Source organism: Jongsikchunia kroppenstedtii DSM 45133, assembly GCF_000380485.1.
Lineage (GTDB): Bacteria > Actinomycetota > Actinomycetes > Mycobacteriales > Mycobacteriaceae > Jongsikchunia > Jongsikchunia kroppenstedtii.
The window spans coordinates 171660-285026 of record NZ_AQYG01000048.1; the positions used below are offsets into that span (position 1 = coordinate 171660).

A 113367-nucleotide genomic window follows, 5' to 3' on the forward strand; every position below is an offset into this window, starting at 1 on the left:
CATTCAGCCTGTGCATGGACAACAACATGCCGATGCTGGTTTTCAACCTCTTGCAGGAGGGCAATATCGCTCGCGCCGTGGCGGGTGAGAAGATCGGAACGCTTGTTGCGTCCTGAACCCGGACCTGCGCACACAGAAAGGGACATCCCGTGATCGATGAGGCGCTGCTCGATGCCGAAGAGAAGATGGAGAAGGCGGTAAGCGTCGCCCGCGACGATATGGGTTCGGTCCGCACCGGTCGGGCCAATCCGGCGATGTTCAACAGGATCGCGATCGATTACTACGGCTCGATGACCCCGATCACCCAGGTCTCGTCGATCACCGCGCCCGAGGCGCGCATGCTCATCATCAAGCCGTACGAGCCGTCGTCGTTGGATCCGATCATCACCGCGATCCGCAACTCCGACCTCGGCGTCAACCCGACCGATGACGGCAACGTCATCCGTGTGACCATCCCGCAGCTCACCGAGGACCGCCGGAAGGAACTGGTCAAGCAGGTGAAGTCGAAGGGCGAGGACGCCAAGGTCGCGATCCGCAACGTGCGCCGCAAGGCCGTCGACGAGCTCAAGCGCATCCAGAAGGACGGCGAGGCGGGCGAGGACGAGGTGACGCGCGCCGAGAAGGAGCTCGACAAGACCACATCCGGCTATGTCGCCCAGGTCGACGATCTGGTGAAGCACAAAGAGAGCGAACTGCTCGAGGTATGAGCGCCGACGACGGAGCCGCCGCCGGGTCGCCGGACACTGACGCCGCACCGGCCGAGAAGAAGTCCCGAGCCGGGCGGAATCTGCCTGCCGCGCTCGCCGTCGGCTGCAGCCTGGGCGGCGCCCTCATCGTCATCCTGATCTTCGCGCCGAAGGTGATGGTCGGCGTGATCGCCGTGGCGATCGCGATCGCCTCGTGGGAGGTGACCAAGCGGCTCCGGCAGGCGGGCATCGAGGTCGCGATCGTGCCGGTGCTGGTCGGTGGCCAGGCGATGGTCTGGTCGGCCTGGCCCTGGCATGTCACCGGGCTACTGGTCTCGTTCGTCGCCACCGTTCTGGTCTGCATGATCTGGAAGTTGTTGGCGCAGGGGCTGAATGCCGCGCCGGTCAACTATCTGCGCGACCTCGCGATCACCGTGCTCGTGCTGGCCTGGCTGCCGCTGCTGATCTCGTTCGGTGTGCTGATGGTCAATCAAGATCAGGGCGCCGATCGGGTATTCACCTTGATCATCGTGGTCGTGTGCTCGGATGTCGGCGGGTATGTCGCCGGCGTGCTGTTCGGCCGCCATCCGATGGCGCCGGCGATCAGCCCCAAGAAGTCCTGGGAAGGCATGGTCGGCTCCCTGCTCTTCGGCACCGTCGGCGCCATCCTGTGCGTCACCTTCCTGCTTGATACCCACCCGTGGATCGGCGCGGTGCTCGGCCCGGTGCTTGTCGTCTGCGCGACGCTGGGCGATCTCGTCGAGTCGCAGGTCAAGCGCGACATGGGAATCAAGGACATGGGCAGTCTGCTGCCCGGCCACGGCGGCATCATGGATCGCCTCGATTCGCTGCTTCCGTCCGCATTCGTGGTGTGGGCCATCCTCACAGCCGCTTTGAGCTGAGGAAGATCGCGAACCGGTCGGCCGGATCGGTCCACAGCTGCTGCACCGGCAGGCCCACCGCGGCCAGTTCGGCCGACAGCGTGTCCGGCCGGAACTTGGCGGATATCTCGGTGAGGATCTCCTCGTCGGCCGCGACGTCCACCGCCAGGTCGGCGCCGGGGATGTGTACTCGCGCATCGTGGGTGGCCCGCAGGCGCATCTCGATCCATTCGTCGTCGGCGTTCCAGACCGCCACGTGCCGATAGCTGTCCACGTCGAAATCGGCGCCGAGTTCACGGTTCACGACCGTCAGCACGTTGCGGTTGAACGCGGCGGTGACACCGGAGGCGTCGTCGTAGGCGCGTTGCATGGCGGTCTCGTCGGCGACCAGCCCGGCGCCGAGTAGGAAATGCTCGCCGGGTTCCAATGCCGCGGACACGTTGGTCAGGAAGCGCTTTCGGGCCGTCGGCTCGAGATTGCCGATGGTGCCCCCGAGGAACGCGACCGTCCGCGGGCCCGGACCGGGTAGCGGCGCGAGCGTGCCGGTGAAGTCGGCGACGATGCCGTCGACCCGCAGGCCGGGGTATTCGGCGCGTAGCCGCCCGACCGCGCCGCGCAGTGCGGACGGGGACACATCGAGCGGCGCGTAGTGCTGCAGACCGCTGCCGTCGTCGCGGTGCGTCGACATCGCGTCGATCAGCCGTCGCGTCTTGTCCGACGATCCGGAGCCGAGTTCGATCAGCGTCGCGGTGCCGGTGAGCGCCGCGATGTCGTCGGCGTGTTCGACGATCAGCTGTCGCTCGGTCCGCGTGGGGTAGTACTCGTCGAGCTCGGTGATCGCATCGAACAGATCGCTGCCGTGGGCGTCGTAGAACCACTTGGGCGGCAGCGACTTCGGCGACCCGGTGAGTCCGGCCCGGACGTCGGCGCGCAGCGCCTGCGCCCGGTTGTCGGTCGGGATCCGGATATCGAGATCGACGGGGGTGGTTGTCATCGAGTGTCCTTCGGTTGCATGTTCAGTTCGCTGAGCGGCCAGGTGTCGACGTGGCCAGGTCGGGCGTGGATCAGGCTGCGGTCCGGAACGGGGGCCCACGATTCGTCCACGTCGGTCGGTTCGGAGGCAACCCACACGGCGTCCTCGGTCGCCCGGGTCCAGAGACTGTGATGCACCGCGGTCGCCCAGATCTCGTGGCCGTCGCAGAGCAGCAGGTTCAGCCGCGGGTCGTCGGTGGTCAGCAGATCATTGACAACCGATGCCAGCGCCGACTGCGGTCCGGCGGCCAGCCGATGCCGGAGGAGGATCCAGAGCGCCCCGGCGTCGATGACGGCCGGCATCGTCAGCACCTCGATCATCGGGACTGACTGCAGCAGTGGGGCGAACGCGTTGCGCCAGCCGATGATTCGGCCGTTGAAGCTGAAGCCCCAGCGATCGTCGCCGAATGGCGCGCAGGCCGCTCGATGCACCGAATCGGGGTCGGTGGCTGAGCGGACGGCCCCGATGGCGGCCATTGATTCGATGCCCGCGAGGACGTCATCGATCGCCGGGTCGCTCCAGATCGGCACCGCGTTGCGATAGGTATGCCGAGCCCCGTCGGCCCACCAGCTGACTCCGAACCCGTCGACGTTGATGGTGCCGCCGTCGCGCATGTCCTGGGGTGCCCACGACTGCCGGGACAGCGAATGCGTTCCGTCGGTGAGGATGTCGGCCACCGGGCGCGGCGGCCCGACGTAGGCGAGATGACGACACATAGCGGTCAGAGGTCCCGGGCCAACCGGAATCCGGAGAAGATCTGCCGGCGGATCGGGTAGTCCCAGTTGCGGAAGGTGCTGCGGGCGACCACCGGATCGGTCGCGAAGGAACCGCCGCGAAGCACTTTGTAGTCGGAGCCGAAGAACACCAGTGAGTATTCGTCGTACGGATAGGCGCGGAACCCGCTGTAGGGCACGAAATCTGACGAGGTCCACTCCCAGACATCACCAATCAGCTGATGCACGCCCAGTGGTGAGGCGCCGCCCGGATAGGCTCCGATCGGTGCCGGGGCGAGGTGTCGCTGGCCGAGATTGGCGCGCGTCGCGTCCGGTTCGTCGTGGCCCCACGGGTATGCGCGGCTGGTGTTGCTGCCGGGGTCGAAGCGGGCGGCCTTCTCCCACTCGATCTCGGTGGGCAGCCGCTTGCCGCGCCAGCGCGCGTACGCCTGCGCCTCGTAGTAGCAGACGTGTACGACCGGCTGGGCGGGATCGATCGGCACGACGCGGCCGAATTCGGTTCGGTACCAACCGGATGCGTCCTGCTCCCAGAACTGCGGCGCGGTCAGCCCGGCCTTCGTGTGGTGCCGCCAGCCCTCGGCCGACCACAGCTCTTCGCGGCCGTAGCCGTCATCGGCGATGAACTCGAGGTACTCGCCGTTGGTGGTGGGGTAGCGGTCGATCGCGTAGGTGCCGGTGGAGGCGCGGTGGGCCTGCCGCTCGTTGTCGAGCGCCCACGGATGGGTGCTGGTGCCCATCTCGAATTCGCCGGCGGGCACGATCACCTCGTCCGCTACCACCGGCGCGGCCGCGGGTGGCGGCGCTGACGACAGCACCGGCGGGCCGCTGCGCAATTGGTGGGTGGCGAGCATGGTTTCGCAGTGCTGCTGCTCGTGCTGGGCGATCATCGCGAAGACGAAGCCGCGCTCGATCAGCGGATCACCCTGCAGCACCGCCTGATCCAGCACGTCGAGCGCCTTGGTGCGAACCTGCTGGACGTACTGGCGGGATTGGGCGGGATCCAGCAGCGGCAGCGTCGGGCGGCTCCGGCGCGGGTGCTGGAACGCGTCGTACAGGCTGTCGATGTCGCTGCGCACCGGCTCGCGCCCGCCGACGTCCCGGACCAGCCAGAGCTCCTCCTGGTTGCCGATATGCGCCAGATCCCAGACGAGCGGACTCATCAGCGGCGAGTGCTGTGCCGCCAGGTCGGCGTCGTCGACCGACTCCGTCAGCAGCGCGGTGCGGGCGCGGGCGGCGGTCAGCTCCTGAGCGAGCCGGGCGCGGAGGTTCTCGTTGGAGAGTTCGGCGGTATCGGTGACGGTCATCGGGCGGCGGCTCCTTCGCGGACGGTGTCTTGCGCGTGTGGGCGTTCGCCGCGGGCGATACGGCCGGCATCACGGCCCAGGATCGCGCGCAGCGTGCAGTCGTCGGTCAGGCCGGTCGCGAGCTCGGTCAAGGATGCTGCGGCCGAACGTAATTGCGGATCGTCGAGTCCGTCGACAGCGGCCTCGACCCAGCCTCCTGACGTCGCGCGGGCGATCTCGGACGCCTCGGCAACGGCCTGGGGCGTAGCGGCCAGGGCGGCCAGGACGGCGGTCGGGACGAGCCACCCGCCGGGGGGCTGCGCATCGAGGTAGCGGACCTCCAGGTGTCCCTGCGGCCGGACGGCCCCGAAGACCGTGGTGGCGTGGTAGCGGAGGTCGGCATAGGTGGGCGCTCGATCGAGATCGCCGCAGTTCCCGTCGATCCAGTCGCCGAAGGTGATGTCCGGGGCGGACCAGTCATCGTCGCCGCGCCGCACGCACAGCAGCGGCGTTGCGAGAACTCGTCGGGGGTAGTCGGTTCGGGGTGACCGGGCATCAGTGCCGAGGCCGGGAGCTCCGAACGTGGGAACATCGCGGACCGGGTCGAGGCCGTGCCACGCGCGCATCCGAGCCGACGCGCTCACCGGGCCGGACCGGTCCTCGTCGCCCGCGCGGCCGCGCGAGTTGGCGAACGCGGCGCAGAGCGCGGGGCCGACATCGTGCAGCATCTGCCACCGGTCGGCGATCTCCGCGTCGTCGCGCCCGGCATCCAGGCAGACCTGTATCGCGGCCGTATTGCACATCATCCAGCGGCCGAGCGGACCGATGGCGTTGTACCGCGCACGCATCGCCCGGTAGCGGGGAACGGTGAGCACCTGGTCGGCGCGGCGCTTGTCGTCCGCGCGCGAATGGAGATGGAGCCGGCCGCGCAACAGTTCCCGCAGGGCGACCGTGTCGCGATCGATGCGGTTGCGCAGTTCAGAAACGGATTCGACTGGCTGCGAAGATAATTCGAGTTGCCCGCCGGGCTCGACGGAGACCAGGCTCCCATCGGGAAGGGGGAGATGCGGCGAGTCGGGGGAGACGCTGACAGGAGCGTGCGGCCCGAGCAATCGGGCCAGCGTCGGCACGCTGGGGCGGGATCCGTCGGGGGTCGTGGTGATCCATTCGACCTCGACGCCCACCAGCGCGGGCGGACCGACCTTGAAGCAGATCTTCGCGAGGAATGCCTCGGCGGCCGGGCGGCTGGAGACCGGCTGATCGGGGTCGGGCAGGGGCGTGTTGGCCGTGACCAGGTGTGCGTCGCCCATGCCGGAGATCCCGTCGGTGTCGGTTGTCGTGCCGCTTGAGAGCGACGCTACCCGCCGGGTCTGACAGGCGCGGGTTCTCGCGACATCGCCGCAGTTAGCGGACACAGATCGTCATGGCAGCACAGGGCCGAGCAGTTGTTCCATGAGCAGTTCGAACAGCAGATCGGGCCGGTCGAAGGTGTCGGTGCCGTACTGGCCGAAGACCTCCAGGTTCACTGCGCCGACGAGACCGCTCCACAGTCCCACCGCGCGGGCGAACAGCCAGTCCGGAAGCGCGACGGCGAACTCGTCGCGGATGGCCGCGAATGCCGGCGCGAGTTCCGGGGCCGACCATTCGGGAGGCGGGTCCGCGGTGACGCCCGCGGCGTGCGCGGCCGCCAGCTCGCCGAGGAGCAGGGCGACGACGGCGGTGCCGGGGGCGACGGTCTGCTCGGCCGGGGCGCGATAGCCGGGCACCGGGCTGCCGTATAGCAGCGCGTACCGAGCCGGCTCGGCGACGGCCCAGGAACGAAAGGCCTTGCACGCGAGCATCAATCGCTGTCGATGGGAATCCGGGTCGATGTCGTCTAGGGCCGCGTGGACGGTGTCGGCGAGTTCTTGGTAGCTGTCGATGAGCAGCAGGGTGAGGAGATCGTCGCGGGTGGCGACATAGCGATAGACGGCCGACGACACCATGTTCATATCGCGCGCGATGGCCCGCAGGGACAGACCGGCGGCGCCGTCGCGGGCGAGGTGTTCGCGACCGAGCTCGACGATGCGTCTTTCGATCTCGGCGCGGCTCTGGGCGCGGGATTTCTTCTCGGGCATGCCGCCACTATTTCATAAATGAGAGCACTGCTCTTGCATTTGTCGCGCGGGCGGTGCAGACTCAACAACAAGCGAGAGCGGTGCTCTCGAAAACTCCATCGAAGGGAACACTATGAACGCCGGATCTGCATCGACCTACTACAAGGCCCCGACGGGGCGGTTCGAACGCGGAATGAACGCCTCGATCACCTGGCTGGCCCGCCATGGCATCTCGCTGTACGGCAGCTCGGAGCTGATCGTGACCGGCCGCAAGAGCGGGACGCCCCAGCGTATTGCGGTGAACCCGCTGAATATCGAGGGCGAACGCTTCCTGATCGCGCCGCGCGGCACGACGCAGTGGGTCCGCAATCTGCGCGCCGCCGGCGGTGCCGCCGAGCTGCGCGTCGGGCGCCGGACCGAAGCTTTCACCGCGCAGGAACTCGCCGCCGACGATCCGGCCACGATCGAGGTGCTGCGCGAATACGTCCGGCGGTGGGGCTGGGAGGTCAAGGCGATGCTGCCGGAGCCGATCGATGCCGAATCGGATGACGCGACGATGGCCCGCGTGGCCGCGCAGCTCCCGATGTTTCGCATCGTTGCAGGGTGAGCTCGACTATGGCGACTGGCGCGGCGTGATCAAGGCGAGGAGGGCGCCGGTGAGGCTGTCGGCGAACCTGCTGTCGACAGGCCCCGCGTCGGCGAGTAGTCGGTACCACAGCGTGCCGAAGAAGATCTCGACAGCGAGCGCCAGATCGGCGTCTTGCCGGATCGCGCCGCGGCGGCGGGCGCGGTCCAGCAATTCGTAGAGGATGTTGCGCCGATGCGCGAGGAACTCGGTGCGAAACGACATGGCGAAGTCGGGGTTGCGCTGGGCCTCCGACATCAGCGCGGTCAGCAACCTGCCGCTGCGTTGCGCGCCATCGACGCTGCGTCGAATGAATTCACGCAGGTCGGCGTCGAAGTCGCCACTGTCCGGTAGTGGCGCGGCGCGGCTTGCGCCCTCATTGATTGCTTCGAGGACGATGGCGGCCGGCGACGGCCACCAGCGGTACACGGTCTGCTTCGAAACCCCGGCGCGGCGGGCGATCTCCTCCATGGTGGCGGCGCCATATCCGCGCTCGTTCACGAGAGACAGGGTCGCCTTGATGATGGACCGGCGCGCAGTGCTGCTGCGGGGCCGTCCGGGAGGCCGCGGCGACATGCAGACAATATTACAAGACGATCCGTATGATAATGTTTCTAGACGTACTGTCCTTTATTAATCTGCATTTCAAAGCCTATTCGGCGAGCATTGGAGGATTGTCATATGGACGCGGCAACCGCGGAGCTGTCGGAACTCGAGAGCGTGCTCGCCGGTGATCTCGGCGTGATTCTCGCCCAGGTCACACCACTCAAGGGAGTGGTGCTGACGCCGGTCAACAACTTCGGATGGGACCCTGCCACCCGCACCGCGACGTTCACGAGCGATCTGGCGGCATTCAAGAAGCTTCAGCGACTCCAGCGAAATCCCAAGCTGTCGCTGGTCTTTCATGCCCGGGAGCATGGCACCGGCAGCGGCAACCAGTACGTCGTGGTTCAGGGCGACGCCGAGTTCTCCTGGGAGACGGACCGCGACGCGCTGGCGGCGTTGTTCACCGGCTGGTGGGAGCGCTCCAACGGCGATGGTCGGCGAAGCGCGACGTTGACGCCCGAGGATCTGGGCGGCTTCTTCTGGGACTGGTGGTTGGCGCCGTTCTTCTGGGACCGGGTGATCGTGCGTGTCCGGGCTCAGCGCATCATCGCGTTCCCGGACCTCGATTGTCGCGGCGCGCCGACCGTCATCGGTCGTGAGTGGGACGCCCAGCCTGCCGAATCCCAGAAGCCTCCCGCCAAGGGGACCGGCCCGCGCGTCAGCGGCGCACGTGCCGCCAGAATGTTCAACGCGCAGCCGCACAGACTTCTCGGTTGGGTGGGCACGGACGGCTATCCGGTGGTGGCACCGGCCACCGTGACCGGCACCGGCAAAGATGGCCGCCTCGCCTTGTCTGTACCCGAACAGCTGGCGCCCACAGGACAACGGCGTGCTGGGCTCACCGGACACTGGTTCGCCGAAGGCACTATCGGACAACGGCAAATCGTCATGACCGGTTGGCTCAGCCGCGAAAGCAGTGGTGACCTCCTCTATGCGCCGCATACCAGGCTCAGCTATCGCATGCCTCCGTCGCGGTGGATGTGGCGGACCGTTGGCGGTCTCGTTGTCCGGGTGGGGATTTGGCGGGCCGGACGCTCGGGGGTGCCCGTCGAGGCGGGTGCGTCGGCATGACGCGCTGGGAACGTGTGGTCCTGGCTGTCCAGCGTCACGTGGCCAATCCGATCGCGCGCCGCATCGCGCGACACTTACCTGGCGAGGCGGTCTTGGAAACCATCGGCCGCAAGTCCGGCCTACCCAGAGCAACGCCGATCGGGGGTCGGCTCGACGGTTCGACGTTCTGGCTCGTCACCGAGTTCGGCCGGCGAGCGCAGTACGTACGCAATATCGAGGCAGACGGTCGGGTGCGTCTGCAGGTGGCCGGCGCCTGGCGGTCTGGGACGGCGTCGATTCTCGACGACGATGACGCCAGGGCCCGCCTCAAGCAATTGCCGTGGCTGAACAGCCTGCTTGTCCGTCTCGTGGGCACCGAACTCCTGACCGTCCGGGTCGACCTCGACTAGACGACGACTGCGCGGGGTGGCCGGCTGCAGTCGACCTAGGATCGGCGTGTGAGCAGCCCATCGTCGTCGCGTGCCCGGTGGGTGCTGCACATCGACATGGATGCGTTCTTCGCCTCGGTGGAACAGCTCACCCGTCCGACGCTGCGCGGACGGCCGGTGCTCGTCGGTGGTGCCGGAGGTCGCGGCGTGGTGGCGGGGGCCAGCTACGAGGCGCGGGTTTTCGGCGCCCGGTCGGCGATGCCGATGCATCAGGCTCGCCGGCTGGTCGGCGCCACCGCCGTGGTGCTGCCGCCGCGCGGCGCGGTCTACCGGGAGGTCAGCGGCAAGGTGTTCGCCGCCGTCCGCGAGCTGGTGCCGGTCATCGAAACGCTGTCGTTCGACGAGGCCTTCGCGGAACCCGACGAGCTGACCGGGGCCGATCGGACGACCGCGGTCGAATTCGCGGAGCGACTCCGAGCCGCTGTGCGCGAGGCGACCGGGCTGGCGGCCTCGGTCGGCGTGGGCAGCGGAAAGCAGATCGCGAAGATCGCCTCCGGCCTCGCCAAGCCGGACGGGGTAGTGGCGATCGAGCAGGGGAGCGAGCTGGCGTTCCTGCACCCGCTGCCGGTGCGCAAGCTGTGGGGAATCGGCCCGGTCGCGGGAGATCGGTTGCAGCGCTTGGGAATCGACACGATCGGCGACCTCGCACGGATGTCGCGGGCCGAAGTGGAATCGGTGCTCGGCACCACCATCGGCCCGGCGCTGCATCTGCTCGCGCAAGGGTACGACGATCGGCCGGTCGCCGAACGCGCCGAGGCGAAGCAGATCAGTGCGGAGTCGACCTTCGCCACCGACCTGGTCGAGCTGGGGCAGTTGCGGCGTGCGGTGGAGTCGGCCGGTACGCATGCGCACCGGCGGTTGCTGGAAGATGGGCGTGGCGCGAAAACCGTTGTGGTGAAGATGAAGAAGGCTGACATGTCGATCCTGACCCGGTCGGCGACCCTGTCGGCCGCGACGACCGAGTTGCCGACACTGTTGGCCGCCGCAGGGCGGCTGGTACTCGATCCACTGGAGATCGGCCCGGTGCGATTGGTCGGCGTCAGCTATTCGGGTTTATCCGCGGTGCAACAGTTTTCGATGTTCCCGGAGCTGGACGGCCCCGACGCCGACAATCTTGACCCGGTTGCCTCCGGCGATGCCGCACCGCCCGACGACGGCCCGGCGGTGCCCGAGCGGGTGCAGATCCCGGGCGACACCGTCGGCTGGCGGACGGGCGCCGACGTCGTGCATCCGGTGCACGGCCACGGGTGGGTGCAGGGCAGCGGTCACGGTGTCGTGACGGTCCGTTTCGAAACCCGCAGCAGCGGGCCGGGTTTCAGCAAGAACCTGGATGCTGCGGACCCGGATCTGACCGCCGCCGACCCGCTGCGCAGCCTGGACTGAGCCGGGCCGGATTCACGGCTCCGGGACGGTGCGGCGGAAGAAGTCGGCGATCGCGGCCGTGTCGGCGCCCGCCGCGAGCAGCGCCATGAGGGCGATCCGGGCTTGTGGGGGCCGCAGCCAGGTCGAGATGATCGCGCCGGCGGCGACCAGGTCGACCGCCCCGCCGCCTCCGCCGTAGACCGCCTCGACGGGCCCGAACGGCACCCGCGTGGACACGACGACCACCACTCCGTCGGCGGTCAATCGGCCGACCGCGCCGACGATGTAGGGATGCGTGTTGCCGGAACCGTTCGCCTGCAACACGATCGCTCGCGCCCCCTGCGTCGCATGCCAGTCGAGCATCGCGGAGTCGGCACCCGGATGCAGCGCGATGATGTCCACGCGGTGCGCGGCGATATCCGCCGGTGCGACCGGAATCCTGGCGAGCGGCCGGAGCGGACCGGTGAATGCCGCGGCCGCGGTGGTGTCGGCCTTGATGATTCCGCGCACCGGCATCACCGACCCGGCGAAAGCCAGCAGGACACCACGGCCGCGGGCCGCCGGATCGGCCGCGGTGGCGATCGCCAATCCCAGATTCGCCGGCCCATCAGCATCCGGGTGGTCGTTGCTGCGCTGAGCGCCGGTGATGACGACAGGCCGCGGATCGGTGTGGCTCAGGTCGATGAGCATCGCGGTCTCTTCGAGGGTGTCGGTGCCGTGGAGGATCACCACGCCGCCGACCGCGGGGTCGACGAGGGCGTCGGCGACGGCGCGGCGCACCGCGTCCTGGTCGGCCGGGGTGAGCGCGGCGCTGTCGGCGGCCGCCAGATCCCGGACGCGGATCGGCACATCGGGAGCCCCGGCGGCCTGCCCGGCGAGATCTCCGCCCGACACCACGGGCTGGGCGCCGGCCGCACCCGACCGCGCCGCGATCGTGCCGCCCGTCGCGAGCAGGACGATGGTTGGGACGCCGGGATCGTGGATGCCGGTACGGTCGGGCGTGGTCACCGGCCCACTGTGACCCGCCGGCCGGTGCGCGTCAAAGACCTAAGCCCAAAACCGCAGCAAGTGGTGACGAAGTGGGCCTTGCTCGGCTGCGTTTGGCATAGTGGGGCGAGCCCAAAACGCCCGCCTGGACATTCCGGGCCGGGATTCACGACGATGAGGAATCACCTTGAAGCGAGTACTGACCGCCGGACTAGCCCTGATCGCCGCCGCCTCGATTGGGGCCTGCAGCGATAACAGCGGACCGTCGCAGACGTCGACGACCACCAGCGCGAGCAGCAGCGCCTCGGCCGATCCGATGACCAATCCCAACACGCCACCGCCGGCCTCCGCTCTGGATGCGATGCTCAAGCAGGCGCTCGACCCGAGCATCCCGTCGACGCAGAAGACCAAGCTGGTTCAGGGCTCGCAGGCCGATCCGACCATCTTCGACAAGCTGGTCCAGGGGTTCCAGAAGAACCCGGGCATCACCTGGAAGTTCACCGGCATCCCGCTGCGTGACGCCTCGAACCCGGACACTGCCAAGGTCAACGTCCAGGTCACGCTGCCGAACAACCCGCCGCAGACCGTTCCCGCGCAGATCGTCTTCGACCAGGGCCGCTGGAAGCTGTCGTCGAACACGGTCTGCACCCTGTCCGACGGACTGGGCGTCAAGACCAAGATGTGCCCGGCAACCAGCTGATATCGCTTCGGCGGATGAGTTTCACTGCCAGCTGTCGGTGAAACTCATCTGCTGGATCAGCGGGTTGGTGGGGTCGTCCCCGGACAACGTGCGGCCGCCCGAGATGGTCAGATTTCCGGTCACCGGCAGGCCCCGACCGAGGTCGAGCACCACCGAACCGGTGCCGGCCATCGTGTAGGTGTCGATCGTCAGCGTCTGGGTGCTGCCCGGGATGGCGAACACCGAATTGAGCGGCGATTCGTCGATCGAAAAATCAATAGTCAGCCGATCACCGTCACGAGCACGCAGCGTGGCGGTGATCGTCTGTTTGACCTGGGTTCCGGAATCGACAGTCCGCTCGGTACGCCACTGCGCGCCGATCCCCAGCGGCACATCGGTCGGCACGGTGACCGACCGCTGCAGGCTGCCGACCAGCGACGACTCGATCGCTTGGCGCGCCGCGTCGTTCGCCGATTTCGCCGGCAGGATCCGCAGGGAGATCGGGGCGAGGCCGGGACCCATCGCCATCCCGGCCTGCGAATCCTTCGTCGCCTTCAGGGCCGAATTCAAGTCGGCGTCCGGGGAGGTCGCTGCGCCGATCGTCATCTCGACGTCGGTCGCGTCGACGCAGTGGGCGCGGGCGGTCAGGGGCATGGTCACCGAGGTCGTATTCGACTGCGGCCCGGCCGGTCCCGCCGAGCTGTTCAGCGCCGACGTCGCGGTGAGCGTCACCTGCTGCGGTGCGGCCCGATCGGGTCGGTACGCGATCGAGGACTTCGGGTCGGCACCCGGATTGAGCACCGTCACCTGCGCCGGCGGCACGGGCAGCAGCGCCGAGCCCTGTACGCCGCTGGTCGAGTCGGTCGTGCAACCGGACACCGGAGCCGCCGACTTGTGATCCGAGCCGCAGGCCGCGGTGACAAGCAGGACGGCGACCAGAACGACCGGGACGAGCACGACCGGAACACCCTCGCTCGCGATCGTGGTGCGGGCGCGGCGGCGAGCGCGACGCGGATGCTGGGGACGTGGATCGCGGGAGGCAGGCACGGGCCCACCCTAGATGGCGACCATTTCGCGACCGTGGACAATAGACGCGTGACGAGCCCGACGGACCTGCCTGTACCTGATGAGGGTCCGGGGCCCGACGACGATCCTCGGCCCGCCGACCGCGCGGCTATCCCGCGGAACCGCAAGATCCTGCTGATCCTGATCGGCGTCGCGCTGTTCGCGTGGGTGGCCGACATCGTCAGCAAGGTGATCGTGGTCGCGAATCTCACCGAGGGCGACCCGGTGCAGATCATCGGTGACACCGTCACCCTGAAGCTGGTCCGCAACAGCGGCGCCGCCTTCTCGATGGGGACCGGCTACACCTGGGTCCTGACGCTGGTCGCGCTGGCGGTGGTGATCGGCATCATCAAGTTCAGCCGGCGGCTGCGGTCGATCTGGTGGGCAATCGGGCTCGGGCTGGTGCTCGGCGGCGCGCTGGGCAATCTGACGGACCGTATGGTCCGGGCCCCGGGGCCGCTGCGCGGGCATGTCGTCGACTTCATCTCGGTCGGCTGGTGGCCGGTGTTCAACCTCGCCGACTCGGCCGTGGTGTGCGGTGCCGTCGGCCTGGTCGTGTTGACGCTCTTCGGTTTCGAGATGGACGGCACCCGGCTGCGGGACGAGCCGGACGGCGACGCCGACTCCCGCCCGGAGGATTCCGATGCGTGAGTCGCGATCGATGCCGGTGCCGGACGGCCTGGACAGCATGCGCGTCGACGCGGGTGTCGCGCGCCTCCTCGGACTGTCGCGGACGGTGGCGGCGGGCCTCGCCGATGCCGGCGAGGTCAGCCTGGACGGCTCGGCCGTCACGAAATCGCAGCGCCTGACCGCGGGCAGCTGGCTGGAAGTGCTGCTGCCGGAACCGGAACGGCCGCTGGAGATCGACCCGGAACCGGTCCCGGGGATGGCGGTGCTGTACTCCGACGAGGACATCGTCGTCGTCGACAAGCCGGTCGGCGTCGCGGCGCACCCGTCGGTCGGCTGGAGCGGGCCCACGGTGATCGGCGGTCTCGCGGCCGCCGGTTTCCGGATCTCCACCTCGGGCGCGCATGAGCGCCAGGGGATCGTCCACCGCCTGGACGTCGGTACCTCGGGCGTCATGGTGGTCGCGACCTCCGAACGCGCCTACACCCTGCTCAAGCGGGCCTTCAAGCAGCGCACCGTGGACAAGCGCTATCACGCTCTGGTGCAAGGACATCCGGATCCGCCGGTGGGCACCATCGATGCGCCGATCGGCCGTCATCGCGGCAATGACTGGAAATTCGCGGTCGTCGCCGGCGGCAAGCCGAGCATCACCCACTACGACACGATCGAGATGTTCGCGGCCGCAAGCCTGTTGGACGTGCACCTGGAGACCGGCCGGACCCACCAGATCCGCGTGCATTTCTCGGCGCTGCATCACCCGTGCTGCGGCGACCCGACGTACGGCGGCGACCCGGTGCTGGCCCGCAAGCTCGGTCTGGAACGGCAGTGGCTGCATGCCCGCGCGTTGTCGTTCGCGCATCCCGCCGACGGCCGTCAGGTCGAGTTCACCAGTCCGTACCCGGACGATCTGCAGCACGCATTGGACGTCCTGCGTGGCGAGTGAGCCCGACGAGCAAGAGCGCCAACCGATTCCGTCGTGGCGGACCCCCGCGATCGTGATAGTCGTGATCGTGGCGTTGGTCGGGGCGCTCTGGTTGATCGGGAATGCCAACCCGCAGCGCCGCGCGCCCGTCTCGGACGATGCGGTGGGGCCGACGTCGGGTGAGCCGGTCGACCACTATCTGGCCCGGGCGCGCGCATCGTTGGATCGGGCGACCGGGTCGCGCTGGGCGCTGGTGTCGTTGACCCGGCCGGTCACCGCCGAACAGGCCTGGACGTTCGTCGCCGGTCCCGCGGCCGACCGGGACGTGCTCCTGTCGCAGGCGGCGCTGCACGTGTCCATCCCCAACGTCCAGACCCCGACCACGATGGTGCCGGTGTCCTCCGCGGCGGCGCTGAACGCGGCACCCGCGGCGGCGTCGTGGAAGATCGCGGCGGACGCCGGCGCCCCGTCGGATCCGCCGACTCGCGACGACCAGGTGGCCGCCGTCGTGGCGGCCCGGCTGAGCCACGGCGGCGACTGCGTCATCGGGCTGGTGGTGCGGGCGGACGCGTCGATATTGCGGCGTTATGCGGCCGAGCCGGGCGTGCGGGCGGTCGAGGCCCTGCCCGCCGATGCCCGCGGCGGTCGGTTCGCCGTCGTGCCGCTGCTGCCCGAACAGACGACCGTAGTCCAGCCGCTCGCCGACACCGGGCCGGTGCCGCCCGCTTGACCAGGCGATAGCGGGCAGTCTTTGCGTTCGGCAAGAACTGATTAGTGATCGGTGTCACGATAAGCGCCATGCGCGTACTCGCGGTGATCTCAGTGTTTGTTGTGGGACTCGCGTTCGGTGCCCTGGCCTGGGCCACCGGCGCCTGGGGATGGTGGCTCATCGCCGGCGCCGGGTTGGCGGCCGGACTGGTCGGCGTGTACGACCTGATCCAGAAACACCACTCGGTGACCCGCAACTATCCGATTGTCGGACACATGCGGTTCCTGCTCGAGGAGATCCGCCCGGAGATCCGGCAGTACTTCATCGAAGCCAATACGGAGGGCCGCCCGTTCGATCGGGAGCTGCGCGATCTGGTGTACGACCGGGCCAAGGGCAACCACGGCGAGGAGCCGTTCGGCACCCAGCGTGATGTCAATGCCGTCGGCTACGAGTTCGTCGCGCATTCCCTGCGCGCCAAGCCCAAGCCGGACGGCCCGCAGCCGCGCGTGCGACTCGGCGGCCCGGACTGCACCCAGCCGTATGACATCGCGCTGATGAACGTGTCGGCCATGAGCTTCGGATCGTTGTCGGGCAATGCGATCGAGTCGCTCAACGGCGGCGCGGCGCTCGGCGGATTCGCCCACGACACCGGCGAGGGGTCGATCAGCGTCCACCATCGCAAGCACGGCGGGGATCTGATCATGGAGATCGCGTCGGGCTACTTCGGCTGCCGGACCGATGACGGCCGCTTCGACCCGGACAAGTTCGCCGAACGTGCCCGGATCGATCAGGTGAAGGCCATCAACATCAAGCTCTCCCAGGGCGCCAAGCCCGGTCTCGGCGGCCTGCTCCCCGGGGCCAAGGTGAACGCCGAGGTCGCGGCCGCCCGCGGGGTGGCCGTCGGGACGACGGTGGTCTCGCCGCCCGTGCACAACGCCTTCAGCACCCCGATCGAACTCATGGAGTTCATCGCCCGGCTGCGCGAGCTGTCCGGCGGGAAGCCGGTCGGATTCAAGCTGTGCATCGGGTCCAAGCGCGAGTTTCTGGCCCTCTGCAAAGGCATGCTGGCCACGGGCATCTCGCCCGACTTCATCATCGTCGACGGCTCCGAGGGCGGCACCGGCGCGGGACCGGTCGAGTTCGAGGACCATGTCGGCATGCCGCTGACCGAGGGCCTGATGTTCGTGCACAACTCGCTCGTCGGCGTCGGCCTGAGGGAGCAGATTCGGATCGGCGCCAGCGGCAAGGTGGCCACGGGCATCGACATCGTCAAAAGGATCTGTCAGGGCGCTGATTTCACGCTCTCGGCCCGCGCGATGATGTTCGCCGTCGGCTGCATCCAGGCGCAGAAGTGCCACACCAACGCGTGTCCGGTCGGGGTGGCGACGCAGGATCCCAAGCGCGCCCGCGCACTGGTGGTCTCCGACAAGATCCAGCGCGTCTACCAGTACCAGCAGAAGACGGTGAATTCGGCGATGCAGATCGTCGCGTCCATGGGTCTCGATTCGTTCGAGCAGCTCACGCCTCGCAAGCTGTTCCGCCGCGTCGACCCGCAGGTGACGATGACCTACTACGACCTCTTCGAGTGGCTCGAGCATCGGCAGCTGCTGACGCATCCGCCGCAGGCGTGGCATCGGGACTGGATGACGGCCTCGGCGGAGACGCTGGATCCGGTCGAGGTCGCCGAGGTGGTCGAGTCGGCGGCGGCGCCCCGGTCCATCGACTGAGGCCGGGCACCAGCAGCAGCTGCGTCGGTGTGGGTCGTTCACTGGATATAGCGCGTGGTGGCGCCTATGTACGCTATGGACGTTCATAGCGCGCGCCGACGGAGGGATGGGGATGCTGCAGGCTGGATCCTGGATCGCCGGGTATCGGATCGAGCGCCTGCTCGGCTCCGGCGGCATGGGCGCCGTCTATCTGGCGCGCCACCCGGAGCTGCCGCGCAGTGATGCCCTCAAGGTGCTCAAGGAGCAGGTCGGCGCCGACGAACAGTTCCGCAAGCGATTCCTGCGGGAGGCCGAGGTGGCGGCCACGCTCGATCATCCGAACATCGTCACGATCTACAACCGGGGCCGGGCCGACGGCCAGCTGTGGATCGCGATGCAGTATGTCTCGGGCAGCGACTGCGCCCAGGAACTCGCCAAGACGCCCGCCGGGCTGCCGGTCGCGCGTGCGGTGGAGATCGCCGGGGCGATCGCCGCAGGACTCGATCACGCGCACCGAAAAGGGTTGCTGCACCGCGACATCAAGCCCGCCAACATCCTGCTGTCCGGCGCCGGGGAGCGCGACGAGCAGCGGATCATGCTCACCGACTTCGGTGTCGCCAAGCTCGCGGACGACGTCGACACACTGACGACCGCCGGCACCGTGCTGGCCACGCTGTCATATGCGTCGCCCGAGCAGCTCAAGGGACAAGAGGTGGACGGCCGCACCGACCAGTATTCGTTGGCCGCCACCGTCTTTCACCTGATGGCCGGCCGGGTGCCGTTCCGCGGCGAGAGCACCGCGGACGTCATCTCCGCTCATCTGAGCGCGCCGGTGCCGCGGCTTTCGCAGGTCAATCGGTCGGTGCCGCTCGCGGTCGACTCGGTGATCGCCAAGGCCATGGCGAAGGAGCCCGAGGATCGCTTCGCCACCTGCCGGCAGTTCAGCGACGCGCTGGTATCGGCGATGCGTCAGCAACCGCGTCCGCAGGCGACGCCGGCCGGCGCGGCTCGACCGGCGGCCGGCCCGACCCCGCAGGCCGGCGTCTACCGCCCGGCCGCGTCGCCCGCCCCGCAGCAGTACGCTCCGGCGCCCGCGTCGCAGCCGCTGCTGTCCCAACCGGGGGTGTCCCAACCGGGGGTGTCCCAGCCCGGAATGTCGCAGCCCGTGCCGGTGCAGCCGGCGCATTTCACGGCGCACCATCCGAGCGCCCAGCAGTCCAACGGCCCGAGCCCGGTGATGATCGCCGCGATGATCGGGCTCGCCGTGATCGGGATCGCGATCATCATCGCCATCGCGCTGGCGGCCTGATCGACGTGGTGGGACGGCCGGGACGGAAGCGTTGATTGTGGCTCCGGGCGCCGACTGTGGCGTAGGGGGTTCGCTGTCAGCCGAATGCACCCGCGTGCCTCGGAGACACTGTCCTAGCCGCGCCCTAAACTGGTCCGAGCACTGTGTGGGTATGTCTGCGGAAGAGGCTTGAGCGTGGCAAGTGATTCGGGTTCGTTCGTCCACCTGCACAACCACACCGAGTACTCGATGCTCGACGGTGCCGCCAAGGTCGGCCCGCTGTTCTCGGAGGCCAAGCGTCTGGGGATGACCGCGATCGGCATGACCGACCACGGAAACATGTTCGGCGCCAGCGAGTTCTACAACGTCGCCAAGAAGAACGACATCAAGCCGATCATCGGTATCGAGGCGTACATCGCGCCCGATTCGCGGTTCAACACCAAGCGCGTGCTGTGGGGCGACCGCGATCAGAAGAGCGATGACGTCTCTGGTTCGGGCGCGTACACGCACATGACGATGGTCGCCGCGAACGCAAAGGGTCTGCGGAATCTGTTCAAGCTGTCGTCGCTGGCCTCGATCGAGGGTCAGCTCGGCAAGTGGGCGCGAATGGACGCCGAGCTGATCGCCGAGTACGCCGAGGGGATCATCGCCACCACCGGCTGTCCGTCCGGCGAAGTGCAGACCCGGCTGCGCCTCGGCCACGAGAAGGAGGCCCTGGAGGCCGCCGCGAAGTGGCAGGACATCTTCGGCAAGGAGAACTTCTACCTCGAGCTGATGGAACACGGGCTCGAGATCGAGAACCGGGTCCGCGCGGGGCTGCTCGATATCGGTCGCAAGCTCGGCATCAAGCCGCTGGTCACCAACGACTGCCACTACGTCACCCGCGAGCATGCCGCCAGCCACGAGGCGCTGCTGTGTGTGCAGACCGGCAAGACCCTTTCCGACCCAACGCGTTTCAAGTTCGACGGCGACGGCTACTACCTGAAGTCCGCGCAGGAGATGCGCGACCTGTGGGATGACGTCGTCCCCGGCGCCTGCGACAACACCCTGGAGATCGGGGAGCGGGTCGAGTCGTATGACGAAGTGTTCACTCCGCGCGACAGGATGCCGATCTTCCCGGTGCCCGAGGGCGAGACGCAGCAGACCTGGTTGCGTAAGGAGGTCCTCAAGGGGCTGGCGGGCCGGTTCGAAGGCACCGAGATCCCGACCGAGTATTCCGAGCGGGTGAATCACGAACTCGACGTGATCATCCAAATGGGCTTCCCGGCATACTTTTTGGTGGTCGGAGACCTGATCCGACACGCGCACGAGGTAGGTATCCGCGTCGGTCCGGGGCGCGGCTCGGCGGCCGGGTCGCTCGTGGCATGGTCGCTCGGCATCACCAACATCGATCCGATCCCGTATGGCCTGCTGTTCGAACGATTCCTGAATATCGAGCGCGTGTCGATGCCCGATATCGATATCGACTTCGACGACCGGCGCCGTGGCGACATGATCCGCTACTCGAGTGAGCGATGGGGCCATGACAAGGTGGCGCAGGTCATCACCTTCGGCACCATTAAGACCAAGGCCGCGATCAAGGACTCGGCGCGCGTGCAGTTCGGTCAGCCGGGTTACGCGATCGCCGACCGGATCACCAAGGCGCTGCCGCCGCCGATCATGGCCAAGGACATCTCGGTGTCCGGCATCACCGACCCCGAGCATGAGCGCTACGGCGAGGCCGCCGAGGTCCGGACGCTCATCGAGACCGATCCCGAAGTCAAGAAGATCTACGAGACGGCGCTGGGTCTGGAGGGCCTGATCCGTAACGCGGGCGTGCACGCCTGTGCGGTGATCATGTCGTCCGAGCCGTTGACGGACGCGATTCCGGTGTGGAAGCGCGCGCAGGACGGCGCCATCATCACCGGTTGGGACTACCCGTCGTGCGAGGCCATCGGCCTGCTGAAGATGGACTTCCTGGGCCTGCGCAACCTGACGGTCATCAACGACGCGTTGGAGAACATCAAGGCCAACCGCGGCATCGAGCTCGACATGGACGCGCTGCCGCTCGACGACCAGACGACGTTCGATCTGCTGGCCCGCGGCCAGACCCTGGGCGTCTTCCAGCTCGATGGTGGTCCGATGCGCGAGTTGCTCAAACGCATGCAGCCCAACGCCTTTGAGGACATCATCGCCGTGGGCGCGCTGTATCGCCCGGGCCCGATGGGGATGAACGCGCACAACGACTATGCCGACCGCAAGAATGGCCGGCAGGACGTCAAGCCGATCCATCCCGAGCTGGCCGAGCCACTCAAGGAGATTCTGGACGAGACCTTCGGCCTGATCGTCTACCAAGAGCAGATCATGCAGATCGCCCAGAAGGTCGCCGGCTATTCGCTCGGTCAGGCCGACCTGCTGCGCCGCGCGATGGGCAAGAAGAAGAAGGAGATCCTGGACGAGGCCTACGACGGCTTCGCGGAGGGAATGGCCAACAACGGATTTTCCAAGGCGGCGATCAAGGCGCTATGGGACACCGTCCTGCCGTTCGCGGGTTATGCGTTCAACAAGTCGCACGCCGCCGCCTACGGGCTCGTGTCGTACTGGACCGCATACCTCAAGGCGAACTATCCGGCCGAGTACATGGCGGGCCTGCTGACCTCCGTCGGCGACGACAAAGACAAGGCCGCCATCTATCTGGCGGATTGTCGCAAGCTCGGAATCACCGTTCTCCCACCGGATGTCAACGAGTCGCGGCATAACTTCGCGGCGGTCGACAAGGACATCCGTTTCGGCCTCGCCGCGGTGCGCAACGTCGGCACCAACGTCGTCAGCTCGATCATCGCGGCCCGCGAGGAGAAGGGGCAGTTCAAGTCGTTCTCGGACTATCTCTCCAAGATTGACGTGACGGCCTGCAACAAGAAAGTCACCGAATCGCTGGTCAAATCAGGCGCTTTCGACTCGCTGGACCATCCGCGCAAGGGGCTGTTCCTCGTCCACGCCGATGCGGTCGACTCGGTGCTCGGCACCAAGAAGGCCGAGGCGATGGGGCAGTTCGACCTGTTCGGCGGTGGAGACGACAGCGACTCGGCGGTCGACGAGGTGTTCGCGGTGCCGGTGCCGGACGAGGAGTGGGATTCCAAGCACAAGCTCGCTCTGGAGCGAGAGATGTTGGGGCTCTATGTGTCCGGGCATCCGCTCAACGGCGTCGAGCAGGTCCTCGCGGCCCAGACCGATACATCCATCTCGACGCTCCTGGAACGCGGTGTGCCCGACGGCGCGCAGATCACGATCGGCGGCATCATCTCCTCGGTTACCCGGCGGGTGAACAAGAAGGGCGAGCCGTACGCGGTCGTGCAGCTGGAGGACATGGTCGGCGGCGTCGAGGTGTACTTCTTCCCACGGTCCTTCCAGGTGTATGGCATGGACATCGCGGCCGACGCGGTCGTGCTGGTGAAGGCGCGGGTGTCTTACCGCGAGGACTCGATGATGATCAGCGCCAATGATCTTGCGGTGCCGGATCTTTCGCAGGTCGGGGTGGCGCGCCCGCTGGCGCTGACGATGCCGACCCGGCTGTGCACGGTCGATCGGGTGGCGGCGCTCAAACAGGTGCTAAGCCGCCACCCGGGCACTTCCGATGTGCATGTGCGGCTGACCAGTGGCGACAAGTCGACGACCTTGAAGCTGGATGACGGCCTGCGGGTGAACCCGACGTCGGCGTTGATGGGCGATCTGAAGGAGCTACTGGGCCCGTCCTGCCTAGCGAGCTAGTCAGCGCCAGATGAACGCCTGGCTGCGTTTTCGATCGGCCCGCATAGGAAAGCGCTATCGCGGGCCGATCTCAGCCTTGCCAGATCGTCCATCTGATCGCCGACAGAGCCACCGACGGGTTCCGTCAGCTGCGGATGAGGATTGTGCGGGCGGCCCACCAGGAGCTCACCGCGACGATGACCACGAGCCAGCTGGTCAGTTGGGCGTCCATCGTCGCCGCGCCGACCATGACGGCCGTCAGGATGCTGGCGATGACCGCGACCAGCTTGTAGACCGGCCACGCGGCTCCGGCCACGGTGACCATCGGGCCCGATCCGACGCCCGTCGCGGGACTGTGACGTGGTTGCAGCGTGGTCATCGCGCTCCTCGGCTCGTATCGGTGATCGGATATTCGGGCGGAACATCTGGTGTCGCCGTACCGTTGCACCTGCGGCAAGAGGGTCTGACTGGTCAGAAGTTCGGGTAACCGAAATTCTAGTAACCGTTCAGACGAATATCAAGAATCGGTAACCCGGGGTGTCGAGTCCCGGGTTGAAACTACAGAGGAGATGGCATGCCATTGCAGGGTGAGTACGCACCGAGCACCAGCGATTGGGCCCGCGAACAGGCCGACAAGATCGTGGAGAGCGGCGGCAAAGAGGGCACCTCGATGCGCGGCATGCCGGTCGTCCTGCTGACCACGGTCGGGGCCAAGTCCGGGAAGCTGCGCCGGACGCCGTTGATGCGGGTCGAGCATGACGGCACCTACGCCGTCGTCGCGTCACTGGGAGGCGCCCCGAAGAACCCGGTCTGGTACTACAACGTCGTCGCCAATCCCGACGTGGAACTGCAGGACGGCACCGAGACCTTCGATCTGCGGGCACGCGAGGTCTCGGGTGACGAGAAGGCGATCTGGTGGGAGCGTGCAGTGGCCGCATACCCGGACTACGCCGACTATCAGGCCAAGACGGATCGGCAGATCCCGGTGTTCGTTCTGGAGCCGGCGAGGTAACAGGTCGCCGCCGGGTCGGCGGTGACCGGGTGAGAACATGACGTGGTGACTGACGCCGCGACTCTGAGCCCTGCCGCCATCGACGATGCCGCCGCACGTATTGCGCCGGCTGTGCAGGTGTCGCCGCTGCAGATTTCGCAGCGTCTGTCGGACCGCTTCGGTGGCCACGTGTACCTCAAGCGCGAGGACCAGCAGGCCGTCCGGTCGTACAAGATTCGCGGCGCCTACAACGTGATGTCGCAGCTGTCGGCCGACGAACTGGCCAGGGGAGTGGTCGCCGCCAGCGCGGGCAACCACGCCCAGGGCGTCGCCTATGCCGCGCGTCAGATGGGGGTGTCGGCGCGCATCTATGTCCCGACCAACACCCCGAAACAGAAATGCGATCGGATCCGTTGGCACGGAGGCGAATTCGTCGAGCTGATCGCGATCGGCGAGACCTACGACGCGGCTGCGGCCGCGGCGCTCGACGACGTCGCCCGCACCGGTGCCAGCTGGATCCATCCGTTCGACGACCCGCGCACCGCGGCCGGCCAGGGCACGATCGCCCGCGAGATCCTGTCGCAGCTGCCGAGTCCGCCCGACCTGGTCGTGGTGCCGATCGGTGGCGGCGGCTGCATCGCCGGCATCGCCACCTATCTGTCGGAACACAGCCCGTCGACCCGGCTGGTCGGTGTGGAGCCGACCGGCGCGGTGTCGATGTCGGCCGCGCTCGTCGAGGGCGGCCCGGTCACGCTCGGGGAGATCGATTCGTTCGTCGACGGTGCCGCGGTGCGCCGGATCGGGGAGCTCGGCTATCGGGTCCTGGCCGGGCGGCGGGCCGGCGTCGCCGCCCATCCGGACCTGCCCGCCGGGTCCACGGTGCGGCCTGGTGCATCGCTGGAGGCGGGGCAGACGCAGGTGCTGCACGTCGACGAGGGCGCGATCTGCTCGGAGATGCTCGATCTCTATCAGGACGATGGCATCGTCGCCGAGCCGGCGGGCACGCTGGCCATCACGGCGCTCGAGCACATCCACATCGATCCCGAGTGGACCGTGGTGTGCCTGGTGTCGGGCGGCAACAATGATGTCTCGCGCTACGGCGAGATCATCGAGCGATCGCTGGTGCACCGCGGGCTCAAGCACTACTTCCTGGTGAACTTCCCGCAGGAGCCGGGCGCGCTGCGCCGATTCCTCGATGATGTGCTGGGCCCCGATGACGACATCACGCTGTTCGAGTACGTCAAGCGGAACAACCGGGAGACCGGGGCCGCGCTGGTGGGCATCGAGCTCGGCACGCCGGCCGGGTTGAGCCCGCTGCTGGCCCGGATGGATGCGTCGAGACTCAGTTGCGATCGGCTCGAGCCCGGCTCGGCGGCATATCGTTACCTGACTTAGCGGCTGCTCAGGCTGATCTCAGGAAGCGTCAAGGTCGCGAATCGGGCATTTCCGGTTTACAAATCGTCGCTGAGCAAGCGTTCGGTTGTTTGTCGGGGCCGTATCGTTGCAGGTCACACGCGGTGCCGACCCGCTTTGTGACATGTCCTACTTCTGTGCAAGGATGATCGCGACCATCACAGTCAACGTTGTGACGTTACGAGTGATCCTTCGTATGTTGCATTTCTTCATATCAGGCTCAGAAGGCCCCTGTGCGTATGACAAGATGTGCTAGCTCGTTTGCCAGATGCCCCGATCGCCGGGCATGCGGCATCGGGCTGCCAGCCCCCGCTCGGAACGAAGGCATGGTGTGACAGCAGCGACAGCCGCGCCGGACGCGGACGCAGAAGACGTCCAGCCGAAGAAGCGCAAATCAGGTGCCGCGAAGTGGTTCGATGAACACGTCGTGGCATCGTTCGACACGCTCGGACGTCAGCTCCTGATGTTCATCGAAGTGGTCAAGTCGATGTTCACTGACATCTGGAAGCGTCAATTCCCATTCGGCGAGTTCATCAGGCAGTGCGCGTTCATGGCGAACACTGCCGTCATTCCGACCCTGCTGGTCGCGATCCCGATCGGTGCCCTGGTGTCGATCCAGGTGGCGAACATCGCCGGGCAGGTCGGTGCCAACTCGTTCTCCGGCGCCGCGACCGGTCTCGGCATCGTCCGTCAGGGCGCGCCGCTGGTCGCCTCGCTGCTGCTGGCCGGCGCCGTCGGTTCGGCCATCGCCGCCGACCTCGGCTCACGCACCATTCGCGATGAGATCGACGCGATGAAGGTGATGGGCGTCAACCCGATTCAGCGCCTGATCTCGCCGCGCTTCCTGGCCACGATCGTGGTGGGCTTCTTGCTCACCGGCTTCGTGTGCTTCGTCGGCTTCATCACCGGCTATGTCTTCAACGTCTACTTCCAGGGTGGTACCCCCGGTACCTTCACCAGTACATTCGCGTCCTTTGCGCAACCGGCCGACCTGGTGGTCGCGCTCATCAAGGGTGTCATCATGGCCGCGATCGTGGCCGTGGTGGCCTCCGACCGCGGACTCAACACTCGCGGCGGCTCGGCCGGTGTCGCCAATGCGGTGAACGCGGCCGTGGTGAATTCGGTTGTGCTGCTGTTCGCCGTCAACGTGTTGATCACGCAGATCTACTCGTTGCTGTTCCCCAGCAAGGTGGCGTGACATGGTCGCATCCAGATATACGCCACCGGTCCTGCGGCCGCTGAAGGCAGCGAAAGTCGTCTACGAGGCGCCCAAGGGCGTCCTCGTCAACATGGGCCACCAGGCCACGTTCCTGGTGAAGGCGCTCGGCGCGATCCCGATGGCGTTCAAGCACTACTCCAAGGAAGTCTGGCGTCTGCTGTCGGACGTGACCTGGGGCAACGGTGCGATCCTGGTCGGCGGCGGCACCATCGGCGTCATCATCCTGATGGGCGTCATGATCGGCGCCACTGTCGGCATCGAAGCCTATTCCGCCTTGAACATCCTTGGCCTGGGCCCGTTCACTGGCGGCCTGTCGGCGTTCGGCACCACTCGTGAGTTCGGGCCACTGCTCGCGGCGGTTGCGTTCGCATCGCAATCGGGTTGCCGGTTCACCGCGCAGCTCGGTGCGATGCGCATCAACGAGGAGATCGACGCTCTCGAGGCACTCGGCATCCGGCCGATGCCCTACCTGGTCACCACGCGCATGATCGCGGCGGTCATCGCGATCGTGCCGCTGTACTCCGTCGCGCTTGCCGCCAACTATCTGAGTACCGAGTTCGTGTACATGTTCTCGAGCCACCAGGGCAGTGGCACATACATGCATTACTTCTACACATTCATCCTCGGGCGAGACGTCATCTTCTCGTTCATCAAGGTGATCGTGTACACGCTGTTGGCGACCTTCATCCAGTGCTACTACGGATTCTTCGCCTCGGGCGGTCCGGAGGGCGTGGGTGTGGCTGCCGGTCACGCGATCCGCGCGGCGATCGTGGTGATCGTCTTCGCAAACTTCATACTTACGTTTGCGTTCTGGGGTACCACCGCAGGAATCAGGATTACAGGCTGAGCAATGACGAGAATTGATACTGGAGGGCGTGACCCCTCAGCCACGCAGTACGTCGTTCGCGGGCTGGTGTTCCTCGTGATTGTCGTGATTCTGATCGCGGTGCTGTTCATGCGGGCCACGGGTACGTTCAATACATACGTCAAGGTCAAGGCGAACATGTCGGACGTCGGCGACGGGTTGCTGTCCGCCGCAGATGTCCGCTACAACGGCATGATCGTCGGTGCGGTCAAAAAGGTGGCGAATAACCCCAATTCGACCGGTCACGAGGCCAAGACAGTGACCCTGTACCTGGACCCGACTCAGGCCAAGGGCATTCCGGAGAACATCACGGCGCGCACCGTGCCCACCAACCTGTTCGGCGTGAACTCCGTCGAACTGGTGCCGCCGGCCGAAGGCGCAACGCCGACCGGTCATCTGTCGAGCCACTCGGCGACAATTCCGGAGGACACTTCCGAGGCGACACTCACCCTGCAGGACGCGATGAACGATCTGCGTCAGTTGTTCGAGGAAGTTCCGCCCTCGGACGCCGGCAAGGTGTTCACTGCGCTCGGCGATGCGGTGTCGGGTGGGGGTTCCGCGTTCAGTTCGTTCGTGCCCGCGTTGGCGAAGTACATGTCGACGATCAACGAGATGTTCCCGGCCGGTGCGCCTCCTGGATTCGACAACTTCAACAACGCATTGAAGGGGATCGCGCAGTCGACCCCGCGATTGCTGAACGCGCTCGGAGCTAGCATCAAGCCATCGCTGACGGTTCTGGAGAATCAGCGCAACCTCGTCGCGTTCATCAAGGCAGGCCAGTCCCTCACGGATCAGACGCAAGCGTTCTTCGCACAGAACGGCGACGCCGGTAAGCGTCTCGTCGGGGACGGCTCGCGGATGCTGGGCGCGCTGACGCTGCAGCCGAACGGCCTCACCGACATGTTGACCGCGACCAACCGGACGCTGGCGAAGATCCTGACGATCTTCTCCGGCGCCAACGGTCACATCCAGCTGAACCTCGGTGTGTCATTCAGCCCGCTGAACCAGTACAGCCGAGTCAATTGCCCCGTCTACAACGGCGGGCCATACGGTGTCATGCGGGGTCCGGGCTGCACCGGCCCGGGTACCGGCACCGGGCCGACCAGCTCTGGTCCGATCAACGTCTCGCCGGTTTCGGCGACGGTCCCCGCCCCGGGTGCCGTCACGACCGGAACCGACAACGCTGCGCTGCAGTCGGTCATGGGCCGCCAGCCGTCGGCCACTGACACGCTGGGCCTCGGCCCGGTCGTCTCGGCCGCCCGTTCTGACGCCTCCGGAGGTGGCGCCAAGTGAACAACACCAAAACCACGATCGGCTTCTCACTGTTCGCGGTGCTCACCCTGTTGTTGACCTGGATCATCTGGTCGACGCTGGAGCGTCCGGTGAACGGTGACACGCGCACCTACAGCGTGGTGTTCCAGGATGCGTCCGGCCTGATGAGTGCTGACGACGTTCGCATCGCGGGCGTGCGTGTCGGTCGGGTCAAGTCGGTGTCGCTCGACGGCAATGACGCGAAGGTGACCTTCGAAGTCGAGAAGAGCCAGCCGGTCTACGCAAACACCCAGGCCGCCATCAAGTATCAGAACCTGATCGGCCAGCGGTACCTGCGGCTCACCCTCGCGTGCGAGGGTTACAACCCTGACAACACATCACAGGGCCAGCACCAGCAATGCGCTCCAGGCGAGAAGATCAAGTCCGGCGGCAAGCTCGACTCCAAACTCGTCGAGAACTCATTCGACATCTCTGGTCTCCTGGTGCAGTTCCAGCCGGTGTTCGACACTCTGACGCCGGATGAGGTCAACAAATTGACCGGCAGCATCGTGCAGACGCTCGACGGCGACGGCGTCGACCTTTCGTACTTGCTGAAGTCGGCAGGTGAGGTCGCGTCGAACCTCGGCAATCACGATCAGTTGATCGGGTCGATCATCAACAACCTCTCGCAGGTGACGGGATCGCTCGTCAAGCAGAACGATCAGCTCAAGTCGGTGTTGACCGGGGCGGCCGGCGTGGTCAACGTCCTCAACACCAACTCGGCCACCTTCGGCAAGGCCGTCGTCGACATCGGCAACACTGCCTCCGGTTTCGCCAACCTGCTCAGTCAGACGCGGCCCAACCTGGTCAGCGCTGTCAACAACCTGCGAGTCGGTACCAGCACACTGATCGGCTCGGCGCCGAAGATCGCGACGCTGGGCAAGGACACGCCATCACTGTTGGGATACCTGGCACGCACGATGGGCGACGGTGCCTGGCTCAGTCTGTACACCTGTGATCTCGACATCTCGATCGGCAACGTGCTGTTCCCGCCGGGGCTGATCAACAAAATCGGTGGCACCGCACATTCGGCGGTGTGCCGATGAGTGCACAACGCGCACGGGGAGGAGCCCTGGTGTCCGGAGCAAGGCCCAAATCGCGTCAGCGAGGCAGTCGGCTCGCCGCGCTCACGGCCATTCTGGTGACCGCCGGGCTCGGCGTCGCGGGCTGCAGCTACCTGCCCGCGAGTTGGTCGAACGCTCTCGGTCAGACGAAGGAAGTCACCGGCTACTTCGACAACTCCGCGGGTCTGTTCCCGGACAACGACGTCGACGTCCTGGGGATGAAGGTCGGTCGGGTCCTCTCGTTGACGCCGGCGGGGGACAAGACCAAGGTCAAGTTCAGCATCGACAACGACACCAAGATCCCGTCCAACGCAGAGGCCGTGATCGTCAACGCGTCGATCATCACCGACCGGCACATCGAGCTGACCTGGGATCGCAACAACGCGAGCCCGATCGAGCTCAAGGATGGCGGCGTCATCCGCAACACCCGTGTCCCGGTCGAGATCGGCCAGGTCTTCGATTCGGTCAACAACCTGGTCCAGCAGCTCAACAAGGGCCCCAACGGCGACTTCCCGTACGCCATCGTCACCGGCAACGGCGAGCAGATCAACGCCACGATCAACGAGCTGGCGCAGGCCGCGCAGAACGGCTCGCAGAACAGCGGCGCGATCGTCGACGTCATCAAGAAGCTGTCGGACCTGACCGGCAAGTTGGTCGCGAATTACCCGAAGATGCAACAGTTCTCGGCGAACATCGCAGATATCTCCAACATGCTGGGCAACCAGTCGGTGGGCCTGGTGGCGACGATGAACAACCTCAACGACACGTTGAAGAACACCACCGACTTCCTCGCCGGTAACAGCAACAACGTGGTCGGTATGAGCAGCCAGCTCGCCGGACTCACCGCCAACCTGCGCGACTACTCGCGCGAGCTGGTCGAGACGATCGACATCGCACCGCTGATGTTCCAGAACCTGGCCAACTCGGTGTCGCCGCAACAGCGGGCCTGGCGCGCACACCTATTGACCGACAAGACATTGCTCGACGGTGAAGCGCTGTCGAAGCTGTGTGAGGTACTGGACCTGCAGGCCGACGGTTGCCGCACCGGCAAGCTCACCGGTTTCGGACCCGACCTGGGAGTCTTCTCCGGTCTGATCGGACTGACGAAATGAACCTTCGACGTTTTGCTCTCCATAGGCACGCAGCCGCCGCCGACGGGACGACCGCGGCACCGACGACCTCCCGCCGCAAGGCCGTGGTGATCGCCGGCCTGGCGGTCGGCACCGTTGCGGTCGTGGCGGGCTGCAGCTCGGCACCGACCCTGACGATCGAGCAGCTCCCGCTGCCCGCACCGGGCGGCCTGACCGGCGGGCCGACGATCAATGCGGTGTTCACGAATGCGTTGAACCTGCCGACGAAGGCCAAGGTCAAGATCGGCGGCAACGATGTCGGTCAGGTCGACACCATCAAGACATCGAACTACGAGGCCCACGTCAAGATGTCGTTGAAGAAGGGCACCGAGGTTCCGGTGGGCAGTACCGCCCAGCTGCGGCAGGCGACCCCGCTCGGCGATGTCTTCCTTGCGATTATTCCCACCGATGACACCAGCCGCGGCGACATGAAATCGGGCGACACGATCCCGATCGACAAGACGTCGGCCGGCGCCTCGGTGGAGGACCTGCTGGTCTCCGCATCGGCGTTCGTTGACGGCGGCATTCTCAACGGCGCGACCAACCTGGTCCACGAGCTCAGCACGGCGGTCGGCGACCACCCGCAGGATGTCACCACCGTGATCCGCGGCTTCACCACCGCGATCAGCAAGCTGAATCAGAACACGGGCGAGATCAACAACTCGCTTGCCACCATCGACGACCTGACTGGCGACCTGGCGCGGGGACGCGATCAGCTGTCCGGCTCGGTCGCCACGCTCGGCCCGGTGCTCGCCTTGGTGAACGGTCAGATCAACAACATCCTGAGTCTGGTCAACAAGTCCAGCCCGGTCACCGCCGCGATGAATGACTTCCTCGGGTCGGAGACGGGCAATGCCGTGAGCATGGTCGACAGCTTGCAGTCGCTGTCCGGCGATCTCCGGTCGGCGGCTGGACTGTTCGGACCGGTGTCTGACAAGGTCGCGGCGACACTGCCGCAGTTCGCGAAGTCGGTGCGCGGCAGCTCGGCGGCGGTGTCGTCGAAGCTCTACTGGATCACGCCGGGCTACGGCTTCGACTCGGGCAGCCGCCTGCCGGAGCTCGATGACATCGGTCAGGGCGTCAACAGCCTGCATCAGACGCTCGTCCGCTTGCTGGCGCGTCTGACCGGAACCCAGGGGTGCTGCGGATGAAGTCCTTCAAGAGCTGGTTCGGCAAGCACAAGACGGCGATAGCCAACCTGTCGCTCATTCTGATCCTGCTGCTCGGTGGCAGTTATCTGATGTTCGGCATGTTGCGGATGAACCCGTTCCAGGGTTCGTACAAGCTGACCGTCGAGATCCCCGGTGACATATCCAAAGGCGGCGGCTCGGGCGGACTGCAGACAACGTCGGATGTGGCGTTGCGCGGCGTGCGGATCGGCAAGGTCGACTCACTACAGGTGCAACCGCGTTCGGTAAAGGCCGTTCTGAAGATCCAGGACAAGTACAAGATCAACCGCGACTCGAACATCAAGATCCTGTCGCTATCGGGCGCGGGTGAGCAGTACGTCGAGTTCGAGCCGCCGAAGTCGGGTGGTCCGTACTGGAAGGGTGGCGACGTCATCCAGCAGTCGTCGACGGTGAACATCCATTCGTCGGTGCCGTTCTCGGGTCTACTGCGTAACTCGATCGATGTCGTGAAGTCGTTGGATCTGGCGAAACTGCGGGAGACCATCGTCAGTTTGGACACCGCGGTCAACGGCCCGCCGGGATCACATCAAGTCGGAGGCAACGGCCTGCGCACTCTTCTGATCAGTTCCGGGTTCCTGTTTGCGAATCTGAACTCGGCGCTGCCGCAGACTCAACAGCTGATTGAGAACGCCGGCACCATCTTGAAGACGACCAGCGGGATTCAGCCCGACCTCTCGCGCACCGTCAACGGGGTCAGCAAGCTGATGGCCTCGCTGAACGCGTCCGATTCCGAGTTGCGCACGCTGCTCGGTCAGGGCCCGGGCCAGCTGACGTCGCTGACCGGTTCGATCAACCAGATGCGCGACCCGCTGACCGACGTGCTCAAGCAGTTCCTGGATATCGCCCACCAGGGAGCCATCCGGGCGCCGGCGCTGGCGAACCTGTTCCCGAGCGCCGCCGACGGCCTCAACGCTGCGTCGGAGATGTTCCACGACAACGCATGGTGGGCGATGGCGTCCATCTATCCGCGGCCCTACTGCGAGTACCCGGTGACCCCGGCGCCGCCGACGGAAATCCTCAAGCTGTCGTTGCCGACGAATCTGTACTGTGTGACGCAGGATCCGACGCAGCAGATCCGTGGTGCAGACAAGGCGCCGCGCCCGGCCGGTGATGACACCGCCGGTCCGCCGCCGAATTATGACCCGAACGCACGCTGGACGCCGGTCAACTGACCTGCTCGCGAACCCCGGTCCTGGCGTCGGGGTTCGCGTCGTGCATTCATGTACGGGCGTGCCTGCGGGCCGCTGACCCACAGTCACGCTGACTGACAATCAATGAGGAAACCCGGCTGATGCCCAACGATGACGAGAACACCACTGCCGACGAGCGTGACAGCTCGAAGCCTGCTGAAGATGTGAAGGACGCGGCCGACAAGGCCGGCGCGGATAAGACCAACACCGATAAGCCCGGCGCGGACAAGGCCGACAGGGCTCGGCCGACCGGCAAGCGCAAGAAGTCGGGCGGCGACGGATTCGACTCGGTACCCGACGACTTCGAGCCGGAGACCGACGAGTCGCGGATCCCCGGCAAGGTCACCGATGCCGGCAAGGCCAAGTCGTCGCGCAAGGTCTCCGCGCTCACGGAGAAGGCGTCGCAGGGCAAGCAGGTCTCGTTCACCCTGACGCCGAGCCTGCTGCTGAGGTGCATCGCGGCCCTGCTGGCCATCGCGGTCGTGGTGCTGCTCGCCATCGGCACGTATGGGTGGTTCGATGAGCGCGCCAAGCGCGACGCCGGCAACCACGCGGTGGATTCGGCGAAGTCCTTCGTTGTGCAGCTGACGAATTTCAGCGACATCAACGACTACAGCTCCCGGATGAGCCCGTTGGTCACCGGTCAGCATCTGAAGGACGTGTTCTCGCCGAAGAACTCGCAGGACACCGCGAAGCAGCTCGGCCAGATGGGTGTGAACGCCTCGACGAGCGTGTACACCGCCGGCGTGGTCTCCGCCGGAGAGAAGCAGTCGGTGGTCCTGGTGGTCAGCGACACCACCGGCACCAGCGCGACGGCCGCCCAGCGCACCACCGAGCGCATGATCTTCCAGCTGACCATGGACAAGCACGGCGACAAGTGGCTGGTGTCGGCGATCGACCCGGTCGGACAGACGATCCGTGGAGATGACAGCACCGGTGGTACGCCGGCCCCGGGTGATACCTCGGGCGCCGGCACTCAGCCGGGCGCACCGGCCGATCCCAACGCCCCGCAGACTCCCGCGCCCGCACCGACGAACTGACGCACGCCTGGCGTCTCGCGACCGAATGTGATGTATTCGGTCGCGAGCTCAGCCGGCTGTGAGGTTCACAGGTTGGTGCGGTAGCGTGCCGGAAGATTTGCCGCGCTCACGAAAGTCGCGGCGTGCGCACTTGAGTCAGTTGATGGAGGATCGACGGTGAGTAGCCAGGAGGCTCCCAGCGATTCGGTCGGGAGCCCGGTCGAGGAACAGGCCGCTGCGGTCCAGCCAAAAGCCAAGCGGGACAAGCATCTTCATCAGATCGACCTGTTCCGTCTGGTCACCTTCGGTGGCGTCATCCTCGATCACGTCATTCTCGGTGTCACCTCGCCACTGAATGTCGCCGCGAACGGCGTTGGACTGCTACTGCGGTACACGCGCTACGGCTTCTTCGCCCTGACCGGCTTCGTGCTGACCTACCAGTACCGCAACCGCAAGCTCGACGTCCTCGACTTCTGGCGCCGCCGCTACAAGCTGATCGGCATCCCGTTCATCGTGTGGAGCCTCATCTACTGGGTGTACCTGCGATATCGGGTCGGCGGCCTGGACGCGCTCAAGGACGTCTTCAACAGCACCGAGAGCATCAAGACGGCGATCAAGAGCATCGCGTACGACCTGATCACCGGCGGGGCCGAGTACCACCTCTACTTCCTGTCCGTCAGCATGCAGATCTACTTCGTGTTCCCGGCCGTCCTGTGGCTCCTCAAGCGCAGCAACGGATATCACCGGTATCTGCTGCTGGTGAGCGGGGCTTTCCAGGCCTGGATCATGTACGCGATGGTGCGGCCGCCGCTGGAGTTCTTCAGTTCCGGCGCGCCGCTGACCCTCTGGCGGCATCTGGAGATCACCCTGCTGCCGTACCAGTTCTTCGTCCTCGCGGGCTGTGTCGCGGCCTATCACTACGAGGCGTTCCAGGCGTTCATCCTGCGGTGGCGGGTGATCCTGCTGGGGGTCGGCGCGGCCGTGATCGCGGCGACGCTCGTCTACTACGTCTACGACATCGACCAGACCCGCACGACCGATGTCGACGGCAACGGCGACAAGGGCAGCATCGCCGATCAGATCTGGGCGATCTCGCGCGCGGCGAATGTCTTTATGCTGCACAACGTCTGGGCCATGATCGCGATCATCGTGATGCTGTACTGCGTCGGCACCTACTGGCTGCAGCGGCGCACGCCCGGCTCGATCCCGGCGCGGGTCCTGCGGACCGCCTCGGACCGTTCCTTCGGCATCTACCTGGGCCACGCCCTGATGCTCGACGCGCTGTACCCGAAGATCCGCGTCCCAGGGATGAATCCGGTGCTGCTGGTGATCATCACCTACGTCATCACGGTCGCCCTGACGATCTACCTGGTCGAGGTGCTGCGGCGCAGCCCGATCAGTCTGTGGACGACCGGTCGCAAGCGGATCGACCTGTCCGAGCAGAACGGCATGCGTTCGCTGATCGTCGGCTGCGTGGGCGTCGCGCTCGGCGTCGTGCTGCGCGGCGGCTTCGAGCTCTTCGTCGGCAATGTGATCGCGGCTGTCGGGCTGCTGCTGATCGTCTCGGCGCTGGTGGTGCTGTGGCAGCAGCGCAGTCTTGCGGACAAGCCCGCGGCGGAGATCTCGGCCTGATCTGCCCTGCGGGGTCGCAGGCGAGTCTCAGCGGCTCGCCCGCAGAATGCGGCTCGCGCGCAGGGCATTCGGCGGGTCGTTCTGGAACTCCGCCGGCCCCTCGAGGTATCCGTCGATGAGTTCACCCGCGGAGCGATCGTCGATCTCGGTGAATCCGATCGAGCGCAACAGCTCGGCGATGCCGTCGGGCGTGAAACAACTGTGAAAGGGTTCACCGGCCGCCGCGACTCGTTCCGCGCGCGCCTGTAGCTGCGCGCGTTCCGCGTCCGTGTCGGCGGGCTGGAGATAGTCGAAGATCACCTCGGTCGGCCGGGCTTGGGCGGCGATGTAGTCGAGGGTTGCGCGCAGTGCATCCGGCGTCAGGTAGAACACGACGCCGAGCCACACGAACACCGCGGGTGCGGCCCGGTCGAACCCCGCGGCCGCCAATTCGCCTGCCAGCCGGTCGGTCTCGAAGTCGACGGGCACGAATGTCAACGTTTCGGGAGGCTCGATACCGGCGTCGGTGAGGCGTTGCCGCTTCCACGCCTGGGTGGCGGGGTGGTCCACCTCGAAGACGCGCATGTCGGGGTTCGGGTTGCGATAGGCGAACGTGTCCAGGCCGGCGCCGAGGATCACGACCTGCCGAACCCCGGCCGCCGCGATCCGGTCCTCGGCAAAGCGGGATCGGGCGGCGAAGAAGAGTCGGCGCGGGCGATAGGTGACGCCGCTGCCGGGACGGTCCTCGGTGGGCTCGCGCAGCTCCGACAGTTCGTCGGCGGTGAGGCCGAGCAGCCGCGCGGCAACGGGGTCCTCGAGGATGTGCGCCCGATCGGCGACCTGGTGGTACGCGCGGGCATACGCGGTGGCGAGCGCTGTCTGGCTAGGCCCGTCGGTGTCCATGCCTACGAACGTACTCAGCCGATCGCAGCGAGGACCATGTTCGCCATCGCACGCTTGCCCTGTGCATTCGGATGGAACGGCACCGGCGGTTCGAAACCGTTGATCCAGGGCTGCGGCGAGCACACGGTATGTGCCATCGCGTCCGGTGCGGCGACGAGGGTGACGCCGGTCAGCTGTGCGGCGGCGACGGTCGCCTGGGCCAGCCCGTTCCAGATGCGACCGGTCTCGGCGATCTGGTCCGGGCTCAGGGGCAGCAGGGCGCAGGTCGGGGCCGTCGGATCGATGGCCGGAGGGTATTCGACGAGGAGGATCCGGGCCTGCGGCGCGCGGGCGCGCACGGCCTGGATCACGGCGACCAGGTCCGATCCGACCCGGGTGTACTGATCGATGCCCGGTTCGGGGGCCTGGTGGCGGTTCGGGCCGCAGTTACGTCCGCTGATGCGCGCCTGCTCGGGGGTGGCGTGCAGGCAGCCCATGCTGATGATCCGGCCGATGTAGTCGATGTCGTTGCCGCCGGTCGTGATCGTGACGAGCGCGGTGTCCGGCGTGACCGCGTCGATCTGCGCGGGCCGCTTGCCGGAGCGGAGGATGTCGCCGGTGACGGAGCCGCCGCAGCTGACGTCCACGAGGCGATAGCCGCGCGCCGCGGCCACCTGATGGGGGTAGTTGTTGCTGCTGCGGCCGCAACGACCGCTGTTCATCGCATACTGCCCGCCGGGGCCGGACGCGTAGGAACTGCCGAGCGCGACGTAGGTGCGTGCCGACTGGGCCGCGGCCTGGGCGGCCGGGCGCACGGCGGTCTCCGCTCCGTCGTCGCCATGGGGGAACAGGACGACGACGGCCGCGACCAATGCGCCGATGACGGTCGCGCAGAGACCGAGGATCAGACCCTGCCGCCGACTGTCCAGACTCGCGAACTTCACCATTGCCCCCCGCAGCGCAGCACGAAGACGGGCGACGACGCCCTGATCACCTGCTGTTGATTCACCCATCCCGGCTGCACAATTTACTAGGCGTCCCACAGCAACCGGTCAGCGGCGCGGGATTACTTTCGTCACGTGTCCAGGAAGTACGGTTGACGCATGTCGTTCCAGCTCGACGCAAAGCGCGTGCGGGACATCGATTCCCGGCACATCTGGCATCCGTACTCCGACATTTCCGGATCGTCGACATCGATGCCGGTCGTCCGGTCGGCCGCGGGGGTCCGTCTCCAGATCGAGCTCGCCGGCGCCGATTCCGTCGCATCGACCGAGGTCATCGACGGGATGAGCTCCTGGTGGGCGGCGATCCACGGCTACCGCAATCCGGTGCTCGACCGCGCCCTCGCCGACCAGGCGGGCCGGATGTCGCATGTGATGTTCGGCGGCCTGACCCATGAACCGGCCGCCCGACTGGCCGAATTGCTGGTACAGATCACGCCCGAGCCGCTGCAGACGGTGTTCTTCAGCGATTCGGGGTCGGTGTCGGTCGAGGTCGCGGTCAAGATGGCGCTGCAGTACTGGCGCAGTCGCGGCAAGCCGGCCAAGCATCGGCTGCTGACGTGGCGCGGTGGCTATCACGGAGACACCTTCACACCCATGAGCGTCTGCGATCCCGACGGCGGCATGCACTCGGAGTGGACGGATGTACTGACGCGGCAGATCTTCGCGGAAGAGCCGCCGACCGGCTATGACGCGGGCTTCATCGAACGATTCGAGGCGCTCGTCGCCGAGCATGCCGACGAGGTGGCCGCGGTGATCGTGGAGCCGATCGTGCAGGGCGCGGGCGGCATGCGATTCCACGACCCGAGGACCGTCGGGGAGCTGCGCGGAATCTGCGACCGGCATGGCGTACTGGTGATCTTCGACGAGATCGCGACCGGGTTCGGCCGCACCGGCACGCTGTTCGCCGCCGACGCCGCCGGCATCGCGCCGGACATCATGTGCGTGGGCAAGGCGCTCACGGGCGGCTACCTGAGCATGGCGGCGACACTGTGCACGACCGACGTCGCGCAGACGATCGCCGACGGCCCGATCGGCGTGCTGGCTCACGGCCCGACGTTCATGGCCAATCCGCTGGCCTGTGCGATCGCGGTCGCATCGACCGAGCTGTTGCTGGAATCGCCGTGGCAGGAGCGGGTCTTGCGGATCGAGGGCGAGCTTCAGGCGGGGCTCGCGGCCGCCACCGGTGTGCCCGGCGTAGCGGATGTGCGGGTGCGCGGTGCGATCGGCGTGGTGCAGCTCGATCATCCGGTCGATGTCGCGGCCGCCACCGATGCGGCGCTGGCCGCCGGCGTGTGGCTCCGGCCGTTCCGCGATCTGATCTACACGATGCCGCCGTTCATCTGCGAGAGCGAGGACATCGCGGCGATCACCGCCGCCGTGGTCGCCGCGGCGAAGGTGGCGTAGGCGCTGTCAGACCAGCTGGCCGGAGAGCGACCGGATGCCGGTGACGATGAGGTCCAGCCCGGCGTCGAATTCCGCGTCGAAGTCGCGATCCGACGGCTCGGTGACGTTGAGGCGCTCCATCTGTTCGCGGGTCTGCTGCTCGATGGTGAAGCCGATGACGAACTGGCTCAGGGCTGTTCGGGCGGCCTGCGCGGCATCGTCGGCCATGCCCCCGGCGCGGGCAGCGGTCACGAGATGGTCGCCGACCGGCGACGTGATCAGTCCGGACGCGTAGGCGGACGAGATGACCTCGGCGGAGTCCTTGTAGCGCAGCATGGCGGCGCGCATGGCGACGGTCGTATCGCGCAGCTGATCCGTCCATGACGGACCGGCCGTGGGCTCGGGGACGGCGGCCAGGACCTCGTCGGCTACGGCAGCCAGCAGCGTCTGCTTGTTGGGGTAGTGCCAGTAGAGCGCGCTCGGCCGGATGTCGAGGGCGGTGGCGAGGCGGCGCATCGACAGGTCGGCCAGGCCGAACTCGTCGAGGATCGCGAGGGCGGCCTCGAGCACATCGCGCTGCGTATTTGCCATGGACCACACCCTACCGGGTAACCTGAACGGCGTTCAGGAGGTGATCATGGTGACGTCGACGACAGTCACGGGTGTGCAGCAGCGCGGTTTGAGCTGGCTCGCGGGCGATGCGGCCGACCGCCGCGCGGCCGGCCTGCACCGGGAGCTGCGGGCCCGCGCCGCGGGTGACCGGCTGCTCAACCTCGCCTCCAATGATTATCTGGGCCTTTCCACGCATCCGGACGTGGTGGCCGCCGCCGGTGTCGCGGCCGCCGATTTCGGCGGCGGCGCCGGGGCCTCCCGGCTGGTGTCGGGCACGACCGGGCTGCATGCCGCGCTGGAGGCCGAGCTCGCCGACTTCTTCGGCACCGAGGCCGCCCTGGTGTTCTCGTCGGGCTATCTGGGGAATGTCGGCGTCATCGGGGCCCTCGCCGGTCGTGGCGACCTCATCGTCAGCGATGCCGGTTCGCATGCCTCGCTGATCGACGGCTGTCGGCTGTCGCGGGCGGAGGTCGTGGTCGTCGACCGCGGCGACGTCCAGGCGGTTCGCGATGCGCTTGCGTCGCATCCGGCCCGCCGTGCGCTCGTCGTGACCGATTCGATCTACAGCGTCGACGGCGCAGTCGCCCCGATCGCCGAGTTGTATGGGGCGGCACAGGATTTCGGTGCGACGTTGATCGTCGACGAGGCGCATGCGCTGGGTGTCCGCGGTCCGGGCGGTCGGGGGATCGTCGCCGAACAGGATCTCGCCGGCGCGCCGGATCTCGTCGTGACGACGGTGCTGTCGAAATCGCTCGGCGCACAGGGGGGAGCGGTCCTCGGTTCGGCGCTGCTGCGCGACCACCTGATCGACCGCGCGCGGACTTTCATCTTCGATACCGGACTGGCGCCCGCGGCGGTCGGCGCGGCGCGCGCCGCGCTGCGGATTCTGCGTGCCGAGCCCGAGCGGGTCGACCGCACGCGCGCCGCGGCCCGCACCATCGCGCAGCTGCTCGGAGCGCCCGAACCCGAGGCCGCCGTCGTGTCGCTCATCGTCGGCGATCCGGACCGTGCCGTGCGCGCCGCGCAGCTCTGCCGCGAGCGCGGCGTGCTTGTCGGCTGTTTCCGGCCGCCGTCGGTTCCGGTCGGCACCTCCCGGCTCCGTCTGACAGTGCGTGCGGATCTCACCGACGACGAGATCGCCACGGCGGCAAACCACATCGACGCGGCACTGCGCGAGGTCGGGGCTCGATGAGCACAGTGGTCATCACCGGCACCTCCACAGATGTCGGCAAGACGATCGTGACCGCCGCACTCGCGGCGGCGCTGCGGTCGGCCGGGACCCGCGTGGCAGTCTGCAAGCCCGCGCAGACCGGCGTGCTGCCCGGCGAGCCGGGCGATCTCGCCGTCGTGGAGGCCCTCGCCGGCCCGATCACCACCGCCGAATGCGTGCGCTATCGCGATCCGCTCGCGCCCGAAACCGCCGCACGCAGTGAAGGCGCCGAGCCCCTGCCGCTGTCGACCATCGTCGACGCGATCACGCCGTTGCAGGCGACCCATGACGTGACGCTCATCGAGGGCGCCGGCGGCATCCTGGTGCGCCTGGCTCCCGATCTGACCCTGCTGGACGTCGCCGCGGCGACCGATGCGCAGGCGCTGATCGTCACCACGGCCGGGCTCGGTGCGCTCAACCACTGCGAACTCACGGTGGATGCGCTGCGTGCCCGGGGTATTCGGCCGACCGGTCTGGTGATCGGTTCCTGCCCGGCCGACCCGGATCTCGCGACCCGGCACAATCGCACCGATCTGCCGCGGCTGTCCGGGGTGCCGCTGGTGGGCGCCGTCCCCGCCGGCGCCGGCCGTCTGGACCCGGAGACCTTCCGCGCCGCCGCGACCGGCTGGTTCGACGCGGCCTGGCTCGCCGAGCACACGACCGCATCCACAGCCCACCAGGTACCGACAGCCCATCAGGCGCCCACAGCCCATCAGGCACACTGAATCCGAAAGAACGAGGAGAACCATGACCGAGGCCCACACCACCGGTGGCACCGCCACCATCGACGAGACCGACATCCTGGCCGTCGCCCGCGAGCAGGTGCTCGAGCGCGGCGTCGGGCTGACGCAGGAGCAGACCCTCGCGGTGCTGCAGCTGTCCGACGATCGTCTCGAGGAGGCGTTGCAGCTGGCACACGATGTCCGGATGCGGTGGTGCGGCCCCGAGGTCGAGGTCGAGGGCATCATCTCGCTGAAGACCGGCGGCTGCCCGGAGGACTGCCACTTCTGTTCGCAGTCCGGCCTGTTCGAGTCGCCGGTGCGCAGTGCCTGGATCGACATCCCGTCGCTCGTCGAAGCCGCCAAGCAGACGGCCAAGACCGGCGCGACCGAGTTCTGCATCGTCGCCGCCGTGCGCGGCCCGGACAAGCGGCTGATGAGCCAGGTCGCCGCCGGCATCGAGGCGATCCGCAACGAGGTCGACATCCAGATCGCCTGCAGTCTCGGCATGCTCACGCAGGAGCAGGTGGACGAGCTCAAGGCGATGGGCGTGCACCGCTACAACCACAACCTCGAGACCGCGAAGTCGCATTTCCCGAATGTCGTCACCACGCACAGCTATGAAGAGCGCTGGGACACGCTGAAGATGGTCCGCGAGGCCGGCATGGAGGTCTGCTGCGGCGGCATCCTCGGCATGGGCGAAAGCCTGGAGCAGCGTGCGGAATTCGCTGCGAACCTGGCCGAGCTGGAGCCGGACGAGGTGCCGCTGAACTTCCTCAACCCGCGCCCGGGCACGCCGTTCGGCGATCTCGAGGTGCTGGAGCCGAGCGAGGCCCTCAAGGCCGTCGCCGCGTTCCGGTTGGCGTTGCCGCGCACCATCCTGCGCTTCGCCGGTGGCCGAGAGATCACCCTCGGCGACCTCGGTGCCAAGCAGGGCATCCTCGGCGGTATCAACGCCGTCATCGTCGGCAACTACCTGACCACGCTCGGCCGTCCGGCCGAGGCCGATCTGGATCTGCTGGTCGACCTGCAGATGCCGATCAAGGCGCTCAACGAAACCCTCTGAATGACAAGCGGACTGATGGCTGGTGTTTCTGTCATGACCGACTTCATCGTTCCCGGCCCGCTGGCCGAGCCGATGAAGTTCGGCGTGTACACCGGCATCGAGCTGGAGGTGCAGGACGCGGCCGCGGTGCCGTGGACCGCGCAGCTCGGTCTGGAGCCGCCGCGGTACTGCGGCCAGTGCGGCCGCCGGATGGTGGTTCAGGTGCGTCCCGACGGTTGGCGGGCGCGCTGCTCGCGGCACGGTGACGTCGATTCGACGGAGCTGCCGGACTACCGATGACCGTCACGGATCCGTCGTTCGCGGCCAACGGCCCTGCGGTGCCGCAGGCGCCGCCGTCGATCGATGCGCGTCGCCGCGCAACTGCGATCTGCTTGGTCGGCACCCTGGTCGGCGGCGCCGTACTCGGCGTGATCTGGGGGCTGCTCGTCCCGGGTGTGCGCGGCTTCGTCATCAAGCCCGACGCCGCCGGCGATCTCGTCTCGGAGGCGCCACTGCGATTCGACGCACTCGGCATGTTCGCGGCGTTGTCGATCGTCTTCGGCGTCGTCGTTGCCCTCGGGATCTGGCAGGCCCGGTCGATCCGCGGCGGAACCGGCGTGATCGCCACAGCGGTGCTGGCGCTCGCGGGTTCGGCCGTCGGTGCCGTGGTCGGTGAAGGCATTGCGCAGGCACGGTTTCCGGGGCGGGGGAGCACGGAGCCCGGGCATTACTACATGTCCGCACCGTCGCCGTATATCGACGGCGCCAAGGCGCACCTGGGCGTCACGATCTCCATGGGCCTGGCGATTCTGCTGATCGCACCGCTGGTTGCATTGCTGACATTGGTCATCGTCGCAGTGGCGCAACGCGATCCGACGTTGGCCGGATCAGGGTGGCGGTCGCAGGGTGGCGAACTCGTCGGTGACGCGCATGCGCGACTCGGTGAACCGGTAGAGGGCGGGCGGCCGACCGCCGCTGGGCCCGGGCCGGCCGAGAGTGCCGGTGGCGGTGACGACGCCGCGTCGACTCAGGATCCGTAGCAGATTCGTCGCGTCCACCGGATAATCCAGTGCGGCGCTGTAGATATCGCGCAGCTCCGACATCGGGAACTCCGGGGGCGCGAGCCCGAACGCGATGTTGGTGTACGACAGCTTCGCGGCCAGTCGGCGGCGCGCATTCGCCACGATCGTCGCGTGGTCGAAGCTCATCGCGGGCAGATCGTTGACCGGATGCCAGGCGGTGTCGTCGGGCAGTTTCGCGTCGGCATGTTCGGGAACCAGCCCCAGATACGTGGTGGCGATGACCCGCGGCCCCGGCACGCGACCGGGATCGCCGAACACCGACAGCTGCTCCAGGTGCGCGACCTCGCGCAGGTCGACCTTCTCGGCCAGCTGCCGTCGCATCGAGGCATCGAGGGCCTCGTCGGGGCCGATCATGCCGCCGGGGAGCGACCATCGACCGGCGTCGGGCTCGTGGGCGCGCTGCCACAGCAGCACGGACAGCCCGGCGGTATCGGAGCTGCAGAGCGGCTGGTAGCGGAACACTGCGGCGAGGACTTCATGCCCGGTGCTACCATGGATCACGTTTTCGATTGTAAGGCGAAAACCCGACGGCCGCCAATACGGCCGAAGTTTGAGAGGAGCGGCACGATGACAGTGACCGCGGACAACACAGACCTGACGCCGTACGGCGGCGTAGTCGGCGACGCCGAGTGGGCCGCCGAGGTGCGGCGGCTGGCCGAGCAGCGCGGGGCGACGCTGCTCGCGCACAACTACCAGCTGCCGGAGATCCAGGACGTCGCCGACCACGTCGGCGACTCGCTCGCGCTCTCGCGGATCGCCGCCGCGGCGCCCGAAGACGAGATCATCTTCTGCGGCGTGCATTTCATGGCCGAGACCGCCAAGATCCTCAGCCCGGACAAGCGCGTGCTCATCCCGGATGCCCGGGCGGGCTGCTCGCTGGCCGACTCGATCACCGCCGACGAGCTGCGCGAGTGGCGTGCCGATTTCCCCGACGCGGTCGTCGTCTCGTATGTCAACACCACCGCCGAGGTGAAGGCCCTCACCGACATCTGCTGCACCTCGTCGAACGCGGTGGATGTCGTCGCGTCGATCGACCCGGACAAGACCGTGCTCTTCCTGCCGGACCAGTTCCTCGGCGCCCACGTCAAGCGCGTGACCGGTCGCGAGAACATGCAGATCTGGGCCGGCGAATGCCACGTCCACGCCGGCATCAACGGCGAGGAACTCACCGAGCAGGCGCGCACCCACCCGGATGCCGAGCTGTTCGTCCACCCCGAATGCGGTTGTGCCACATCGGCGCTGTACCTTGCCGGCGAGGGATCCTTCCCGGCCGACCGCGTGCACATCCTGTCCACCGGAGGAATGATCGACGCCGCCAAGGCCGCGACGTCGAATCAGGTGCTGGTCGCGACCGAGGTCGGCATGCTGCACCAGTTGCGCAAGGCCGCACCGGGTATCGACTTCCAGGCGGTCAACGACCGCGCGTCCTGCCCGTACATGAAGATGATCACCCCGGCCGCGCTGCTGCGCTGCCTGCAGGAGGGCAAGGACGAGGTCACGCTCGATCGCGACATGGCCGACGCGGGTCGTCGCAGCGTGCAGCGAATGATCGAGATCGGCAACCCGGGCAGCGGGGAGTAGTCCTCGTGTGGGAGGCCGACGCGGACCTGGTGGTCGTCGGCGGCGGCGTCGCGGGACTCACGGCCGCGCGCACGGCATCGGCTCGCGGGCTCCGGGTGCTCATCCTCAGCAAGGGCGGGCCGACCGACACCGCGACGCAGTATGCGCAGGGCGGCGTGGCCGTCGTTGCGCCCGAGGGCGATTCGATCGAGTCGCATGTCCGCGACACCGTCGAGGCGGGGGCCGGTCTCTGCGATATCGCCGCCACCCGGTCGATCGTGTCGGCCGGGCCGGAGGCGGTATCGGCGCTGACCGGGCTCGGCGCCGTCTTCGACACCGGGCGCGACGGCGACCTGGCGCGTACCCGCGAGGGTGGCCACAGCACCCGCCGCATCATTCACGCGGGCGGCGACGCCACCGGAGCCGAGGTGCAGCGTGCGCTGAATTCGGCGGGGATGTCGGTGATGTTCGGGTCGCCGGTACTGGATGTCGTGGTCGGCCGCGACGGTGTGCAGGGCGTCATCGCCCTGTCCGGCAACGGGTTCGGCGTCATCCATGCGCCGGCGGTGGTGCTGGCGACGGGCGGTCTGGGGCAGCTGTACGCCTGCAGCACCAATCCCGCGGGTGCGACGGCCGACGGCATAGCGCTTGCTCTCCGGGCCGGTGCCGTGGTCGCCGATCTCGAATTCCTGCAGTTCCATCCGACGGTGATGTACGTCGAGGGCGGCCGCGGACGACGTCCGTTGATCAGCGAGGCGGTGCGCGGAGAGGGCGCGACGATCGTTGACCACAACGGTGACTCGGTCACCGACGGCGTGCATCCCCGCGGCGACCTGGCGCCGCGGGATGTGGTGGCGCGCGCCATGGCGGATCGGATGTCGCACCTCGGCGCCGATCACCTGTATCTGGACGCGACCGGAATCGCGGGCTTCGCACAGCGCTTCCCGACGATCACCGAGTCCTGCCGCGCCGCGAACATCGATCCGACCGTCGACCTGATCCCGGTGGCGCCGGCCGCGCATTATCAGTGCGGGGGCGTCGTGACGGATACCGCGGGGCGCACCCGGGTTCGCGGCCTCTATGCCGCGGGCGAAGTGGCCCGGACCGGGCTGCACGGCGCGAATCGGTTGGCGTCCAACAGCTTGCTGGAGGGTCTGGTGATCGGCGCCCGGGTCGGCGAGGCGGCCATCGAACGGCAGGAGGCTGCACGGCCCGTTGCCGAGGTTCCGGACACCACGCGGGCTCGGCTACCGCGGACCGCCCTGCAGGAGCTGATGACCACCCATGCGGGGGTGGTGCGGGACGAGATCGGCCTGCGCGACGCGTCCCGAACCGTCGCCCGCGACAGCACCGAATCCGGCAGCGCGACAGTCGATGCCGTGGAAGACGCGGCGCTCACGCTCACCGCCCGGGCGCTGCTGCTCGCCGCGATCACCCGCACCGAGAGTCGCGGCTGTCACACCCGGTCGGATCATCGCGGCAGCCGGGAGGAGCTGCGGCGCAGCCTGCCGATCGGCCTCGCCGTCGACGGCGAACCGCAATTGCTCGGCCCGGATGCCCTGGCCCCGACCCCCTGGGAGACCGCGACGTCGCGGGCTTCCTGACCCAAGGAGAAATCACGATGGCGTTGGACGGAGGGGCTGTGGCCCCGGGCCTGGATCGCGACGACGTGTTGCGCGTCATCCGCACGGCACTGGACGAGGATCTCAAGTTCGGTCCCGATATCACCACGGCTGCAACGGTTCCCGCCGATGCGCGCACCACCGGGCGGATCGTCAGCCGGCAGCCCGGCGTCGTTGCCGGTGTGGACGTCGCCGTCGAGGTGTTCCGCGAGGTGATCGGCGAGGACCTGACCATCGACCAGCAGCTCGCCGATGGCACGCGGGTAGAGCCGGGCACGGTGGTGCTGGCGATCACCGGCCCGACGACCGGGATGTTGACCGCCGAGCGCACCGCGCTGAACCTGCTCTGCCACCTCTCGGGCATCGCCACGGCCACCGCGGCGTGGGCCGACGCGATCGGGGAGACGAAGGCCAAGGTCCGCGACAGCCGAAAGACGTTGCCGGGCCTACGAGCACTGCAGAAGTATGCGGTGCGTGCGGGTGGCGGCGAGAACCATCGGATGGCCCTCGGCGACGCCGCGCTCATCAAGGACAACCATGTCGCGGCCGCCGGCTCGGTGACCAAGGCGCTGGAGGCAGTGCGCGCGATGGCGCCGGATATCGAGTGCGAGGTGGAGGTCGACACCCTCGAACAGCTCGATGAAGCACTCGCCGCGGGTGCGGAACTGGTTCTGCTGGACAACTTTCCGCTGTGGCAGACGCAGATCGCCGTGCAGCGCCGGGATACTCGGTCGCCGCAGACCAAGCTGGAGAGCTCCGGCGGGCTGTCGCTGGAGATGGCCGGCGACTACGCGCGCACCGGGGTCGACTATCTCGCGGTCGGCGCGCTGACGCACTCGGTCACGGCGCTGGACCTGGGGCTCGATGTCTGACTGTCGACCGGCGGCGACCCGCCTCGGCCTGGTGTCTTTCGTTCACCCGAGGCTCTCCAGTGCCGCAACGATGTCGGGGACCTCGGTCCGTGCCGTGTAGTCGGGCTGAATATCGACGAAGCGGACGATCCGATCCGGGTCGACAATCAGCACGGCCGGCCGCGGAAGCGATAGTGCACCGTCGGCGTTGACGGAGGCCAGGTGGAGTCCGAGTGCGGCCTGTGCGGCCACGACGTCATCGGGTTGCCGGAACGCGATCCCGACCTCGTATGCCAGGCGGGCGCCGGGGTCGGACAGCACGGTGAAGTCGAGGTCGGCCTTCTCCGCCGTCGAGAGGGATTCGTCGGGACTCTGCGGGCTGATCGCGATCAATCGTGCGTTGAAGTTCCCCAGGCGCGGCAGCAGGTCCGTCTGGTACGTGCGCAACGCAAGATTGCAGTACGGGCACCAGCCACCGCGATAGAACACGATCACGGCCGGCCCGGTTTCGAGGATCTGGTCGAGGCTGACGCGCCCACCGGTGGCGTCATCGAGAGTGAACGCGGGCAGTTCGTCGCCTACCGCGATCGCATCACCGGAGACGCCCTCGTTGACGAGGTCCTGGATACTCCGGTCGAAGACCTCCAGGACATCCGACGGAAGCTGTTGTGCTGCAGTTTCTTTTACCTTGGAGGACTGTTCGCGAATGGTGGTCATCGGGATCCCTGTCTGGTGCGGATGGAAGTGGACTAGATAGTCCAGTAGATAGACTGCACCATGCCTCGACTGGACTGTCAAGTCCAGTCGAGGGATACTCGGTCAATGGGAACAACGCCGACGACAGCGCGGGGACGCGAAACGCGACAGCGGATCGTTACGGCCGCGGTCGAGGTGGTCGCCGAATGCGGCGCGGTCAGCGCGAGCCTCGACGCGGTGGGTGAGCGGGCGCCAGCATCACGCAGCCAGCTCTATCACTACTTCGATGACAAGTCGGATCTGTTGCGGGCAGTGGCGGAGGCCACCAATGACGCGGTGATGGATGCGCAGGAAGAGTTATTTGCCGGCCTCGACCGCTGGGAAGGATGGGTGCGCTGGGCCGACGCGCTCGTCGCGCTGCAGGAGGCGCGCGGAGGAGTCGGCGGCTGCCCGATCGCCAACCTTCTCGGCCAGATCGGTGAACGTGACGACGACATCCGCCGCGTGCTCGCAACGGGATTCGACCGCTGGGAGTCGGCAATCCATGCCGGACTGCGGCACATGGTCGACTCGGGTGAGCTTCGCGCCGATGCTGATCTCGACCAGCTTGCGGTGTCGACTCTGGCCAGCCTGCAAGGGGGACTCGTACTCGCTCAGGCACGCAGGGATCCGAGGGCGTTGCGCGCGGCGCTCGACGGAGCGCTCACCCTGATCGCGAATTCTCGCACCGCACACTGACGCTCGGATCACGCGTCAAGCCTCTGGGCCGGCGGGGAACTCGATCACCTCGCCGCGGTTGATCGAGACCCAGTCGCGCGCCTGCAGATAGGGCCGGAACGCGTCGGTGATGGCCTGCTGGTCGGCGGCGGTCTTGGGCCGTTGCAGCTCGTACAGGTGTGGGAATTCGGTCCACGCCACGACGGCATTCCACAGCCGGAGCGCGGCATCGCCGGTGGGCGGATCGATGAGGACGGGTCCGAACAGGCATTGGCCGCCCGAAGAATCATTCGTCGCCGGGAAGAACAGGGTCGGGACGCCGTAGCCGCCGGCGTCGACCACTCGCCGGTGGTCGGCGAGCACCTCGTCGTTGGTCGTAGGATCGGCTACCGCTCGGTCGACCAGCGCCGGATCGAACCCGAGTTCGCGGAGTAGCTGCCGGGCGACCGCCGGCTCATGCGGCTTCAGCCCCTCGACATGCAGGGCGTGGCCGGCTCGGGCGTACCACGCATCGAGATCGCCCATCGATTCTCGACGCAGTAGCGCACCGATCCGCATCATCGTCCAGCCGTACGACCAGTCCCGCTCCCACGGGTGTTTCTTGCCCTCGACCCGGTTGATCTCCTCCAGGCTGAAGAAGCGCCAATTGACCGTGAGGCCGGTCTGTTCGCGAACGTCGCGGATCCAGCGGGACGTCTGATAGGCGAACGGGCACATCACGTCGAAATGGAAGTCCACTGATGTCGCTGTCATAGGTTCCTCGCTCAAACCGTGCTCTGTGAGAGGTGCCATCCACGATATGTCCACGGTTGCCCCCAGAGCGCACGGTTTGAGCAGGGTTCCCAGCCAGCGCCGCTACCATCCGGCGCAATGACGAGTCGGATGTGCACGGTGGTCGCGGTGCTGGCACTGCTGGTCGGCGTGCTCGCGGGATGCGGCCCGTCCGATTCGGGGATCGTGCGGCTCACCGCGCCGCCGATGGGCTGGAACTCGTGGAACGCCTTCGGCTGCGGCGTCACTCAAGACGAGGTGCACGCGGCTGCCGATGCGCTGGTGTCGAGCGGCATGCGGGACGCCGGGTATCGGTATGTCGTGGTCGACGACTGCTGGTTCGATTCGTCGCGCGCCGCCGACGGCGGCCTGCGCGCAAATCCGACCACCTTTCCCGACGGGATGGCCGCACTGGGGACGTACCTGCACGACCGCGGGCTGAAGTTCGGGATCTACGAGTCGCCGTCGGGCCGCACGTGTGCGCAGGTGAACGGCGCGTATCCGGGCTCGACCGGCAGCGCCGATCATGTTGCCCAGGATGCCCGGACGTTCGCGTCGTGGGGTGTCGACTATCTCAAGTACGACTGGTGCGCCGCGCCGACATCGGCGGATCGGATGAAGCGCGCATTCACCACGATGCGCACCGCGTTGCGCGACACCGGCCGACCGATCGTGCTCAGCATCAACCCCAACAGCCTGGAGGCCGATCCGGCGGTGCCGGAGACCGTCGGCGCGGCGAATGACTGGTCGGGCGCCGCGGATCTCGTGCGCACCGGCGCCGACGTCTATCCGCTGTGGGACAACGCAATCGCCGATCAGGTCTATGTGCACGGCTCGTACACGATCGCCGGGATCCGCGACACCGTCGAACGATCGGCATCGGTACCGGCGCATACCGACTACTACAACGATCCCGACATGCTGGTGATCGACACATCGCTGTCGACGCTGGGATTCCCCGCGACAGTGCCGGTTCCGGCCGAATTGCCCGATACGCAGGGGCGAGTCCAGCTGGTGATGTGGGCGATGCTCGGTGCGCCGCTGATGGCCGGCAACGACCTCGGCCGGATGTCCGACCAGACCCGGACATTGCTCACCGATCCGGGGGTGATCGCCATCGACCAGGATCGGTCCGCACCGGGCGGCCGAACCGGCCGCGTCGGCGACCTCGAGGTGTGGCAGCGACACCTCGCTGACGGCGACCGTGCGATCGCCCTCTACAACCCCGAATCTGTCTCGGCGACAACGCGGCTCGATGCGCCCGCGACACAGGTCCGGCCAGGTTGCCGCGCGACCGACCTCCTCGCCGGACGGCCGCAACCACTCGATACACCCGTCACCGTCGCGCCGACGAGCGTGGGGCTCTACCGCGTCAGCTGCGGTGAAAAGAACTCTGCGGCTGCCGGAAGTTAGTGCACATAATGGAAAGCATGACGACTGCATCTGCGTACTGGGCCACGTCCGCCACCGATCCGCTGGTTCCGGCCACCATCGAGCGACGGCCGGTCGGCCCGAACGACGTGCAGATCGCGATCGCCTACGCCGGCATCTGTCACTCGGATATCCACACCGCCCGCGGCGAATGGGGCCGGACCAACTACCCGGTGGTGCCCGGGCATGAGATCGCCGGAACGGTGACCGAGGTCGGTTCGGCGGTCACGAAGTTCGCGGTCGGCGATCGGGTCGGCGTCGGCTGCATGGTGGATTCGTGCGGCGGGTGCGAACCCTGCCGCATGGGCGAGGAGCAGTTCTGCGTCCAGGGCAATACGGGGACGTACAACGCGATCGGCCGGGACGGCGAGAAGACTCAGGGCGGCTACAGCACCTCCATCGTCGTCGACCAGCGTTTCGTGCTGTCGATTCCGGAGGGTGTCGGCCTTGACGAGGCCGCGCCGCTGCTCTGTGCCGGCATCACCGTGTACTCGCCGCTGCGGCACTGGAACGCGGGACCGGGGCGGCGCGTCGCCATCATCGGCCTCGGCGGCCTCGGGCACATGGCGGTGAAGATCGCTGCGGCCATGGGCGCCGAGGTGACGGTGCTGTCGCAGTCGCTCAAGAAGATGGAGGACGGGCTGCGGCTGGGCGCCTCGCACTACTACGCGACGGAGGACCCGGCGGTCTTCAAGCGGCTGCGCAACGGATTCGACCTGATCATCAACACGGTCTCCGCCAACCTGGACATGGGCCGGTACCTGTCGCTGCTGGCGATCGACGGCACGCTGGTCGAGCTCGGCGCACCGGAGCATCCGATCGAGGTGCCGGCGTTCGCACTGCTGACCAATCGGCGCAGCTTCGCCGGGTCGATCATCGGCGGCATCGCGCAGACTCAGGAGATGCTCGACTTCTGCGCGCAGCACGGGCTCGGCGCCGACATCGAGCTGATCCCGGCCGACAAGATCAACGAGGCCTACGACCGGGTCGTCGCGTCAGACGTGCGGTACCGCTTCGTCATCGACACGGCAACGCTAGCCGGCGCCAGCTGAACGACCGGCCGCGTTATGACGGCTGCCGCATACAAAGGCGGTTTCGCGGACCACCCTCAACCTCGCCGGATCGTCCAGCTGATCGCCAGCTAGGTGATCTACTCGAGAGCGGCGAAGATCGCCGACGTGTAGGTCTCGGCGCGGTCGGACCCGATGATCCCGGGCGCCATCTTGTTCATCACATACGAGATGGTGGTCTTCTTGTCCGGCACCATGATCGTCAGCGACCCGCCCCAGCCGCCCCAGAAACAGATCCGCTCGTCGGGCAGGTAGGGAAGCGTCGCCGGTTCGGGCAGCCCGAACCCGATACCGAACCGCAGTGGCACTGCGAGCACCAGATCCGGGCCACGGGTCTGCTCGTCGAAGATCCGGTCGATGGTGCCCGCCGACATCGACAGCGGTCCCACACTGCCGCGGGAGATCAGCGACAGCGTTCGCACCAGCGCACGGGCGTTGGTGTGCCCATTGGCGCCGCCGATGTCCGCCGCGCGCCACGCCGGGGTGTTTGCCGCTTCAGCGTCCATCGGCGGGCTGGTGAGCGTCCGGATCATCAGCGAGTCCGGCGGAATGTGCGCCAGCATTTCTTCGAGCGACGGCGGCGGGATGACAGGGGCGATCCGGTCGATGTCGCTCTCGGCGGCCCCGATCTGCAGGTCGACGCCGAGAGGCCCGGCGATCTCGGCTGCCACGAACTCCTTGAGCGACTTGCCGGTGACCCGGCGCACCAGCTCGCCGTTCAGGTGCCCGAAATTGAGCGCGTGATAACCCGACGCGGTGCCGGGCTCCCACCACGGCGTCTGGCTCGCCAGTCGCTCGGTCGAGAGCGTCCAGTCGTACATGTCGTCGATCGTGAACGGCTGTTCCCAGGCTGACACGCCCGAGCTGTGCGACATCAGATGCCGCACCAGGATGCCCTCCTTGCCGCCGGCCGCGAACTCCGGCCAGTACTGCGCCACCGGTGCGTCAACGTCGATCAAGCCGCGGTCGACGCACATCAGCACGGCGAGCGCGGTGACCTCCTTGGTGGTCGACCAGACGTTGACGATGGTGTCGCGCTCCCACGGCTGGGTGCGGCCGATGTCACGATGACCACCCCAGATATCGACGACGAGTTCACCGTCGATATCGACCGCGATCGCGGCGCCGACCTCCTCGTCGGCCTGGATGTTGGCGGCCAGGGCATCGCGGACCGCGGTGAACCGCGGATCACAGGTGCCGCTGACGGTGGCGTCGCTGACAGCTGACGGTTCAGAGGGAGTCATGAAGGCAATTGTGAGCCATGTCATACGGATTCGGCTGCGTTTCCCGGGGCTTGGCAGGGCGTGGCGATAATCGCTGGCCGGACCGCATATCCTGGGTGTGTTCAGCTGTCAATGCCTTGTTACGCAAGCACCGATGAGCACTGGGAGAGTCGTGTCGTCAACCATCTCGCTGGCCCGCACCGATCTGCGTGGGGTGGCGGTCAGCTCGGCCGCCCTGCGGCGGTCGTTGCCACGCGGCGGAACCGACATCGATTCGGTGCTGCCGACGGTCAAGCCGGTGGTCGACGCCGTCGCGCAGCGCGGTGTCGCGGCGGCGCAGGAGTTCAGCGAGAAGTTCGACGGTGTGCGGGCCCCAGAGCTGCGGGTGCCGGCCGAGGTGATCGCTGCAGCCCTCGATGAGCTCGACGCCGATGTGCGCGCCGCGCTGGAAGAAGCGATTCGGCGCACCCGGCTGGTGCACGCCGACCAGCGCCGCACCGACACCGTGACCCGCCTGGACGACGGCGGCACGGTCACCGAGAAGTGGATCCCGGTGCAGCGGGTCGGCCTGTATGTGCCCGGCGGCAAAGCGGTCTACCCGTCGAGCGTCGTGATGAATGTCGTGCCGGCGCAGACCGCCGGCGTCGAATCGCTCGTGGTGGCGTCGCCGCCGCAGGCTGATCACGGCGGCTGGCCGCACCCGACGATCCTCGCCGCGTGCGCGCTGCTCGGCGTCGACGAGGTGTGGGCGGTCGGCGGAGCCCAGGCGGTGGCGCTGCTGTCGTATGGCGATGACGACCAGGGGCTGGAGCCGGTCGACATGATCACCGGCCCCGGCAACATCTACGTGACCGCGGCCAAGCGGTTGTGCCGTGGCGTCGTCGGAATCGATTCCGAGGCCGGCCCGACCGAGATCGCGATCCTGGCCGACGCGTCGGCCGACGCCGAGCACGTCGCCGCCGACCTGATCAGTCAGGCCGAACACGACGACATCGCCGCCTCGGTGCTGGTCACCGATTCGGTCGAGCTCGCCGATGCGGTCGACGGCGCGGTGGCACGCCAGGCCGCGGCGACCAAACACGCCGAGCGCGTGGCAACAGCACTGAACGGCAAGCAGTCGGGAATCGTGCTCGTGGACGACCTGGAGCAGGGGCTGCAGGTCGTGGATGCCTATGCCGCAGAGCATCTGGAGATCCAGACGCGCGATGCCCAGGTGGTGGCGGCACGGGTGCGCAACGCGGGCGCGATCTTCGTCGGCCCGTACGCGCCGGTGAGCCTCGGCGACTACTGCGCCGGGTCCAACCACGTGCTGCCGACGTCGGGCAGCGCCCGCCATGCGTCGGGCCTGTCGGTACAGACGTTCCTCAAGGGCGTGCACATCGTCGACTACGACGAGGCGGCTCTGAAGACGGTTGCGGACGAGGTGCTGACCCTGTCCAAGGCCGAGGATCTGCCCGCGCACGGCGATGCGGTTCGGGTGCGGTTCGGTGATACGCGGTGAGCGTCGCGGATCGAGAGGGAGCGGGCTCGCGAATCACGTTGGATGAGTTGCCGGTTCGCAAGACACTTGTCGGTAAGTCGCCGTATGGCGCGCCGCAGCTGGACGTGCCGGTCCGGCTGAATACCAATGAGAACCCGCATCCGCCGTCGGAGGCGTTGATCGCCGACGTCGCCGAATCCGTGCGCGAGGCCGCGACGCAGCTGCATCGGTACCCGGATCGGGACGCGGTCGCGCTGCGTACCGACCTCGCGGCGTATCTGAGTGCGCGCACCGGGGTGCCGCTGACGGTCGAGAACCTCTGGGCGGCAAATGGTTCCAATGAGGTGCTGCAGCAGCTGTTGCAGGCGTTCGGCGGACCGGGGCGGACCGCGCTGGGCTTCGTGCCGTCCTACTCGATGCACCCGATCATCGCCGACGGCACGGACACGCTCTGGCTGGATGCGAAGCGCGCGAGCGACTTCTCCATCGACGTCGAGTACGCGGTCACCGAGGTCTCGTCGCTGCGGCCGCACGTCGTGTTCGTCACCTCGCCGAACAATCCGACCGGACAGTCGATTTCGCTCGACGACCTGCGTCGGATCGTGGAGGCGGCACCGGGGATCGTGATCGTGGACGAGGCGTACGCCGAGTTCTCGGCCGCGCCGAGCGCGGTCACGCTGATCGACGAGTTCCCGGCGAAGGTGATCGTGTCGCGGACGATGAGCAAGGCGTTCGCGTTCGCCGGCGGCCGGCTCGGGTACCTCGCCGCCGCGCCCGCGGTGATCGAGGCGTTGCTGCTGGTGCGGTTGCCGTATCACCTGTCTGTGGTCACGCAGGCCGCCGCACGCGCGGCGCTGCGGCACGCCGACGACACCCTCGCCGGCGTCGACGCGATCATCGCCGAGCGCGAGCGGGTGGCGACGACGCTGACCGAGCAGGGCTACAAGGTGGTCGACAGCGACGCGAACTTCCTGCTGTTCGGTGACTTCGCCGATGCGCCGGCGAGCTGGCAGCGGTTCCTCGACCGTGGCGTGCTGATCCGCGATGTCGGAATCCCGGGTCACCTGCGCGCCACCATCGGCCTGGCCGCCGAAAATGATGAACTACTGAAGGCGAGCGGCGAGCTTGCCGCAACCGACCTGGCCGTCTCGCCAACAACCGCCACCGCAGGAGGCACGTCATGAGCGACCGCATCGCCCGTCGCGAGCGGACGACGAAAGAGTCGTCGATCACCGTCGAGATCAACCTCGACGGCCGGGGCGACACCGAGATCTCCACCGGCATCGGCTTTTTCGACCACATGCTGACCGCGTTCGGCGCGCACGGCAGCTTCGACCTCAAGGTCGCGGCCAAGGGAGACGTCGAGATCGAGGCGCATCACACGGTCGAGGACACGGCCATCGTGCTCGGCCAGGCGATCGCCGATGCGCTCGGCGACAAGGCCGGGATCACCCGCTTCGGCGATGCCTGGATCCCGATGGACGAGACGCTGGTGCAGGCGATCGCCGACGTGTCCGGCCGGCCGTACTGCGTGTTCACCGGCGAGCCCGATCACCTGCTGACCACGGCGATCGGCGGCGGCGACGCAGGTGTTCCGTACAACACCGTGATCAATAGGCACGTGTTCGAGTCGCTGGCCATCAACGCGCGGATCGCGCTGCACGTGCGCACGATCTACGGTCGCGACCCGCACCACATCACGGAGGCGCAGTACAAGGCGGTCGCCCGGGCGCTGCGCGCCGCGGTCAGCCTGGATCCGCGCCGGGAAGGCGCCATTCCGTCCACCAAGGGCAGCCTGTGACGGGCGGGACGAGCGAAACGAGCGATCGATGACTCCGAGCGTGGCGATCCTCGATTATGGGTCGGGGAACCTGCGGTCGGCACAACGCGCGCTGATGCGCACGGGCGCCGAGGTGACGCTGACCTCCGATGCCGACGTCGCGATGGCGGCGGACGGCCTGGTGGTTCCGGGGGTGGGCGCTTTCGACGCGTGCATGACGGGCTTGCGCGCGGTGCAGGGCGACCGGATCATCGGCAAGCGGCTCGCGGGCGGTCGACCGGTGCTGGGCATCTGCGTCGGCATGCAGATCCTGTTCGAGCGGGGCGTCGAGTTCGGGGTGCAGACCGAGGGCTGCGGCGAGTGGCCGGGCGAGGTCAACCGTCTCCACGCACCGGTGCTGCCGCACATGGGCTGGAATACCGTTGCGGCGCCGGAGGATTCGGTGCTGTTCGCCGGAATGGACCCCGAGACGCGGTTCTATTTCGTGCACTCGTACGCCGCGCAGACATGGGAACTGGCGGACGACGAGCTGATCTCGCCGGCCAAGCTCACCTGGGCCGAGCACGGCGGCCGGTTCCTGGCGGCCGTCGAGAACGGTCCGCTATCAGCGACGCAGTTCCACCCGGAGAAGTCCGGGGACGCCGGTGCCGCGCTCCTCAAGAACTGGGTGGCGACGCTGTGACGGGCCGCGGTAATCGCGCCGATCTGCCGCCGTCGATCGGCCGCATCGCGCTGCTCTCGATCTCGGCCGGGATCGTGACTCTGCTGATCTCGGTCCCGATCATCCTCGGACTCGCCACCGTGTCGCCGCTGGCGGCCCTGATCGTCGCGCTGCTGGCGATCGTCCTCTGTGTCGCGGTGATGGGAATCGTCGCGAACCGCATCGTCAACAAGATGGTGGACCGCGAGATGGCCCGCCGCGCAAATAAAACCGATATTCGGAAAACAGAAGGGGAATGACACCGATGGGTGCCGCACTCGAACTCCTGCCCGCCGTCGACGTCGCCGATGGCCAGGCGGTCCGCCTGGTTCAGGGCGCCGCCGGCACCGAGACCAGCTACGGCTCGCCGCGCGAGGCCGCGCTGGCCTGGCAGCGTGACGGCGCGGAGTGGGTGCACCTGGTCGACCTCGATGCCGCGTTCGGCCGGGGCAGCAACCGTGAGCTGCTGGCCGAGGTGATCGGCGAACTCGATGTGAAGGTGGAACTGTCCGGCGGCATCCGCGACGACGATTCGCTGGCCGCCGCGCTGGCCGCGGGTCCCACCCGGGTCAACCTGGGCACCGCCGCCCTGGAGAACCCGGAATGGTGCTCGAAGGTCATCGCCGAGAACGGCGACAAGGTCGCCATCGGCCTCGATGTACAGAATGTCGATGGCAACTGGCGCCTGCGCGGTCGCGGCTGGGTGTCCGACGGGGGTGACCTGTGGGAGGTGCTCGACCGGCTCGAGCGTGACGGCTGCGCACGCTACGTCGTCACCGACGTGTCCAAGGACGGCACGCTGACCGGCCCGAACCTGGAGCTGCTGCGCGAGGTCGCCGAGAAGGCATCGGCGCCGGTCGTGGCCTCCGGCGGCGTCTCGACGATCGACGATCTCGTCGCGATCTCCGGGCTCACCCGGTACGGCGTCGAAGGCGCGATCGTCGGAAAGGCGTTGTACGCCGGACGTTTCACCCTTCCCGAGGCCCTGGCGGCGGTACGCGCGTGAGTGTTCGTCCGGATCTCGATACCGCGCGGCTGCTGGACGACGCTGCCGCGGTGCTGGATTCGGTCACCGAGCGCTTCATCGACGGCCTGGGCGCGCCGAGCGCGGTGACCAAGGGCGGCGGGGGCGACTTCGCCACCGAGCTGGATCTCGAACTCGAACGCATCATCTCGGCCGAGCTGGGCGAGCGCACCGGAATCGGAGTGCACGGCGAGGAATTCGGCGGTCCGGCGGTCGACGAAGACACGGTCTGGATCGTCGACCCGATCGACGGCACGTTCAACTATTCGGCCGGCCTGCAGATCACCGGGATGCTGCTGGCGCTGGTGTCGGACGGGCAGCCGGTGCTCGGGCTGACCTGGTTGCCGCTCAACAACCTGCGTTACCAGGCGCATATCGACGGCCCGGTCTACTGCAACGGCGAGGCGCTGCCGACGCTGTCGCCGATGGCATTGCGGGACTCGATGATCGGCTACGGTGCCTTCAACGCGGCGGCCGGCGGGCGCTACCCGGGGCAGTGGCGAGTGGACGTTCTCGGTGAGCTGTCCAGGAGAGTCTCCCGGATCCGCATGTTCGGCTCCACAGGTGTCGACATGGCCTACACCGCGGCGGGAACCATCAGCGGAGCAATCACTTTCGGCGGTCATCCGTGGGACAACGCGCCGGGCGCCGCCCTGGTGCGCGCGGCCGGCGGCGTGATCTCCGACGTCGACGGCAACCCGTGGACGGTGAATTCGCCGTCGCTGGTGGCCGCCGCCCCGGGTGTGCACGAGGAACTGATCGCGATTCTGGCCAGTCAGGAGAGAACCCAATGACAGTGGCAGTACGGGTGATTCCCTGCCTGGACGTCGACGACGGCCGGGTGGTCAAGGGCGTCAACTTCATGAACCTGCGTGACGCGGGCGACCCGGTACAGCTGGCCGCCGCCTACGACGAGCAGGGCGCGGACGAGCTGACCTTCCTGGACGTGACCGCGTCCAGCGGGGGCCGCGCGACCATGCTCGAGGTGGTCAAGCACACGGCCGACCAGGTCTTCATCCCGTTGACCGTCGGCGGCGGCGTGCGGACGGTCGACGACGTGGACATCCTGCTGCGCGCCGGCGCCGACAAGGTGGGCGTCAACACGGCGGCCATCGCGCGACCGGACGTCTTGCGGGAGATGAGTAATCGGTTCGGGTCGCAGTGCATCGTGCTGTCGGTGGACGCCCGCACCGTGCCGGAGGGCGAGAAACCGACGCCGTCGGGTTGGGAGGTCACCACGCACGGCGGCCGCAAGGGCACCGGCATCGACGCCATCGAATGGGCGCGGCGCGGCGAGGAACTCGGCGTGGGCGAGATCCTGCTGAACTCGATGGACGCCGACGGCACCAAGGACGGGTTCGACTTGAAGATGATCGCCGCGGCGCGGGCGGCCGTGTCGGTGCCGGTGATCGCCAGCGGCGGCGCGGGCAAGGCCGCGGATTTCGCGCCGGCGGTGCAGCAGGGGGCGGACGCGGTGCTCGCGGCGTCGGTGTTCCACTTCGGCGATCTGACGATCGGTGCGGTGAAGGATGCCATGCGGGCCGACGGAATCGTGGTGCGGTGATGACATTGGCACCCGAGATCGCGGACCGCCTGAAGCGCAACGCCGACGGACTGATCTGCGCCGTCATCCAGGAGTACGGCACCAACGAGGTGCTGACGGTCGCGTGGATGAACGACGAGGCCCTCGACCTGACGCTGCGCACCCGCAAAGGGACTTACTGGTCGCGCTCGCGTCAGCAGCTCTGGGTGAAGGGCGAGACCAGCGGCAACACCCAGTATGTCCGCGAGGTGCGCCTCGACTGCGACGCCGACGCCGTGCTGGTCATCGTCGAGCAGACCGGTCCGGCCTGCCACACCAACGCGCACAGCTGTTTCGGCGTCGACGACGAGCACGATCGACCGGAAGTCGACGTCATGCTGCTGCCCGATCCCGACACAACCAGAGAGGGCTGAGATGCCGCTGATTCAGATTTCGCAGACGCCCGGGCTGTCCGATCGGGTGAAGGCCGAGACCATCGCCGCCGTCACCGAGGCCTATGCCCGCGCGACCGGCAAAAGCCCGGATTCGGTGTGGGTCACCATCACCGAGGTGCCGCGGTCGCACTGGGGCGTCGGTGGGGAGCCGCTCGGGTGACGGCCGCAACGAGCGCCGGGACCACGTCGCTGGCCGAATTCCTGGACCTGGCACGCGACCATCGCGTCGTGCCGGTGACCCGCAAGGTGCTGGCCGACTCGGAGACCCCGCTGTCGGCCTACCGGAAGCTGGCCGGCGATCGGCCCGGTACCTTCCTGCTCGAGTCGGCCGAGAACGGGCGCTCGTGGTCGCGGTGGTCGTTCATCGGGGTGGGTGCGCCGTCGGCGATCACCGTCGCCGATGGCGAGGCCGCCTGGTGGGGCCAGGTACCGGCAGGCGCGCCGACCGGCGGCGACCCGCTGGACGTGCTCGACGCGTCGCTGAAACTGCTTGCCACCGACCATCTTCCGGGCCTGCCGCCACTGACCGGCGGATTCGTCGGCTACCTGGCCTACGACATCGTCCGCCGGATCGAGAAGCTCCCGGACACCTGCGAGAACGATCTGCAGCTGCCCGACCTGGTGATGCTGCTGGCCGCCGACCTGGCCGCCGTCGACCACCACGAGGGCACGATCACGCTGATCGCCAACGCGATCAACTGGGACGGCACGGATGCGCGGGCCGAGGAGGCCTACCAGGACTGCGTCGCGCGGCTCGATGCGATGACGGCGGCTCTCGCCGCGCCGGCCGAGTCGACGGTGTCCACCTACGAGCGCCGCGATCCGGACTTCCGGGTGCAGCGCAGCTTCGAGGAGTACGCGCCGATCGTCACCGACCTGGTCGAGCAGATCGAGGCGGGCGAGGCATTCCAGGTGGTGCCGTCGATCCGCTTCGAGATGGATACCGAGGCCGATCCGGTGGACGTGTATCGCATTCTGCGCGCGTCCAATCCGAGTCCCTACATGTATCTGGTGCGGGTGCCCGGGATCGGTCGGCCCGACTTCACGATCGTCGGCTCCAGCCCGGAAGCGCTTGTGACGGTGCAGGATTCGATCGCCACCACGCACCCGATCGCCGGTACGCGGCCGCGCGGCGCCGACGACGAGGAAGATCTGCTGCTGGAGAAGGGCCTCGTCGCCGACGAGAAGGAGAACTCCGAGCATCTGATGCTGGTGGATCTGGGTCGCAATGACATCGGCCGCGTCGCCGAGCCGGGCACCGTCAAGGTGCACGACTACCGGCATGTCGAGCGCTACAGCCACGTGATGCACCTGGTGTCGACCGTGACCGGGCATCTGCGGGCCGACAAGTCGGCGCTGGACGCCGTGAAGGCCTGCTTCCCGGCCGGCACGCTCACCGGTGCGCCGAAGGTGCGGGCCATGGAGCTGATCGACGAACACGAGCTCACCCGCCGCGGGCTGTACGGTGGCGTCGTCGGCTATCTCGACTTCGCCGGCAACGCCGACACCGCGATCGCGATCCGCACCGCGGTGATGACCGGCGACAAGGCGTACGTGCAGGCCGGCGGCGGGATCGTCGCCGACAGCCAGCCCGACTACGAGTACGCCGAGGCCAACAACAAGGCGCGGGCAGTGCTTGCCGCGATCGCGACCGCAGGCACGATGAGCCGCGTCGACCCCCATGAGGCGCGACAGCACAGTGAGGCGGGACGATGAGCGACGAGCCGACCGACGCGACGGCTGATCAGCCGGATACGGCTCAACCGGATACGGCGACCCAGGACGCGGCGAAGATCCGCAAACGGCGGATGGGGATTGCGGGACTGGCGCTGGTGCTCGGCGCCGTGTGTCTGTGGGCCGCATCGCGGATGACCTGGGCGAAGCTGACCGCCTACGACCACCTCCAGGTGAAGACGTTCAAGGCGACCGGCAGCGATTGGTCGCCGTGGCTGATCGCGGTGCCGATCGTGCTGGTGGCCGCGCTGGCGGCGATGGTGGCGCTCAAGGGTTGGGCGCTGCGGGTCGCCGCCGTGGTGGTCGCCGTGCTGTGCGTGCTCGCGGTGATCCCGACGATTTCGACGCTGACCGGCGGAAACAACGTCAACTACGCGACCAAGGCCGCCGACGTCCCGGGGCTGTTCATCGTCGAGTCGATCTCGACCCCCAAGTGGCCGGCGGTGCTGGTCGTGGTGGGGGCGATCTTCGGAGTTTTCGGTGCCGTGCAGATGATGCGGCTGGCCGTCGGGGCGACCGGGTTGTCGTCGAAGTACCAGACGCCCGCTGCGCGCCGGGCCGAGCTGGAACGCGAGATCTTTGACAAGAAGACGTCGGGATCGGCGTCGGGCGGCTCCTCGGCGGGCGACTCATCGTCGGGCGGATCCTCGACGGATAAGGCCGCTCCCGCCGACCCGAGTGACCGGCTGTTGTGGGACGCGCTCGACTCCGGCGAGGATCCGACCGATTCGAAATAGCCAGGCCGGAGGCCGGGCATTCGGAGGTGCCGCCGAGCGGCCCAAATCTCCGACGCTGGGTAGTAGATCTGGACAGGTACCCGGCGGATTCCCGTCCAGGGTCCGCGTCTACGCTCGGATAGATAAACGTGATGGGTAGCGAAAAGGGGATAGGCGCCGTGGCCAGCGAGACCGTGCTCGACTCGATTATCGAGGGAGTGAAAGCCGATGTGGCAGCACGGGAATCCGTCGTCGATCTGGCGACGGTGAAGGCCCTGGCCGCCAAGGCGCCGGATCCGCGCGACGCGGCCGCCGCACTGCGGGAGCCCGGCATCGGCGTGATCGCCGAAGTGAAGCGCGCCAGCCCGTCGAAGGGCGAACTCGCCGACATCGGCGATCCCGCTCAGCTCGCCAAGGCATACGAGGAGGGTGGCGCCCGCGTCATCAGCGTCCTCACCGAGGAGCGTCGGTTCCGCGGATCGCTCGCCGATCTGGACGCCGTGCGGGCCGCCGTCGACATCCCGATCCTGCGCAAGGACTTCATCGTCGGGCCGTACCAGATCCACGAGGCCCGCGCGCATGGCGCCGACGTCATCCTGTTGATCGTCGCCGCCCTGGAGCAGTCGGTCCTCGAGTCGCTGCTCGATCGCACCGAGTCGCTCGGCATGACCGCGCTCGTCGAGGTGCACACCGAAGAAGAGGCCGACCGCGCCCTGCAGGCCGGCGCCAAGGTCGTCGGCGTCAACGCACGCAACCTGAAAACGCTTGAGGTCGACCGGGATTCGTTTGCTCGGATCGCTCCGGGACTGCCCACCGAGACCCTGAAGATCGCCGAGTCGGGCGTGCGCGGCACCGCCGACCTGCTGGCCTACGCCGGCGCCGGCGCGGACGCCGTCCTCGTCGGCGAGGGCCTGGTGACCAGCGGCGACCCGCGGGCGGCCGTGTCCGAACTCGTGACCGCCGGTACGCACCCGTCCTGCCCCAAACCCGCCCGGTGAGCGAGCCTGCCCGGTGAGTGATCTCGAACTGCCTCCCGCCAGTGCGGGTCTGGCGACACGCACGACCCATGAGCCCGACGCGAAGGGTCACTGGGGCGTCTACGGCGGACGGCATGTCCCCGAGGCCCTGATGGCCGTCATCGACGAGGTCACCTCCGGCTACGAGAAGGCCCGTGTCGACGACGATTTCCTGCGTGAGCTGGATCGGCTGCAGCGGGACTACGTCGGTCGGCCGTCGCCGCTGTTCGAGGCCACCAAGCTGTCGGCCGACGCCGGCGGAGCGCGGCTGTTCCTCAAGCGAGAAGACCTGAACCACACGGGTTCTCATAAGATCAACAACGTCCTGGGGCAGATCCTGCTGGCCAAGCGAATGGGCAAGAACCGGATCATCGCTGAGACCGGCGCCGGTCAGCACGGCGTCGCCACTGCGACGGCGTGCGCGCTCCTGGACGCCGAATGCGTCGTCTACATGGGCAAGGTCGACACCGTCCGCCAGGCGCTCAACGTCGCCCGCATGCGGCTGCTCGGTGCCACGGTCATCGCCGTCGAAAGCGGTTCGGCCACCCTGAAGGACGCGATCAACGAGGCGATGCGTGACTGGGTGACCAACGCGCACAACACCTATTACTGCTTCGGCACCGCGGCGGGACCGCATCCGTTCCCGGCGATGGTGCGCGACCTGCAGCGCATCATCGGCATGGAGGCGCGGGCGCAGATCCAGTCGGCGCTCGGTCGGCTGCCGGACGCGGTCGTGGCCTGCGTCGGCGGCGGATCGAACGCGATCGGGATCTTCCATCCCTTCGTCGATGACGCCGGCGTCCGCCTGGTCGGCTACGAGGCGGCCGGCGATGGCGTCGAAACCGGCAGACACGCAGCGACATTCACCGGTGGTACGCCGGGTGCGTTCCAGGGTGCCTATTCGTATCTGCTGCAGGACGAGGACGGACAGACCATCGAGTCGCATTCGATCTCGGCCGGGCTCGACTACCCGGGCGTCGGGCCGGAGCATGCGTACCTGAAGGACATCGGCCGCGCCGAATACCGTCCCGTCACCGATACCGAGGCGATGGACGCACTCGCGCTGCTCAGCCGCCGCGAGGGCATCATCCCGGCCATCGAGTCCGCGCACGCCGTGGCCGGCGCCCTGCAGCTGGGCCGCGAACTGGGCTCGGGCGCCGCGATTCTGGTGAACATCTCCGGGCGCGGCGACAAGGATGTCGATACCGCCGCCCGCTGGTTCCATCTGTTCGACGAGGACGCTCCCGATCCCGCCGCGGCCGATCAGGCTTCGACCGAAGGCGGTCCGGCATGACGCTCGCCGATGTCTTCGCGAAGACGCGAGCCGAGCAGCGCGCGGCGCTCATCGGCTACCTGCCGGTCGGCTACCCGACGGTGCCCGGTTCCATCGATGCGATGACGGGGATGGTCGAATCCGGTTGCGACATCATCGAAGTCGGCATCCCGTATTCCGACCCGGTGATGGACGGCCCGACCATCGAGGCCGCCGCCGGGCAGGCCTTGGCCAACGGTGTCCGGGTGCGCGACGTGTTCCCGGCCGCCGAGGCGGTCACGGCCGCCGGCGGTGCTGCCGTGGTGATGACCTACTGGAATCTGGTGCTGCGCTACGGCGTCGACGCGTTCGCGCGGGATCTCGCCGCGGCCGGGGGCCTCGGCATCATCACGCCGAATCTGATTCCCGAAGAGGCCGACGAGTGGATGGAAGCATCCGACAAGCACGGCCTGGATCGGATCTTCCTGGTGGCGCCGTCATCGACCGAGGAACGCCTCGCGATGACTCTCGACGCCTGCAGCGGATTCGTCTATGCCGCATCGACGATGGGCGTCACCGGCGCCCGCGACGTGGTCTCGAATGCGGCCCCCGAGCTGTGCCGTCGCATTCGCGAGCACAGCGACATCCCGATCGGCGTCGGACTCGGCGTCCGCAGCGGCGCGCAGGCGGCCGAGATCGCGGGCTATGCGGACGGCGTGATCGTCGGATCGGCGCTGGTCTCGGCGGTGGCCGAGGGTGAGGACGCCGTGCGCGGCCTGGTCACCGAACTGGCCGACGGCGTGCGCGCAGCCCGGGTTTAGCGACTCCCTGCAGTAAGGTCGGCGGAATGCAGACTGGCGTGACGCAATCTGACGTGCTCGCGTACATTCCGAGCCCGCCGCAGGGCGTGTGGCACCTGGCCGGAGTCCCGATTCGCGCGTATGCGCTGTTCATCATCGTCGGCATCATCGTCGCGGTGTTCTGGGGCAATCGGCGCTGGATCGCCCGCGGCGGTCGCGATGGGGAAGTGCTGGACATCGCCATCTGGGCGGTGCCGTTCGGCCTGATCGGCGGCCGGCTGTATCACCTGGCCACCGACTGGAACACCTACTTCGGCGACGGCGGCAAGCAGCCGATCGATGCACTGAAGGTGTGGGACGGCGGTCTCGGCATCTGGGGCGCCGTGCTGCTCGGCGCCTTCGGCGCCTGGTTGGGAACCCGGCACCGCGGCATCAGCCTCCCGGCCTTCGGCGATGCCATCGGGCCGCCGATCCTGTTGGCGCAGGCCATCGGTCGGCTCGGCAACTACTTCAACCAGGAGCTGTTCGGAGCCGACACGACGATGCCGTGGGGCCTCAAGATCTACGAGCGCACTCCGGTCCTCGACCCGGACAGTCCGTGGACCAACATCAACGGCCACTCGACCGGCGAGGTCGTCCGGGTCGTGCAGCCGACCTTCCTCTATGAGCTGGTGTGGAATCTGCTCGTGGTGATCGCGCTGGTGATCATCGACCGCCGCTTCCGGATCGGTCACGGCCGCTTGTTCGCGATGTATGTCGCGGGCTACTGCGCGGGCCGATTCGTGATCGAGGCCCTGCGGCACGACTACGCGACGCACATCTTCGGCCTGCGGATCAACCTGTTCACCGCGGCCCTGGTGTTCCTGGCGGCGTCGATCTACATCCTGCTGGCGCCACGCGGTCGGGAAACGCCGGTCGAGGTGTACCGCCCGGGTCGGGCGCCGGAGGAGTACTACGACGACGCCGATGATGAAGACGAGGCCGACGGAGCGACGGCCGACGGGGACACGGTCGACGGGGACACGGTCGACGGGGACACGGTCGACGGGGAGACAGCCGACGGCGACACGGCGGACGACACCGACTTCGAGGCGATCGCGGACGACTACGCTGACGAACTCGACGAGTCAGAGAAACCGCCGGCCGACGAGACGGACGAGGCCAAGCCCACTGAGCCCGAACCCGATTCGGCGAGAGACAACGACGCCGACGGCCCGGAAGCCGACGAGCCGGACGGCGACGACGCTGCCGAACCGACGAAGGACGAGACGGCCGAACCGGCGAAGGACGAGACCGCAGAATCGGCCGATACCGCCGAACCGGCCAAGACCGAGGACCGCGCGGACGAACCGGCCGAAGACACGGCTGCCGAGCCGGCCGATGCTGACTCCGACGATGCCGACGCAGATGACGCCGAGGATTCCGACGAGGACGAAGACATAGACGCCGACGCCGACGATTCCGACCACGAGGCCGACGCACCGGCAGCCGAGGAGCCGGAAAAGGCCGCGGTCGGCGATGCGACGGGCGAGGCCAAGCGCGAGTCGAAGAAAGCGTCCGACTGAACATTTCGCGAACTACTCCGGTTTGCCCACCGGTGGTCGGCAGCGTCATTGCGGCGGCGACTAGGCTCGTGCCGTGAGCCGTCGAACGAAAATCGTGTGCACCCTGGGCCCGGCGACCGACAGCGATGATCGGGTACGTCAGCTGGTCCAGACCGGAATGGACGTCGCCCGCCTGAATTTCAGCCACGGCAGCCATGCCGATCACGCGAAGATGTATGCCCGTGTCCGCAAAGCCGCCGACCAGACCGGTCGCGCGGTAGGCGTCCTCGCCGATCTGCAGGGCCCCAAGATCCGCCTCGGTCGGTTCAAGGAGGGGCGCACGGAATGGCTTGCCGGAGAAGAAGTTCGGATTACGGTCGAGGACTGCGAAGGCACGCATGACCGCGTGTCGACCACCTACAAGGAACTCGCCGAGGATGCACAGCCGGGCGACCGGCTGCTCGTCGACGACGGCAAGGTCGGACTGACCGTCCTGCGCGTTGATGGCAATGACGTCGTCTGCACCGTCACCGAAGGCGGCCCGGTCAGCAACAACAAGGGTGTCTCGCTGCCCGGCATGAATGTGTCGGTGCCGGCGCTGTCCGAGAAGGACATCGCTGATCTGGAGTTCGCCCTCAACCTGGGCGTCGACCTGATCGCGCTGAGCTTCGTCCGCGCTCCCGGCGACATCGACCTGGTGCACGAGATCATGGACCGCGTCGGGCGTCGTGTGCCGGTGATCGCCAAGCTCGAGAAGCCCGAGGCCATCGACAATCTCGAGGCCATCGTGCTGGCCTTCGACGCGATCATGGTCGCCCGCGGTGATCTCGGTGTCGAGCTGCCGCTCGAGGAAGTGCCGCTGGTGCAGAAGCGGGCGATCCAGATGGCGCGCGAGAATGCCAAGCCGGTGATCGTCGCGACCCAGATGCTGGAGTCGATGATCGAGAACTCCCGGCCGACCCGCGCCGAGGCGTCCGATGTCGCGAACGCCGTGCTCGACGGCGCCGACGCGGTGATGCTGTCCGGCGAGACGTCGGTCGGCAAGTACGTCATGGAGACCGTTTCGACGATGGCGAAGATCGTCCAGGCGGTCGAGCAGGGCAGTCGCAGTGTGCCGCCGCTGAGCCACGTGCCGCGGACCAAGCGCGGCATCATCTCGTACGCGGCCCGCGATATCGGCGAGCGCCTGGAGGCCAAGGCGCTGGTGGCCTTCAGCCAGTCCGGCGACACCGTCCGGAGGCTGGCTCGGCTGCACACCCGGCTGCCGTTGCTGGCGTTCACGCCGCTTCCCGAGATCCGTAATCAGCTGTCGATGAGCTGGGGCACCGAGACGTTCATCGTGCCACGCGTGGACAACACCGATGCGATGATCCGGCAGGTCGACTCGGCGCTGATGAACACCGGACGCCTGAAGCCGGGCGATCAGGTGGTGATCGTGGCCGGTGCGCCCCCGGGCACGGTCGGATCGACCAACCTGATCCATGTGCACCGAATCGGCGAAGAGGACCATTGAGCGAGCAGCCTGACCCCGCACATCGGTCCGACCTGGACCAGCTCCTGGCGCTCTTCGATCTGGAGCAGCGCGAGGACGACGTCTACATCGGTGAGCACCCGTCGGCGGTGGGACCGCGGACGTTCGGCGGTCAGCTACTCAGCCAGGGCATCGTCGCGGCGGGTCGCAGCGTCGAGCGGGAGACCCCGGTCCACGCGCTGCATGCGCATTTCATTCGCGCCGGCGATGTGTCGATGCCGATCGAGTACCACGTGCATCGCACGCGGGATGCGCGGTCGTTCGCCAATCGGCAGGTGACGGCGATCCAGGAAGGCGATGAGATCTTCACGATGCTCGTGGCTTTCCAGGACGCGGGCAAGGGTCTCGAACACGCTGTGGAGATCCCGGAGGTTCCGTATCCGGAGGACCTGCCGCCGCTCGGTGAGCACTTCAAGGGTTTCGAGGATCGCATCGCTGCGTTCGTCAATGCGATGCACCCGATCGACATCCGGTTCGCGAATGACCCGACCTGGAAGCTGCGCGAGGCGGGCGACAAGCTGGAGAACAACCGGGTGTGGATGCGCACCGACGGCCAGTTGCCCGACGAGAAGCTGCTGCATATTGCCGCCATGTGTTACGCGTCGGACACGACCGTGCTCGACTCGATCATCAGCATGCACGGCCTGTCTTGGGGTATCGATCGGCTGTTCGCGGCGACCGTGAACCACTCGATGTGGTTCCACCACGCCTTCCGTTTCGACGACTGGATGCTCTACGCGACCGAGTCGCCGGTCGCCGCGGGTTCGCGCGGCCTGGGCACGGGTCGGTTCTTCACTCGGGACGGCGCCCTCGCGACGACGGTCGTGCAGGAAGCGCTGATCAAGTACTTCCCGCCGCGCGGTTAGGGAGTCATCGCCCGGGTGCCTGAGTTTTCTGTTGCTGTGGGGCGAGCAGCGACAATTATTGTCGTCTGACCCCGAATTCCTGACAGAAAATCCGCGCGGTCGTCAGAACTGACGCTCGCGGAACTCCGGACTCTCGCGCTTCAGGCCGGCCTTACGAGCGATCCCCGAGTTGTAGCCGCGCAGCATCCGGAGCTGCAGCCGCTGTTCGGTGCCGAACGATGAGCGCGGACCCTGGTTCCAGGTCCGCTCGAACAGTTCCTTCGCCGCGGCGACCGCATCGGGCGACTGCTGCTTGATGACCTCGATGAACTCCATCGCCTCGGCCATCGGATCGTCGGAGACCTCCGACACCAGGCCGATCTGCTTGGCGTAGTCGGCGGTCAGCATCTCGCCGGTCATGGTGAGCCGCTTGGCGATATCGATGCCGGTCAGCTGGGCGATGCTCATCGACAACGACATGTCGGGGATCAGCCCCCACTTCGCCTCGAGAATCGACAGGTCGGCATCGGTTGCCGCATAACGGAAGTCGGCGCCGAGCGCGATCTGCAGGCCGCCGCCATAGCAGTGGCCGGTGATGACGGCGATCACCGGAACCGGCACCGATCGCCAGGCCCAGCCCGGCGTCTGGAAGGAGTTGGCGCCGGTAAGGGGGTTCGGCACAAAGGTTTTCGCAACGCCGACCCGATCCTTGCCGACGGTGCCGAAGTCGAGGCCGGAGCAGAACGACGACCCGTTGCCGTAGATGAGCACGGCGCGCAGCGACTTGTCTTTGGCGGCCCGCTCGGCCGCCGCTGTGAGGCCGTCGAGCATCGGGAGCGTGAGTCCGTTGTGCTTGTCGGGCCGATTGAGCCGGACGTGGGCGACGTGATCGATGACTTCGTATTCGATTTCCGACATGGGCCCAGCGTAGGGGAGCTACCAGATCGGGTAGCCGTCGACGGGGCCGAGGAGGGCTTCGATGCGCCTGCGGTTCATCAGCGCGATTTCGGCGCGGCGGGCCAGCACATGCGGCTGCACGGTGGCGCCACGGGAGCGGGTGTTCTCGGTGAACACCCGGTCGACGTCCTGGTCGGACATGGCGGACAGCTCGTTCTCGGCGTAGTCGAGCAGGTCGTCACGGTCGGTATACGGCCGTTGCAGTGCGACGCTGTGGCACCAGGTGACCGAGCTGCAGCATTGGTAGAGCAGGTATTCGGCCTTGCGCATCGACAGAGTGTTGAAGGCCTCGAGCCCAATTCCTTTTCGGGTCAACATGTTCGGCTCCTCTCCGCAAAGACATCGTTATGCAGGTGGGCGTGGAACGGCCAGCGCAGCGGCCGGTCATTAACGAGGAATTTGCGAAGGTAATGTGGGCGCAACGTAAACGATGAGGGAGAGCGTCAATGTCGTATAAGTCCGTAACCATTGAGATCGCTGACTACATCGCCGAGGTGACGCTGATCGGCCCCGGGAAGGGCAACGCGATGGGGCCGGACTTCTGGTCGGAGATGCCGCGGGTGTTCGCGGAGTTGGATGCGAATCCAGAGGTCCGCGCGGTGGTGTTGACCGGCTCGGGCAAGAACTTCTCGTATGGGCTGGACCTGACCGCGATGGGCGGTGGCGCGCTCGCGCCGGTGTTCTCCGGTGAGATGACGGCACGCGATCGCCTGGCTCTGCAGGACGAGATCCGTGCGATGCAGACGGCCATCACCGCGGTGGCCGACTGCCGCAAGCCGGTGGTCGCGGCGATCGCCGGCTGGTGCATCGGCGGCGGCGTCGACCTGATCACGGCTGCCGATATTCGGTATGCGAGCGCCGACGCCAAGTTCTCGGTGCGCGAGGTGAAGGTGGCGATCGTCGCCGACATGGGCACGCTGGCGCGGCTGCCGCAGGTGGTCGGCGACGGGCATGCGCGCGAATTGGCGTTGACGGGCAAGGACATTGACGCTGCCCGCGCCGAGAAGATCGGCTTGGTCAACGACGTATTCGACGATCAGGATGCGCTGCTGGCCGCCGCGCGCTCGACGGCGCGGGATATCGCTGACCAGTCGCCGCTCGCGATGGCCGGCGTCAAGGAGGTCCTCAACTTCTCGCGGCGATCGGCCGAGGACGAGAGCCTGAAGTTCGTCGCAGTGTGGAACGCGGCCTTCCTCGCATCGAAGGATCTGCTCGCCGCGATCACGGCGGCCATGACCAAGCAGAAGCCGACGTACACGGGAGAGTAGGCCGCGGGCCGCAGATGGATGCGGTCGAATCGGATGGACGCGGTCGAACTACGCATACAGGGTGCTTTGCGGCGCTAATGTGACCGCTATGACCGCTATCGCCAGCAGCCCCGTCACGGTCCGCCCCGTTCGACGCCGCGCCCGCCGACTGCGATGGAGCGCATGGACCTCGGCGGTGCTCACGGTGGGAGCGGCGACGATCGTGGCGGCGCCCGCCGCGGAGGCGGCGCCGCAGCTTTCGGTAACGACCGTCGCGTCGGGCCTGTCGATTCCGTGGGATGTCGAGGTGGCGCCCGACGGCACCGCATTGATGACGCAGCGGGCGGGCGGATTCGTGGCGGTGCGGCCCGGCGGCGCGGTCGTGCGGCCGCGTGCGGACTTCTCGAGGTTGTTCGTGGTGAAGGAGGCCGGCCTGATGGGGCTCGCCTTCGACCCCGGCTTCACCGCGAACCACCGCGTCTACACGTGTCAGGCCGAGTCACGCGGCGGTGCATCGTCCAGCATCGCCGGTGGTTCTGCGGATCTGCCGTTGCCGTTTCCCAGCACAGGTCAGGTGGTCAATGTGGTCGCCTGGCGGATGAGCGATGACTGGTCTGCCGCGACCCGCGAACGGACGGTGGTGACTGGGATTCCGGTGACGGCGTCCGGGCGGCATGTCGGTTGTGGACTGGCGGTGTCGGGAAGCACGCTGTGGATCGGCACCGGCGACACCGCGACGCCATCTGTGCCGCAGAGTCGGCAGTCATTGGGCGGCAAAGTGTTACGGGCCTCACTCGACGGTGGTCCGGCTTCGATTTATACCCTCGGGCACCGCAACGTTCAGGGCGTCGCAGTGCAGCCGGGCAGCGGTCGCGTGTATGCGATCGAGCAGGGCACGGACCGCGACGATGAGCTGAATCTCCTTCGCGCAGGCGGCAATTACGGCTACCGTCCCGACCGTGCGCCGCTGATCTACGACGAATCCGTGCCGATGACTGACCCGGTGCGGGTGCCCGGCGCGATCGGCGCGGTGTGGAGCTCGGGCAGTCCGACACTGGCGACGACGGCGCTGCAGTTCCTGCCGGCGACGGGGTGGGGCGAGTTCGGCGGGGGACTGGCGGTCTCGACGTTGAAGGGCGAACGCCTGGTATTCATGCGGCTGTCGGACGACGGGCAGAGCGTGGTCTCGACCGTCGAAGCCCTTGCCGGACATGGCCGCCTGCGCGGCCTGGCCGTTGCGCCTGACGGTTCACTGCTGGTGACCACCAGCAACGGCAACTCGACCGACCAGCTGCTCCGGGTGCGCTGGGTGGGCTGAGAACTCAGCGCGGGATCTGATCGATCACCGCAGTAGTCGCCTCAACAGCCTTGGCGCACTCGTCGATTGGCGACGACTGGCTGAATCGGATGACGGTCGTGATGACGCCGGCCTTGCCGGACTGCACATAGGTACTGCAAGTTGAGTTCGGCTCGCGGAATATGGCTACGACTCGATTGGCGATGATTTGGTCGGGAAGCCAACTGGCGATCGATTGATGGCGGTCTTTGTACGTATCAACCGAATCCCAATTGGTCACTGTCTGGCTGAGACCCCAATGCTCCGAGCGCGCGGTGTCCATCCAGCCGCATCCTCGGACTGGGTCGGTTTGGGTAGTTGCAGCGTCGCGTTTGGTCACTGGATCTAGACCGATTTCGGCGATGTGCGGCGCGAGCGAGTCGCAGGGTTCGTATGAAGTCCCGTCGTTGTGGCGGTTCGTTCTATCCATCGTTGGTTTTGTCGTGGCAGTTGAGGAGAACCGGATGAGTTCGGATCTGTCGTTATCGGATCCGCTGCATGCGGATATGACGGGCGTGGCGATCACCAAGGCCAACAGGACGATTGCTTGTGCAGATCTGTGTCGCATTAATGTCCGGACCTCGAGGAGAGCTCATCGGTCGTATCGATCCGAGAGTGGCTTCTACGACACATAGCCGAATGCGCCTCAAGATAGTCTGCTTGATTCGTTAGTCGACTACTAATGGACTGGCTGCCGCTGCCGAGTACTTGCGTCACGCGGCTATACATCGCCTTACCCTCGACGCAATCGCCGAAGCAGTTTGTGGTTAGTACCCTGGACACCTCTTGTCGCGCGTGGTTCAGAGCCGTACGAAACTCTTCATCCGCCCGCGCGAACGCTTCCCAAGCTTCGTCGGACGATCTGACGACGGGCATAGCGGCGCCGAGTGCGTATTCGTGCGCTATCAGTCGCGTCTCGAATGGCATCGGGATGTCGATGCCATGGCCCCAGCTCATCGCGTCTCCTGTCGTCTACTTGCCGGGAGACCGCTCAGCCCGCCGGACATACCCGTCCAAGTATGACGGATATGTCCGGTATCAGGTTCCGCCGGTTGTCAGCGCTGCAGCTGGCCGCTGGTGACGAAGTGCGAAACGAGGTCACGCACGGTGGTGTCGGTGTCGCGCGGGGTGTAGCCCAGCTCCGACTGCGCCTTGTTGCCGTCGACGTGCGGCGACGATTCAAGAGCACCGACTGATGCCTTGGTGATGACGTCGGAGTTGAAGATTTTGCAGATCGGTTCGGCGATCGGGACGATCGCCGACAGAACGCTCAGCGGAACGGCGAACAGCGGGCCGCGACGGCCGTTGAGTCGGGCAGCCATCCGGCAGATCTGCACCATCGGCAGGAACTGTCCGGTGAGCAGGTAGTTCTCGCCGGTGCGGCCCTTCTCGCCGGCGAGCACCAGCCCCGCGGCGACATCGCGCACGTCGACGAAGTCGAAGCCGCCGTCGACGAATGCCGGGACGCGGCCGCGGGCGGCGTCGCGCAGGATGCCGTTGACGCGGGACAGTGGCGCCTTGTCGACCGGGCCGTAGACGGCGGTCGGATTGCAGACGACGGCGTCGAGACCTTTCTCGATGACCGCGCGCAGCTCCTGCTCGCCTGCGAACTTCGATCGGTCGTAGACGGGCAGGTCGTCGCCGGTGGAACGGGGGGACTCCTCGTTGATGTTTCCGCCGCAGGCGTACTGGTCAAACGAGTGAATCGAGCTGCAGTGCACCATCCGGCGGACGCCGGCGGCTAGTGCGGCCTCGGCGACGTTGCGCACACCCTCGGTGTTGATCCGCCAGGCCAGCTCATCGTGGTGGGCGAGGGTGATCATCGCGACCAGGTGGTAGACGACCTCGACACCCTGGAATGCCTCCTCGAGCTGCTGTTCCTCGAGAATGTTCGCGTTGAGCCAGGTAACCTGCGGGCGGGTCTCGTTTTCCGGTTGCGCACGGTCGATCGCGACCACCTCGTTGCCCTGCTCGACGAGCAGATTGACCAGGTTGGTCCCGACGAATCCGGCGGCGCCGGTAACTGCGACCTTCATGAAGCCTCCTCAATGAATCTATGGGTAATGTAGAACACGTTCTAGTTCCAGGGGGATCGTCCAGATCGGAGGGGTCATGGCTCGTCGCGATGAGTTGATTGCGGTGGTGGAGCAGTCTCCGGCTGCGGTGGGGCGACATGACAAGGCGGCGTGGCTGGCGCTATTCGCCGACAACGCGCAGGTCAACGACCCGGTCGGATCGAAACCGAATGTCGGGTGCGAGGTAATCGGACGTTTCTACGACACGTTCATCGCGCCGAACACGATTGTCTTTCATGTCGAACACGACATTGTCTGCGGCGATTCAGTGATGCGTGACCTGAGTCTTGAGACTCGAATGAGCGGCAAGGTGTCGCTGCACGTTCCCATGCATCTCCGGTATGACCTCGACGAGAATCGCAAGATCACCGGGTTGTACGCATATTGGGAACTGCCGGGAATGGTCGGGCAGCTGCTCAAGCGCGGTCCGCTGGCGCTGCCGGTATCGGCGAAGCTGACAGCGAAGCTGGTGAAGAATCAGCGGCTGGACGGCTCGATCGGATTCGCCAAGGGGTTCAGCCGGGTAGGCGTCGCCGGCAAGGAGCTGGCCGCCGTTTTCCTCGATACGATCACATCCGGAACGAATCTCGGTGTGGCGGAGGCGATGCTGGGTGATCGGCCGATCGTGCAGATCGGTCAGCATCAGGGGACGTCGCTGACCGCGATCAGCAATCGAGTGACCGGATTCCGGGTCGGAAAGACCCTTGCCGCAGGCGATTTCGTCACCGCGAGCCTGTCGAACGGCACGAATCACGCGGTCATCGTCCTGCAGTTCAAGAAGAATGAGATAGTCGGCGTCTGCCTGTATATCGAGGATTGATCGTCGCGGATCCGGCGCCGAAACTCGCAGAGAATGTGCGCAATTCGCACCGACGAGCGAGACAATAAGTTAGCTTAAGTATTAAAGTATCCAGAGTTAACTATATTGCGACGACGGTCATATTAAACAAATCCGGCGAATACTGGGTCAACTGACCTAGTCGAACGCTAACCTGTCCGCGTGTCGAGGATCCGTGCGCGAATTGTTGCGATCGCCGTGTCATGTGGCTTTGCCGTCGCGGGCGTGATCAATTGCAGCGCTGCGCAAGCCGATCCGGCCGGTGGCTGGACGCTACCGCGATTGACGGTCGTCAACCGGACGATCTCCGATGTCACTGGGCGAGCGGTGCTGCTGCGCGGTGTGAATCTCAACCAGCTGGCCGAGTACAAGCAGAACAATCCGGCCCTGCCGACCGTGGCACCGTTCGACGTCGCCGAGTTCCCGAAGATGGCTGCCCTCGGTTTCAACGTCGTGCGGCTCGACCTCTCCTGGTCGCGACTGGAGCCGACACCCGGCGCGTTTGACCGCAGCTACGTCGCCAAGATCCATGAGGCGGTCAACGCCGCCAAGAGCAACGGCATCTACACCCTGCTCGACATGCATCAGGATGCCTGGGGCCCGGAAATCGGTACGCCGAAGGGCGACCATTGCCCGCCGGTCCTCACCAAGCCTGGGCTCGGCTGGGACGGTGCCCCGGGCTGGGCCACGATCACCGACGGTTGGAGCACCTGCGCCGTCGGCGGCGTCCGGGAGATCTCGCCAGCAGTGGCACGGGCGTTCCAGAATTTCTATGACAACACCCGAGGTGTTCAGGACCACCTGGTCGCCACATGGGGCAAACTCGCGGCGGAATTCAAGAGTGAGCCCGCCGTGATGGGTTACGACATTCTGAACGAGCCGAATCCCGGTCTGCGCGATCCGATTTCGGCGGCCGATCAACTGGGCCGGTTCTATCAACGCGCGATCGCCTCGATTCGCGCGGCCGAACGCGGCGGATTCCCACACCTGGTGGTCTTCGAGCCGGGTGCGCTCTGGTCGGCGTTCGGCATCGATGCGACGCCGCCCGCCCGCTACGTGGGAGATCCGCTCGCCGTGTTCTCGCCGCGCCTGTACAACGAATCGATCAATGTCATCAAGGCGCTCCCGTCGATCGAGCAAGGCTTTCAGATCGCCCGCAACGCTGCAGATCGTTATGGAGTGCCGATGTGGACCGGTGAGTGGGGTTGGTTCGGCAACCCGAGTTCCGATGCGGCCCTGGTGAATAGGTTCATCGATCAACTCGATCACTATCAGACGGGTGGCGCCTGGTGGTCGTGGACGCAGGCCTGCGGTGATCCGCATTCCGTCCGCGACGGATTGACCAACAAGATCGACGGCAACCTGAATCTGATCGCCTGCCCGGCGGGAACTCCGATCGGGCTGCAGGCGGGCTTCGCTGGTCCGCTGTCCCGCGCCTATCCGCGAGCGATACCGGGTCGGGTGACGAAGGTGGACGCACACGGATTCAGCGGTGTCGGCAGCGGCCGTGCCGAGGCCTGGTACCCCGGCTCGACGCGACCGCAATTGGGCACGACCAACGTGCAAGACCTTCAGCTCACCCGAGTGAGCGGTGGATGGCGACTGATCGCGCGGGCTTCGGGGGCCTACGCGGTGACATCGTCCTAGACAGTTCGGAAAGGATTCGAATGCTGTTGACACGAAACGAAACCAAGTTCGAGCAGGCGGTCGCCGTCTCGGAATGCAACCCCGATGCTCTGCTGGAGTGGATCGACCACCCCGAGTTGGCGGAGGCCGCGCGCCTCTACTACGCCGCGCGCTGGCTGGAGCGCGGCCTGACCGCGCTTGCGCAGCGGCAGCTCGAGATCGTGCTCGGGATGAAGGCGTCGAGCGCGGCGGCGACGTTCTGTCGTGACCATCCGCTATCCGTCGAGATCGACGTCATGGGCCTGCCGGTCCAGGTGGACGTCGACCGGGAGGGCGGCGCGTTGCTGCTCGCCGGAATCTATCTGGACCAACGGGATTGGTTCCGGTTCGACATGGTCCTGCCGTCGATCGACGATGAGCGGGCGAAGACCGCGATGGCTGCCGTGAGCGCCTTCGAGCAGGGGCTCTACCACGATGTCGTCTACCGGACGCGCGGGTTGTCGGGGAAATCCTGCGTCGCGCTGGACGGACTGGCGATGGTGGTGCGCGCCTGCGCATTCCGCGAATGGGGCGATGTCATCGAGGCTGAGCGCGCCATGTCCGACGCATATCTCGCCGCGTGGGTGCACCGCGACACTCCGCTCTACGACCTGTACGAACTCGAGCTCACGCGGACGCTGGCGGCGAAGCGTCGCCTCTACGGCGCGAACCGGGACATTGACGTCGACCGGGACGACGACTAACTGACCGCCGTTATCGGTTGTCGCGCTTGGCCTGTCGGCGTGCGCCTTGAGCCTGCGACGATGCCTCGTACTTGATGCGACCGGACGATTCGCGGGTTTGATCCACCCGCGCTTTGCCTTTGGACTTCACCTTGCCGCCGGCCGCCGTGGACGTCGCCGGTCCGGAGCCGTTCGTTTGGGCGGCGGCAAGACGTTCTGCCTTGATGCGTTCGGCTGATTCGTGGGCGGCGACCGCGAGCCGGCGACTGACGCGGCTCAGTGCCTCCTCGAAGAGTTCCGCGCGTTCGGCCCGTCGGACGTTGACCTTCTTCGCGAGTCCGCGGCCGCCCTTCTTGCCGACCTTCTGCGCGCCCTGGCGTCGATAGTCCTTGACGTACTTGTTGCGCGCGCGTCGAGTGCGCTTGTGCAGCTTGAGGAGTTTGCCTTCGGAAAGGTCGGCGATGCGGTCTTCCTCGGTCTCCAGAATGAGGCGATATTCGGATTCCGCGAGGCTGTTCTTGATCTTGGACATGAGCGCCTTTCGAGTGTGGCGCGGATCTTGTCCGAAGCCGGCCGGTCGGATGCGATCCGTTCCTGTTAGCCGTGCTCCATGATTTTAGAACAACCGTCGACCCAGCATTAGGTTTGCTGGGAAGCAATGGATTTCAAGCCACGAGTTTGCGAAGCAGCGCGTCGATCGTCGATGCCGGGAGCTGGAGGCCGTTCCGGAGGTAGCCGTCGATGCTGCCGAAATTCGTGGCCACCTCGTCGAATGATGCCTGCAGGGTGTCGGGGAAGACGCTCATCAGCGCGTTGATGCCGTCGCCGGCGGCGGATCCGTGTGCGGCGGAGATGTTCTCGGTGTACTCGATGATCGTCGGCTGGTGGTACTCGTTGCTGAGCAGGTAGTCGGCCATGATGTCGTCTTCCGAGACACCCGCGATCGACTGCAGCAGTGCCGCGGTCCAGCCCGTGCGGTCTTTGCCGGACGCGCAGTGGAAGATTGCCGGCCCGTCGGCGTCGGCCAACTGCTGCAACAGGTTTGCGAACTCTCGTCGCTGACCCTCGTCCGTCACGAAAGCGCGGTAGACGCCGACCAGGTACTCCTTGCCCAATACGCCTGTCAGAGCGGAGAAGTCGAGGTCGGCGATGGTGCCGTGCTCGTCGCCATGGATATTGATGTGGACATAGTCCGCGCCGGGCGGAACCTGGTCTGGGCGGTCGGTGATCTCGGAGGTGGTGCGGAGATCGAAGACCTTGGCGATGTTCAGGCCCGCGAGGATCTCGGCGTCGGCCGGTTCCGGCGTGATCCGATTGGCACGGTAGAAGACGCCGCGGGCCAGCGGGCCGCCGCCGGTCGTCATGTACCCGGGCAGGCCTGGTCCGGCGATGTCGCGGAAGTTATTGACCGAATCCAGCTTCGGGGTCGCTGGAATGACGGTGTGCTCGTCTGTGGTGCTGGTCAAAATGCCTGCCGTTCGGTCGCTATCAGTAGTCCGAATCGGACCTTACGCCGCCTGGGTTCGTGGCGAACAGCAGGGAGTCCGCTGCGCGGAATGGGGAAATCGGCGTTTCGTCGGATTTCACCTTCTACGATCCGAATCTGGCAGTTCGGCGAATACGGAGGTTTTGTGATGGCTATCGGCATGAGCCGCGGACTACTCGCACTCGGTGCAGTTGCCGCGGTGGCTTTGACGGCAGGCTGCTCGGACAGCGACGATCGCAATTCGTCGTTCGCGCCGCAGAGTCAGCAGGAGACAGTGTCCGTCGACACCCAGTATCTGACCGAAAATTTGCCGATCGTCGCCGGCAACGTAGTGACGACCGTAAACAACGCCAGAGAGCAGGGATGGCAGAACACTCCGGACGGTGATGTCTATGACGTCGGGCAGTACTACGACGCCATGACCCCAGAGTGCAAGACGAAGATCACGCGATCCGTGTTTCGTCGTGACTTCATCAACCGCGTGGTGCCGATGATCGACGACGCCAAGCCGGAGCGGATCACGGTGTCGATTCAAGGCACTGAAGCAACGGCGCGGGTGGAGCAGGTCTCGGGCAGGACCCTGGTCATGTTGTTCGATGTCGACGGTTCTTCCGAGAATCACGAATGCAATTCCGACGGCACCATTGCGATCACGACTGGGGCAGGCGCTAGTTAGCCTAGATCGATGTCTGCACACCGCTGACCCGGCCACACGTGGCCTCAGAAAGATGGCGGCGAATCGCCAACGGCGGCGCGCCATTGCTGTTCCGCGGCGAGGCGTGTGGCGGACTCTTCCATTGTCCGCTCGTGCGCGTTCTTGCTGCGTTCGTACCGTTTCCGGTACGAACGTTCGTCGACTCGTGGTCGCCGGCGCTCCGGTGGCGATTGATCGGACCGGCCACTCGGATCGGGACCGGGCGGCGGTTGCCCGGCCTGGCCGGCGAGGTCGTCGGGCGTTGCCAGCCGGGGGAGCAGGTCGACGGTGCTGGTAGCCGGACCGGGGTAGACGGTGCCGTCGGGTGCAGTGAATTGCAGAACGGTATTGCCTGTCTGCCAGTCGGTCCATCGGGTGAATGTCTTCACCAGGTGGTGAAAGCGGCATAGCGCTTTCAGATTGGTGTGCACGGTCAATCCGCCGGCAGTCGGATCGTTGCGATTGAACGGATTGGTGTGGTCGAGATCGGTATACCGTGCCTCGCGATTGCAGCCGGGCCAGGTGCAGTAGCCGTCACGGATGCGCACATAGTCGTCTAGTGCGCGGGTAGGCGAGTAGCGGAACGCGGATGCGGGCAGAACGTCGTTTGCGGTCGCGGCCGGAACGGTGACCGGTCGGATGATCGCGTCCGGATCGTCAGCGATCTCGCGGGCATGGTCGGCATCGATCACGCCGTGACCCTCGATGATGGCAGGGTCGTCCTTCTCGCCGTGCAAGGTCTGCTGGTCGACCACCATGTGCACGACGATCTGCCGGGTGCATGAATCAATATGGTCGCCAGGGAGTTTCGCGGCGGCCGCGAGAATCTCCCGTGACTTGGCCAAGCAGTCGTCGCGTTCACAGCGGCAGGCCAGTGCGGGATGCCCGAGCATGGCGGCGACGACCGCGTCCGCCTTCCGCTGGGCGGCGGTGCGTGGGTCGTCTGCGCAGACGTCTTTGGCGAACTGCTCGATTCGCGCCCGGATCGAGGCCGCATCGGCGGCGGACATGATCGCGAACATCTCGGTCATCCCGTCCTCGATGTTCGAGAACGCCACTCGCCGATCATCTTTCGCGTGTTGCCGACGCCGCCGGACAGCGGAGGCGTCGATGATCATCACGGCCTTGTCGACCAAGTCGCGGACGCGGCGATCGGACCAGGAGCCGCGACGGGCGAAGATCTCGGCGACCGCGTGATCGAGCCGTCGGGCCTCGTCGGACCGGTCCTCGATGAGGCTCGTCCGCTTGATCACTTGCTGGGCATGCCGTTTGGTGACCGACCCATCGCGCAACAGCCCATCGAGGCAGGGCAATCTGTCACGCAGGGCGAGTGCCTCGGTGATCGTGTTGTGCGCGGCGCCGGCCGGTATCTGTAGCGTGGCTCCGATCTGAGCCTCGAGTTCGGCCCAGGCATCAATCACACGGGTGTCGGTGTCCTCGGATGGCTGCACGTGGCGCGTATGCATTTCGGCGACCGTCGTCAGCAACTCGGCGAACACTGCACCATCCGCACGTAATAGGCAGGTCAGTCTGGCTGGAAGTTCGGCATCGTTGACGGTGGCAGAGGCCGGTAGCTCAATTGCCGCTAGGCCGCGCCCCACCCAGTTGATGCCTTCGAACATACTTTCGATTATATGTTCTAATCGGACATGCGGCAACCTTCAAAAGGGTTCAGTGATCGCTTCTGGTTGGCCGACGTAGCTGGTCGCCCCGATGCCCGGCTAGCGCGGTCTGGGCATTTCGAGGGGTATGTCCCATTGGATGGGAGGCTATCTAGTGGATCTGGACGGACGACTGATTTTGTGAGGTGCGCCACCCGGGTTCGGGGGTTCCAACACGCACCGGGGTGGCCCGTCCACTACCCAAAGAGAGGCCAGTTCACTCATGAGAATTCGATCCCTTCGATTATCCGTTGCCCTACTCGCGTCGACCGCAACCGCGGCCGCCGTGGTCGTCACCGGTGGTGTGGCATCTGCCGACGTCAACTTCGGAAGCTCCGGGGGTGGCTTCGGAAGTAGCGCAGGCCCCAACGACATGACCATCACGCTGGTCCGCCACGCCGAGTCGCTCGGCAACGTCTCCGGTTTGATCGACACCAAGGTGCCGGGACCGAACCTCTCCGCTCTCGGCCAGACGCAGGCGACCAAACTCGCCACGCTGTTGCACGCCACCAAGTTCGACGGCGCCTACGCCTCCAACATGGTGCGCACCCAGCAGACCGCGGCGCCGACGGTTGCCGACCAGCACCTGAAGCTGAACATTCAGCCGGGCTTCCGCGAGATCGAGGCCGGCCAGTACGAGGGGACTCCCGAGGCTGCGGCCATGACCGGCTACCTGCAGGCGCCGATCAAGTGGCTCCAGGGTGATCGCAACGCGCGGATTCCCGGATCGATCGACGGCAACGAGTTCGATAAGCGATTCGACGACGCGCTCCTCGTCGCGCAGAGCCGGGGCAGCCGGAACCCGGTCATCTTCTCGCATGGCGGCACCATCATGTTCTGGTCGATGATGAACGCCAGCAACGCCGATCCGAGCAAGCTGGGCACTGACCCGATGCGCAACGGTGGACACGTCACGCTGAAGGGCAGCCCGCAGAAGGGCTGGACCATCGTCGAGTGGGTTGGACACCCCGACCTCAGCTGATCAGGTCTCTTCAAGAAAGCGCGCCCCGGCGTCATCGAGAAATCGGTGGCCGGGGCGCGTTTGTGTTTCGACTGTCGTGGCGCTGCGACACGACAATCATCCTGTGATTGGGACGCCATGCGTCCGCCTAGTATCGAACCTGTAATCCGCTTCGGCCCGACAGCATGCGTCATTCGACAAGGCTCCAATCCAGGCGGGAAGTCAGTCATGCCTTCCTGGAGCAGTCTTGCCGTTGTACCGCAGCTCTGTCGCTGCAGCGAAGTCAGCGATCGAAGCCGATCAGTTGACGGAGCTGCTGATTGAGCAGTATCGCTATCATGTGGCTGCCAATCCGTCACCGAGCGAAGTTCGATCGTGGGACCGAAGCATTCGTGTTCTGGTGGATGACCTTGTGTCGGCGGGGCTTTCGGAATCCGAGATTCTTCTCGAGTATCAACTTCCACTTAGCAGTAGGCGCGTAGACGCGATTGTGTGCGGGCTCCATCCGAGAACCGGCGACCCGTCCTATGTCGTTGTCGAGCTGAAGCAGTGGACTGACGCGACCCTGGTCGACGGGGCGCCCGATGTGGTCAGGGTCGCCAACGCTCGGGGAGATCGGCTTCACCCGATTGCTCAGGTGGAACGATACTGCGAGTACCTTGCAGACTTTCTTGCATCGCTCCAGGGGTCGGCCAAGCAGCTGCACGGTGTCGCGTACCTTCACAACGCCACAGACCGGGATGTCGAAGAATTGCGACTCCGAGGTGAGACCGATCATGGGCGTCTGTTCACCGGGCAGCGCCGCGGTGAATTCGTTGACTTCTTGAAGTCGAAACTGCGAGTCGGCGCGGGCGTGGCCGCGGCGGATGAGCTTCTGAATTCAGCTGTGCGGCCGTCGAAGCAGTTGATGGAGCTTGCTGCCGAGGAGGTGCAGCGGCGCGAACAGTTTATTCTTCTGGACGAGCAACAAGTCGCGTATCAGATGGTGATGCGGGCCGTGGAGAAGTCCATGCGCGGATCCCGCAAGCAAGTCATCGTCATCTCTGGAGGGCCAGGTTCCGGCAAGTCGGTGATTGCGCTGAGCCTGCTGGGCGAGCTTGCCAGGCAGGGGCGAACGGCGTTGCATGCCACCGGATCATCGGCATTCACGAATTCCCTTCGGAAGATTGCCGCCTGGCGATCGCCGCGCGTCAGGAAGATGTTCGTGTTCTGCAATTCGTTCATAGACGCAGAGCCCAACGCGATCGATACCCTAATCGTTGATGAGGCCCATCGAATCCGCGAAACGTCCAACAATCGGTATACAAAGGCGTCGTTGCGCACTGGCCGTCCTCAGGTTGAGGAACTCATTGAGGCTGCTCGTGTACCGGTGTTCTTGCTCGACGAGCACCAAGTCGTTCGCCCCAACGAGGTCGGGACGGTGAGTGAGATCGAGTCGGCGGCCGCTCGACTCGATTGCGAGGTCGTACCTGTCAACCTGAACGATCAGTTTCGGTGTGGCGGCAGCCGGGTATTCGAGGACTGGGTCTTGCGGTTACTAGGGTTGAGCGTAGGTGGTCCGGTGCCCTGGGAGGGGGATGAAAACTTCGTACTAGACGTTGCCGATGGGCCGTCGCCGATGGAGGAGACGCTGCGCATCAGGCTCAACGAGGGCTATTCGGCACGCATCGCAGCGGGCTACTGCTGGAAGTGGAGCAAGGAACCTGCGCCGGATGGCACTCTCCGTGGCGATGTTGTTGTCGGTGATTGGCAGCGTCCCTGGAATAACCCTAAGGACAGCTCAGCTGCAGGCGCGCCGGCGCGGTCGTTCTGGGCCACCGATCCGGCCGGGTTTGGTCAGGTTGGATGTGTCTATACGGCACAGGGTTTCGAGTACGACTATGGCGGTGTGATCATGGGACCAGACCTCGTTTGGCGCACCGATCACTGGGAGGCTCGCCCAGAGTTCAGCCAAGACTCTCAGGTGAAGAAGGCCGACCTGCAATCGTTCGACCGCGCTGTCCGCAACACGTACAAGGTTCTGTTGACGCGAGCAATGCGCGGAATGGCTTTGTACTCAACTGATTCGGAGACCCAGCGGCTGCTGCATAGTCTGATCAGCTGAGGCCTGTAGCTGTTTGCAATTTGGCATCTTGGATGTGGTCGATGTCGCAATCGTGCCGGAACGAGGTTTGCGTAGCCGGTCCCGGCAGCTTGCACGGGTACAGGTACGCCCGCGTATCACATAGATCCGCGGACGTACCTGTGTGGCACCGTCTAGCGCGCGACAACCACCGATGATCCGTGACCGAAGAGGCCCTGGTTCGCGGTGACGCCGACTTTGGCGCCCTCGACCTGCCGGCCGGTCGCCTGACCCTTGAGCTGCCAGTTCAGCTCGCAGACCTGGGCGATGGCCTGGGCCGGGATGGCCTCACCGAAGCACGCCAGGCCGCCGGATGCGTTGACGGGCACCTTGCCGCCGATGGTGGTGGCGCCCGAACGCAGCAGCTGCTCGCCCTCGCCCTTGGCGCACAGGCCGAGGTGCTCGTACCAGTCGAGCTCTAGCGCGGTCGAGAGGTCGTAAACCTCTGCGAGGCTGACATCTTCCGGCCCGATGCCGGCCTCGGCGTACGCGGCGTCGAGGATCTGGTCCTTGAAGACGCGTTCCGGCGCGGCGACCGCAGCGGTGGAATCCGTTGCGATGTCCGGCAATTCCGGAAGATGCTGCGGGTACTGCGGCGTGACCGTGCTGATCGCACGCACCGACGGCACACCCTCGAGCGATCCGAGATGCTTCTCGGCGAACGACTTCGACGCCACGATCAGTGCCGCGGCACCGTCCGAGGTCGCGCAGATATCCAACTGCCGCAACGGATCTGCGACCACCGGGCTGGCGAACACGTCTTCCGGCGTGGCCTCCTTGTGGTAGCGCGCGTACGGGTTGTTCAGACCGTGCCGCGAGTTCTTCACCTTCACCTGGGCGAAATCCTCGGACGTGGCGCCGTACAGATCCATGCGACGACGCGCCAGCAGTGCGAAGTACACCGGGTTCATCGCACCGATCAGGTGGAAGCGCTGCCAGTCGGGATCGTTCTTGCGCTCACCGCCGACGGGAGCGAAGGCGCCCTTCGGGGTGGTGTCGGCGCCGATGACCAGTGCGACGTCGCAGAATCCGGCGAGGATCTGGGCGCGGGCGCTCTGCAGCGCCTGCGACCCACTCGCGCACGCGGCGTAGCTCGACGACACGGGCACGCCGTTCCAGCCCAGCTTCTGGGCGAACGTCGAGCCGGCGATGAAGCCGGGGTAGCCGTTGCGGATGGTGTCGGCGCCGGCGACCAGCTGAATCTGCTGCCAGTCGAGGCCGGCCTCGGCCAGTGCGGCACGAGCGGCGATCACGCCATACTCGGTGAAGTCCTTGCCCCATTTGCCCCACGGGTGCATACCCGCGCCAAGGATGTACAGGGGTTCTGGTGCGCTCACTTCGCGATCCTCCAGGCGTATACCTCGCGCACCACACCGTCATCGTCGGTGTAGAGCGGCATCGTGGTCAGTTCCATCTCCATGCCGACCTTCAGATCGGCGGCCAGCGTGCCCTCGACGACCTTGGCCAGCACGATCAGACCCTCGTCGGCGAGCTCGACGGCCGCGAGTGCAAACGGCTCGAACGGGTCCTGCGCGGGGTAGGGCGGGGGTGGCGGATAACGGTTCTCGGTGTAGCTCCACACCTTGCCGCGACGCGACAGCGCGACCGGCTCCAGCACATCGCTGGTGCAGGCGGGGTTCGGGCAGTTGTTGGCTCGCGGCGGGAAGACGTACGTCCCGCAGGCCGGGCATTTCGCGCCGATCAGGTGGGGGTTACCGGCATCGTCGGTTTCCCACCAGCCGTCGACAGCAGGCTGGGTATTGGTTGTGGCTGACACCCGCTCACATTAACCCGACGGGGTTGGCCGATCTAGAACGTGTTCCAGTCTTCGGGACCGCAGCGCTCCGGCGCTACGGCGTGTTGATCCAATTGAGGACCGCTTGTCCGGCAAGCGGGTCGCCCTGGTTGATCCCGATGGCCGCGCCGATCCCGGCACCGACCCCGGCGCCCCAGATGCAGCCGACGATCACTGCGCAGCCCACGATCAGGCCGACCAGTGCGCCCACAGCGGCCGCGACACCGCCGCCACGGTTCCAGCCGTTGTTGATGTGCCAGATCATCTTGTTGTAGGCGTCGTCCTTCGCGGCTGCCGGGTGCAGGCCCAGCGCGATGGCGGCGCGGCTCTGCGGCGTGATGGTCGGCGTGAAGGTGGCACGAGTGCGGCTCGCGTCGACGTTGACCCGGAGCGGCACCGAGACCCCGTTGAGTGAAACCGATTGGGAGACATGATCGATGGTGCGGCCGGTCGAGTCCACGACCGTCAGGACGTTGCCGCGACTTACGAAAGCGGCGTTCTTCAACGTCGAGACGATGGAACCGTTGGGCGAGGTGGCAGTGTATTGCGTGGCCGGCCCGGTCGACGCCGCGGCGTAAGACGCGCCGAACACGATGACCAAGGCCGCGATGGTCGTCGATGCGACGGCCAGTACGGACATTCTCAGTAGTTTCATGGTGGGCCCTCCCGCTGCGCGTGGATTGCGAAGTTTGTCGCTGGCTGAGACTTTAGCGACACTCACCGTTCCGCGGAACGCGACTTTCGAATACTGGCGGCCAGGTGTCTGTTGTTCGAATGGCACGGCGGCGCGGAGCACCAGGAGGCGATCATCGGTGGGTCGAGTAGCTGTTGTGCCCCCGGTGAGACTCGAACTCACACTGGACGGGTTTTGAATCCGTTGCCTCTGCCAATTGGGCTACGGGGGCGCGCTGGCCAACTGTAGTAGACCTCAAAGTCGGCGAGCCAACCGGTATCGTGACCTGCCATGACCGAACCGACCGCTACCGGGCCGACCGTGCTTGTCGCCGAGGACGATTCCCTGATCCGGATGGACCTCGTCGAGATGCTGACCGAAGAGGGCTATCAGGTGGTCGGGGAGGCACCCAACGGCCAGGTCGCCGTCGAACTCACCGAGGAGCGCCGGCCGAACCTGGTGATCATGGACGTCAAGATGCCCGTCCGCGACGGCATCGACGCCGCCGCCGAGATCGCCAGCAAGCGGCTCGCTCCGGTGGTGATGCTGACCGCGTTCAGTCAGCGCGAGTTCGTCGAGAAGGCCCGGGATGCGGGCGCGATGGCCTATCTGGTCAAGCCGTTCACCAAGGCCGACCTGGTCCCAGCGATCGAGCTGGCGGTCAGCCGCTACCAGGAGCTGACCGTCCTCGAACGCGACGTCGCCGATCTCACCGAACGCCTCGAGACCCGCAAGGTCATCGAACGGGCCAAGGGCATCCTGCAGAAGTCGCAGGGGCTCAGCGAGCCCGAGGCGTTCAAGTGGATCCAGCGCGCCGCCATGGACCGGCGCACCACCATGAAGGCCGTCGCCGACGTCGTCATCGAGACGCTCGGCTGAGCCGGTCGGGTCAGCCCGAGACCTTCGGCTGACGTCCCACGAGCAGGTAGGCCGCGGGCAGCACGCCCGCCGAGTTGACGACGCTCAGCCCGACGGCCCACAACGGTAGAGCTCCGTCATTCGGCCGGAGCATTTGCGCGACGCGAACGTCGCTTGGTGCGCGATGAACGACCGCGGGCCCATAAGCTAGGCGCCGTGCAGCCGAATGTCCGATTATCCGGAGGGAACGCCGAACCGTCGGCGACCATCGATCCTCCGGCTCCGACTCGGCCGTACACATTCGGCGAACTCATCGACATGCCGTTCGGCCTGCTGCAGGCGAACATCAAGACACTCGCCGGCGTCGGCGCCATCGGGCTGGTGGTCGGTGAGGCGCTGATCCTCGCCATCTCGTCGGTCGTCAGCCTGGCCGGCGGCGGGGGAGACACTCTCGTCCGCGGCACGGTCATCGTCACGGCCGCCATCTATCTCTGGCTGCTGCGCACTCTCCTGCGTGGGGTAGCGACGACCACCGGGCTGGCCGCGATGGGCGGACGCCGACTGCGGTGGCGCGACGCGCTGGCCGAGGTTCGGGCGCACGCGGACGCCTTCCTGCGGCACCAGGTGATGTTCACGCTCGTCGGCCTGCCGTTCTTCGCGCTGATCGTGGGAGCCATTCCGTGGCCCGCGCTGATCCTGACCCTGCCGATCCAGATCTGGCTCGGCCGAATTCGCGCCCGACGATACGTCGCCACCCCCGCCATCTTCGCCGAGAACATCGACTACAAGACCGCGGTGTGGCGCTCGAAGCTGTTGACCGCGAAGAACGTCGGCCGGCTGACCTGGATCTGGATCGATCATCGGCTGCTGCTCATCCCGGTCGCTTTTCCGCTCTTCGCGTTTCGTGACAAGTTCAGCATGTTCACCGGCACCGAGCGCTGGGGATCGATCGCGCTGACGGTCGGCGCGGTCATCCTGATCGTCGCCATCGGCGAGATCGTCGAGGCGAATACCCGTGTGCTCGCCTACTTCGATACCCGCTGCCGCCGTGAGGGATTCGATATCCGGGTGCCGCGATGAAACCTGACGACAAGATGACACCTGACGACAAGATTCCGCCGCCGGCGAATCTCGGCCCTGCCCAGGCACATCGAGACCTTGCCGACCAGGCCGCGAATCATGGTGACCTCGATCGCGCTCTGCGTGAACGCTTTCGCGCGATGATCCGCGCCCTCGAGCAGGGAGGCAGGCTCGCCACTCGTCGCTCCCGAACGGCCGACGAGACTGTCGACGACACCACCGCGGTTCTGCCGCCCGAGGCGCATTCCGGAATGGAGCCGGCCGCACGTGCCTTCGATGAGGTCGTCTACGGTGGCCGCGCCGCGAGCGACGCCGACTACCTGCAGCTCGATCAGCTCGATCGATACTCGCGCGGCGCCCCGCCCCCCGCGCCGGAGACCGTGGAGGTCGACGAAGAAGCACCCGCACCGCGCCGCGAGACACCGGACTGGCTGCGTGACAAGCGGATCTGGCTCGGTGTCGCCACGGTGCTCCTCGTCGCACTCGCCGCGATCCTGCTGAGCCAGCTCTCGTCGTGCTCGGCACCCAACGCTCCGCACCATCCGAACCCGCCGACGACCAGCGAGCGCCCGACGACCAGCCCGCCCACGACGACGCAGCCGCCGACGTCGTCGCCCCGACGCAGCGAGCCGCCCCGGGAGCAGCCCCGCGGCGACGGAGGTCAGCGCTCGATCTTCAGCGATATGTCGGCGCCGGCCGCAACCGCTTTCGCGCTGCTGGTCGTGACCGCAGCCCTGGTCGTCTGGTGGCGTGCCCGCCGACGCGGCACTCTCGTCGCCGAGCCGATGCCGGTCGAGGTGCGTGCCGACGAACTGCTCGAGGGCCAGGCCGGGCTGTATCGCCGCGCCAATGATCCGGGGCATGTGGCCCAGAAGCTCAGGGCCGCAACGCTGCGCCGCATCCGCCCCGGACTCGGAGTGCGCTCGGACGCCAGTCATGAACAGCTCGTCGCTGCGATCGCGGCGCGCACCGGCATCCCGGCCGCGCAGGTCGGTCAGACCCTGTACGCACCCGTCGCCGACGTCGCCGGACTCGACCGCGTCGTCGCCGAACTCGACTATCTGGAAGCTTCCACAGGAGGGAACCGATGAACCCCAACGAACCGACGGTGTCCGTCAACCAGGGCAGTGCGGCACCGCCGCCGGGGAACCCGCAGGCCTTCGGCGCGCTGCGCGCCGAGGTCGGAAAGGCTGTGGTGGGCAACGACACCGCGGTCACCTTCCTGCTTCTCGCGCTGCTGTGCCGGGGCCACGTGCTGCTCGAGGGCGTCCCCGGCGTGGCGAAGACGCTGCTGGTGCGTTCTCTCGCGACGGTCCTGGACCTGCAGCACGCCCGCGTCCAGTTCACGCCCGATCTGATGCCGGCCGATGTCACCGGCTCGCAGATCTACGATCCGCACAGCGCCGAGTTCACCTTCCGGCCCGGACCCGTCTTCACCAACCTGCTTCTCGCGGACGAGATCAATCGCACCTCGCCGAAAACCCAGTCGGCACTGCTCGAATCGATGGAGGAGCGACAGGTGTCGGTCGACGGACAGCCCAAACTGCTGCCGGATCCATTCATGGTGATCGCCACCCAGAACCCCATCGAGCAGGAGGGCACCTATCCGTTGCCCGAGGCCCAGCTCGACCGCTTCCTGTTCAAAGTCACCGTTGATCTGCCCGAACGGGACCACGAATACCAGATCCTGCAGCGTCATGCGGCCGGCTTCAATCCGCGTGACCTGAGCGCCTCGGGGCTCAAACCCATTGCCGGACAGCAGCAACTGCAGGATGCGTGGGCGGCCGTTGCCAGGGTGTCGGTCAAGCCCGAGGTGCTGGCCTACATGGTCGACGTCTGCCGAGCGACGCGCTCGGCGCCACCAGTGCAACATGGTGCATCGACCCGTGGCGCCACCGCGCTGCTCGCGGCCTCGCGCGCCCTCGCGTGGCTGAGCGGCCGGACATTCGTCACCCCGGACGATGTGAAATATGTTGCCACCAATGCGCTCGCGCATCGTCTGCAGCTGCGTCCCGAGGCAGAACTCGACGGCATCACCACCCAGGCCGTGATGGCCACGGTGCTCGGCTCGCTGCCGGTCCCGGTGTAGCCGTGGTTGTCTCGGGACGACTGGCCGGTGTGGCCGCCGCGATCGCGGCGGTCTGCTTCGGCATTGCATTCGTCCTGCCGGCATGGGCGGCGATCGCCCTCGGCCTCGTCCTGCTGGTGGCGGTCGTCGCGATCGACACCCTGCGTATCGCGCCGATCGACGGTCTGCAGTTCGCCCGCGACGCGATGACGGTGGTGCGCCAGGGGAATTCGGCGACAGTCACGCTGTCGGTCACCAATGCCGGCGGCGCCACCATCACCGGTGAGCTCTGGGAGGACTGGCCCGACTCGGTGCGGCAGTCCGTCCACCATCACCGATTCACCCTGGCGCCCCACACCGTTGTCCGGATGCGGACCATCGTGACGCCGGCGCATCGCGGTGACCGCGACGCGGGGCCGATCACCATCCGCAGCTTCGGGCCGCTCGGCCTGGTCGGCTGGCAGTTCACCCGTGACGTGCCGGCCACCGTCCGCGCGTTGCCGCCCTTCCGCAGCGAGAAGCAGTTGCGCTCGAAGGTGAAACTGCTGCAGCACCTGGAAGGCCGCAGCCTCACCGACATTCGCGGCGCGGGCAGCGAATTCGACTCGTATCGCGAGTACGTCGTCGGCGACGATGTGCGGGCCATCGATTGGCGCGCCACCGCCCGATCGAACGACGTCATCGTGAAAACCTGGCGCCCCGAACGTAATCGCAGCGTGCTGCTGCTCCTCGACACCGGCCGAACCTCGGCGGCGCTCGTGGGGGACGGCACGCGGCTGGATGCGTCCATCGAGGCGGCACTGCTGCTCGGCGGTATCGCGGCCGAGGCTGGGGACACCGTGTCGCTGTTGGCCTTCGACCGCGAGGTCAGGGCGGAGGTGCGGGGCACCAGCGGGTCACGCCTGCAGTCGCGGCTGATGCACGGACTGTCGTCGGTGGTGCCCCGGCAGGTCGACGCCGACTGCGCGGCAATGGTGCGTGCCGCCATCACCCGGACCCCGCGTCGCGGGCTCGTCGTGTGGTTCACCGCCCTCGACGGCGCGATGGCCGAAGAAAACCTGCTTCCGGCGTTGCCGCCGTTGCTGAATCGGCAGCGGGTCATGTTCGTATCGGTCGCGGATCCGGCGATCGCCGACGCGGCTGCCGAACGCGGCAGTCTCGCGGATATCTACACCGCGGCGGCCGCCGAGTCGGTGCTCGCCGAGCGGGCACTGGTGCAGACGACGTTGCGGCGCAAGGGCGCGAAGGTGGTCAGCGCCCGACCGGAACTGTTGGCATCGGCGCTGGCGGATGAATATCTGGACCTCAAACAGACGGCGCAGATGTGACGCGGGCAGATGTGACGCGGGCAGATGTCATGCGGGCAGATCTGGACCGGCCGGCTGTGGTAACGCCGTCAGACGCGAACGAGATTCGCCGAGGCCGCGGTGAGGTCGCGGCCATGACGTTCGGCCATCATGGCCGCGAGGATCGGTGCCGGTGGGTGCCCCGGCGGGGGCGTGGTGCGCAGACGCCGGCACACGGCTTCGAGAAGTTCGGCGCCGAGCCAGTTCTGGGCCTCGGGCGTCAGGTTCGGGATTCGAATCAGATACTGGCGCACGGCCAAAGCGAGGTCGTCGGGAATGTCGTCGACCGCGATGCGGGCCGTCCATCCGGCGAAGAACGGCGCCGCGACCGGACGCAGCGAGACCGGCAGGTTGCGCTCGCGGATCACCAGCGTGCCCGCCAGCACATCGCCGACGCGGCGACCGTCGCGCGAGCAGAACGACGTCAGGATCGCGACGGCACCGAACGCGCCCAGGATCCAGAAGTCCACGATCAGCCCGGTCAAGGCGCGCGTGATGGCGTGGCGAAAGTCGATAGGTCCGCCGTCGGCGCGAACGACGCGCAGGCCGAGTGCAGTCTTGCCGGGCGTGCGACCGATGGTGGCCTCCCAGAACGCGGGGTAACCGACCAGGGTGATCACCGCGACCGCGATGCCGATCGCCGCCATCCATGCCTCGTCGTTGTCACCCGAGGCCCAGATCGTGGCCGCGATGCCGAGGAGCAGCGCCCCCAGGATCACCTGCAGGACCAGATCGATCAGCATCGCCGCGGCCCGCGACGGGATGCGCGCGATGGACAGGTCGAGCGATACGGCCTCGCCGGTGGTGATCTCAGCCAATTCCCGATCCTTAGGGAGATGAACGCCTGATGGATGTGGACGCCTACACCCTGACACATCGCGCCGGCTGGACGCGGCTCGATCAGCTGTCCAAACGACGCCGACTGTCGGGTAGCGAGGTCGATGAACTGATCACGCTGTATCGGCGCAGCTCCCAGCAGCTGGCCCGGATCCGGACGCACGAGGCAGACCCCGACATGATCGCCGGGCTGTCGTCGATCCTGACGCGAGCCCGCGGGCGAGTGCTGCGGGCGCAGGGGAGCATCTGGTCGGACATCGGCCGGTTCTTCACCCATCAGCTGCCGGCCGAGCTGTATCGCACCCGGGTGTGGTGGCTGTCGGTGATGGCGGTGTGTCTGCTGATCGCGCTCGGCATCGGCATCACCGTCGACAACTCGCCCGGCGCTCGCAGGTATTTCGGCGTGCACAACGCGCAGGCGTACACCGAACGCGGCGGGCTGTTCGAGTCGTATTACTCCGACCACACCCACAGTTCGTTCGCCGCCCAGGTGTGGACCAACAACGCGCTCGTGGCCGCCATCGCGCTGTTCACGGGGATCCTGATCGTCCCGGCGGCCTACTCGCTGTGGCAGAACAGCGAGAACCTGGGCATCGCGGGCGGGGCGATGGCGCATGCCGATCGGCTCGACTCGTTCTTCGGGTTCATCCTCCCGCACGGAATGCTCGAGATGACATGCATTTTCGTCGCCGGCGGGGTGGGTCTGAAGCTCGGCTGGACGCTGATCGACCCGGGTCGTGAGACGCGGGCGGACGCGCTGGCGCGGCAGGGTCGGGCTACCGGCATGGTGGCGGTCGGGCTGGCCATCGCCCTGTTCGTGTCCGGTCTGATCGAGGGATTCGTGACGCCCAGCGGTTTCCCGGTCGCCGTGCGGATCGGCATCGGATTCGTCGCCTGGGCGCTGTTCATGAGCTACGCGCTGCTTCTGGGCCGATCAGCAGCCCACGAACTGGATGCGGAATTGTCCGCCCCTGCGCCTCTGTCCGAACCGACTCCTAGGATAGTCGGGTGAGCCCAGCGAAGACCGACACTGCGACCAAACCTGCCACGTTGATGCTGCTCGATGGGCATTCACTCGCATATCGCGCGTTCTTCGCGTTGCCGGCCGAGAATTTCCAGACAGCCACGGGGCAGACGACCAACGCGGTATACGGCTTCACCTCGATGCTCATCAACCTGCTGCGTGATGAGCAGCCGACGCATATCGCGGCGGCGTTCGACGTGTCGCGACAGACGTTCCGCGCCGAGGCGTTCCCCGAGTACAAGGCGAACCGCTCGAAGACGCCCGACGAGTTTCGGGGCCAGGTCGACCTGACCAAGGACGTGTTGGGCGCCATGGGGATTCCGGTGTTCAGCCTCGATCGCTTCGAGGCCGACGACATCATCGCCACCCTGGCTACCCGCGCCGACGCCGAGGGGTTCAATGTGCTCGTCGTGACCGGCGATCGCGACTCGCTGCAGCTGGTCAACGACCACATCACGGTGCTGTATCCGAAGCGCGGCGTCTCGGAACTGACGCGATTCACCCCCGAAGAGGTGGAGAAGAAGTACGGTCTCACGCCGCAGCAGTACCCCGACTATGCGGCCTTGCGCGGTGACCCGTCCGACAACCTGCCCGGCATCCCCGGCGTCGGGGAGAAGACTGCGGCCAAATGGATTCGCGAGTACGGCAATCTCAACGGGCTGGTCGACAACGTCGACAAGGTCAAGGGCAAGGTCGGCGATTCGCTGCGTGACAACCTGTCGGGCGTGCTGCTGAATCGTCAGCTCACGGAGCTGGTGCGGGATGTCGCCGTGGACGCGCAGCCGACCGATCTGGAGCTGCGGCCGTGGGATCGGGAGCAGATCCACAAGCTGTTCGATGACCTGGAATTCCGGGTGCTGCGCGATCGGCTGTTCTCGACGCTGAGTTCGGTGGAGCCGGAGGCCGAGGGCGGCTTCGATCTCGACGGTGCGGTGCTCGAACCCGGAGCCGTCGCGGCGTGGCTCGCGGAGCACGCGTCGAGCGAGGCCCGTAGCGGCGTCGTCGTCGACGGTCCGCAGCAGGTGTACGGAGCCGACGTCGTCGGCATCGCGATCACCGCGGCCGATGGCGTGTCCGCGTACATCGATGCGGTGTCGATGGACGCGTCGGATGACGCCGCGTTGGGCGCCTGGCTCGCGGACCCGCAGCGGCCCAAGGCGATTCATGATGTCAAGTGGGCGATTCACCGGCTGCGCGGTCGCGGCTGGACGTTGGCCGGCGTCACCTCGGATACGGCGTTGGCCGCGTATCTGGTGCGGCCGGGTCAGCGATCGTTCAACCTCGACGACCTGGCGTTGCGTTATCTGAAGCGGGAGCTGAAGGTCGAGGGGCCGTCGGACGACGGACAGCTGTCGCTGCTCGACGACGGCGCCGATGCACAGCGCGTGGCCGAGGAGTCGATGCTGTCGGCATCCGCGATCGCCGACCTGGCCGCTGTGCTCGACACCGAGCTGGCGCAGATCGAGTCGACGTCGCTGCTGACCGAGATCGAACTGCCGCTGGCGTTCGTGCTGTCCGACCTGGAGGCCGCCGGAATCGCGGTCGACACGGCGCATTTCGAGGAGTTGTCGAAGAACTTCGGCGACGCCGTGCGGCGATCGGCGGACGCGGCGTACGAGGTGATCGGCGAGCAGGTGAACCTCGGTTCGCCTAAGCAGCTGCAGGCCGTGCTGTTCGACAAGCTCGACATGCCGAAGACGAAGAAGACCAAGACCGGCTACACCACCGATGCTGACGCGTTGCAGTCGTTGTATGAGAAAACGTCGCACCCGTTCCTGGAACATCTGCTGGCGCACCGGGATTCGACCCGGCTCAAGGTCACCGTCGACGGGCTGCTGAAGTCGGTCGCCGACGATTCGCGGATCCACACGACGTTCAACCAGACGATCGCGGCCACCGGTCGGCTGTCATCGACGGAACCGAATCTGCAGAACATCCCGGTGCGCACCGAGGCCGGCCGCGAGATCCGCGCCGGATTCGTGGTGGGCACCGGCTTTTCGGAGGTCATGACTGCCGACTACTCGCAGATCGAGATGCGGATCATGGCGCATCTGTCCGGCGACGCGGGCCTCATAGAGGCGTTCAACACGGGCGAGGATCTGCACAACTATGTCGGCGCCCATGCCTTCGGGGTGCCGATCGATGAGGTGACCGCCGACATGCGCCGCCGCGTCAAGGCGATGTCGTATGGACTTGCGTACGGTCTCAGCGCCTTTGGGCTCGCCGCGCAGCTGAAGATCAGCCGCGACGAGGCGAAGGAGCAGATGGAGGCGTACTTCGCCCGGTTCGGCGGGGTGCGCGACTATCTGGCGAACGTGGTCGAGGAGGCGCGCAAGAAGGAGTACACGCAGACGCTGTTCGGCCGCCGCCGGTACCTGCCCGACCTGAATTCGGACAACTTCCAGCGTCGGCAGTCGGCGGAGCGGATGGCGCTCAACGCGCCGATCCAGGGCACCGCCGCCGACATCATCAAGGTGGCGATGATCAACGTGCAGAAGGCGATCGCCGATGCCGGTCTGCAGTCGAGGATGCTGCTGCAGGTCCATGACGAGTTGGTGGTCGAGGTCGCCGACGGCGAGCGCGATGCCATCGAATCGTTGGTCAAGGCGCAGATGAGCGGGGCCATCGAGCTATCGGTGCCGCTGGAGGTATCCGTCGGGTTCGGCCGCAGCTGGGACGACGCCGCGCACTAGCCGCGGCTCGCCGGAGGCGGTTCTGCAAGAACGCGCCGCCGCTGCCTCTCACGAAGTAACGTGTGCAGCGTCACACAACTCGGGAGATGCAGCCCATGTCGACCACCGAAACTCGTGACCGCACCTCGGCCACTGGCGTGTTCTCTGCTGGACGTGCGCGAATATCGGTGCGCACGTTACGCACTGACCGATGGTGGGTACCGCAGGTTCTGACGGTCATCGGCCTGATGATCTTTGTCGTTTATGCGACGGTACGGGCATTCATCCGGTCGTCGTACTGGGTGGATGACTATCACTATCTGTCGCCGTTCTATTCGCCATGTGTCAGCCAGTCATGCGAGCCGGATGCGTCGCATCTCGGCGTGTGGTTCGGCCATTTCCCAATGTGGTTGCCGCTCGGTCTGCTGGTACTGCCGTTTCTGCTGGGCTTCCGGCTGACGTGCTACTACTACCGCAAGGCCTACTACCGGTCGTTCTGGGCGTCGCCGCCGGCCTGCGCGGTCGCAGAGCCGCACGCCAGCTACAGCGGTGAGACCAGACTGCCGCTGATCCTGCAGAACCTGCACCGGTACTTCTTCTATGTCGCCGTCGTGGTGTCGGTACTCAACACCTATGACGCGGTGGTCGCCTTCCACGGCAAGGGCGGCGGATTCGGTCTCGGCCTGGGCAATTTCATTCTCGTCATCAACGTGCTGCTGCTGTGGGCATACACCGTGTCGTGCCATTCGTGTCGGCACGCCGTGGGTGGCCGGCTCAAGCATTTCTCGAAACATCCAGTGCGCTACTGGTTGTGGACGCAGGTGACGCGCCTGAATACCCGGCATATGCAACTGGCCTGGATCACGCTCGGGACGCTGATCATCACCGACTTCTACATCATGCTGGTGGCCAGCGGCACGATCAGCGACCCCCGCCTGGTCGGCTGAGTCCTGTTGAGCAGGCATTTCGCCACCATTGGAAGCATCCGGATACCCATGGCACCAAGGAGTTTGACTACATGACCGAAACGACAGCCGCCGGTTCTCGATCGTCGCGGGCCATCGAACAGCACGACTATGACGTCGTCGTCATCGGTGCCGGGGGAGCGGGCCTGCGTGCGGTGATCGAGGCCCGGCAGCGGGGTCTATCGGTGGCGGTGGTCTGTAAGTCGTTGTTCGGCAAGGCGCATACGGTGATGGCCGAGGGCGGCTGTGCGGCGTCGATGGGCAATGCCAACGAGAAGGACAACTGGCAGACGCATTTCAAAGACACCATGCGCGGCGGAAAGTTCCTGAACAACTGGCGGATGGCGGAGCTGCACGCCCGCGAGGCCCCGGAGCAGGTATGGGCTCTGGAAAGCTATGGGGCACTGTTCGATCGGACCGCGGACGGCCGGATCAGCCAGCGCAACTTCGGCGGTCACACCTATCCGCGATTGGCGCATGTCGGTGACCGCACCGGTCTCGAGATCATTCGCACGATGCAGCAGAAGATCGTCTCGCTGCAGCAGGAGGACCACGCCGAGACCGGCGACTACGAGGCGCGGATCAAGGTCTTCGCCGAATGCACCATCACCGAGCTGCTGAAAGACCGTGCGACCGGGGCGATCTCCGGGGCGCTCGGCTATTGGCGCGAATCGGGCAAATTGGTGCTGTTCCGAGCCCCGGCCGTCGTGCTGGCCACGGGCGGAATCGGCAAGTCCTACAAGGTGACATCCAATTCGTGGGAGTACACCGGCGACGGTCACGCGCTGGCGCTGCGCAGCGGCGCCAACCTGATCAACATGGAGTTCATCCAGTTCCATCCGACAGGCATGGTGTGGCCGCCGAGTGTGAAGGGCATCCTCGTCACCGAGGGCGTCCGTGGCGACGGTGGGGTGTTGAAGAACACCGAGGGCAAGCGGTTCATGTTCGACTACATTCCGCCGGTGTTCCAGGGGCAGTACGCCGAGTCCGAAGAGGAAGCGGACCAGTGGCTCAAGGACAACGACTCAGCCCGGCGGACGCCTGATCTGCTGCCACGCGACGAGGTCGCCCGTGCCATCAATGAGGAGGTGAAGGCGGGCCGCGGCACCGAGCATGGCGGTGTCTACCTCGACATCGCCTCGCGGATGCCGGCCGCCGAGATTCTCCGACGGTTGCCGTCGATGCACCATCAGTTCCTCGAACTCGCCGATGTCGATATCACCAAGGAGCCGATGGAGGTCGGCCCGACCTGCCACTACGTGATGGGCGGCATCGAGGTGGACGCCGACACGGCAGCCACCGCGGTGCCCGGCCTCTATGCCGCGGGCGAGTGCTCCGGGGGTATGCATGGCTCGAACCGCCTGGGCGGCAACTCGTTGTCGGACCTCTTGGTGTTCGGTTGCCGGGCCGGGGTGGGTGCGGCCGAGTACGTGCAGTCGCTCGCGGGTCGGCCGGTGGTGGACGATGCCGATATCGACGCGGCCGCGAAAATCGCTCTGGCGCCGTTCGATCCGCCCGCCGATCCGGCAAAGGCGGAGAACCCTTACACGCTGCACACCGATCTGCAGCAGACGATGAACGACCTCGTCGGCATCATCCGCAAGCCGGAGGAGGTCGAGCAGGCGCTGGTGCGGCTGGGCGAACTCCGGAACCGCTTCAAAAACGTTCTGGTGGAAGGGCATCGCCAGTTCAACCCCGGTTGGCATCTGGCGCTCGACCTGCGCAACATGCTGGTCGTCAGCGAATGCGTGGCCGAGGCGGCGCTGCTGCGCACGGAGAGTCGCGGCGGCCATACGCGCGACGATCATCCGCAGATGGATCCGGAATGGCGCAACAAGCTGCTGGTGTGTCATGTGACGCCCGGCAACGACGATCCGGTGGTGCCCGACGTCGACGTCCGCATCGAGGATCAGGTACCGATGCGCCCTGACCTGCTCGAACTGTTCGAGCTGAGCGAGTTGAAGAAGTACTACACCGAGGCCGAGATCGCCGATCATCCTGAAAGGCAAGCGGGTCAATGAGTTACGACGCACAGTTCCGGGTATGGCGAGGTGACGCCGACGATGGAGATCTGCAGGACTACACCGTGCAGGTCAACGAGGGCGAGGTGGTGCTCGACATCATCCACCGGCTGCAGGCCACCCAGGCGCCGGATCTGGCGGTGCGATGGAACTGCAAGGCGGGCAAATGCGGGTCGTGCTCGGCCGAGATCAACGGCCGGCCCCGGCTGATGTGCATGACCCGGATGTCGACCTTCACGCCCGAGGACGTCATCACCGTCACTCCGATGCGAACGTTTCCGGTCATCAAGGATCTGGTCACCGATGTCTCATTCAACTATGAGAAGGCCAGGGAGATACCGTCATTCACCCCGCCGGCGGGTCTGAAGCCCGGCGACTACCGCATGATGCAGAGCGACGTGGCGCGCTCCCAGGAGTTCCGCAAGTGCATCGAGTGCTTCCTGTGCCAGAACACCTGCCACGTCGTACGCGACCACGAGGACAACAAGCAGGCGTTTGCGGGTCCGAGGTTCCTGATGCGGGTGGCTGAGCTCGACATGCATCCGCTGGATGCCGTCGACCGCAAGGATCTTGCGCAGGACGAACTGGGCCTCGGCTACTGCAACATCACCAAATGCTGCACCGAGGTGTGCCCGGAGCACATCAAGATCACCGACAATGCGCTCATCCCGATGAAGGAGCGCGTTGTCGACCGGAAGTACGACCCGGTGGTGTGGTTGGGCAACAAGCTCTTTCGGCGATAGCTCTCCGCGATAGCGTCAGAGGCCGCGGATCGTCTTGATCTGCGGGCCGGTGTCGGTGCCGAACAGCTTCTCCTGCTTGGCGTCGCCGTCCCAGCGCCGTAGCCGGATCGCGGTCGCCGCCGGCGGTTCGTCGATGATTGCCCTAGCGTGATCGAGTTCGTCGGCGGTGAGTCGCCGCGCCAGCGTGATGTGCGGTGTCCAGACCTCTGGCTCGATGTGATCGGCGAGGTCGGTGATCCACGGCCTCGCGATGGCCAGCACCTCGTCCTGCGTTTCGTCCAGCAGTTCGTCGCGGACCACCCTGAGTGCCAGTGTCTTTCGACGACCGCCGAAGGTGACCAGTCCGTCGAGCTCGACCGGAAACGGCAAGCGCCCGCTCAACGCGGCGAGGCCGCTGTCGATCGCGGGGTGCAGATGCTCGGCGGCGACCAGGGTGATGTGCGGCCGGTTGGTCTCGGCGCTGATCCGGCCCTGGCTCGGCAGACCGGCGTCGAGGAGGGCCTGCCACTGCCGGCGAACCCAGACATCGGCGGCGTCGTCGAGTAGCAATTCGGCGGAATGCGTCATGATCACTCCGGTTTCGTGCAGACGAAGATGGCGGTGCCCGGGAAGTACTGGCCGCGCAGCGGAGACCACTGTCCCCATTCGCGTTCGAAACCCTCGGGCCACTCCGGCTCGATCAGCTCGTCGAGAATCAAACCGGCCGCGCGGATTTCGCGGATCCGATCGCCCATCGTCCGGTGATGCTCGACGTAGGTGACGGTGCCGTCGTCGTCGGCCTCGATATATGGCGACCGGTCGAAGTAGGGGATGGCGACGGTCAGGCCGGTCGGGCCCGGATCGTCCGGAAACGCCCAGCGCATCGGATGGTTCACCGAGAACGCCCACCGGCCGCCGGGTTTCAGGACGCGGGCGACCTCGGCCATCACCGCGGCGGAGTCGGCGACGAACGGCACCGCGCCGAAGGCGCTGCACGCCAGATCGAAGGATTCGTCGGCGAAGGGGAGATGCTCGGCCGTCGCCTGAATCAGCGGTGCCCGCTGGCCGTCGGCCATGGCAGTGCGTCCGCGCTGCAGCATGCCGTGACTCAGGTCCAGCCCGACCGGATAGGCGCCGTTCGCGGCGAGCCATCGCGAGCAGGGAGCGCTGCCGCAGCCGATCTCCAGGATGCGTTTGCCGACGATGTCGCCGAGCAGATGGACATCGCCCTCATGCAGACCTTCGGGGCACCAGATGAACTCGCCGCTCGGTGTATCGACGCCGAGGAATTCGCCGTGCGACCGGTGGTAATCGTCGGCGTCGGAGTCCCACCACCTGCGATTCGCCTGCTCGCTGACCGCCGAATCGGCGCGCGCACGCATGTTGGGCCTGTTCATTTGTGTAACTCTGCCGCACGAGGTAGATCGACCTCGACCGGACCGCGACTTCCGCCGACCGGACACTCACGCACGCCGACCGGACACTCACGCACGCGGACTGGCCGATGGTCCACTCGAAGAACGTGAATCTCCACTCGGCATACCTCACGGTCCACTCGGTGCACGTCACGGTCCGGTCGGCGTACCTCAGTGTCCGCTTGGCGGAATCTGGCGAATCTCTGGACGGATTGGACAGAATCGGCATATGTTGTCCAATATGGAGTTGGCGCGAGAGAGTGGCAGGCGTCGGGCGGCGCCGGAGCCGATCCGGGCTGCGGTGGCGATGACGCTGGTCCGGCTGGGTATGCAGAGATTCAGCCTGTCCGCGGCCGCCGAGCAGGCCGCGGTCAGTCGCAGCACGCTCTACAACTGGTTCGGCGACAAGCAGACGGCCATCGAGGCCGCGTTCGACTACCTCGCTGAGCAGTTCATCTCGCTGTTCGCCGTCGCGGTGCAGACCGAGGACACGTTGGCCGGACAGGTGGGTCAGGCGGCGGCCGCGGTGAGTGAGCACCGCAGCTGGGCCGATCCTTTGGCGCTGCACACCACCGATCTGCTCGACATGATCCTCGACGAGCGCGGCGATGACCTCATGCATCGCGCCATCGAGTTCTGGCGACCGCTGATCGAGGATGCGCAGCGTCGCAAGGAGGTTCGCGAGACGCTCGATATCGACGAAACCGCCGAGTGGATCATTCGAGCACTCATAAGCATCGAACTGCTGCCACCGATGCGCGTCGACCTCAAGAATCCGGACGCGGTCCGCAACTACTTCGGCACGTACATCATGGGAGGAATCGGGAATGGCTAAGCCGCAGCATTGTGTGGTGATCGGCGCGGGGGTCGCCGGATTGGGAGCGGCGGTGCGGCTGGCCGAAGCCGGTGTGCGCGTGACGCTTCTGGAACGTCGCGGGCAGTTCGGCGGCCGGACGCATTCGATCGATGTGCCGCAGGTCGACGACGTTGCCGACAACGGGGTGCACGTGATCTCCGGCGCCTTCACCGAACTGTTCGACTACCTCGAGATGACCGGCAGCCGCGATCTGCTGACCCAGCCGGACAAGTACGCGCGCCGTGTGATGCCCGACGGCGTGGTCGACAAGCGCACGCCCGGAAAGCTTTTCGTGTGGTTCCCGGGGATCGGCATGGTCGAGCGGCTCAAGATGTGGCGCGCCTACCTGCGCATGACGCGAGATGCCATCTGGCGCAAGGAGTCGCTCGACGACATCTCGACCGAGCAGTGGCTCGACCGGGTCGGCCTGCCGCGCATCACCCGCGACACCTGGGTCGACTTCCTGATCATCGGCGCACTCAACGAGAAGCCGGAGCTGGCGTCGGCGCGGGCGTTCCGAGATCTGTTGGCGATCATGGTGACTCGTGGCCGCGATGCCCAGAAGAACGGCTCGCTGCTCTATTCGTCGACCGATTTCACGTCGCTGTTCGTCACCGGTGCTGAGAAGGTGCTCGCCAACCATGGTTGCGAGATCCGCAGCAAGGCGACGGTCCGCAAGATCGTCATTCGCGACGGCGCGGTCGCCGGCGTGACGCTGACCGGCGGCGAATTCATCGATGCCGACGCCGTCGTCTGCGCGGTGCCGCCGTGGAATGTCGGGGGACTGCTGGACGACGTGCCCGAGCGCGATCGGTTGTACGACGTCGCGCGGGAACTCGTACCGGCGCCGCTCGTCAGTACCTATCTGTGGCTGGACAAGCCGCTCGACATGCCGGTGGCGATCGACGCGCTGGTCGGCGGCGAGGGTGTCATCGAGCAGGTCTTCGATCGGCAGCGAATGGTCGGCTATGACGGCAGCGAACGCGGCCTCTACTCGTACTCGACGATGGTGAGCGCCGCGTACGACCTCGACTCGCTGCACACCAACCAGGAGATTCTCGAGGTGACGATGGATTTCCTGCGCAAGTACTACCCGGCCGCCCGTGATGCCGAGCTGGTGCACGGCCAGGTGGTGCGGATGAAGAAGGCGACCTACAGCCAGCGGCCGGGATCGGCGGGCATTCGTCCAGCGCAGCGGACATCGGTGCGGGGACTGGCGCTGGCCGGTGACTGGACGCAGACCGATTTTCCGTCGACGATCGGCGGGGCCGCGCAAAGTGCCGAGCGAGCGGTGGGCGTACTGCTCGGCTGACGCGCGCGTCCGGCTGCATTTGCCCAGCACACGGGCCGCAGAGTAGTGTCTTACGCGCGCGTGCCCATGTGCGCGGCTCGGTGCATTCACAATCGGATGCAGCAAGTGAAATTTACACCTACTACTTACCTGTCCGGAGCAACTCAACATATGTCGACCCCGACCATTACCTCCCCGCAAGTAGCCGTCAACGACATCGGCTCGGCGGAGGACTTCCTCGCCGCCATCGACAAGACCATCAAGTACTTCAACGATGGCGACATCGTGGAAGGCACGATCGTCAAGGTCGATCGCGACGAGGTTCTGCTCGACATCGGTTACAAGACCGAAGGCGTCATCCCGTCCCGCGAGCTCTCGATCAAGCACGACGTCGACCCCAACGAGGTCGTCAACGTCGGTGACGAGGTCGAGGCCCTGGTCCTCACCAAGGAGGACAAGGAAGGCCGCCTGATCCTGTCGAAGAAGCGGGCTCAGTATGAGCGCGCCTGGGGCACCATCGAGGAGCTCAAGGAGAAGGACGAGGCCGTCAAGGGCACCGTCATCGAGGTCGTCAAGGGCGGCCTGATCCTGGACATCGGCCTGCGTGGCTTCCTCCCGGCGTCGCTGGTGGAGATGCGTCGTGTCCGCGATCTGCAGCCGTACATCGGCAAGGAGATCGAGGCCAAGATCATCGAGCTCGACAAGAACCGCAACAACGTGGTCCTGTCGCGTCGTGCCTGGCTGGAGCAGACCCAGTCGGAGGTCCGCAGCGAGTTCCTGCACCAGCTGCAGAAGGGCCAGGTCCGCAAGGGCGTTGTGTCCTCGATCGTCAACTTCGGCGCGTTCGTCGATCTCGGCGGCGTCGACGGCCTGGTGCACGTCTCCGAGCTGTCATGGAAGCACATCGATCACCCGAACGAGGTCGTCACCGTGGGTGACGAGGTCACCGTCGAGGTCCTCGACGTCGACCTGGACCGCGAGCGCGTGTCGCTGTCGCTCAAGGCGACCCAGGAAGATCCGTGGCGCCACTTCGCCCGCACCCACGCCATCGGCCAGATCGTGCCGGGCAAGGTCACCAAGCTGGTGCCGTTCGGCGCGTTCGTCCGCGTCGAGGAGGGCATCGAGGGCCTGGTGCACATCTCGGAGCTGGCCGAGCGCCACGTCGAGGTGCCGGATCAGGTCGTCTCCGTCGGCGACGACGCGATGGTCAAGGTCATCGACATCGACCTGGAGCGTCGCCGCATCTCGCTGTCGCTGAAGCAGGCGAACGAGGACTTCACCGAGGAGTTCGACCCGTCGAAGTACGGCATGGCCGACAGCTACGACGAGCAGGGCAACTACATCTTCCCCGAGGGATTCGATGCCGAGACCAACGATTGGCTCGAGGGCTTCGAGAAGCAGCGTGAAGAGTGGGAAGGCCGCTACGCCGAGGCTGAGCGTCGTCACAAGATGCACAAGGTGCAGATGGACAAGTTCGCCGCTGACGCCGCAGCCGAGGCTGCTGCCGGCGGTGGCAGCGATGCCGCTCCGAGCGAGTACTCGTCGGGCTCCGGCTCGTCGTCGAGCGCTCCGGCCGGCGGCTCGCTGGCCAGCGACGAGCAGCTCGCCGCTCTGCGCGAGAAGCTGTCGGGCAACTGACGTTCTGAAGTTCTAGGCAATCGACCCCGTCCGGCCGGACGGGGTCGATTGCTATCTGCAGACCTGTTGCGCCGCGGTCATTTCGCCCCGGGCGTCGGCGGGTTCGGCATGCTCGGCGTGCCGGCGATGACGTCGTCCCATCGGACGCGGACCGAATCCCATCGCTTGTCGAACGTGTCGGCGCGGTGCTTGGCCCGCGCCTTGCGATGCTCGGAGTAGAACCAGCGCGCCCACGGCGAGGTCGGCCGGGCCAGTCGGATCGCGCCGAACCAGGCGATGGGGGACACGAATAGGCCGACGATCGCGGTCGAGTACTTGCCCTTCAGTCCGGTGACGACCACGAGCACCAGGTGCACGAGCAGCAGCGCGACCGCGATCCCGCGCCAGGCGATGGCCACCCCGGACAGCTGCGTCATCTGCGCCGGCGAGAGCCCGACCGCCGCCAGCCCGATGATCGCGGCGGCCAGTGTCGCGATGTTCACCGAAAGCTGCCCCTCCTGGGTCCAGTACACGTCCTGCAGCCGGAACAGCATCGCGAATTCATCGAGGACCAGGGCCGTGCCCAACCCGATCGCCACCGCCGCAAGATAGGTCCACACCGACATCGGAGGCGAGCCGATCCCGACGAACGCGCCGGCGATCAGGATCAGCAAGCCCGGAATCGAATGATGCAGGTGCACGCCGCCGCTGCTGATATTGCCGAACGGGCCCTTCCCGGCCCGGATCATCCGAGTGATGACCCGGACGATCACGAACGTGATGACAAAGGCGACGAAGCTGAGCATCAACGGGCCCTTGTAGCCGTGCACGATCTCGTCGTGCCACCAGTCATGCAGCCATGTCATTGCGCGATTCTAGGCGTGAAGAATGCCGTTGGCCGCGGAAATCCGCTGGCAGCGGCTATGAGTCGGCGTCGGCGGAGCGCCAGTTCGTCAGCCCGACGAATGCCATGCGCATCGCGTCGGTGGCGGCGCGAATGGTCTCCTTCTCGTCGGCGTCCGGCTGGACCAGCTCGGCGACGGCGTTCGACGCGATCGCCAGGATCAGATTCGCCGCCGAGGTGAGCTCGTCGGAATCCCAGCGCCGCATGTCCTCGCGGCGCGCCAGGTCGATCGCCATCTCGTGAACCAGGAGCCGCATCTCGGTATTGAGTGCACGCCTGACCTCCGTCGGCGCGATGTAGCGCTCGGTGACGACGAACCGGAGTTCATCGGGGTTGGCGTCGACCTGATCGGCCAGGATCTGCATCGCGTCGGCGAGGTTCTTCGGTGCCTGGCGACGGATCTCTCGGGAGATGCCGCGAGCGATCCGCATGCCGTCCTCCACGAGCGCGATGCCGAGGTCGTCCAGCGAGTCGAAATGCCGGTAGAACGCGGTCGGCACGATGCCCGCCGCACGGGCGACGTCGCGCAGGCTCAGCCCTGAAAAGCCTTGTGTCCGACTGAGATCGAGGGCCGCCTCGACGAGGGCGGTGCGCGTCCGGGCCTTCTGTTCGGCGCGGGACAGCGTATCGCTGCGCGACGAGCTTCCCCGCGACGAACTCGAACTGCTGCGGGTCCGCGACGACGCACTCTCGCGGGAACGCGAAGAGCGCGGGGCGTCTTCACGGTCGTCTCGGCGGCGGCTCACGTCGTTCACTCTAGGCGTTTTGCGCCTGTGATGACCGACACGGTGCCGCTCACTTGACTCGGTCAGGGTGTCTGCGTACATAATTTCAGTGTACAAACGTTCACCAGAAACGTTTAACCGAACGGAGACTTCCATGAGCTTCATGCAGACCGCGGCCCGCAAGGTGGCCGGACCGGGCTCGGCTTTGAGCAAGGTCCTCGAACTCACCATGACCCCGCACGCCATCGACCGCTATCTGGAGCTGGTCGACCCGATGATCACCTGGGACGAGGCCCGCGCCAGGGTCGAGCGCGTCGAACGCCGGACCGAGCGCAGCGTCACGCTGACCCTGCGCACCACGCGGCAGTTCGACGGCTTCCGAGCCGGACAGTTCGTGCAGCTGGGGGTCGTGATCGAGGGCGTTCGTCAGGTCCGCTGCTTCTCGCCGGCCAATTCCGATGCCGACCGCGGCATCATCGAGCTGACCATCGGCCGCCGCCCCGGCGGCCTGGTGTCCAACTATCTCTACGAGCACGCGCAGGTCGGCGACGTCTACACGCTGACGCCGGCCTCCGGCACGTTCCAGCTGCCCGAGCCGCGACCCGCGCAGACCCTGCTGATCGCCGGTGGCAGCGGCATTACACCCGTGCTCTCAATGGCGCGCAGCCTGGTCGGCAACGGCTATCCCGGCAGTATTGCGCTGCTGTACTACGTGCCCAGCGAGGCCGACAACCCATACACGGACGAACTGAAGGCGCTCGCCGAAATCCCGTCGGTGTCCGTGCACTGCATCTACCCGGAGTCGGAGTCGGTCGACGGCCCGATCAACCTGCGTCCCGGCTTCTTCGCTGCCGACCATCTCGACACCGTCGCGCCGTGGGCCGAATACGGACAGACCTTCATGTGCGGCCCGCAGCCGCTGATGGACTCGGTGACTGCGCTGTTCACCGAACGCGGTCTTACCGATCGCCTGCACAGCGAGGAATTCGTCATCGCCATGCCGTCGGTCGCGGACGGCGACGCCGAGGGCACGGTGACCTTCTCCGGCTCGAACAAGGATGCCGAGAACGACGGCCGGTCCATCCTCGAGCAGGCGGAGTCCGCCGGACTGACCCCGGAATTCGGCTGCCGGATGGGAATCTGCTTCTCCTGCACCGCCGTCAAGAAGTCGGGGTGCACCCGCAACGTGCTCACCGGTGATCTCAACGACGATCCGGACCAGCACATCCAGCTCTGCGTCAGCGCGCCGGTCGGCGACGTCGACATCGAGATCTGAACCTGACCCAACCAGCCCACACCTTCTGCCACATAAGGAGTCAGCCATGACTATTGCAACCGCACTGCCCGCCCTCCTGGTCGGCGGCACCGAGACCACCTCCAAGAGCACCGAGATCACCGTGACCGCAGCGCAGGTCGAGGAGCTCGGCAAGGAGCTCGACGCACTGCGTGCTCGCATCGCCGATGACCTGGGGGAGCGCGACCGCGACTACCTCTACTCGGTCATCAAGGCGCAGCGTGGCCTCGAGGTCGCGGGCCGCGGCCTGATGTACCTCGGCTTCCTGCCGCCGGCGTGGATCGCCGCCGTTGCCGCGCTGTCGGTTTCGAAGATCCTCGACAACATGGAGATCGGCCATAACGTCATGCATGGCCAGTACGACTGGATGCGCGAGAAGGGCATCAACTCCCGCGAATTCGAGTGGGACACCGTCTGCCCGGCCGATCAGTGGAAGCATTCGCACAACTACATGCACCACACCTACACCAACATCGTCGACATGGATCGTGATGTGGGCTACGGGATCCTGCGCATGGCGCCGGAGCAGAAATGGAATCCGTACTACCTGGGCAACCTCGCTTGGGCGTCGGCGCTGATGGTGCTCTTCGAGTGGGGCGTCATGCTGCACGACCTGGAGGCCGAGAACATCGTCAGCGGCAAGCGCAAGTGGAAAGACATCAAGCCGCTCGTGAAGGGCATGTGGCGCAAGGCCGGTCGCCAGGTCCTCAAGGACTACGTGGTGTTCCCGGCGCTCACCGGCCCGCTGTTCCTGACCACCCTCGCCGGCAACGCCACCGCGAATCTGGTCCGCAACGTCTGGACGTTCTCGATCATCTTCTGCGGCCACTTCCCGTCGGGCACCCAGACCTTCTCGAAGGAGGAGACGGCCAACGAGACCCGTGGCGAGTGGTACCTGCGGCAGCTGCTGGGCTCCGCGAACATCGAGGGCAGCAAGTACTTCCACATCATGAGCGGCAACCTGTCGCACCAGATCGAGCATCACCTGTTCCCGGACCTGCCGGCCAGCCGCTACCCGGAGATGTCGGCCGAGGTGCGGGCGCTGTGCGAGAAGCACGGCCTGCCGTACAACACCGGCGGCTTCTGGCATCAGTTCGGCTCCACCTGGAAAAAGATCGCCAAGCTGTCGCTGCCGAACAGATGGACCAACCAGGAGCCGGAGTTGGTGGTGCACATCGAGCGTGCCGCAGCGAAGGCGTCCTGACCGGCGTAGATTGAGGCCCGTGGTGAGCAAGTTCGAACGCAACAAGGACCTCGCGCAAGAGGTCGTCAGCACGGCTGCCGAAAGCGTCGGCTCGGTCGCGAAGATCATCAGCGGCACGGTCGTCGACGTGAGCAAGCAGATCGCCGGGACCGTCGGCGAGGCGCGCGATCACGTGCGGGCCGGTAAGGGGCATGAGGTGATCGCCACGACGGCCGAGACAGTCGGGGAGATCACCAAGATCATCACCGGCAGCGTCGCCGGCGTCACCCGCGAGATCGGCGACACCGTCACCGATGGGCTGGAGATGCACGAGGCCACGCAGAAGGCCAAGGCCGACGACGCGGCCGACGCGCAGGCCGCTGCCGACCAGATCGACGATGTGTCGGACGACGCCGAGTAGTCGAGCGCAGCGAGAGGCAGGTCCTAGTGGACCTGCCTTTCGCCGTCCCAGAACTGTTTGCGCAGTTCGCGTTTGAGCACTTTGCCGGCGCCCGACTTGGGCAGCTCGTCGGTATACGAGTAGCTGCGCGGCACCTTGTAGTTGGCGATCAGCTCCTTGGCATGGTCGTGCAGGTCCTCGTCGGTGACCGTTGCGTTCGGCATCAGCACGATCACCGCGTGCACCCGCTCGCCCCACCGGTCGTCCGGGACGCCGATCACGGCGACCGCGGCCACCGCGGGATGCGATGCCAGGGCGTTCTCGACCTCGACCGAATACACGTTCTCGCCGCCGGTCACGATCATGTCCTTGATGCGGTCGACGATGAACACGTAGCCGTGTTCGTCCATCCGGCCGCCGTCGCCGGTGTGCATCCAGCCGTCGCGGACCGCCTCCGCGGTGGCCTCGGGCTGATTCCAGTAGCCGAGCATCACGTGGTCGCCGCGGACCACCACCTCGCCGACCTCGCCGCGGGGAAGCTCGGCGTCGTCCGGGCCCACGATCTTGACCTCGGAATGCGGGGCGGCCCGACCGGCCGAGGTGCGCAGCACCGGATCTTTGTGATCGTCAGGCAGCAGCAGTGTGGCGACCGGTGCGACCTCGGTCATGCCGTACGCCTGGATGAAGGACGCGTTCGGGAAGGTTCGCTGCGCGCGGTCGAGCACCGCCGACGAGATCGGCGACGCGCCGTAGGTGATGTGCTGCTGACAGGACAGGTCGTAGTTCGCCGTGGCTGGATCATCGACCAGCATCTGAATCATGGTGGGCACCAACAGTGCATCGGTCGTCTGATGCAGCGCGATGGCCTGTGCGACACCTTCCGGCGTGAAGAACGGAATGATCACGTGGGTCGTGCCCATCAGATTTCCGCCGACCCAGGACGCCATGTCGGCCAGATGGAACATCGGCGCGGCATGCAGCAGGCGGCCGCCGGGCGTGAGGAAGTGCCCGGTGGCCGAGCTGCCCAAGGCCGAGGTCAACAGGTTGCGGTGGCTGAGCATTACGCCCTTGGGGAATCCGGTCGTGCCGCCCGTGTAGAAGACACCCGCGAGCGCGTCATCGCCGGTCTCGGTGTCCGGGACCGGGTCGGCGTCGGCCACCAGCTTTTCGTAATCGAGGCAGCCGTCGGGCAGTTCGCCATCGCCGCAGAAGATGATCTCGCGGATGCCCGGAAAGCCGTCGCGGATCGCGGGAATCATCGGCGCGAACATGTCGTCGACGAACAGGATCTGGGTATCGGACTCGTCCAGCGAATAGACGATCTCCTTGGGACTCCAGCGGATGTTCACCGGCGTGACCGCCGCGCCGATCCACGGGACAGCATAGAAGTACTCGTGATAGCGATCGGAGTTGGCGGCCAGCATGCCCACCCGATCGCCGGCCTTGGCGCCCAGCGCGCGCAGGGCCCCGCCGAGTCTGGCCACCCGGTCGGCGGATTCGGTGAAAGTGCGGACCCGGTCGCCGAAGACGGTGGCCGGCGCATCCGGCTGCTGCTGCACGTTGCGGTGGAGTGATTGCGTGAGGTGCATGTCGCTGTAGTACCACCCTGACTGGGCGATCGTCCGGGAAATCGGACAGGTGTCAGCCTGTTCTCAGGTGTGCAAGGATCGCGGAGTGATTCGGATTGGCCTGACGGGCGGTATCGGTGCCGGCAAGTCGACGGTCGCTCGGGTGCTCACCGAGCGCGGCGCCTACCTCGTCGACTCGGACAAGATCGCTCGCGAGGTCGTTGCGCCCGGAACGCCGGGGCTGGAACGGATCGTCGAGGCGTTCGGTACCGGTGTCCTCGCCGACGACGGGTCGCTGGACCGGCCGGCGCTGGCCGCGATCGCGTTCGCCAACGAAGAGAATCGACTGACACTCAACGGCATCACCCATCCGCTGATCGGCGCCCGTACCACCGAGATGATCGGGGCCGCGCCCGCGGACGGGATTGTGCTGCAGGACATTCCGCTGCTAGTGGAAGGCGGGTTGGCGCCCCTGTTCCATCTGGTGATCATCGTCCACGCCGATGTCGAAGAGCGGGTCCGCCGCCTGACCGG

112 protein-coding genes, 1 tRNA gene and 1 pseudogene (2 of these 114 running past the window's edge) are annotated in these 113367 nt (G+C 66.6%); 80 read left to right on the forward strand and 34 right to left on the reverse strand.

The annotated features are described in order from the left end of the window. The 3 genes in view from pyrH to G341_RS0113410 are tightly spaced (at most 33 nt apart) and all read left to right on the forward strand, a layout consistent with a single transcriptional unit that may run on beyond the window. Positions 1-116: the 3' portion of a UMP kinase gene (gene pyrH / locus G341_RS0113400; RefSeq protein ID WP_425402074.1), read on the forward strand. The gene continues 571 nt to the left of window position 1, outside the view; the window shows 116 of its 687 coding nt (coding positions 572-687); the start codon falls outside the window, past its left edge; its stop codon occupies positions 114-116. A 33-nt stretch (positions 117-149) separates the two neighbouring features. Then, the gene (frr, locus tag G341_RS0113405) at positions 150-707 is read left to right on the forward strand and encodes a ribosome recycling factor (RefSeq protein ID WP_018179660.1); all 558 of its coding nucleotides are present in this window, start codon (positions 150-152) and stop codon (positions 705-707) included. Next, the gene (locus G341_RS0113410) at positions 704-1588 is read left to right on the forward strand and encodes a phosphatidate cytidylyltransferase (protein ID WP_018179661.1); all 885 of its coding nucleotides are present in this window, start codon (positions 704-706) and stop codon (positions 1586-1588) included. Before frr ends, G341_RS0113410 begins: the two co-directional genes overlap by 4 nt. Here G341_RS0113410 and egtD read toward each other — a convergent pair. The 5 genes from egtD to G341_RS0113435 form a co-directional block, all read right to left on the reverse strand. After that, entirely contained in the window at positions 1569-2561 is a 993-nt protein-coding gene (gene egtD / locus G341_RS0113415) for an L-histidine N(alpha)-methyltransferase (protein ID WP_018179662.1), read from the reverse strand. The two genes, G341_RS0113410 and egtD, sit on opposite strands and share 20 nt — an antisense overlap. Continuing rightward, positions 2558-3316, reverse strand: a complete 759-nt coding sequence (gene egtC / locus G341_RS0113420; RefSeq protein ID WP_018179663.1) for an ergothioneine biosynthesis protein EgtC — start codon at positions 3314-3316, stop codon at positions 2558-2560. Before egtC ends, egtD begins: the two co-directional genes overlap by 4 nt. A 5-nt stretch (positions 3317-3321) precedes the next feature. Beyond that, on the reverse strand, positions 3322-4638 hold the full coding sequence (gene egtB / locus G341_RS0113425) for an ergothioneine biosynthesis protein EgtB (protein WP_018179664.1): 1317 nt from the start codon (positions 4636-4638) through the stop codon (positions 3322-3324). After that, on the reverse strand, positions 4635-5927 hold the full coding sequence (locus tag G341_RS0113430; RefSeq protein ID WP_018179665.1) for a glutamate-cysteine ligase family protein: 1293 nt from the start codon (positions 5925-5927) through the stop codon (positions 4635-4637). The genes egtB and G341_RS0113430 overlap by 4 nt, the downstream gene beginning before the upstream one ends. 111 nt (positions 5928-6038) lie before the next feature. Continuing rightward, positions 6039-6734, reverse strand: a complete 696-nt coding sequence (locus G341_RS0113435; RefSeq protein WP_018179666.1) for a TetR/AcrR family transcriptional regulator — start codon at positions 6732-6734, stop codon at positions 6039-6041. 112 nt (positions 6735-6846) lie between these two features. Here G341_RS0113435 and G341_RS0113440 point away from each other — a divergent pair, with 112 nt between their 5' ends. Then, entirely contained in the window at positions 6847-7320 is a 474-nt protein-coding gene (locus G341_RS0113440; RefSeq protein ID WP_018179667.1) for a nitroreductase/quinone reductase family protein, read from the forward strand. Between the two features lie 6 nt (positions 7321-7326). Here G341_RS0113440 and G341_RS0113445 read toward each other — a convergent pair whose 3' ends face one another. Continuing rightward, a complete protein-coding gene (locus tag G341_RS0113445; RefSeq protein WP_018179668.1) occupies positions 7327-7914 on the reverse strand; it encodes a TetR/AcrR family transcriptional regulator in 588 nt (195 codons plus the stop codon). A 105-nt stretch (positions 7915-8019) separates the two neighbouring features. Here G341_RS0113445 and G341_RS0113450 point away from each other — a divergent pair, with 105 nt between their 5' ends. From G341_RS0113450 to G341_RS0113460, 3 genes are read left to right on the forward strand one after another with little or no spacing between them, the layout of a single operon-like run. Next, complete coding sequence (locus G341_RS0113450; RefSeq protein WP_018179669.1) at positions 8020-9015, forward strand: pyridoxamine 5'-phosphate oxidase family protein; 996 nt, start codon at positions 8020-8022, stop codon at positions 9013-9015. Further along, positions 9012-9404 (forward strand): nitroreductase/quinone reductase family protein, encoded by a 393-nt coding sequence (locus G341_RS0113455; protein WP_018179670.1) that lies wholly within the window; start codon positions 9012-9014, stop codon positions 9402-9404. Before G341_RS0113450 ends, G341_RS0113455 begins: the two co-directional genes overlap by 4 nt. Before the next feature lie 48 nt (positions 9405-9452). Further along, positions 9453-10826: a DNA polymerase IV gene (locus tag G341_RS0113460; protein WP_018179671.1), complete on the forward strand. Its 1374-nt coding sequence runs from the start codon at positions 9453-9455 to the stop codon at positions 10824-10826. A gap of 12 nt (positions 10827-10838) precedes the next feature. On the opposite strand, the gene G341_RS0113465 is transcribed toward G341_RS0113460, so the two are convergent. Then, a complete protein-coding gene (locus G341_RS0113465) occupies positions 10839-11813 on the reverse strand; it encodes an asparaginase domain-containing protein (RefSeq protein ID WP_018179672.1) in 975 nt (324 codons plus the stop codon). 166 nt (positions 11814-11979) lie between these two features. On the opposite strand from G341_RS0113465, the gene G341_RS0113470 reads away from it, so the two are divergent. Beyond that, positions 11980-12492 carry a WKL family lipoprotein gene (locus tag G341_RS0113470; protein ID WP_018179673.1) on the forward strand — a complete coding sequence of 171 codons (513 nt, stop codon included), beginning with the start codon at positions 11980-11982 and terminating at the stop codon, positions 12490-12492. A 21-nt stretch (positions 12493-12513) separates the two neighbouring features. Here G341_RS0113470 and G341_RS0113475 read toward each other — a convergent pair whose 3' ends face one another. Continuing rightward, positions 12514-13518 carry a hypothetical protein gene (locus G341_RS0113475; protein ID WP_245556991.1) on the reverse strand — a complete coding sequence of 335 codons (1005 nt, stop codon included), beginning with the start codon at positions 13516-13518 and terminating at the stop codon, positions 12514-12516. A 48-nt stretch (positions 13519-13566) separates the two neighbouring features. On the opposite strand from G341_RS0113475, the gene lspA reads away from it, so the two are divergent. The 6 genes from lspA (at position 13567) to dnaE (ending at position 22535) form a co-directional block, all read left to right on the forward strand. Further along, positions 13567-14187, forward strand: coding sequence for a signal peptidase II (gene lspA / locus G341_RS22050; RefSeq protein ID WP_051092798.1), 621 nt, complete (start codon positions 13567-13569; stop codon positions 14185-14187). Further along, on the forward strand, positions 14180-15106 hold the full coding sequence (locus G341_RS0113485) for an RluA family pseudouridine synthase (protein ID WP_018179677.1): 927 nt from the start codon (positions 14180-14182) through the stop codon (positions 15104-15106). Before lspA ends, G341_RS0113485 begins: the two co-directional genes overlap by 8 nt. After that, on the forward strand, positions 15096-15815 hold the full coding sequence (locus tag G341_RS0113490; RefSeq protein WP_018179678.1) for a hypothetical protein: 720 nt from the start codon (positions 15096-15098) through the stop codon (positions 15813-15815). Before G341_RS0113485 ends, G341_RS0113490 begins: the two co-directional genes overlap by 11 nt. A 68-nt stretch (positions 15816-15883) precedes the next feature. Continuing rightward, entirely contained in the window at positions 15884-17521 is a 1638-nt protein-coding gene (locus G341_RS0113495; RefSeq protein ID WP_018179679.1) for an FMN-binding glutamate synthase family protein, read from the forward strand. A gap of 112 nt (positions 17522-17633) precedes the next feature. Continuing rightward, positions 17634-18809, forward strand: coding sequence for a serine/threonine-protein kinase (locus G341_RS0113500; RefSeq protein ID WP_018179680.1), 1176 nt, complete (start codon positions 17634-17636; stop codon positions 18807-18809). 168 nt (positions 18810-18977) lie between these two features. Then, positions 18978-22535, forward strand: coding sequence for a DNA polymerase III subunit alpha (gene dnaE, locus G341_RS0113505; protein WP_018179681.1), 3558 nt, complete (start codon positions 18978-18980; stop codon positions 22533-22535). 124 nt (positions 22536-22659) lie between these two features. Here the strand turns inward: dnaE and G341_RS22055 are convergent, their stop codons facing one another. After that, the gene (locus tag G341_RS22055) at positions 22660-22893 is read right to left on the reverse strand and encodes a hypothetical protein (protein ID WP_018179682.1); all 234 of its coding nucleotides are present in this window, start codon (positions 22891-22893) and stop codon (positions 22660-22662) included. A 195-nt stretch (positions 22894-23088) separates the two neighbouring features. Between G341_RS22055 and G341_RS0113515 the strand changes: the two genes are divergently transcribed. From G341_RS0113515 to G341_RS0113565, 11 genes are all read left to right on the forward strand, one after another. Beyond that, on the forward strand, positions 23089-23526 hold the full coding sequence (locus G341_RS0113515) for a nitroreductase family deazaflavin-dependent oxidoreductase (RefSeq protein WP_018179683.1): 438 nt from the start codon (positions 23089-23091) through the stop codon (positions 23524-23526). Positions 23527-23571: 45 nt separating this feature from the next. Beyond that, positions 23572-24900, forward strand: a complete 1329-nt coding sequence (gene ilvA / locus G341_RS0113520; protein ID WP_245556992.1) for a threonine ammonia-lyase IlvA — start codon at positions 23572-23574, stop codon at positions 24898-24900. 304 nt (positions 24901-25204) lie between these two features. Next, complete coding sequence (locus tag G341_RS0113525) at positions 25205-26116, forward strand: MlaE family ABC transporter permease (RefSeq protein ID WP_051092799.1); 912 nt, start codon at positions 25205-25207, stop codon at positions 26114-26116. A 1-nt stretch (position 26117) separates the two neighbouring features. Further along, positions 26118-26984: an ABC transporter permease gene (locus tag G341_RS0113530; protein WP_018179686.1), complete on the forward strand. Its 867-nt coding sequence runs from the start codon at positions 26118-26120 to the stop codon at positions 26982-26984. Between the two features lie 3 nt (positions 26985-26987). Next, complete coding sequence (locus G341_RS0113535; RefSeq protein WP_026303651.1) at positions 26988-28295, forward strand: MlaD family protein; 1308 nt, start codon at positions 26988-26990, stop codon at positions 28293-28295. Further along, a complete protein-coding gene (locus G341_RS0113540) occupies positions 28292-29359 on the forward strand; it encodes an MCE family protein (RefSeq protein WP_018179688.1) in 1068 nt (355 codons plus the stop codon). Before G341_RS0113535 ends, G341_RS0113540 begins: the two co-directional genes overlap by 4 nt. Positions 29360-29388: 29 nt before the next feature. Then, entirely contained in the window at positions 29389-30489 is a 1101-nt protein-coding gene (locus G341_RS0113545) for an MCE family protein (protein WP_245556993.1), read from the forward strand. Next, a complete protein-coding gene (locus G341_RS0113550; protein ID WP_043451490.1) occupies positions 30486-31658 on the forward strand; it encodes an MlaD family protein in 1173 nt (390 codons plus the stop codon). Before G341_RS0113545 ends, G341_RS0113550 begins: the two co-directional genes overlap by 4 nt. Then, entirely contained in the window at positions 31655-32869 is a 1215-nt protein-coding gene (locus tag G341_RS0113555; RefSeq protein WP_026303652.1) for an MlaD family protein, read from the forward strand. Before G341_RS0113550 ends, G341_RS0113555 begins: the two co-directional genes overlap by 4 nt. A 119-nt stretch (positions 32870-32988) precedes the next feature. Continuing rightward, positions 32989-33927, forward strand: a complete 939-nt coding sequence (locus tag G341_RS0113560; protein WP_018179692.1) for a hypothetical protein — start codon at positions 32989-32991, stop codon at positions 33925-33927. A 156-nt stretch (positions 33928-34083) separates the two neighbouring features. Beyond that, complete coding sequence (locus G341_RS0113565; RefSeq protein WP_018179693.1) at positions 34084-35538, forward strand: acyltransferase; 1455 nt, start codon at positions 34084-34086, stop codon at positions 35536-35538. A 27-nt stretch (positions 35539-35565) separates the two neighbouring features. Here the strand turns inward: G341_RS0113565 and G341_RS0113570 are convergent, their stop codons facing one another. Together G341_RS0113570 and G341_RS0113575 are read right to left on the reverse strand one after the other, a co-directional pair. Beyond that, a complete protein-coding gene (locus G341_RS0113570) occupies positions 35566-36420 on the reverse strand; it encodes a class I SAM-dependent methyltransferase (protein ID WP_018179694.1) in 855 nt (284 codons plus the stop codon). Positions 36421-36434: 14 nt separating this feature from the next. Then, the gene (locus tag G341_RS0113575; RefSeq protein WP_245556994.1) at positions 36435-37412 is read right to left on the reverse strand and encodes an SGNH/GDSL hydrolase family protein; all 978 of its coding nucleotides are present in this window, start codon (positions 37410-37412) and stop codon (positions 36435-36437) included. Between the two features lie 90 nt (positions 37413-37502). On the opposite strand from G341_RS0113575, the gene G341_RS0113580 reads away from it, so the two are divergent. Beyond that, positions 37503-38807, forward strand: coding sequence for an adenosylmethionine--8-amino-7-oxononanoate transaminase (locus tag G341_RS0113580; protein ID WP_018179696.1), 1305 nt, complete (start codon positions 37503-37505; stop codon positions 38805-38807). Positions 38808-38813: 6 nt separating this feature from the next. On the opposite strand, the gene G341_RS0113585 is transcribed toward G341_RS0113580, so the two are convergent. Further along, entirely contained in the window at positions 38814-39377 is a 564-nt protein-coding gene (locus G341_RS0113585) for a TetR/AcrR family transcriptional regulator C-terminal domain-containing protein (RefSeq protein WP_018179697.1), read from the reverse strand. Positions 39378-39423: 46 nt separating this feature from the next. Here G341_RS0113585 and G341_RS0113590 point away from each other — a divergent pair, with 46 nt between their 5' ends. The 5 genes and pseudogenes from G341_RS0113590 to G341_RS24175 form a co-directional block, all read left to right on the forward strand. Beyond that, entirely contained in the window at positions 39424-40590 is a 1167-nt protein-coding gene (locus tag G341_RS0113590; RefSeq protein ID WP_043451565.1) for an 8-amino-7-oxononanoate synthase, read from the forward strand. Next, entirely contained in the window at positions 40587-41333 is a 747-nt protein-coding gene (bioD, locus tag G341_RS22060) for a dethiobiotin synthase (protein WP_018179699.1), read from the forward strand. Before G341_RS0113590 ends, bioD begins: the two co-directional genes overlap by 4 nt. A 22-nt stretch (positions 41334-41355) precedes the next feature. Beyond that, positions 41356-42393, forward strand: a complete 1038-nt coding sequence (gene bioB, locus G341_RS0113600) for a biotin synthase BioB (protein WP_018179700.1) — start codon at positions 41356-41358, stop codon at positions 42391-42393. A 33-nt stretch (positions 42394-42426) separates the two neighbouring features. Then, positions 42427-42672 carry a biotin synthase auxiliary protein BsaP gene (gene bsaP, locus G341_RS0113605; protein WP_018179701.1) on the forward strand — a complete coding sequence of 82 codons (246 nt, stop codon included), beginning with the start codon at positions 42427-42429 and terminating at the stop codon, positions 42670-42672. Beyond that, a pseudogene (locus G341_RS24175) lies at positions 42669-43229 on the forward strand (DUF2567 domain-containing protein); the annotation flags it as partial. The gene bsaP and the pseudogene G341_RS24175, both read left to right, overlap by 4 nt. A 30-nt stretch (positions 43230-43259) precedes the next feature. On the opposite strand, the gene G341_RS0113615 reads toward G341_RS24175, so the two are convergent. Beyond that, positions 43260-43955, reverse strand: coding sequence for an NUDIX hydrolase (locus tag G341_RS0113615; protein ID WP_018179703.1), 696 nt, complete (start codon positions 43953-43955; stop codon positions 43260-43262). A gap of 66 nt (positions 43956-44021) precedes the next feature. Here G341_RS0113615 and nadA point away from each other — a divergent pair, with 66 nt between their 5' ends. The 3 genes from nadA to nadC are packed head-to-tail and all read left to right on the forward strand — an operon-like array spanning position 44022 to position 47508. Continuing rightward, entirely contained in the window at positions 44022-45035 is a 1014-nt protein-coding gene (gene nadA / locus G341_RS0113620; RefSeq protein WP_018179704.1) for a quinolinate synthase NadA, read from the forward strand. 5 nt (positions 45036-45040) lie between these two features. Then, positions 45041-46618, forward strand: a complete 1578-nt coding sequence (locus G341_RS0113625; protein WP_018179705.1) for an L-aspartate oxidase — start codon at positions 45041-45043, stop codon at positions 46616-46618. Between the two features lie 17 nt (positions 46619-46635). Continuing rightward, positions 46636-47508 carry a carboxylating nicotinate-nucleotide diphosphorylase gene (gene nadC, locus G341_RS0113630; RefSeq protein WP_026303657.1) on the forward strand — a complete coding sequence of 291 codons (873 nt, stop codon included), beginning with the start codon at positions 46636-46638 and terminating at the stop codon, positions 47506-47508. Between the two features lie 42 nt (positions 47509-47550). Here the strand turns inward: nadC and G341_RS0113635 are convergent, their stop codons facing one another. Then, entirely contained in the window at positions 47551-48204 is a 654-nt protein-coding gene (locus G341_RS0113635; RefSeq protein WP_018179707.1) for a peroxiredoxin-like family protein, read from the reverse strand. A gap of 105 nt (positions 48205-48309) precedes the next feature. Between G341_RS0113635 and G341_RS0113640 the strand changes: the two genes are divergently transcribed. Then, entirely contained in the window at positions 48310-48921 is a 612-nt protein-coding gene (locus G341_RS0113640; RefSeq protein ID WP_026303658.1) for a TetR/AcrR family transcriptional regulator, read from the forward strand. 15 nt (positions 48922-48936) lie between these two features. Here the strand turns inward: G341_RS0113640 and G341_RS0113645 are convergent, their stop codons facing one another. Next, positions 48937-49653 (reverse strand): mycothiol-dependent nitroreductase Rv2466c family protein, encoded by a 717-nt coding sequence (locus G341_RS0113645; protein WP_026303659.1) that lies wholly within the window; start codon positions 49651-49653, stop codon positions 48937-48939. 117 nt (positions 49654-49770) lie between these two features. Here G341_RS0113645 and G341_RS22065 point away from each other — a divergent pair, with 117 nt between their 5' ends. Then, positions 49771-51084 carry a glycoside hydrolase family 27 protein gene (locus G341_RS22065; RefSeq protein WP_081622536.1) on the forward strand — a complete coding sequence of 438 codons (1314 nt, stop codon included), beginning with the start codon at positions 49771-49773 and terminating at the stop codon, positions 51082-51084. A 17-nt stretch (positions 51085-51101) separates the two neighbouring features. Beyond that, positions 51102-52154, forward strand: coding sequence for an NAD(P)-dependent alcohol dehydrogenase (locus G341_RS0113655; RefSeq protein WP_018179711.1), 1053 nt, complete (start codon positions 51102-51104; stop codon positions 52152-52154). A 98-nt stretch (positions 52155-52252) separates the two neighbouring features. Here G341_RS0113655 and G341_RS0113660 read toward each other — a convergent pair whose 3' ends face one another. Further along, positions 52253-53416: a serine hydrolase domain-containing protein gene (locus tag G341_RS0113660; protein ID WP_018179712.1), complete on the reverse strand. Its 1164-nt coding sequence runs from the start codon at positions 53414-53416 to the stop codon at positions 52253-52255. Positions 53417-53567: 151 nt separating this feature from the next. On the opposite strand from G341_RS0113660, the gene hisD reads away from it, so the two are divergent. From hisD to G341_RS0113750, 18 genes are all read left to right on the forward strand, one after another. Next, entirely contained in the window at positions 53568-54896 is a 1329-nt protein-coding gene (gene hisD, locus G341_RS0113665) for a histidinol dehydrogenase (RefSeq protein WP_018179713.1), read from the forward strand. Further along, positions 54893-56059: a histidinol-phosphate transaminase gene (locus G341_RS0113670; RefSeq protein WP_018179714.1), complete on the forward strand. Its 1167-nt coding sequence runs from the start codon at positions 54893-54895 to the stop codon at positions 56057-56059. The genes hisD and G341_RS0113670 overlap by 4 nt, the downstream gene beginning before the upstream one ends. Continuing rightward, positions 56056-56676 (forward strand): imidazoleglycerol-phosphate dehydratase HisB, encoded by a 621-nt coding sequence (gene hisB / locus G341_RS0113675; RefSeq protein ID WP_018179715.1) that lies wholly within the window; start codon positions 56056-56058, stop codon positions 56674-56676. The genes G341_RS0113670 and hisB overlap by 4 nt, the downstream gene beginning before the upstream one ends. A gap of 28 nt (positions 56677-56704) precedes the next feature. Continuing rightward, positions 56705-57337, forward strand: coding sequence for an imidazole glycerol phosphate synthase subunit HisH (gene hisH / locus G341_RS0113680; protein WP_026303660.1), 633 nt, complete (start codon positions 56705-56707; stop codon positions 57335-57337). Further along, the gene (locus G341_RS0113685; protein WP_018179717.1) at positions 57334-57615 is read left to right on the forward strand and encodes a hypothetical protein; all 282 of its coding nucleotides are present in this window, start codon (positions 57334-57336) and stop codon (positions 57613-57615) included. Before hisH ends, G341_RS0113685 begins: the two co-directional genes overlap by 4 nt. Positions 57616-57620: 5 nt before the next feature. Beyond that, a complete protein-coding gene (priA, locus tag G341_RS0113690; protein WP_018179718.1) occupies positions 57621-58361 on the forward strand; it encodes a bifunctional 1-(5-phosphoribosyl)-5-((5-phosphoribosylamino)methylideneamino)imidazole-4-carboxamide isomerase/phosphoribosylanthranilate isomerase PriA in 741 nt (246 codons plus the stop codon). Next, the gene (locus G341_RS0113695; protein WP_018179719.1) at positions 58358-59173 is read left to right on the forward strand and encodes an inositol monophosphatase family protein; all 816 of its coding nucleotides are present in this window, start codon (positions 58358-58360) and stop codon (positions 59171-59173) included. The genes priA and G341_RS0113695 overlap by 4 nt, the downstream gene beginning before the upstream one ends. After that, a complete protein-coding gene (gene hisF / locus G341_RS0113700; protein ID WP_018179720.1) occupies positions 59170-59943 on the forward strand; it encodes an imidazole glycerol phosphate synthase subunit HisF in 774 nt (257 codons plus the stop codon). The genes G341_RS0113695 and hisF overlap by 4 nt, the downstream gene beginning before the upstream one ends. Further along, positions 59943-60335 (forward strand): phosphoribosyl-AMP cyclohydrolase, encoded by a 393-nt coding sequence (hisI, locus tag G341_RS22070; protein ID WP_018179721.1) that lies wholly within the window; start codon positions 59943-59945, stop codon positions 60333-60335. The genes hisF and hisI overlap by 1 nt, the downstream gene beginning before the upstream one ends. Before the next feature lies 1 nt (position 60336). Next, positions 60337-60516: a tautomerase family protein gene (locus tag G341_RS0113710; RefSeq protein ID WP_018179722.1), complete on the forward strand. Its 180-nt coding sequence runs from the start codon at positions 60337-60339 to the stop codon at positions 60514-60516. Beyond that, positions 60513-62072 (forward strand): anthranilate synthase component I, encoded by a 1560-nt coding sequence (locus G341_RS22075; protein WP_018179723.1) that lies wholly within the window; start codon positions 60513-60515, stop codon positions 62070-62072. The genes G341_RS0113710 and G341_RS22075 overlap by 4 nt, the downstream gene beginning before the upstream one ends. Next, the gene (locus G341_RS0113720; protein ID WP_018179724.1) at positions 62069-62827 is read left to right on the forward strand and encodes a Trp biosynthesis-associated membrane protein; all 759 of its coding nucleotides are present in this window, start codon (positions 62069-62071) and stop codon (positions 62825-62827) included. Before G341_RS22075 ends, G341_RS0113720 begins: the two co-directional genes overlap by 4 nt. A 131-nt stretch (positions 62828-62958) precedes the next feature. Continuing rightward, a complete protein-coding gene (gene trpC, locus G341_RS0113725; RefSeq protein ID WP_081622537.1) occupies positions 62959-63804 on the forward strand; it encodes an indole-3-glycerol phosphate synthase TrpC in 846 nt (281 codons plus the stop codon). Between the two features lie 13 nt (positions 63805-63817). Next, on the forward strand, positions 63818-65116 hold the full coding sequence (trpB, locus tag G341_RS0113730; protein ID WP_018179726.1) for a tryptophan synthase subunit beta: 1299 nt from the start codon (positions 63818-63820) through the stop codon (positions 65114-65116). After that, the gene (trpA, locus tag G341_RS0113735) at positions 65113-65895 is read left to right on the forward strand and encodes a tryptophan synthase subunit alpha (RefSeq protein ID WP_018179727.1); all 783 of its coding nucleotides are present in this window, start codon (positions 65113-65115) and stop codon (positions 65893-65895) included. Before trpB ends, trpA begins: the two co-directional genes overlap by 4 nt. Positions 65896-65921: 26 nt before the next feature. Continuing rightward, complete coding sequence (gene lgt, locus G341_RS0113740) at positions 65922-67439, forward strand: prolipoprotein diacylglyceryl transferase (RefSeq protein WP_018179728.1); 1518 nt, start codon at positions 65922-65924, stop codon at positions 67437-67439. A gap of 73 nt (positions 67440-67512) precedes the next feature. Further along, positions 67513-68931 (forward strand): pyruvate kinase, encoded by a 1419-nt coding sequence (gene pyk, locus G341_RS0113745; RefSeq protein WP_026303661.1) that lies wholly within the window; start codon positions 67513-67515, stop codon positions 68929-68931. Further along, positions 68928-69815, forward strand: coding sequence for an acyl-CoA thioesterase (locus G341_RS0113750; RefSeq protein ID WP_018179730.1), 888 nt, complete (start codon positions 68928-68930; stop codon positions 69813-69815). The genes pyk and G341_RS0113750 overlap by 4 nt, the downstream gene beginning before the upstream one ends. 102 nt (positions 69816-69917) lie before the next feature. Here G341_RS0113750 and G341_RS0113755 read toward each other — a convergent pair whose 3' ends face one another. Then, entirely contained in the window at positions 69918-70712 is a 795-nt protein-coding gene (locus G341_RS0113755) for a crotonase/enoyl-CoA hydratase family protein (protein ID WP_018179731.1), read from the reverse strand. An 18-nt stretch (positions 70713-70730) separates the two neighbouring features. Next, positions 70731-71069, reverse strand: coding sequence for a 2-oxo-4-hydroxy-4-carboxy-5-ureidoimidazoline decarboxylase (locus tag G341_RS0113760; protein ID WP_018179732.1), 339 nt, complete (start codon positions 71067-71069; stop codon positions 70731-70733). Positions 71070-71197: 128 nt separating this feature from the next. Between G341_RS0113760 and G341_RS0113765 the strand changes: the two genes are divergently transcribed. Then, the gene (locus tag G341_RS0113765) at positions 71198-72019 is read left to right on the forward strand and encodes a crotonase/enoyl-CoA hydratase family protein (RefSeq protein ID WP_018179733.1); all 822 of its coding nucleotides are present in this window, start codon (positions 71198-71200) and stop codon (positions 72017-72019) included. Positions 72020-72107: 88 nt separating this feature from the next. Further along, positions 72108-73316, forward strand: coding sequence for a PQQ-dependent sugar dehydrogenase (locus tag G341_RS0113770; protein WP_081622549.1), 1209 nt, complete (start codon positions 72108-72110; stop codon positions 73314-73316). Between the two features lie 4 nt (positions 73317-73320). Here the strand turns inward: G341_RS0113770 and G341_RS23540 are convergent, their stop codons facing one another. Both G341_RS23540 and G341_RS0113780 read right to left on the reverse strand, forming a co-directional pair. After that, positions 73321-73902 (reverse strand): DUF3558 family protein, encoded by a 582-nt coding sequence (locus G341_RS23540; RefSeq protein WP_081622538.1) that lies wholly within the window; start codon positions 73900-73902, stop codon positions 73321-73323. A 487-nt stretch (positions 73903-74389) separates the two neighbouring features. Continuing rightward, on the reverse strand, positions 74390-75370 hold the full coding sequence (locus tag G341_RS0113780; RefSeq protein ID WP_018179736.1) for an NAD-dependent epimerase/dehydratase family protein: 981 nt from the start codon (positions 75368-75370) through the stop codon (positions 74390-74392). A gap of 76 nt (positions 75371-75446) precedes the next feature. On the opposite strand from G341_RS0113780, the gene G341_RS0113785 reads away from it, so the two are divergent. From G341_RS0113785 to G341_RS22080, 3 genes are all read left to right on the forward strand, one after another. Further along, complete coding sequence (locus tag G341_RS0113785; protein ID WP_018179737.1) at positions 75447-76229, forward strand: nuclear transport factor 2 family protein; 783 nt, start codon at positions 75447-75449, stop codon at positions 76227-76229. Positions 76230-76418: 189 nt separating this feature from the next. Then, complete coding sequence (locus G341_RS0113790) at positions 76419-77894, forward strand: glycoside hydrolase family 5 protein (RefSeq protein ID WP_051092825.1); 1476 nt, start codon at positions 76419-76421, stop codon at positions 77892-77894. A 20-nt stretch (positions 77895-77914) separates the two neighbouring features. Beyond that, a complete protein-coding gene (locus G341_RS22080; RefSeq protein WP_018179739.1) occupies positions 77915-78616 on the forward strand; it encodes a hypothetical protein in 702 nt (233 codons plus the stop codon). Between the two features lie 10 nt (positions 78617-78626). Here G341_RS22080 and G341_RS0113800 read toward each other — a convergent pair whose 3' ends face one another. After that, a complete protein-coding gene (locus G341_RS0113800) occupies positions 78627-79127 on the reverse strand; it encodes a hypothetical protein (RefSeq protein WP_018179740.1) in 501 nt (166 codons plus the stop codon). A gap of 133 nt (positions 79128-79260) precedes the next feature. Next, a complete protein-coding gene (locus G341_RS0113805) occupies positions 79261-80061 on the reverse strand; it encodes a tyrosine-protein phosphatase (protein WP_018179741.1) in 801 nt (266 codons plus the stop codon). Positions 80062-80229: 168 nt separating this feature from the next. Between G341_RS0113805 and G341_RS0113810 the strand changes: the two genes are divergently transcribed. Then, entirely contained in the window at positions 80230-80757 is a 528-nt protein-coding gene (locus tag G341_RS0113810; protein WP_018179742.1) for a hypothetical protein, read from the forward strand. A gap of 44 nt (positions 80758-80801) precedes the next feature. Here G341_RS0113810 and G341_RS0113815 read toward each other — a convergent pair whose 3' ends face one another. Beyond that, a complete protein-coding gene (locus tag G341_RS0113815) occupies positions 80802-82397 on the reverse strand; it encodes an HNH endonuclease signature motif containing protein (RefSeq protein WP_081622540.1) in 1596 nt (531 codons plus the stop codon). Positions 82398-82809: 412 nt separating this feature from the next. Here G341_RS0113815 and G341_RS0113820 point away from each other — a divergent pair, with 412 nt between their 5' ends. Both G341_RS0113820 and G341_RS0113825 read left to right on the forward strand, forming a co-directional pair. Next, positions 82810-83418 (forward strand): histidine phosphatase family protein, encoded by a 609-nt coding sequence (locus G341_RS0113820; RefSeq protein WP_245556997.1) that lies wholly within the window; start codon positions 82810-82812, stop codon positions 83416-83418. Between the two features lie 226 nt (positions 83419-83644). Then, on the forward strand, positions 83645-85501 hold the full coding sequence (locus tag G341_RS0113825) for a DUF2075 domain-containing protein (RefSeq protein WP_026303666.1): 1857 nt from the start codon (positions 83645-83647) through the stop codon (positions 85499-85501). Between the two features lie 152 nt (positions 85502-85653). Here the strand turns inward: G341_RS0113825 and G341_RS0113830 are convergent, their stop codons facing one another. The 4 genes from G341_RS0113830 to G341_RS0113845 form a co-directional block, all read right to left on the reverse strand. Continuing rightward, positions 85654-86856 carry a lipid-transfer protein gene (locus G341_RS0113830; RefSeq protein WP_026303667.1) on the reverse strand — a complete coding sequence of 401 codons (1203 nt, stop codon included), beginning with the start codon at positions 86854-86856 and terminating at the stop codon, positions 85654-85656. Further along, a complete protein-coding gene (locus G341_RS0113835; protein WP_018179747.1) occupies positions 86853-87296 on the reverse strand; it encodes a Zn-ribbon domain-containing OB-fold protein in 444 nt (147 codons plus the stop codon). The genes G341_RS0113830 and G341_RS0113835 overlap by 4 nt, the downstream gene beginning before the upstream one ends. Before the next feature lie 73 nt (positions 87297-87369). Continuing rightward, entirely contained in the window at positions 87370-87954 is a 585-nt protein-coding gene (locus G341_RS0113840; RefSeq protein ID WP_018179748.1) for a DUF8020 domain-containing protein, read from the reverse strand. 191 nt (positions 87955-88145) lie between these two features. Beyond that, positions 88146-88219: transfer RNA gene (locus G341_RS0113845), tRNA-Leu, on the reverse strand. A gap of 59 nt (positions 88220-88278) precedes the next feature. Here G341_RS0113845 and G341_RS0113850 point away from each other — a divergent pair. Then, positions 88279-88866: an ANTAR domain-containing response regulator gene (locus G341_RS0113850; protein WP_018179749.1), complete on the forward strand. Its 588-nt coding sequence runs from the start codon at positions 88279-88281 to the stop codon at positions 88864-88866. A gap of 10 nt (positions 88867-88876) precedes the next feature. On the opposite strand, the gene G341_RS24290 is transcribed toward G341_RS0113850, so the two are convergent. Further along, complete coding sequence (locus G341_RS24290) at positions 88877-88999, reverse strand: hypothetical protein (RefSeq protein WP_281171109.1); 123 nt, start codon at positions 88997-88999, stop codon at positions 88877-88879. Positions 89000-89061: 62 nt separating this feature from the next. Between G341_RS24290 and G341_RS22085 the strand changes: the two genes are divergently transcribed. Genes G341_RS22085 through G341_RS0113875 form a run of 4 tightly spaced genes read left to right on the forward strand, consistent with a single transcriptional unit; the run spans position 89062 to position 93321 of the window. Beyond that, complete coding sequence (locus G341_RS22085; protein WP_018179751.1) at positions 89062-89925, forward strand: hypothetical protein; 864 nt, start codon at positions 89062-89064, stop codon at positions 89923-89925. Next, positions 89922-91016 carry a DUF4129 domain-containing protein gene (locus G341_RS0113865; protein ID WP_018179752.1) on the forward strand — a complete coding sequence of 365 codons (1095 nt, stop codon included), beginning with the start codon at positions 89922-89924 and terminating at the stop codon, positions 91014-91016. The genes G341_RS22085 and G341_RS0113865 overlap by 4 nt, the downstream gene beginning before the upstream one ends. Further along, entirely contained in the window at positions 91013-92014 is a 1002-nt protein-coding gene (locus tag G341_RS0113870) for an AAA family ATPase (protein ID WP_018179753.1), read from the forward strand. Before G341_RS0113865 ends, G341_RS0113870 begins: the two co-directional genes overlap by 4 nt. 2 nt (positions 92015-92016) lie before the next feature. After that, positions 92017-93321: a DUF58 domain-containing protein gene (locus G341_RS0113875; protein ID WP_018179754.1), complete on the forward strand. Its 1305-nt coding sequence runs from the start codon at positions 92017-92019 to the stop codon at positions 93319-93321. A gap of 68 nt (positions 93322-93389) precedes the next feature. Here G341_RS0113875 and G341_RS0113880 read toward each other — a convergent pair whose 3' ends face one another. Next, a complete protein-coding gene (locus tag G341_RS0113880) occupies positions 93390-94157 on the reverse strand; it encodes an RDD family protein (protein WP_018179755.1) in 768 nt (255 codons plus the stop codon). A gap of 29 nt (positions 94158-94186) precedes the next feature. On the opposite strand from G341_RS0113880, the gene G341_RS0113885 reads away from it, so the two are divergent. The 5 genes from G341_RS0113885 to G341_RS0113905 all read left to right on the forward strand — a co-directional run bounded on the left by G341_RS0113885 (position 94187) and on the right by G341_RS0113905 (position 101601). Continuing rightward, positions 94187-95188: a stage II sporulation protein M gene (locus tag G341_RS0113885; protein ID WP_018179756.1), complete on the forward strand. Its 1002-nt coding sequence runs from the start codon at positions 94187-94189 to the stop codon at positions 95186-95188. Positions 95189-95229: 41 nt separating this feature from the next. Then, positions 95230-97893: a DNA polymerase I gene (polA, locus tag G341_RS0113890; RefSeq protein WP_043451581.1), complete on the forward strand. Its 2664-nt coding sequence runs from the start codon at positions 95230-95232 to the stop codon at positions 97891-97893. A 95-nt stretch (positions 97894-97988) separates the two neighbouring features. Beyond that, a complete protein-coding gene (locus G341_RS0113895) occupies positions 97989-98819 on the forward strand; it encodes a hypothetical protein (protein ID WP_026303669.1) in 831 nt (276 codons plus the stop codon). A 71-nt stretch (positions 98820-98890) separates the two neighbouring features. Further along, complete coding sequence (locus G341_RS0113900) at positions 98891-100858, forward strand: fumarate reductase/succinate dehydrogenase flavoprotein subunit (protein WP_018179759.1); 1968 nt, start codon at positions 98891-98893, stop codon at positions 100856-100858. Then, entirely contained in the window at positions 100855-101601 is a 747-nt protein-coding gene (locus G341_RS0113905; RefSeq protein WP_018179760.1) for a succinate dehydrogenase/fumarate reductase iron-sulfur subunit, read from the forward strand. Before G341_RS0113900 ends, G341_RS0113905 begins: the two co-directional genes overlap by 4 nt. A gap of 15 nt (positions 101602-101616) precedes the next feature. Here the strand turns inward: G341_RS0113905 and G341_RS22090 are convergent, their stop codons facing one another. Together G341_RS22090 and G341_RS0113915 are read right to left on the reverse strand one after the other, a co-directional pair. Beyond that, positions 101617-102168: a 2'-5' RNA ligase family protein gene (locus tag G341_RS22090; protein ID WP_162140718.1), complete on the reverse strand. Its 552-nt coding sequence runs from the start codon at positions 102166-102168 to the stop codon at positions 101617-101619. A gap of 2 nt (positions 102169-102170) precedes the next feature. Continuing rightward, the gene (locus G341_RS0113915; protein WP_018179762.1) at positions 102171-102977 is read right to left on the reverse strand and encodes a class I SAM-dependent methyltransferase; all 807 of its coding nucleotides are present in this window, start codon (positions 102975-102977) and stop codon (positions 102171-102173) included. Positions 102978-103236: 259 nt separating this feature from the next. On the opposite strand from G341_RS0113915, the gene G341_RS0113920 reads away from it, so the two are divergent. The 3 genes from G341_RS0113920 to rpsA all read left to right on the forward strand — a co-directional run bounded on the left by G341_RS0113920 (position 103237) and on the right by rpsA (position 106780). Continuing rightward, a complete protein-coding gene (locus G341_RS0113920) occupies positions 103237-103830 on the forward strand; it encodes a TetR/AcrR family transcriptional regulator (RefSeq protein ID WP_026303671.1) in 594 nt (197 codons plus the stop codon). Then, positions 103823-105163, forward strand: a complete 1341-nt coding sequence (locus G341_RS0113925; RefSeq protein ID WP_043451495.1) for a hydroxysqualene dehydroxylase — start codon at positions 103823-103825, stop codon at positions 105161-105163. Before G341_RS0113920 ends, G341_RS0113925 begins: the two co-directional genes overlap by 8 nt. A gap of 150 nt (positions 105164-105313) precedes the next feature. Continuing rightward, positions 105314-106780: a 30S ribosomal protein S1 gene (rpsA, locus tag G341_RS0113930; RefSeq protein WP_018179765.1), complete on the forward strand. Its 1467-nt coding sequence runs from the start codon at positions 105314-105316 to the stop codon at positions 106778-106780. Between the two features lie 77 nt (positions 106781-106857). Here rpsA and G341_RS0113935 read toward each other — a convergent pair whose 3' ends face one another. Both G341_RS0113935 and G341_RS0113940 read right to left on the reverse strand, forming a co-directional pair. Then, positions 106858-107625: a hypothetical protein gene (locus G341_RS0113935; protein ID WP_018179766.1), complete on the reverse strand. Its 768-nt coding sequence runs from the start codon at positions 107623-107625 to the stop codon at positions 106858-106860. 55 nt (positions 107626-107680) lie between these two features. Continuing rightward, positions 107681-108505 carry a TetR family transcriptional regulator gene (locus G341_RS0113940; RefSeq protein ID WP_026303672.1) on the reverse strand — a complete coding sequence of 275 codons (825 nt, stop codon included), beginning with the start codon at positions 108503-108505 and terminating at the stop codon, positions 107681-107683. 37 nt (positions 108506-108542) lie between these two features. Between G341_RS0113940 and G341_RS0113945 the strand changes: the two genes are divergently transcribed. Genes G341_RS0113945 through G341_RS24180 form a run of 3 tightly spaced genes read left to right on the forward strand, consistent with a single transcriptional unit; the run spans position 108543 to position 111286 of the window. Then, the gene (locus G341_RS0113945) at positions 108543-109664 is read left to right on the forward strand and encodes a ferredoxin reductase (protein WP_018179768.1); all 1122 of its coding nucleotides are present in this window, start codon (positions 108543-108545) and stop codon (positions 109662-109664) included. A 46-nt stretch (positions 109665-109710) separates the two neighbouring features. Next, positions 109711-110886 (forward strand): fatty acid desaturase family protein, encoded by a 1176-nt coding sequence (locus tag G341_RS22095; protein WP_018179769.1) that lies wholly within the window; start codon positions 109711-109713, stop codon positions 110884-110886. A gap of 22 nt (positions 110887-110908) precedes the next feature. Further along, the gene (locus G341_RS24180) at positions 110909-111286 is read left to right on the forward strand and encodes a hypothetical protein (RefSeq protein ID WP_245557002.1); all 378 of its coding nucleotides are present in this window, start codon (positions 110909-110911) and stop codon (positions 111284-111286) included. 23 nt (positions 111287-111309) lie between these two features. Here the strand turns inward: G341_RS24180 and G341_RS0113960 are convergent, their stop codons facing one another. Continuing rightward, positions 111310-112854, reverse strand: a complete 1545-nt coding sequence (locus G341_RS0113960; RefSeq protein WP_018179771.1) for a long-chain-fatty-acid--CoA ligase — start codon at positions 112852-112854, stop codon at positions 111310-111312. 85 nt (positions 112855-112939) lie between these two features. On the opposite strand from G341_RS0113960, the gene coaE reads away from it, so the two are divergent. Then, a protein-coding gene (gene coaE / locus G341_RS0113965; RefSeq protein ID WP_043451587.1) for a dephospho-CoA kinase crosses the window boundary here: on the forward strand, positions 112940-113367 show its 5' portion. It continues 463 nt past the right edge of the window; only the first 428 of its 891 coding nucleotides appear in the window; it begins with the start codon at positions 112940-112942; its stop codon lies beyond the right edge, outside the window.

What these genes read in the sequence shown, in the direction of transcription:
- G341_RS0113905 (WP_018179760.1), top strand. Translation starts at nt 100,855, where the DNA reads ATGAGTTACGACGCACAGTTCCGGGTATGGCGAGGTGACGCCGACGAT.
- G341_RS0113960 (WP_018179771.1), bottom strand. Translation starts at nt 112,854, where the DNA reads ATGCACCTCACGCAATCACTCCACCGCAACGTGCAGCAGCAGCCGGAT.
- G341_RS0113935 (WP_018179766.1), bottom strand. Translation starts at nt 107,625, where the DNA reads ATGACATGGCTGCATGACTGGTGGCACGACGAGATCGTGCACGGCTAC.
- G341_RS0113635 (WP_018179707.1), bottom strand. Translation starts at nt 48,204, where the DNA reads ATGACCACCATTCGCGAACAGTCCTCCAAGGTAAAAGAAACTGCAGCA.
- G341_RS0113485 (WP_018179677.1), top strand. Translation starts at nt 14,180, where the DNA reads ATGCGTGAGTCGCGATCGATGCCGGTGCCGGACGGCCTGGACAGCATG.
- G341_RS0113785 (WP_018179737.1), top strand. Translation starts at nt 75,447, where the DNA reads ATGGCTCGTCGCGATGAGTTGATTGCGGTGGTGGAGCAGTCTCCGGCT.
- hisF (WP_018179720.1), top strand. Translation starts at nt 59,170, where the DNA reads ATGACAGTGGCAGTACGGGTGATTCCCTGCCTGGACGTCGACGACGGC.
- G341_RS0113815 (WP_081622540.1), bottom strand. Translation starts at nt 82,397, where the DNA reads ATGTTCGAAGGCATCAACTGGGTGGGGCGCGGCCTAGCGGCAATTGAG.
- G341_RS0113515 (WP_018179683.1), top strand. Translation starts at nt 23,089, where the DNA reads ATGCCATTGCAGGGTGAGTACGCACCGAGCACCAGCGATTGGGCCCGC.
- bioD (WP_018179699.1), top strand. Translation starts at nt 40,587, where the DNA reads ATGAGCACAGTGGTCATCACCGGCACCTCCACAGATGTCGGCAAGACG.
- G341_RS0113810 (WP_018179742.1), top strand. Translation starts at nt 80,230, where the DNA reads ATGGCTATCGGCATGAGCCGCGGACTACTCGCACTCGGTGCAGTTGCC.
- G341_RS0113550 (WP_043451490.1), top strand. Translation starts at nt 30,486, where the DNA reads ATGAACCTTCGACGTTTTGCTCTCCATAGGCACGCAGCCGCCGCCGAC.
- G341_RS0113435 (WP_018179666.1), bottom strand. Translation starts at nt 6,734, where the DNA reads ATGCCCGAGAAGAAATCCCGCGCCCAGAGCCGCGCCGAGATCGAAAGA.
- bioB (WP_018179700.1), top strand. Translation starts at nt 41,356, where the DNA reads ATGACCGAGGCCCACACCACCGGTGGCACCGCCACCATCGACGAGACC.
- G341_RS0113915 (WP_018179762.1), bottom strand. Translation starts at nt 102,977, where the DNA reads ATGAACAGGCCCAACATGCGTGCGCGCGCCGATTCGGCGGTCAGCGAG.
- G341_RS0113585 (WP_018179697.1), bottom strand. Translation starts at nt 39,377, where the DNA reads ATGGCAAATACGCAGCGCGATGTGCTCGAGGCCGCCCTCGCGATCCTC.
- G341_RS0113895 (WP_026303669.1), top strand. Translation starts at nt 97,989, where the DNA reads ATGTCGACCACCGAAACTCGTGACCGCACCTCGGCCACTGGCGTGTTC.
- G341_RS22055 (WP_018179682.1), bottom strand. Translation starts at nt 22,893, where the DNA reads ATGACCACGCTGCAACCACGTCACAGTCCCGCGACGGGCGTCGGATCG.
- G341_RS0113640 (WP_026303658.1), top strand. Translation starts at nt 48,310, where the DNA reads ATGGGAACAACGCCGACGACAGCGCGGGGACGCGAAACGCGACAGCGG.
- G341_RS0113720 (WP_018179724.1), top strand. Translation starts at nt 62,069, where the DNA reads ATGAGCGACGAGCCGACCGACGCGACGGCTGATCAGCCGGATACGGCT.
- G341_RS0113495 (WP_018179679.1), top strand. Translation starts at nt 15,884, where the DNA reads ATGCGCGTACTCGCGGTGATCTCAGTGTTTGTTGTGGGACTCGCGTTC.
- G341_RS0113800 (WP_018179740.1), bottom strand. Translation starts at nt 79,127, where the DNA reads ATGTCCAAGATCAAGAACAGCCTCGCGGAATCCGAATATCGCCTCATT.
- G341_RS0113945 (WP_018179768.1), top strand. Translation starts at nt 108,543, where the DNA reads ATGAGCTTCATGCAGACCGCGGCCCGCAAGGTGGCCGGACCGGGCTCG.
- G341_RS22095 (WP_018179769.1), top strand. Translation starts at nt 109,711, where the DNA reads ATGACTATTGCAACCGCACTGCCCGCCCTCCTGGTCGGCGGCACCGAG.
- G341_RS0113535 (WP_026303651.1), top strand. Translation starts at nt 26,988, where the DNA reads ATGACGAGAATTGATACTGGAGGGCGTGACCCCTCAGCCACGCAGTAC.
- G341_RS0113780 (WP_018179736.1), bottom strand. Translation starts at nt 75,370, where the DNA reads ATGAAGGTCGCAGTTACCGGCGCCGCCGGATTCGTCGGGACCAACCTG.
- G341_RS0113450 (WP_018179669.1), top strand. Translation starts at nt 8,020, where the DNA reads ATGGACGCGGCAACCGCGGAGCTGTCGGAACTCGAGAGCGTGCTCGCC.
- G341_RS0113525 (WP_051092799.1), top strand. Translation starts at nt 25,205, where the DNA reads ATGCGGCATCGGGCTGCCAGCCCCCGCTCGGAACGAAGGCATGGTGTG.
- G341_RS0113660 (WP_018179712.1), bottom strand. Translation starts at nt 53,416, where the DNA reads ATGACTCCCTCTGAACCGTCAGCTGTCAGCGACGCCACCGTCAGCGGC.
- G341_RS0113755 (WP_018179731.1), bottom strand. Translation starts at nt 70,712, where the DNA reads ATGTCGGAAATCGAATACGAAGTCATCGATCACGTCGCCCACGTCCGG.
- G341_RS0113885 (WP_018179756.1), top strand. Translation starts at nt 94,187, where the DNA reads ATGGATGTGGACGCCTACACCCTGACACATCGCGCCGGCTGGACGCGG.
- G341_RS0113870 (WP_018179753.1), top strand. Translation starts at nt 91,013, where the DNA reads ATGAACCCCAACGAACCGACGGTGTCCGTCAACCAGGGCAGTGCGGCA.
- G341_RS0113570 (WP_018179694.1), bottom strand. Translation starts at nt 36,420, where the DNA reads ATGGACACCGACGGGCCTAGCCAGACAGCGCTCGCCACCGCGTATGCC.
- G341_RS0113820 (WP_245556997.1), top strand. Translation starts at nt 82,810, where the DNA reads ATGACCATCACGCTGGTCCGCCACGCCGAGTCGCTCGGCAACGTCTCC.
- egtD (WP_018179662.1), bottom strand. Translation starts at nt 2,561, where the DNA reads ATGACAACCACCCCCGTCGATCTCGATATCCGGATCCCGACCGACAAC.
- G341_RS0113710 (WP_018179722.1), top strand. Translation starts at nt 60,337, where the DNA reads ATGCCGCTGATTCAGATTTCGCAGACGCCCGGGCTGTCCGATCGGGTG.
- polA (WP_043451581.1), top strand. Translation starts at nt 95,230, where the DNA reads ATGCTGCTCGATGGGCATTCACTCGCATATCGCGCGTTCTTCGCGTTG.
- G341_RS0113430 (WP_018179665.1), bottom strand. Translation starts at nt 5,927, where the DNA reads ATGGGCGACGCACACCTGGTCACGGCCAACACGCCCCTGCCCGACCCC.
- rpsA (WP_018179765.1), top strand. Translation starts at nt 105,314, where the DNA reads ATGTCGACCCCGACCATTACCTCCCCGCAAGTAGCCGTCAACGACATC.
- G341_RS0113410 (WP_018179661.1), top strand. Translation starts at nt 704, where the DNA reads ATGAGCGCCGACGACGGAGCCGCCGCCGGGTCGCCGGACACTGACGCC.
- G341_RS0113560 (WP_018179692.1), top strand. Translation starts at nt 32,989, where the DNA reads ATGCCCAACGATGACGAGAACACCACTGCCGACGAGCGTGACAGCTCG.
- hisB (WP_018179715.1), top strand. Translation starts at nt 56,056, where the DNA reads ATGAGCGACCGCATCGCCCGTCGCGAGCGGACGACGAAAGAGTCGTCG.
- G341_RS0113925 (WP_043451495.1), top strand. Translation starts at nt 103,823, where the DNA reads ATGGCTAAGCCGCAGCATTGTGTGGTGATCGGCGCGGGGGTCGCCGGA.
- G341_RS23540 (WP_081622538.1), bottom strand. Translation starts at nt 73,902, where the DNA reads ATGCGACACAGATCTGCACAAGCAATCGTCCTGTTGGCCTTGGTGATC.
- G341_RS0113900 (WP_018179759.1), top strand. Translation starts at nt 98,891, where the DNA reads ATGACCGAAACGACAGCCGCCGGTTCTCGATCGTCGCGGGCCATCGAA.
- hisH (WP_026303660.1), top strand. Translation starts at nt 56,705, where the DNA reads ATGACTCCGAGCGTGGCGATCCTCGATTATGGGTCGGGGAACCTGCGG.
- lgt (WP_018179728.1), top strand. Translation starts at nt 65,922, where the DNA reads ATGCAGACTGGCGTGACGCAATCTGACGTGCTCGCGTACATTCCGAGC.
- G341_RS0113765 (WP_018179733.1), top strand. Translation starts at nt 71,198, where the DNA reads ATGTCGTATAAGTCCGTAACCATTGAGATCGCTGACTACATCGCCGAG.
- G341_RS0113645 (WP_026303659.1), bottom strand. Translation starts at nt 49,653, where the DNA reads ATGACAGCGACATCAGTGGACTTCCATTTCGACGTGATGTGCCCGTTC.
- nadC (WP_026303657.1), top strand. Translation starts at nt 46,636, where the DNA reads ATGGCGTTGGACGGAGGGGCTGTGGCCCCGGGCCTGGATCGCGACGAC.
- egtB (WP_018179664.1), bottom strand. Translation starts at nt 4,638, where the DNA reads ATGACCGTCACCGATACCGCCGAACTCTCCAACGAGAACCTCCGCGCC.
- G341_RS0113445 (WP_018179668.1), bottom strand. Translation starts at nt 7,914, where the DNA reads ATGTCGCCGCGGCCTCCCGGACGGCCCCGCAGCAGCACTGCGCGCCGG.
- G341_RS0113530 (WP_018179686.1), top strand. Translation starts at nt 26,118, where the DNA reads ATGGTCGCATCCAGATATACGCCACCGGTCCTGCGGCCGCTGAAGGCA.
- G341_RS0113500 (WP_018179680.1), top strand. Translation starts at nt 17,634, where the DNA reads ATGCTGCAGGCTGGATCCTGGATCGCCGGGTATCGGATCGAGCGCCTG.
- G341_RS0113580 (WP_018179696.1), top strand. Translation starts at nt 37,503, where the DNA reads ATGTCGTTCCAGCTCGACGCAAAGCGCGTGCGGGACATCGATTCCCGG.
- hisI (WP_018179721.1), top strand. Translation starts at nt 59,943, where the DNA reads ATGACATTGGCACCCGAGATCGCGGACCGCCTGAAGCGCAACGCCGAC.
- G341_RS0113455 (WP_018179670.1), top strand. Translation starts at nt 9,012, where the DNA reads ATGACGCGCTGGGAACGTGTGGTCCTGGCTGTCCAGCGTCACGTGGCC.
- G341_RS0113760 (WP_018179732.1), bottom strand. Translation starts at nt 71,069, where the DNA reads ATGTTGACCCGAAAAGGAATTGGGCTCGAGGCCTTCAACACTCTGTCG.
- G341_RS0113555 (WP_026303652.1), top strand. Translation starts at nt 31,655, where the DNA reads ATGAAGTCCTTCAAGAGCTGGTTCGGCAAGCACAAGACGGCGATAGCC.
- bsaP (WP_018179701.1), top strand. Translation starts at nt 42,427, where the DNA reads ATGACCGACTTCATCGTTCCCGGCCCGCTGGCCGAGCCGATGAAGTTC.
- trpA (WP_018179727.1), top strand. Translation starts at nt 65,113, where the DNA reads ATGACGCTCGCCGATGTCTTCGCGAAGACGCGAGCCGAGCAGCGCGCG.
- G341_RS0113770 (WP_081622549.1), top strand. Translation starts at nt 72,108, where the DNA reads ATGACCGCTATCGCCAGCAGCCCCGTCACGGTCCGCCCCGTTCGACGC.
- G341_RS0113655 (WP_018179711.1), top strand. Translation starts at nt 51,102, where the DNA reads ATGACGACTGCATCTGCGTACTGGGCCACGTCCGCCACCGATCCGCTG.
- egtC (WP_018179663.1), bottom strand. Translation starts at nt 3,316, where the DNA reads ATGTGTCGTCATCTCGCCTACGTCGGGCCGCCGCGCCCGGTGGCCGAC.
- G341_RS0113575 (WP_245556994.1), bottom strand. Translation starts at nt 37,412, where the DNA reads ATGGGTGAATCAACAGCAGGTGATCAGGGCGTCGTCGCCCGTCTTCGT.
- G341_RS24290 (WP_281171109.1), bottom strand. Translation starts at nt 88,999, where the DNA reads ATGCTCCGGCCGAATGACGGAGCTCTACCGTTGTGGGCCGTCGGGCTG.
- G341_RS0113440 (WP_018179667.1), top strand. Translation starts at nt 6,847, where the DNA reads ATGAACGCCGGATCTGCATCGACCTACTACAAGGCCCCGACGGGGCGG.
- G341_RS22090 (WP_162140718.1), bottom strand. Translation starts at nt 102,168, where the DNA reads ATGACGCATTCCGCCGAATTGCTACTCGACGACGCCGCCGATGTCTGG.
- G341_RS0113590 (WP_043451565.1), top strand. Translation starts at nt 39,424, where the DNA reads ATGGTGACGTCGACGACAGTCACGGGTGTGCAGCAGCGCGGTTTGAGC.
- priA (WP_018179718.1), top strand. Translation starts at nt 57,621, where the DNA reads ATGGGTGCCGCACTCGAACTCCTGCCCGCCGTCGACGTCGCCGATGGC.
- nadA (WP_018179704.1), top strand. Translation starts at nt 44,022, where the DNA reads ATGACAGTGACCGCGGACAACACAGACCTGACGCCGTACGGCGGCGTA.
- G341_RS0113865 (WP_018179752.1), top strand. Translation starts at nt 89,922, where the DNA reads ATGAAACCTGACGACAAGATGACACCTGACGACAAGATTCCGCCGCCG.
- G341_RS0113850 (WP_018179749.1), top strand. Translation starts at nt 88,279, where the DNA reads ATGACCGAACCGACCGCTACCGGGCCGACCGTGCTTGTCGCCGAGGAC.
- G341_RS22080 (WP_018179739.1), top strand. Translation starts at nt 77,915, where the DNA reads ATGCTGTTGACACGAAACGAAACCAAGTTCGAGCAGGCGGTCGCCGTC.
- G341_RS22065 (WP_081622536.1), top strand. Translation starts at nt 49,771, where the DNA reads ATGACGAGTCGGATGTGCACGGTGGTCGCGGTGCTGGCACTGCTGGTC.
- G341_RS0113920 (WP_026303671.1), top strand. Translation starts at nt 103,237, where the DNA reads ATGGAGTTGGCGCGAGAGAGTGGCAGGCGTCGGGCGGCGCCGGAGCCG.
- G341_RS0113840 (WP_018179748.1), bottom strand. Translation starts at nt 87,954, where the DNA reads ATGTCCGTACTGGCCGTCGCATCGACGACCATCGCGGCCTTGGTCATC.
- trpC (WP_081622537.1), top strand. Translation starts at nt 62,959, where the DNA reads ATGGGTAGCGAAAAGGGGATAGGCGCCGTGGCCAGCGAGACCGTGCTC.